Origin of the sequence: Streptomyces sp. NPDC048734 (genome assembly GCF_043198675.1) — a bacterium.
Taxonomy (GTDB): domain Bacteria; phylum Actinomycetota; class Actinomycetes; order Streptomycetales; family Streptomycetaceae; genus Streptomyces.
This window is the reverse complement of the sequence record NZ_JBICUZ010000013.1, coordinates 56,955-172,297: the sequence shown is the minus strand read 5'-3', so window position 1 is coordinate 172,297 and position 115,343 is coordinate 56,955. Positions and strand designations below refer to the sequence as shown.

At 72.5% G+C, this 115,343-nt stretch carries 60 protein-coding genes and 3 pseudogenes (1 of these 63 only partly in view); 21 read left to right on the top strand and 42 right to left on the bottom strand.

All coding sequences use genetic code 11. The features are described from left to right. The first annotated feature begins 609 nt into the window (after positions 1 to 609). Complete coding sequence (locus ACGFQC_RS28890; protein ID WP_363090091.1) at positions 610 to 1,254, top strand: FMN-binding negative transcriptional regulator; 645 nt, start codon at positions 610 to 612, stop codon at positions 1,252 to 1,254. 130 nt (positions 1,255 to 1,384) lie between these two features. Here the strand turns inward: ACGFQC_RS28890 and ACGFQC_RS28885 are convergent, their stop codons facing one another. Next, the gene (locus tag ACGFQC_RS28885; protein WP_363090092.1) at positions 1,385 to 2,071 is read right to left on the bottom strand and encodes an LmbU family transcriptional regulator; all 687 of its coding nucleotides are present in this window, start codon (positions 2,069 to 2,071) and stop codon (positions 1,385 to 1,387) included. A gap of 746 nt (positions 2,072 to 2,817) precedes the next feature. Between ACGFQC_RS28885 and ACGFQC_RS28880 the strand changes: the two genes are divergently transcribed. Continuing rightward, entirely contained in the window at positions 2,818 to 4,011 is a 1,194-nt protein-coding gene (locus ACGFQC_RS28880) for a transposase (RefSeq protein WP_363090093.1), read from the top strand. A gap of 71 nt (positions 4,012 to 4,082) precedes the next feature. Here the strand turns inward: ACGFQC_RS28880 and ACGFQC_RS28875 are convergent, their stop codons facing one another. Continuing rightward, positions 4,083 to 6,323: an MMPL family transporter gene (locus ACGFQC_RS28875; RefSeq protein WP_363090094.1), complete on the bottom strand. Its 2,241-nt coding sequence runs from the start codon at positions 6,321 to 6,323 to the stop codon at positions 4,083 to 4,085. A 1,560-nt stretch (positions 6,324 to 7,883) separates the two neighbouring features. On the opposite strand from ACGFQC_RS28875, the gene ACGFQC_RS28870 reads away from it, so the two are divergent. Next, on the top strand, positions 7,884 to 8,726 hold the full coding sequence (locus tag ACGFQC_RS28870) for a DUF4097 family beta strand repeat-containing protein (protein ID WP_363090095.1): 843 nt from the start codon (positions 7,884 to 7,886) through the stop codon (positions 8,724 to 8,726). 556 nt (positions 8,727 to 9,282) lie between these two features. Beyond that, complete coding sequence (locus ACGFQC_RS28865; protein ID WP_363090096.1) at positions 9,283 to 9,795, top strand: hypothetical protein; 513 nt, start codon at positions 9,283 to 9,285, stop codon at positions 9,793 to 9,795. A gap of 345 nt (positions 9,796 to 10,140) precedes the next feature. On the opposite strand, the gene ACGFQC_RS28860 is transcribed toward ACGFQC_RS28865, so the two are convergent. The 4 genes from ACGFQC_RS28860 to ACGFQC_RS28845 form a co-directional block, all read right to left on the bottom strand. Further along, entirely contained in the window at positions 10,141 to 10,980 is an 840-nt protein-coding gene (locus tag ACGFQC_RS28860) for a DUF4097 family beta strand repeat-containing protein (protein WP_363090097.1), read from the bottom strand. Positions 10,981 to 11,052: 72 nt separating this feature from the next. After that, positions 11,053 to 11,538 carry a hypothetical protein gene (locus tag ACGFQC_RS28855; RefSeq protein ID WP_363090098.1) on the bottom strand — a complete coding sequence of 162 codons (486 nt, stop codon included), beginning with the start codon at positions 11,536 to 11,538 and terminating at the stop codon, positions 11,053 to 11,055. 439 nt (positions 11,539 to 11,977) lie between these two features. Continuing rightward, on the bottom strand, positions 11,978 to 12,748 hold the full coding sequence (locus ACGFQC_RS28850) for an alpha/beta fold hydrolase (protein ID WP_363090099.1): 771 nt from the start codon (positions 12,746 to 12,748) through the stop codon (positions 11,978 to 11,980). 289 nt (positions 12,749 to 13,037) lie between these two features. Continuing rightward, on the bottom strand, positions 13,038 to 14,384 hold the full coding sequence (locus tag ACGFQC_RS28845) for a lysine N(6)-hydroxylase/L-ornithine N(5)-oxygenase family protein (protein WP_363090100.1): 1,347 nt from the start codon (positions 14,382 to 14,384) through the stop codon (positions 13,038 to 13,040). Between the two features lie 417 nt (positions 14,385 to 14,801). Here ACGFQC_RS28845 and ACGFQC_RS28840 point away from each other — a divergent pair, with 417 nt between their 5' ends. After that, a complete protein-coding gene (locus ACGFQC_RS28840) occupies positions 14,802 to 15,344 on the top strand; it encodes a DUF1707 domain-containing protein (protein ID WP_363090101.1) in 543 nt (180 codons plus the stop codon). Between the two features lie 297 nt (positions 15,345 to 15,641). Here ACGFQC_RS28840 and ACGFQC_RS28835 read toward each other — a convergent pair whose 3' ends face one another. The 8 genes from ACGFQC_RS28835 to ACGFQC_RS28800 all read right to left on the bottom strand — a co-directional run bounded on the left by ACGFQC_RS28835 (position 15,642) and on the right by ACGFQC_RS28800 (position 39,993). Next, complete coding sequence (locus ACGFQC_RS28835) at positions 15,642 to 18,872, bottom strand: AMP-binding protein (protein WP_363090102.1); 3,231 nt, start codon at positions 18,870 to 18,872, stop codon at positions 15,642 to 15,644. A gap of 190 nt (positions 18,873 to 19,062) precedes the next feature. Beyond that, a complete protein-coding gene (locus ACGFQC_RS28830; RefSeq protein ID WP_363090103.1) occupies positions 19,063 to 22,182 on the bottom strand; it encodes an acyltransferase domain-containing protein in 3,120 nt (1,039 codons plus the stop codon). A gap of 1 nt (position 22,183) precedes the next feature. After that, complete coding sequence (locus tag ACGFQC_RS28825) at positions 22,184 to 28,822, bottom strand: type I polyketide synthase (protein WP_363090104.1); 6,639 nt, start codon at positions 28,820 to 28,822, stop codon at positions 22,184 to 22,186. Between the two features lie 8 nt (positions 28,823 to 28,830). Further along, positions 28,831 to 34,470, bottom strand: a complete 5,640-nt coding sequence (locus ACGFQC_RS28820) for an SDR family NAD(P)-dependent oxidoreductase (protein WP_363090105.1) — start codon at positions 34,468 to 34,470, stop codon at positions 28,831 to 28,833. 40 nt (positions 34,471 to 34,510) lie between these two features. Further along, on the bottom strand, positions 34,511 to 37,648 hold the full coding sequence (locus ACGFQC_RS28815) for a type I polyketide synthase (RefSeq protein ID WP_363090106.1): 3,138 nt from the start codon (positions 37,646 to 37,648) through the stop codon (positions 34,511 to 34,513). 52 nt (positions 37,649 to 37,700) lie between these two features. After that, positions 37,701 to 38,438 carry an alpha/beta fold hydrolase gene (locus ACGFQC_RS28810; protein ID WP_363090107.1) on the bottom strand — a complete coding sequence of 246 codons (738 nt, stop codon included), beginning with the start codon at positions 38,436 to 38,438 and terminating at the stop codon, positions 37,701 to 37,703. Further along, on the bottom strand, positions 38,435 to 39,685 hold the full coding sequence (locus ACGFQC_RS28805) for a cytochrome P450 (protein ID WP_363090108.1): 1,251 nt from the start codon (positions 39,683 to 39,685) through the stop codon (positions 38,435 to 38,437). The genes ACGFQC_RS28810 and ACGFQC_RS28805 overlap by 4 nt, the downstream gene beginning before the upstream one ends. Further along, positions 39,682 to 39,993 (bottom strand): acyl carrier protein, encoded by a 312-nt coding sequence (locus ACGFQC_RS28800; protein ID WP_363090109.1) that lies wholly within the window; start codon positions 39,991 to 39,993, stop codon positions 39,682 to 39,684. Before ACGFQC_RS28800 ends, ACGFQC_RS28805 begins: the two co-directional genes overlap by 4 nt. A 779-nt stretch (positions 39,994 to 40,772) precedes the next feature. Here ACGFQC_RS28800 and ddaH point away from each other — a divergent pair. From ddaH to ACGFQC_RS28785, 3 genes are all read left to right on the top strand, one after another. Further along, positions 40,773 to 41,615 carry a dimethylargininase gene (ddaH, locus tag ACGFQC_RS28795; protein WP_363090110.1) on the top strand — a complete coding sequence of 281 codons (843 nt, stop codon included), beginning with the start codon at positions 40,773 to 40,775 and terminating at the stop codon, positions 41,613 to 41,615. A gap of 81 nt (positions 41,616 to 41,696) precedes the next feature. Further along, positions 41,697 to 42,524, top strand: a complete 828-nt coding sequence (locus tag ACGFQC_RS28790; RefSeq protein ID WP_363090111.1) for an alpha/beta fold hydrolase — start codon at positions 41,697 to 41,699, stop codon at positions 42,522 to 42,524. Between the two features lie 139 nt (positions 42,525 to 42,663). Continuing rightward, complete coding sequence (locus ACGFQC_RS28785) at positions 42,664 to 45,828, top strand: BTAD domain-containing putative transcriptional regulator (protein ID WP_363090112.1); 3,165 nt, start codon at positions 42,664 to 42,666, stop codon at positions 45,826 to 45,828. Here the strand turns inward: ACGFQC_RS28785 and ACGFQC_RS28780 are convergent. The 13 genes from ACGFQC_RS28780 to ACGFQC_RS28720 form a co-directional block, all read right to left on the bottom strand. Continuing rightward, a complete protein-coding gene (locus tag ACGFQC_RS28780) occupies positions 45,812 to 46,573 on the bottom strand; it encodes an ABC transporter permease (protein ID WP_363090113.1) in 762 nt (253 codons plus the stop codon). The genes ACGFQC_RS28785 and ACGFQC_RS28780 overlap by 17 nt on opposite strands. Beyond that, positions 46,570 to 47,508, bottom strand: a complete 939-nt coding sequence (locus ACGFQC_RS28775; RefSeq protein WP_363090114.1) for an ATP-binding cassette domain-containing protein — start codon at positions 47,506 to 47,508, stop codon at positions 46,570 to 46,572. Before ACGFQC_RS28775 ends, ACGFQC_RS28780 begins: the two co-directional genes overlap by 4 nt. Positions 47,509 to 47,774: 266 nt before the next feature. Then, positions 47,775 to 48,557 carry an alpha/beta fold hydrolase gene (locus tag ACGFQC_RS28770; protein ID WP_363090115.1) on the bottom strand — a complete coding sequence of 261 codons (783 nt, stop codon included), beginning with the start codon at positions 48,555 to 48,557 and terminating at the stop codon, positions 47,775 to 47,777. Positions 48,558 to 48,647: 90 nt separating this feature from the next. Further along, positions 48,648 to 49,658, bottom strand: coding sequence for a pyridoxal-phosphate dependent enzyme (locus tag ACGFQC_RS28765; protein WP_363090116.1), 1,011 nt, complete (start codon positions 49,656 to 49,658; stop codon positions 48,648 to 48,650). A gap of 347 nt (positions 49,659 to 50,005) precedes the next feature. Beyond that, positions 50,006 to 50,725 (bottom strand): alpha/beta fold hydrolase, encoded by a 720-nt coding sequence (locus ACGFQC_RS28760; RefSeq protein WP_363090117.1) that lies wholly within the window; start codon positions 50,723 to 50,725, stop codon positions 50,006 to 50,008. Between the two features lie 79 nt (positions 50,726 to 50,804). Further along, a complete protein-coding gene (locus tag ACGFQC_RS28755) occupies positions 50,805 to 54,608 on the bottom strand; it encodes an amino acid adenylation domain-containing protein (protein ID WP_363090118.1) in 3,804 nt (1,267 codons plus the stop codon). Between the two features lie 5 nt (positions 54,609 to 54,613). Continuing rightward, complete coding sequence (locus tag ACGFQC_RS28750) at positions 54,614 to 63,568, bottom strand: amino acid adenylation domain-containing protein (protein ID WP_363090119.1); 8,955 nt, start codon at positions 63,566 to 63,568, stop codon at positions 54,614 to 54,616. Continuing rightward, positions 63,565 to 71,346, bottom strand: coding sequence for an amino acid adenylation domain-containing protein (locus ACGFQC_RS28745; protein WP_363090120.1), 7,782 nt, complete (start codon positions 71,344 to 71,346; stop codon positions 63,565 to 63,567). The genes ACGFQC_RS28750 and ACGFQC_RS28745 overlap by 4 nt, the downstream gene beginning before the upstream one ends. Positions 71,347 to 71,386: 40 nt before the next feature. Beyond that, a complete protein-coding gene (locus tag ACGFQC_RS28740) occupies positions 71,387 to 72,574 on the bottom strand; it encodes an NAD(P)/FAD-dependent oxidoreductase (RefSeq protein WP_363090121.1) in 1,188 nt (395 codons plus the stop codon). A 137-nt stretch (positions 72,575 to 72,711) separates the two neighbouring features. Further along, positions 72,712 to 72,966 (bottom strand): phosphopantetheine-binding protein, encoded by a 255-nt coding sequence (locus ACGFQC_RS28735; protein WP_363090122.1) that lies wholly within the window; start codon positions 72,964 to 72,966, stop codon positions 72,712 to 72,714. A gap of 10 nt (positions 72,967 to 72,976) precedes the next feature. Beyond that, entirely contained in the window at positions 72,977 to 74,563 is a 1,587-nt protein-coding gene (locus tag ACGFQC_RS28730) for an amino acid adenylation domain-containing protein (RefSeq protein WP_363090123.1), read from the bottom strand. Positions 74,564 to 74,701: 138 nt separating this feature from the next. Beyond that, positions 74,702 to 75,298 carry an LmbU family transcriptional regulator gene (locus ACGFQC_RS28725; protein ID WP_363090124.1) on the bottom strand — a complete coding sequence of 199 codons (597 nt, stop codon included), beginning with the start codon at positions 75,296 to 75,298 and terminating at the stop codon, positions 74,702 to 74,704. A gap of 283 nt (positions 75,299 to 75,581) precedes the next feature. After that, a complete protein-coding gene (locus ACGFQC_RS28720; RefSeq protein WP_363090125.1) occupies positions 75,582 to 75,797 on the bottom strand; it encodes an MbtH family protein in 216 nt (71 codons plus the stop codon). A gap of 405 nt (positions 75,798 to 76,202) precedes the next feature. Here ACGFQC_RS28720 and ACGFQC_RS28715 point away from each other — a divergent pair, with 405 nt between their 5' ends. From ACGFQC_RS28715 to ACGFQC_RS28685, 7 genes are all read left to right on the top strand, one after another. Beyond that, a complete protein-coding gene (locus tag ACGFQC_RS28715; protein ID WP_363090126.1) occupies positions 76,203 to 76,382 on the top strand; it encodes a hypothetical protein in 180 nt (59 codons plus the stop codon). A 223-nt stretch (positions 76,383 to 76,605) separates the two neighbouring features. Beyond that, complete coding sequence (locus ACGFQC_RS28710; protein WP_363090127.1) at positions 76,606 to 77,517, top strand: thiamine pyrophosphate-dependent enzyme; 912 nt, start codon at positions 76,606 to 76,608, stop codon at positions 77,515 to 77,517. Then, on the top strand, positions 77,517 to 78,497 hold the full coding sequence (locus ACGFQC_RS28705; protein WP_363090128.1) for a transketolase C-terminal domain-containing protein: 981 nt from the start codon (positions 77,517 to 77,519) through the stop codon (positions 78,495 to 78,497). Before ACGFQC_RS28710 ends, ACGFQC_RS28705 begins: the two co-directional genes overlap by 1 nt. After that, on the top strand, positions 78,494 to 78,742 hold the full coding sequence (locus ACGFQC_RS28700; protein ID WP_363090129.1) for a lipoyl domain-containing protein: 249 nt from the start codon (positions 78,494 to 78,496) through the stop codon (positions 78,740 to 78,742). Before ACGFQC_RS28705 ends, ACGFQC_RS28700 begins: the two co-directional genes overlap by 4 nt. 49 nt (positions 78,743 to 78,791) lie before the next feature. Next, positions 78,792 to 79,040, top strand: coding sequence for a phosphopantetheine-binding protein (locus ACGFQC_RS28695; RefSeq protein WP_363090130.1), 249 nt, complete (start codon positions 78,792 to 78,794; stop codon positions 79,038 to 79,040). After that, the gene (locus ACGFQC_RS28690) at positions 79,037 to 79,975 is read left to right on the top strand and encodes a 3-oxoacyl-[acyl-carrier-protein] synthase III C-terminal domain-containing protein (protein ID WP_363090131.1); all 939 of its coding nucleotides are present in this window, start codon (positions 79,037 to 79,039) and stop codon (positions 79,973 to 79,975) included. Before ACGFQC_RS28695 ends, ACGFQC_RS28690 begins: the two co-directional genes overlap by 4 nt. Positions 79,976 to 80,066: 91 nt before the next feature. Beyond that, a complete protein-coding gene (locus ACGFQC_RS28685) occupies positions 80,067 to 81,200 on the top strand; it encodes a zinc-binding dehydrogenase (RefSeq protein ID WP_363090132.1) in 1,134 nt (377 codons plus the stop codon). A gap of 113 nt (positions 81,201 to 81,313) precedes the next feature. Here the strand turns inward: ACGFQC_RS28685 and ACGFQC_RS28680 are convergent, their stop codons facing one another. Together ACGFQC_RS28680 and ACGFQC_RS28675 are read right to left on the bottom strand one after the other, a co-directional pair. Continuing rightward, positions 81,314 to 82,498 (bottom strand): serine hydrolase domain-containing protein, encoded by a 1,185-nt coding sequence (locus ACGFQC_RS28680; protein WP_363090133.1) that lies wholly within the window; start codon positions 82,496 to 82,498, stop codon positions 81,314 to 81,316. A gap of 514 nt (positions 82,499 to 83,012) precedes the next feature. Further along, complete coding sequence (locus tag ACGFQC_RS28675) at positions 83,013 to 84,527, bottom strand: FAD-dependent monooxygenase (protein ID WP_363090134.1); 1,515 nt, start codon at positions 84,525 to 84,527, stop codon at positions 83,013 to 83,015. Between the two features lie 336 nt (positions 84,528 to 84,863). On the opposite strand from ACGFQC_RS28675, the pseudogene ACGFQC_RS28670 reads away from it, so the two are divergent. Together ACGFQC_RS28670 and ACGFQC_RS28665 are read left to right on the top strand one after the other, a co-directional pair. Then, a pseudogene (locus ACGFQC_RS28670) lies at positions 84,864 to 85,433 on the top strand (SDR family oxidoreductase); the annotation flags it as partial. Between the two features lie 56 nt (positions 85,434 to 85,489). After that, positions 85,490 to 85,642, top strand: coding sequence for a hypothetical protein (locus tag ACGFQC_RS28665; RefSeq protein WP_363090135.1), 153 nt, complete (start codon positions 85,490 to 85,492; stop codon positions 85,640 to 85,642). A 251-nt stretch (positions 85,643 to 85,893) separates the two neighbouring features. Here ACGFQC_RS28665 and ACGFQC_RS28660 read toward each other — a convergent pair whose 3' ends face one another. The 7 genes from ACGFQC_RS28660 to ACGFQC_RS28630 all read right to left on the bottom strand — a co-directional run bounded on the left by ACGFQC_RS28660 (position 85,894) and on the right by ACGFQC_RS28630 (position 95,025). Then, positions 85,894 to 87,276: an FAD-binding oxidoreductase gene (locus ACGFQC_RS28660; RefSeq protein WP_363090136.1), complete on the bottom strand. Its 1,383-nt coding sequence runs from the start codon at positions 87,274 to 87,276 to the stop codon at positions 85,894 to 85,896. Between the two features lie 66 nt (positions 87,277 to 87,342). Next, positions 87,343 to 88,725 carry a DoxX family protein gene (locus ACGFQC_RS28655; RefSeq protein WP_363090137.1) on the bottom strand — a complete coding sequence of 461 codons (1,383 nt, stop codon included), beginning with the start codon at positions 88,723 to 88,725 and terminating at the stop codon, positions 87,343 to 87,345. 40 nt (positions 88,726 to 88,765) lie between these two features. Then, the gene (locus ACGFQC_RS28650; RefSeq protein ID WP_363090138.1) at positions 88,766 to 89,479 is read right to left on the bottom strand and encodes a class I SAM-dependent methyltransferase; all 714 of its coding nucleotides are present in this window, start codon (positions 89,477 to 89,479) and stop codon (positions 88,766 to 88,768) included. 78 nt (positions 89,480 to 89,557) lie between these two features. Then, positions 89,558 to 90,376: an ABC transporter permease gene (locus tag ACGFQC_RS28645; protein WP_363090139.1), complete on the bottom strand. Its 819-nt coding sequence runs from the start codon at positions 90,374 to 90,376 to the stop codon at positions 89,558 to 89,560. Next, on the bottom strand, positions 90,373 to 91,356 hold the full coding sequence (locus tag ACGFQC_RS28640; protein WP_363090140.1) for an ATP-binding cassette domain-containing protein: 984 nt from the start codon (positions 91,354 to 91,356) through the stop codon (positions 90,373 to 90,375). Before ACGFQC_RS28640 ends, ACGFQC_RS28645 begins: the two co-directional genes overlap by 4 nt. Positions 91,357 to 91,421: 65 nt before the next feature. Further along, a complete protein-coding gene (locus tag ACGFQC_RS28635) occupies positions 91,422 to 92,360 on the bottom strand; it encodes an NAD(P)/FAD-dependent oxidoreductase (protein WP_363090141.1) in 939 nt (312 codons plus the stop codon). 286 nt (positions 92,361 to 92,646) lie between these two features. Continuing rightward, positions 92,647 to 95,025 carry an excinuclease ABC subunit UvrA gene (locus tag ACGFQC_RS28630; protein WP_363090142.1) on the bottom strand — a complete coding sequence of 793 codons (2,379 nt, stop codon included), beginning with the start codon at positions 95,023 to 95,025 and terminating at the stop codon, positions 92,647 to 92,649. 157 nt (positions 95,026 to 95,182) lie between these two features. Here ACGFQC_RS28630 and ACGFQC_RS28625 point away from each other — a divergent pair, with 157 nt between their 5' ends. The 3 genes from ACGFQC_RS28625 to ACGFQC_RS28615 all read left to right on the top strand — a co-directional run bounded on the left by ACGFQC_RS28625 (position 95,183) and on the right by ACGFQC_RS28615 (position 99,098). Then, positions 95,183 to 95,971 (top strand): TioE family transcriptional regulator, encoded by a 789-nt coding sequence (locus tag ACGFQC_RS28625; protein ID WP_363090143.1) that lies wholly within the window; start codon positions 95,183 to 95,185, stop codon positions 95,969 to 95,971. Between the two features lie 68 nt (positions 95,972 to 96,039). Then, positions 96,040 to 97,248: an erythromycin esterase family protein gene (locus ACGFQC_RS28620; protein ID WP_363090144.1), complete on the top strand. Its 1,209-nt coding sequence runs from the start codon at positions 96,040 to 96,042 to the stop codon at positions 97,246 to 97,248. 89 nt (positions 97,249 to 97,337) lie between these two features. Next, positions 97,338 to 99,098, top strand: a complete 1,761-nt coding sequence (locus ACGFQC_RS28615; protein ID WP_363090145.1) for a non-ribosomal peptide synthetase — start codon at positions 97,338 to 97,340, stop codon at positions 99,096 to 99,098. A gap of 6 nt (positions 99,099 to 99,104) precedes the next feature. On the opposite strand, the gene ACGFQC_RS28610 is transcribed toward ACGFQC_RS28615, so the two are convergent. Then, the gene (locus ACGFQC_RS28610) at positions 99,105 to 100,292 is read right to left on the bottom strand and encodes a cytochrome P450 (protein ID WP_363090146.1); all 1,188 of its coding nucleotides are present in this window, start codon (positions 100,290 to 100,292) and stop codon (positions 99,105 to 99,107) included. A gap of 188 nt (positions 100,293 to 100,480) precedes the next feature. Here ACGFQC_RS28610 and ACGFQC_RS28605 point away from each other — a divergent pair, with 188 nt between their 5' ends. After that, positions 100,481 to 101,176, top strand: coding sequence for a tryptophan 2,3-dioxygenase family protein (locus tag ACGFQC_RS28605; RefSeq protein ID WP_393288885.1), 696 nt, complete (start codon positions 100,481 to 100,483; stop codon positions 101,174 to 101,176). Between the two features lie 139 nt (positions 101,177 to 101,315). On the opposite strand, the gene ACGFQC_RS28600 is transcribed toward ACGFQC_RS28605, so the two are convergent. The 5 genes and pseudogenes from ACGFQC_RS28600 to ACGFQC_RS28580 form a co-directional block, all read right to left on the bottom strand. After that, positions 101,316 to 101,723 (bottom strand): winged helix-turn-helix domain-containing protein, encoded by a 408-nt coding sequence (locus ACGFQC_RS28600; protein WP_363090147.1) that lies wholly within the window; start codon positions 101,721 to 101,723, stop codon positions 101,316 to 101,318. Between the two features lie 449 nt (positions 101,724 to 102,172). Next, the gene (locus ACGFQC_RS28595; RefSeq protein ID WP_363090148.1) at positions 102,173 to 102,385 is read right to left on the bottom strand and encodes an MbtH family protein; all 213 of its coding nucleotides are present in this window, start codon (positions 102,383 to 102,385) and stop codon (positions 102,173 to 102,175) included. A 47-nt stretch (positions 102,386 to 102,432) separates the two neighbouring features. Next, positions 102,433 to 111,846 (bottom strand): amino acid adenylation domain-containing protein, encoded by a 9,414-nt coding sequence (locus ACGFQC_RS28590; protein ID WP_363090149.1) that lies wholly within the window; start codon positions 111,844 to 111,846, stop codon positions 102,433 to 102,435. Positions 111,847 to 111,854: 8 nt separating this feature from the next. Beyond that, a pseudogene (locus ACGFQC_RS28585) lies at positions 111,855 to 112,091 on the bottom strand (phosphopantetheine-binding protein); the annotation flags it as partial. A gap of 126 nt (positions 112,092 to 112,217) precedes the next feature. Beyond that, positions 112,218 to 115,343, bottom strand: a pseudogene (locus tag ACGFQC_RS28580) (amino acid adenylation domain-containing protein); its annotated part runs 4,308 nt beyond the window's last position; the annotation flags it as partial.

The following is a 115,343-nucleotide window of genomic DNA, read 5'->3' as shown; positions in this document are numbered from 1 at the left end:
CCGCGGTCCGTCGCCGCCTTCCCCGGCGTCCGCCTCGGCTCGGCGGCCCCGGCCGCGCCGGACCTCCTCGGACGGGGAGCACCGCACCGGGGCCATCGGGGCCCCGCGCCCACGGGGCCGCCGTCGAACAGGTCCCGGTCGCCGGGCAGGTCGGGCCGCCCCCCGGGCCGGCCCGGGGGACGGACACCCGTCACGGAGCGGGAGAGGGACACGCATCGTCAAGGAGTGCCGTCTGCAGGCAGGCCGGCCGGCCGAGGGCGTCGGCGTGCGCGCCCGCGTCCGCGTCCGCGTCCGCGTCCGACGAGCCGACCGCCCGCTCGTTTTCCACGAATGCCTTCCGCGGGTCGAGCGGGGCATTTCCCGAGTACCCGCTGCCGCACGGGCACTCGTCACGGCTCCGAATCGACGCCTCCGGCATTCCTCTTTCCGTTCCCGGTCTTCCTTTCATTGCGCCGGAGGCGACGGACGGTCCACGATGGAGGCCCCCGTTGTCCTGCCAACAGGACAGTAGAGCGGTTTCGTCGACCATTCGCCGCATCATTGCCGCGCCTCACGGCCTCGACGCCGCAATGTCATTGTTCTCGTCGTACCACGAAAGGTGAGTGCCGCATGTTCGTCCCCAGCCACTACCGGGAACCGGACGTCTCGTGGATGGTCGATCTGATGGGCGCCAACCCGTTGGCGCTGATGGCCAGCAACGGTGCTCCCGCCGACGGACCGTTCGCCACCCACCTGCCGGTCATCACCGACCCCCGGTGGGAGGGACGAAACGCCGCGGACCTGGCCGGCATGCCCCTGCTGGGTCACATGAACCGCGCCAATCCGCACTGGGAGGCACTGGACACCGGGACGGTGATCCTGCTGACGTTCACCGGTCCGCACGCCTACGTCTCGCCCACCGTCTACGACGTCACACCGGCCGCCCCGACATGGAACTTCACCTCGGTGCACGTGCACGGAGTCGTGGAGAAGATCGAGTCGGCGGAGGAGACGCTGGACGTCGTACAGGCGACGGTGCGGGTCTTCGAGAAGGAATTCGGCTACAGCTGGGACATGGGCGAATCCGTCGGCTATTTCCGCAAGATACTGCCCGGCGTGGGCGCTTTCCGTGTCCGGGTGACCAAGGCCGAGGCAATGTTCAAACTCAGTCAGGAACAGCGGCCCGAGATTCGCGAGCGGGTGGTGCGGTCGTTCGCCTCGCGCGGATGTACCCGGCACGCGCAGACGGCGGATCTCATGAACCGCCTGCCCTGACGGTCTCCCCCGTGGTTCCGGGGTCCGCACCCCCTCCGCGCGTGCGGACCCCGGAACCTTCAACGGCGCGGACGGACACCCGCCCGCCTCCGACGCGACCGTCGCGCACCGGCCGGTGCCCGTGAGCCGGTCACGCGGGGGGCGGTTGCCGGTCGGCCTCCTTCAGTACCTGCTCGGCGGCGGCGTCGAGCGTGGCCATCACCCACTCGCCTAAGTCGGTGCCGGCCTGGGTCGCCGCCTTGTGCCACCACTGGAGCCGGTTGTCGGGCACGGCGAGCCGGCGCGTCGCCGCCGCGGCGTCCGTCTCCTGCGGGGTGCCCTCGCGCTGGGCCCGGATGGCGTTGCGCAGTTGCTTGGTGCTCCACTTCATCCGCTCGGCACGATCGAGCCAGGCCTCCTGCTCGTCGACGCACAGCGACGCCAGTTCGGCGTGGTGCTGGAAGCTGAGCCCGGACCGCCGCCGGTGCAGTTCGAACCGCCGGGAGACCCAGGCGTAGTTGCGCAGCGTCTGGTACTGGAGCCCGGCCGCGCGGATGCCGCGCTCGTAACGGTCGGCGTAGTGGTCCTTGCCGTAGACCAGCCAGTCCCCGAGCCACCAGGACGACGAGTTGAGCAGCCCGGAGAGCTGGCGCCCGGCGCGTTCCCACTCCTCGAAGGCCAGGCCCTTGGGTATCTGCAGCCCCACCTTCGTGGTGAGCACCTGCTCGCGCCGCGGCTCCCCCCCGCCTGCGGCTCTTCGGGTCCTCGGCACGGCCTCCGCGGCCCTGTCGAACAGGAGTGTTCTGGAATCCTTGCAGTCCTCGACATGATTAGTCATCACGCCTCCATGTCTACGCGCGTATCGACCGAGCGGGCCCGCGGCGACTCTCCATCGGATACGGAAAGCGTTCACCCCGTTTTTACACGGATGCCAAAAACAGCGACCACCGCCCGCAGACGAGTACTGCCGACCTGAATGAACCGGGCATTGCGCGGTCCCCCGTTGAGGTCGAGATGGCCAACTGCCGCGCTCCCGAGTAGATCCCGGCCATCGAGGCGAGTTCAAGGATCTTGGCGCCATGGAGAACTACTTTGCGGAGTTCGAACGACCTTGGGCCAGTGGTCGAGTCCACTGTTTGGCGTGATCTGGACCTGGATCCACCGCATGAATTCTGATATTTGGCTCATGGTGCGCTCGGGATGATCTTCCGGAGTGCCGGCAGCGCGGTGTGCCGGATGGCCGTCCGGTGCGGGGCGTCCGCGGTTCCTCCAGGTCGTGGGCGGTCGGGTCGAGTGCGTGGTCCGGGTGAGCACGCGCCGACCGGTGGCTGTCCACGGACCGGTGAAGTCATCGGCCCGGCGACGGTGTTCGGCCAGACGGAGGGTGGCTCGGCGGGCTCCGGTCGCGATCCGGGCCGGGACGTCGGTCAGGTGGCGGCGGACGGCGCCCGAACGCGTCTCGGCGTGGAAGGCGGAGACGAGGCACGGCAAGCGAGCCGGCCGGCCTCGGGCGGTGGCGCCGCACCGGAGCGCGCCCTACACTCTCCCCCGCAGCGCTCAGTAACCTCGGGGGAGTTATTGCGCATGAATGCGACTCAAGCGGACACCTCGTCGGCCTCGCGAGAGGCGACGTACTCCGTCGGTTCAGAATTACTTCTGGATCATTTCAGCAGAACGATTTTCAGGAGTCTGCGCCGGACCGACCAACGCAAGTGCGCACACGCTTATCTGAAAGGGCTGCTCGTCACGTCGGGCAAGAAGTCGCTGCGCCGGCTCGCCACCGCGATCTCCTGCGACCCGTCCGTCGTGCAGTCGCTGCGCCAGTTCGTCAGTCTCAGCCCGTGGGACTTCGACGAGGTCATGGAGGAGCTCACCCACTGGGTGGCGCACCGACGACCGGAGCCCGTGTGGTCCATCGGCCGGGCCGTGCTGCCCAAGCGCGGTGACCGGTCGGTGGGTGTCCACCGCTACTTCGACCTGTCCTCGGGCCGTACGCGCAACTGCCAACTGGGCCTGGGCTCCTTCCTGTGCGTGGGCACCGCTCAGATTCCCGTCGACTGGTGCCTGCACCTGCCGACGGTCTGGACGCAGGACTCCGAACGGCGCAGGGACACGCGCATACCGGACTTCGAGCGGTACCGGCCGCTGTGGGCGCACACGCTGCGACTCGTCGACCGGCTGTCGGCCCGCACGGACTCCACGTCCTCCGTCGTCCTCGTCGACATGAGCGACGAGTCCGACGTGGGGTTCCTGCTGCACGGACTCGCCAAGCGCCGCCGCGACTTCGTCGTCGCGGTGCCGCCGCACCTGGCGGTGCTGCCCGCCGGCGAGGGCTCCCCGGCATCCGTGAGCGCGAGAACCCTGGTCTTCATGCAGAGCCCGGAGACGGCCGTCGTCCCCCTGCCCGACGGGCGACAGCGCACCGCACGCTTCCGGACCTCGCTCGTCCGTCTGCCGGGCAGCCTCCACGGCCGCTCCCCCGGCCCTCCCTACCGGCTCCTCACCGAGATGGGGCCGGCCCGCACCCCGGGTCCGCTGTGGCTCACCAGCCTCACCCATCACACCCTGGCGGAGGTCGGCTCGATCGCCGCCCTGCACACCGGGACGAACGACGCGATCGATTCCATGGAGCGGAACTTCGGGCTGCTGGACTTCGAGGGGCGCTCGTTCCCCGGCTGGTACCACCACATGGCCCTCGTCTCGGCCGCGTACACCTACCGGCGCCTGCACGGGCTCACCGCCGTGCCGTCCCGCGACGCGGCACGGCGGGTGCCGTAGCGGCGCCGCGGGAAACCTCCCCCGGGCCGTGGGGACCGGTTCCGCGACCGGTCGGGCTCCCACGGCGCGCGTCAGCGGCTGTACTCGGGTGCGCGCGCCGTGCGCCGGTCCCCCGGCGACGCGAGCCGGCGCGACAGCTTCTCGCCCTCGACGTCCATGTCGGGCAGCACGCGGTCGAGCCACTTCGGCAGCCACCACGCGCGGTCGCCGAGGAGGGCGAAGAGCGCCGGTACGACGGCCATGCGGACGACGAAGGCGTCGAAGAGGACCGCCAGGGCCAGGCCGAGGCCGATCATCCGTACGAAGTCGTTGTCCTGCATGATGAATCCGGAGAACACGCTCGTCATGATGAGCGCGGCCGCGGCGACCACGCGGCCACCGTGCCGGAAGCCGGTGACGACCGCCTGGTGGGTCGACTCCCCGTGGACGTGGGCCTCACGCATCCGGGTCACCAGGAAGACCTCGTAGTCCATGGCGAGGCCGAAGACCACGCCGATCATGATGATCGGCATCGTGCTCATGATCGGGCCCGGTTGGTCGACCCCCATGGTGTCGGCGAGCCAGCCCCACTGGAAGATCGCCACAACGGCGCCGAGCGCCGCGGAGACCGACAGCAGGAAGCCGAGAGCGGCCTTCAGCGGCACGAGGAACGACCTGAAGACAAGGATCAGCAGCAGGAAGGCGAGACCGACCACGAGGGCGAGATAGGGCAGCAACGCGTCGTCGAGGGTCCGGGAGAAGTCGATGAACATGGCCGTCTGCCCGCTCACCAGGACCTCGGCGTGCCGGGCGCGCCCGAGGTCGGCGAGGTCGGCACGCAGCTTCTTGACCAGTTGTTCCGTCTCGTCGTCCGTCGGTCCCGTGTCCGGTACGACGCTGACGATCGCGGTGTCGCCCGCCTCGTTGGGGGCCGGCCGGCCCACATGGGCGACGCCCGGTTCGTCGGACAGCTCGGCGGCGACGTCCTCTCCCACGGACTTGGCGTCGTCGGCCTCGACAGTGACCAGCAGAGGGCCGTTGAAGCCGGGGCCGAAGGACTCCGACAGCATGTCGTACGCCTTGCGCTGGGTGGTGTCGGGGGCCATGGTGCCCTCGCCGGGCAGACCCAGCTCCATCCGGGTCGCGGGCACGGCGACCGCGCCGAGGCTGAGCACCCCGAACAGCAGCACGAGGACGGGTCGGCGCAGGGCGAAGCCCGCCCACCGGGCACCCAGGTTCGGCCGCTGCCGGGCAACCCGCTTCGCGGCCTTGCGGCGCTGGCGCCGGGACAGCGGCCTGCCCGTGATCCGCTTGCGGTCCCTGCGGCGCAGCACCTTGATCGGGGCGAAGCCGAGCAACGCCGGCACCAGGGTGACGGCGACCAGGACGGCGATCACGACGGTGCCCGCCGCGGCCAGGCCCATCTTCGTCAGCATCGGGACGTCGACGACGGCGAGACCGGCGAGGGCGACGACGACGGTGAGGCCGGCGAAGACCACGGCGGAGCCCGCGGTGCCGACCGCCCGGCCGGCGGCGTCGTCCCGTTCCCGGCCCTCGGCCATCTCGGCCCGGTAGCGGGAGACGATGAACAGGGCGTAGTCGATCCCCACGGCCAGACCGATCATCAGGGCCAGGGTGGTGGTGGTCGAGGACAGGCCGAGCGTGCTGCCGAGGGCGCCGATCGCCGAGATGCCGATGCCGACCCCGATGACGGCGGTGAGCAGCGGCATGCCCGCCGCCACCAGCGAACCGAAGGTCACCAGGAGGATCAGGGCGGAGACGCCGATGCCGATGGCCTCGGCAGTGCCGCCCATCGCCTGCTCCACGGGGACGGCGTCGCCGCCCATCTCGACCCCGAGCCCGTCCGCGCGGGCGTCGTCGGCTGCCTTGAGCAGGGCGTCATGCGCCTCGTCGGACACCTCCGCGGCGGCGACCTCGTACGTGACGACCGTGTAGGCCGTCGTGCCGTCAGCACTGACGGCGTCCGTGGTGAACGGATCGGAGGCCGCGACGACCTGCGGGGCCTTCGACAGGTGGGCGACGAGCGCGGCCGCGTCCTTCCTCGTCTCGGGATCCGAGATCTTCTCGTTGGCCGGTGCCCGGACCACGACCCGCGCCGAGGCGCCGTCGGCGCTCGCGGCCGGGAACTTCTCCTTCAGCAGGTCGAAGGCCTTCTGGGATTCCGTGCCCGGCATGGAGAAGGTGTCGGCGGGCGGGGGCGGCGCGGACGAGGCGGCGACGCCGGCCCCGCCGAGAACCAGGATCCACAGCAGGACGGTGAGACCTCGTCGCCGGAAGGCGAAGCGGCCGATTCGGTAGAGCAAGGTGGCCAAGGTGATCCAACTCCTGTCGGTACGTAGGGAGGGCGAGGCGTGCGGAAGGCCTCGGGGCGCGACGGACGGCGCCGGCTCGGCCGGGGCGAGCCGGGCCGGGCCGCGCAGAAGGGCCGCGGCGCGGCCGCGGGCGAGGGGCGGCACGTCCGCGGCGCCCGGGGAGCGCCGGTGCGGCGCACACCAGGACCGCCGGCAGCACGCCGGCCGGGGTGGCGGGCCCGGCCTCCGCGACGTGCGCGGGGTGCAGCAGCGCCGCGAGCGTGAGGGGGAGCGCCGCGCCACGGAGACCTGCTGTCGCGCGACTCCTCCCCGACCGCCATAGCGCCATGATGACATCATTTGGCGACACGTCCACCACCGAACTGTGCCACTTTGGCGCACGATACGCGGCGCTGAGCCACCGGCCGTTCGAATCCCTCTCGGAATCATGGCTATGACCTGCGAATACGCTCCCTCAGGGCGAACGCCACGGCGGGTCGAACCCGGCCATACGTTGGCCGGAAGGCATCGGCGTCTCCCCGCACCCGCGAAGGGCGGCCGAGCCGCAGGACCCTCGAGGACACCCTCGCAGGGCTGTGGCGTGCGGGGATGGCGCCACCGCAACCCGTCACGTCGTCCTCTCCGGTGGGGACCGACGGGAGCGACCCGGCGGCGGCGTCGGACCGGATGCGTACCGACGGATCCCGGCGGCCCCGCGTCCCGGGGCTCGGCGCCGGGCGTGGACGGCGGGCGTGGACGGCGGGCGTGGACGGCGGGCGTGGACGGCGGGCGTGGACGGCGGGCGTGGACGGCGGGGCGCCTCGGCACGACGGGCGCCCCGCCGGAACACGATCGGTGTCGTGAGCTCCCGGGAAGGGCCGGAACCGCGGCACCCGTCGTCAGCACCCGGGGACACCCGGGGGCACCGGGATGTCAGGCGACTTGATTTTGGCGCCAACTCATCGCCTCCGACGACCACCGGGCCGCCGGCACACGCCCGGACCGCCCCTCGTCGGCCCTCGTCGGCCCTCGTCGGGAACGACGCTGCCGGGCCGCCACGGCAGGGATGCGCGACCGGACCTCCGGCACCACGGGAGTGCGCGAACCGGCCTTCCCGGGGTGGCGGTTCCGTCTCGACCCCCAGGGCGGCGCCCGAGCGTACGTGACCGATTCCGCTCGCCGCCCAGGGAGTTCCCCGGCCTTCCCGGCACGGACATCCCGACATGGCGCTAACATGGCACCACATGGCGTCAGTGGAAAGTCGCGCCCCGAGCCGCGGGCGCCTCCACCGGTTCTCTTCCGCCAGTGCCGGAAGGAGCCCTCGATGAGCGCCAGGAGCCAGACAGACACAGGACGCGCGGTCCGACGCGACGCGCGCACGGCGAAGGGCTGAGAACGAGGTGTCCGACATGGTAGAGGCGGGCCAGAACCCGTTGCGTTCCCCGGCGGTGCGGGCCCGAGCACCGGTGGCTCGCGCCCCGGAACCGGAGACAAGCCCGCGCGACGAAGCGTGGACCTGCGTCGTTCGGGCTGCCGTCTACACCGGACCGGCGGCCGCAGACACCCCGAAGGCGGCCCGCCATGCCGACGTTCGACACACCCTCACCTGTCCGGGTGGTGCTCAGCCTGGTGTTCGGCCAGGTCCGGATCATCGCGAGTGACCTCGCCGAGACGGTGGTCGAGGCGTATCCGCGCGACATCGACAACGAGGACGACGTGCACGCAGCCGAGCAGCTGCACGTCGACTACGCCGACGGCCGGCTGCTCGTGAACGTCCCGGAGCCGGGCGCGAGCGACGGCGCGGTCATCGTGGTGATAGCCGTGCCGACCGGGTCGAGCCTGCAGGGCGGGGGTACGGCGGCGGACTTCCTCGGAGTGGGAGAGCTGGGCGAGTGCCGGCTCAGGACCGGACTGGGGCACATCAGGCTCCACCGCACCGGCAGCCTGCGACTGGCCGCCGCCCTCGGTGACATCACCGTCGACCGTGCGGTCGGCACCGTCGAGGTCACGGCGGACCGCGGCGACGTCCACCTGGGGCTGATCGAGGGCAGCACCACGATCAGCGTGAAGGGCGAGGGCGACGCCACCGTGGGAGAGGCGCACGGTGCCGCCCGCCTGCACGCCGAGAAGGGGGCCATCAGGATCGACCGGGCGCATGCCGACGTGGAGGCCTGGACGACCCACGGCGACATCGACGTCGGGGAGGTGGTGCAGGGATCCGTGGTCGCCACCACCACGTTCGGCAGCATCCGGGTCGGCGTGGCCGAGACCAGCGGAGCCCGCCTGTCCCTCGACTCCGCCGCGGGGACCGTCTACACGTCCCTCTCGCTCCTCGGGGCGTTCGAGCAGGCCGACGAGGTCGTGCGGGTCCGGGCCCAGACCGTGATCGGCGACGTCGTGGTGGAGCGTTCCGGCGCCGGGTGAGTCCGGTGGCCGCCGGGCACCGCGCTCGCGCCCGTTCAGCACCGCACCGGGCGGCGGCCGGCCGGGCCCGCTCTCCGGGGTTCCCGCCGGGACGGTACGGCGCCACACCTGCGGCACCGACACGCCGTCACGCCCGACACGGACGACGTCGGCATCCGGCACGGCGGCCGACGGCACCACCGGTCGCGCGCCGGCCACGAGCGCGGCCCTGTGCCACCCCCGTCGGTTCACCGGTGCCGCCCCGCGGGCCCGGAGCGGGCGTTCCCCCGCTCTCCGGGCCCGCGTCCGCGCATGCGCGGTGGTGTCCGCCGGCCGCGCTCCGCGCATGCGCACGATCTGGCACCTTCATGGCACCTTGTCGATCCTTCGTGGCGACGGACCACGCGGTTCACCCGCCTCCGGAGGCCTGGTGTCCCGCGGAAAGCTCCGGCCGACCGGTCGCGACCGCCACACGTTTCGCCTGTACACGGCACACGTTTGACCTGGGCAAAGGGGTCGCGTGCGGGCCGGGCCGAGCAGGCGCCGCGCGGCGCAATCGATGTGCCATGATGATTCCATGGAACTAAGGGAGTATGTCGAGGCGCTGCGTCACGAGCTGGTCACAGCCTCCGCGGCAGGAGACGCCGAGACTCGCGCGGTTGCCGAGCGGCTCGTCGCTCCGCTGGAGTCGGCCGTCCGGCTCACGCTGCTCAAGGTTCTGTCGGCCGCGGCCGACGAGATCACCCGGGACCTGGCGCCCGGCTCGGTGGACCTGCGCCTGAGGGGGATGGAGCCCAGTTTCGTGGTGACCCCGCCCTCGGGTGACGACGGCCCCACCGGGGAGACCGCCGACGAGGCCGGTGACGCGGCGAGCGACTGGTCGGCCGAAGCGCTCGGCAGCGCCACGAGCGGCGCCACGGCACGGATCAACTTCCGTCCCCCGCAGGCGATGAAGGAACAGATCGAGGAGGCGGCGTCCCGGCAGGGCATCTCGGTCAACGCGTGGATGATCCGAGCCTCCGCCGCGGCGCTGGCCACCAGCAAGCGAACCCCCCGTGGCAAGCAGCAGTTCAACGGCTGGGTGCGGTAGCCGTCACGACGACGCGGGCAGGCCGAGCGGTCCGGGCCCGGCACCGGCACCCGCCCGACCCCCGGGCACCCCGTGGAACCGGAACCGCCGCGGCGGGTCCGGCCCGTACGTACGGCGGGCGCATGCCGACGTCGGCCGCGGCCTGCGCCAGGACCGGGCCGAGGAGGTGCCGGCGGGGCGCGAACGCGGTCCGCACCCCGCCGACGGTCCGGGAACACCCGTCCGGCCGGACATCCGCCACGGCGCGGTCGGCCCGGTCGGCCGGCGGGAACACCCCGCCCCGCGGGGCCGCCCGGTCCTGAGCGTCACGTCGCGCCGGTCCTCCTCACCGGGGGCGGTCGCTCCTCAGGTGCGGTGGACCGAGATGTCCCCGTAGGAGGTCCGCGCCCGCACTTCGATCGACTCCTCGGACGACTCGGCGGCGTTCTCCAGCATGTTGTGCACCCGCCCGAATCCCGTGGTCAGGTCCAGCCTCGCCGGGCGGCCCGCACCGATGCCGATCTCCAGGTCACCGGACGCGGTCTTGAGCGCGACCGCGCCGCGGGTCACCTCCCCGACCCGGATGCTGCCGTTGGCGGTTTCGACGTCGGTCTTGAGGCCCCATGCGTGGTCGACGGAGATGTCGCCGTTGGCGCAGCGGACATCGATGTCGCCGGTGACCTTGCCGATCTCGACGGCGCCGTTGGAGCCCTTGACCACGGCCGCTCCGTCGATCTCCCCGATCCGGATCCGCCCGACGGTGGTGCGGACCTCGGCGTCGCCGTCGACCCGGCCCACGGTGACGTGGCCCACCGTGTTCAGGTTCAACGCACCGATGTGGTCGAGTTGGGCGTGCCCGGTGGACGTCTTGTACCTGCACTCCCCGAGACGGCCGGAGCAGCGCAGGTCCCCCACCGACGCCTCGCCGCGCACGTGCGAACCGACAGGGAGCACGACCGACACGTCCACCGAGCGGGTCTTCCGGGAGAAGTCCATCGCCCGGGGCTTCGGGCCCTTGATCACCAGTACACCGTCGGCGTATTCGACGCTCGTCTGCTCGGCGGCCTTCACGTCCGAGCCGTCGGTCTCGTCGGTCGGCCGCACCTCGACGACGGTGTCGGATCGGTCTTCGGCAGTGATCCGCACGTCACCGACGCTGATGTCGATCGTGACGGAGATCGGCTTGGGAGTGTCGAAAACAGGCATGACGGTCCCTTCTCATGATTTCTGAACGGGTGTCCCCACGCGCCGGGACGGGCGGGATGAAGGCCGGCTGGTTCAGCGCACCCAGGCGGTGTAGCGCTGCCGCCTTCGTTTGCCGTGCCGATCGGTGGTGCGGGGAGCGCGGTCCTGCTCCGCCACGGCGGAGGCCAGCTGCCCCAACCACGCGTCCACCGTACGCCCTTCGCGGCCGGCGGCCTGCTCGATGGCCGCCATCAGCTGTCTGGAAACGCGCACGTCGACATGCGCCGTGGCACCTTCCCCGACGTCCGGTGTGCCGCTGCCCGGCGCGGTCCCGGACGACGGCCCGGAAGACGATGGCGTCACGACGAAGTCCGGTTCGTCTCCATGGAACGGAAGTTCGACGGAGCCCGGAACGAGGTCGCGGCTGATTTCGTCCGCGGCGGCCACCAGCGCGTCGCGCAACGCGAGTCGGATCGCCGACTCCAGTTGCGCTGCCCGCACACCGGCATCCTCACTGTCGCTCCGCGCGAGCGCCGCGAACTCGCGCCCGAGCCTGTCCACGAACGGGCTGACATCCATGGCGCCATGATGGCGCATATGTTGCGCCATCGCAAGTTGCTGCGATCCGATTGGCGCCACGGAAGTCCTGCGGTGACCGAACGGTTCGCCGGGACCGGAATGCCACGCCACCGTCACCGAGCCGCTCGGGAGAAGGGGAGCCACCCGGACCGTGCCGGGTGATCGCCGGGTCCGCGCGTGTGAGGGTCCTGCGGGCCGAACCGGCGCTTCCCCGCCCGCAACCGGCTGCGGACCGAGCACACATGACGTGGTGAAGAGGGCCGCGTGGACGGCGCGGTCCCGGACGCGTCCGAGGGCGAAGGTCCGGAGGACGCGGAGAACGAGGGTCCGAAGGAGTCCGAGGACGAGGGTCCGGAGGACGCCGGGTCCCCTCGGGCGCCCGTGGTCCCGGGCCGTCCCGGAGCGGATCAGGAAGAGCGGACGTGGTCCGTCACGCGCGTCATGAGGCGGTCCCCGTACGGTGCTCGGCGCGGCTCAGTACGTCCCTCAGGTCCGCCAGCAGCACGGCTTCCTGGGCTCTGAGGTAGAAGTGCCCACCGGACAGCACCCGGAGCCGGAAGGCGTCGTGCGTCATGTCCGCCCAGCCGCGCATCTGCTCCGGGGTCACTTCGGGGTCGTCATCACCGGTGTAGCCGTACACCGGGCAGTCGAGCGGAGACCGGTGGCCACCGGGATAGCCGTCCACCAACCAGTAGTCCGCGCGGACCGCGGGGAGCAGGATCTCCCGCAGGTCAGGGTCGGCGAAGACCGGGGCACGGCTCTCGTCGAAGCGCACGACGTCCGCGATGATCTCCTCGTCCGTGCCGAAGTACTGCCGCTGGCCCTCCAGCGCGTGCGGCGGACGTCTGCCGGACACGCACAGGGCGGCCGGCGGACACCCCCGGTCCTGGAGGCGCAGCGCCACCTCGTGCGCCACCGAAGCCCCCATGCTGTGACCGAACAGCACCAGCCGATGCCGCGTCAGCTCGCCGAGCGCGTCGGCTATGTCGTCCGCGAGGGCTTCCAGCCCGGACGGGAACGGATCGCCGAGCCGGTCCTCGCGGCCCGGGTACCGGACAGCGAGCACGCCGACGTCCGACGGCAGTCCCAGATGCCAGGTGCGGTAGGCGCTCGCCCAGCCGCCGGCATGGGGGAAGCAGACGAGCTTCGTCCCGCACCCGTCGTCGTCACGGAAGCGGCGCACCCACCGCTCCCCCCTCGCACTGCTCATCCGAGAATTCCCTTCCGCACGCCGGACACAGGTAGTGATCAGCACGATGGGTGAAAAGACACACCGGGGCACACCGCGGCTCCGCCCCGGCACGGAACGACCCCGCGCCGCGCCCGACGACCTCCGAGGAGGGGTCCGGAGAGTGCAGGAGCACGAGGCGGCGGACCGGCGCCCGACGGCCGTCAACCGGTTCCGGTCCCCTCGGCGGCGTGGCCGGACGGCGAGCGGCCGCGGGCGGGATCGGGCGTCACGGACGCGGCGCCGGTCCCGCCTTCCGTTCCGCGGGCGTTCAGCGGATGTCGCCTCCGACGTTGGCGGGGACCGCGTGCGCGGCACTCCGCTCCGCACGCCGGGTGACGATCGATTCGGCGATCTCGCCGCTTCGTACGGCGATGTTCGACAGCAGCGAGGAGGTCAGGCCGTGGGTGTGCTCGGTGCCGCCCTGGAGGTAGATGCCGCACTGCAGGTGAGGGGCGGTGACGATGCGGTAGTCCCGCTCCACCCGGTACCGGCCCGCCTCGTCGCGCAGGCAGTGACGGTCGAGATCGCCGAGCAGGTCCGTGGGCTCCATCGTCTTGTAGCCGGTCGCGCAGACGAGTGCGTCGAAGTCGAGTTCGCGCACCTCGCCGTTGGGGCCCGCCTCCAGCGAGACGCGGGTCTCGGCGCCGGCGCGCTTCACGTCGGTGACCCTCGTCAGATTGAGGAACTGAAGGCGGCCGGCGCCCCGTACGTCCTCGTCGTACGCCCTGCGGTACAGGTCCCGGATCACGTCGTCGTCCACGACCGAGTAGTTCGTGTTGCGGTGGTAGCGCCAGAACGCCTCGCGCGTCTGCTCGGTACCGAAGTAGTAGTCGTCGACGGCCCCGGGATCGAAGATCTGATTGGCGAAGGGGGTGTCGTCGGCGACGGCGTAGCCGTAGGACGGGATGATCGCCCACACCTGGGCGTGCGGAAGCTCGTCGTGCAGGAACCTGGTGATCTCGGCGGCGCTCTGGCCCGCCCCGACCACCGCCACCCGACGCAGTTCCGCGGGGTTCATCCGGCGGAACTTCTCCAGGAACTCGGAGCTGTGCCACACCCGTTCGTCCCGCTCGACCCCCTCGGGCATGCTCGGGACCAGGCCGGTCGAGATCACCACGTTCCGCGCCTCGACCACGCGGCTGACCCGGCCGGCGGCGTCGGCCACCTCCAGGCGGAGCCGGTCGGACAGTTCCGGAACGGCGCCCTGCGGCAGCCGGATCGACGTCACCCGGGAGCCGTACGCGATGCGATCGGCCACCTGCGCCTGCGCCCACTCGAGGTACTGGTGGAACTCCTGGCGAGTGGGGAAGAAGTCCTTGTTGTTGACGAACTGCGCGAGCCGTCCGGACGCGTGCAGATACGCGATGAAGCTGAAATTCGACGTGGGATTGCGGAAGGTGACCAGGTCCTTGAGAAAGGATATCTGCATGGTCGCCGACGGCAGCAGCATGTTGCGGTGCCAGCCGAAGGAGGACTGACGCTCGAAGAAGAGGCTGCTGACCTCATTCTCCGGACCATTCGCCCGGTACTCCTCCAGGGCGATGGCGAGCGACAGGTTGGACGGACCGAAACCAATTCCGACCACGTCGTAGGTCTCGTGTTCACGATCACTCATAGAGAATTCTCCCGCTGGCATGGATGTGCGATGTGCTGTTCGCATCGTCGATCGGTAATCTTCCGCCCCAGAAGGACCCACGTCCGGGCGAGATTGCGTTTCCATCGGCCGTGCCGCCAACGTAGACCGGCACGATGAACCATTCAAGTACACCGGACTCAGCCGACGCTCACCGGTCTATCAGCACATCCGCGGGGGCCGTTCGTCGGTGTCCCGCCGGCGGGACACCGAGTTCGTTCTCCCTCGATATCACGAGCCGGAGAAAATGCGGGGCGGTCCGCCCGCCGCGCCGGAATCCCCTGGTCCTGCCGGTGGCCGACGGCCCGTTCCTCACGCACCTGTCCGTCATGCGGATCCCGGGACGACCGCGGAAGGGAATGACGGTCCCCGTCGTCGGTACGGAACTACAGTGGGCCGGTGACCTCTCTCCCGCAAGACCCGCTGTCGGTGATCAGCGAGGACGACCGCGACGCGGCCGTGCGGCGCGTGCAGGAGGCGTACGCCGAAGGGCACGTCTCACACGAGGAGATGGACGAGCGCCTGGACCGGGTGCTCACCGCCGGGACGCACGGCGAACTCGTGTCGGCCCTGGCCTCGCTCCCGGGGGAGAAGGCGGACACGGCGGGCACGATCGCCGCCGCCGGCGGACGGATCAAGCGGCACGGCACGTGGCGGGTGCCCCGGAGCCTCAGGGTCGAGTCCGCATACGGAAGGGTGCGCCTGGACCTGTCCCGGGCGGTCATCGAGCATCCGGTCGTCGACATCGAGCTGCGACTCGGCACCGGCGGGGCCAGGATCACGGTGCCCCGCGACGCGGTCGTCGACCTCGACGGCCTGCACACCGGGTGGAAGGACCTGCGCTACAAGGCCCGTCGGCGTTCCCGTCCCGGCGGGCCGCTGATCCGGATCTCCGGGACCATGGGGTTCGGACGGCTGAAGATCCGCCACGCGCGGCGCTGAGGCCCCGTCCCGGTAGCAGGATCACCTGTCCGGCGCTTCCCCGTCCCCGCTCGACCGCCGTGCGGGCGCGGTCTCGGCGGCCGGCGTTCGGCAGCCGGCGGCCGGCGTTCGTCGGCCGGAACTCCCGCCCGGTCGGCCTGCACCGTCCGGGCGACCACCGGCACACGGTTCCCGCCGGCCGAGGCCGGCAGCCCCGGCGGCCCGGAGCCGCGGGACCCGGGCCCGGTCGCCCGGGACCTCCCGAGTCCTGCGAACCCGCTCCGGCGAGCTGCTCCGCGGCCGTGCGGCGGGCACCGCTCAGAGGACTTCGCCCTCCTTCGTCCTCTTGCGCAGAGCGGGCCTGCTCGACCGGGTGAGGTCCTCCCAGATGTCCGACAGACCGGCGACGGTGCGCGTGGCGAACAGCCTGCGGATGGACACCTCGAGGTTCAGTTCCGCCCGGATCAGGCCGATCAGCCTGATGGCCCGCAGCGAGTTGCCACCGAGGTCGAAGAAGTCGTCGTCGATGCCCACCCTGTCCAGCTCGAGCACGTCGGCGAACGCCTCGGCCAGGATCCGCTCGGTGCGGTTGCGCGGTGCCCGGTACGACCCGTCGTCGAACTCGGGCTCCGGCAGCGACGCCCGGTCCACCCTGCCGCCCACCGTCACCGGAAGGCGTTCCAGCGGGACGAACACCGACGGCACCATGAACTCCGGCAGCCGCCCCGCGGCGAACCGGCGCAGTTCCTCACCCGAGAGGTCGCCCCGGCCGCCCGCCGGGACCACGTAGGCCACCAGCCGCCGCTGCCCGGATCCGTCCTCCCTGACGGCCACCACCGACTGCGCCAGCCCGGGATGCTCGGACAGCACCTCCTCGACCTCGGCCGGCTCGACCGGGACACCGCGTACCTCGGCCTGGACATCGGACCTGCCCACGTACTCGAGCCGGTCGTCGGTACCCCACCGCACCCGGTCCCCGGTCCGGTACATCAGGCCGCCGGCCGGACCGAACGGGCAGGGCACGAACCGCTCCGCGGTCTGCCCGGGCCGTCCGGGACGGCCCCGTGTCACGCCGGACCCGGCCACGTACAGTTCCCCGGTCACACCGGCGGGGACCGGCGTCAGCCCCGGCCCCAGCACGTAGAGGGCGGTGTTGTCCATCGGGCGGCCGACCGTGCCCGCGCGGTGCGCCGGTTCGCCGGCCGCCAGGCGGTCGGACGCGGCGAACACGGTCGTCTCCGCCGGACCGTGGCCCCTGACGACCGTCAGCTCGGGGCAGGCCTCACGGACCCGTCGCACCGCGGCCGCGGACACGTGGTCGCCACCGGTCCACACCTCGCGCAACCCCGCGACGCAGCCGGGGCGTTCCGCCGCGATCGCCGAGAACAGGCCCGCGGACAGCCACACCGTGGAGACCCGGTCCGCCGCACCCGACTCGGTCAGCGCGTCGATGGCCGGCACCCCCGCAGGAGCCACGACCACCCGGCCGCCGTTCAGCAGGGGCACCCACAGTTCGAGGGCGAGCACGTCGGAGGTGTGCGGCGAATGCCACAGCACGGCGCCGCGGCCGCCCTCCCGCCAGTGGCGGTCCAGGACGAACCGTTCCATGTTCCGGTGCGTCACGGCGACTCCCGCGGCCGCGTCGGCCGGTCCGGAGCCGTACATCACGGCCAGCAGGTTGTCCCGGCGCGGCGGGACCGGAACCTCCCGCACACCGTCGCCGTCGCCGTCGGCGGTCTCCGACCGGAGGTCGTCGAACACGATCACCGGCACGTCCGGACCGGCGGAGAGCACCTCGGCCGTCGCCGCGTCGGTGAGCAGTGCGCGCACCGGGAGGTCACCGGCCACCGACCTGATCCGCTCCGCGGGGAGTGCCGGATCGACCGGCAGGTAGGCACCGCCCGCCTTCACCACCCCCAGCAGGGCGACGGCCAGGTCCACCGACCGGGGCATCGCCACCGCCACGACCGTCTCGGGTCCGACGCGCCGCCGTCGCAGCGCCTCGGCCAGGCGGGTCGAGCGCTCGTCCAGCTCCCGGTACGAGACCGCCGAGTCCCCGGACACCACCGCGACGTCTTCGGGAGCCCGCTCCACCTGACGGGCGAACAGCTCCCCGACCGTCAGCCCCGGCACCGGCGCGTCCGTGGCGTTCGGTGCCGTCAGCACCCGGTCCCGCTCGGCACCGCCCACCACGTCCAGCGCGCCGACCGGCCGTTGCGGACCGGCGGCCGTCACGGCACGGATGCAGGCGATCAACTCCTCGCCGAAGAAGCGCAGTTCCGCGCCGGAGTACAGGCCCGCGGGTGCGTCGAGCCGGAGGTACAGGTCGCTGTCGGCGCTCCCGTCGGTGTAGACGCCGATCGACAGCTCGTCGAAGGACCCGGTCGTCCCGCAGAAGTAGCGCGCAGGGCTGCCGGCGAAGTGGACCTGCTCCACGAACTCGACGACGTTGATGACGGCACCGAAACTGCCGCGACCGCTCAGGACGGCCCCGCTCGCGCGCTGGATCTCCGAGTAGTGGCAGGCGGTCCGGCCGAAGATCTCGTACGTCTGGTCCACCACCGCGTCGGCGATCTCGGCGAAGGTCGCGCCGAGCGGGACCTCCATCCGCACCGGCACCACGTTCACCGCCAGGCCGGGTGTCCTGCCCGCCGCCCCGGACCGGTTGCCCACGGCCAGCGAGAGGAGGAACTCCGGACGGTCGCAGCGGTGCCGGAAGTACACCGCCGCGGCCGCGGTCAGCATCGACGACATCCACACGCCCAGGGACTTCGCGGTCTCGGTCCACGTGTCCGCCTCGGCTCGCGGAACGGTCAGCGTGCGGCTCACCATGCCGATGGAGTCGGCCAACTCCCCCCAGCGGTCGGCCTCGCCCGTCGGTTCGCGGAGCGCGGACCGCGTCGCGTCGGACAGGACGACGCGCGGAACCTGCGCGGGCGCGGGCGCGTCCGCCAGGTAGTCGCGCCAGAACTCCGTGTCGTCGGCGCGCTCCTGGGAGGCGTCGTAGTCCGCCGCCCCGGTGGCGAACGACTCGGCGTCCCAGCGGTGCGGCGGCTCCGGTACCCGCGCTCCCCGCACCAGCGCCGTGTACACCTCGGCGAGGCGCTGCGAGAGCAGGCCGCCCGCGCCGTAGCCGTCCGATATGAGGTGGTGGTAGGCGATCACCACGAGCGAGCGGGCCGGCGCGAGTCTGACCACGCCCAGCCGGAACAGCAGATCGCGCTCCAGGTCGAACGGCTGCTTCACCATGTCGGCCAGCGCTTCGCGCGCCGCCTGTTCGGGATCGGCCTCGGCGCCGAGGTCCAGGAAGAACGGCCGCCAGTCGCCCAGTTCGCGGGGCACCAGCCGCAACCCGCCGCCGTCGTCGGCGAAGTTGACGCGCAGTACTTCCGCCTCGCCCATCACGTGCAGGAACGCGGACTCCATGACCGCCGCGTCCAGCTCACCGTCCACATCCCACATGGTCAGCGCGTGGTTCAGCGTATCGGAAGACATTCTCTGCGCCAGCCACAGTCCTTTGTGCGCAGACGACGCACCGAACGAACGCATACGGATCAACCCCTCAGCAGGCAAACGCGGGAAGCGGGAGGAATTCGCGGGTCACCTCCGTCTTCACGGAAGTGGACCGACCGGTCGGGACAACGCCGGTGCCGGGACGGGGCAGGTCCGTGTCGAACCCGCCCTGTCCCGTCGGCGGGACGGCTCCACGGGGCGGGAAAGCGCCCGGAGGACAGTGAGACTACTGCGGATCGGGGCCTGCCAGCGAGGACATGATGTGCCCGGCGATCAGTCTCGGTGACGGGTACCGCAGCGCCACGTTCGCCCGCAGCTTGAGTCCGGTCGACGCGGCCAGGCGTTTGCTCAGCTCCACCGACAGCAACGAGTCGAACCCGGCGTCCTTGAACTCCTGGTCGGCGTCCACGGCCTCTCCGGAGGGGTGTCCGAGCACGACGGCGACCCGCTCCAGGACGTGGTCCAGCACGAGTGCCTCCGCGTCACCGCGGGGGAGGGCGGCGATCCTCTCCGACAGGGGGACGGCGTGGTCGTCGTCCGCGGGCCGCTCCGCCGGGGGCGCCTCCGCCACCGCCGCCGTGTGCGTGGAGTTCAGCCAGTACCGCTGCCGCTGGAACGCGTACGTCGGGAGATCCACGCGCGAACGCGCCCCGAACAGGGCGCTCCAGTCCACGGACCCGCCCCGGACGTGCAGTTGGGCCAGCGAGCCGACCACCGCCTCCACCTCCCCCCGGTCCCGGCGCGACGACGACAGGACCAGCGCGTCGTCCACCTCCTCGACCATCTCCTGCACCGGGACGGTCAGGACGGGGTGCGGACTCATCTCGATGAAGACCCGGAAACCGTCGGCGACCAACCGCCGGACGGAGGAAGCGAAGAGAACCTTCTCGCGCAGGTTCTTGTACCAGTACTCGCCGTTCAGCTCCGCGGTGTCGGTCGTCCTGCCGTACAGGGTCGAGTAGAAGGGCAGTGCCGACGTTGCCGGGCTCACGTCGGACAGCGATCCGATCACCTGTTCGCGGACCCGGGCCACCTGCGGGGAGTGGGAGGCGTAGTCCACCGATATCCTCCGGGCCTGGACGCCTTCGGCCTTCATCTTCTCGACGAACTCGTCGAGTGCGTCCGGTTCGCCGGACACCACCACCGAGCGGGGTCCGTTGACGACGGCGACGCTCACCCGGTCGTGCCACGGAGCCAGACGTTCCTCGACGAGCTCCGCGGACTCCACGACCGACGCCATCCCGCCGTGACCGATCAGAGTCACCAGGGTCTTGCTGCGGAGCGCCACGACCTTGGCGGCGTCGCGCAACGACAGCGCGCCGCACACGTGGGCGGCGGCTATCTCGCCCTGGCTGTGCCCCACCACCGCGGCCGGCTCCACGCCCCAGGACCGCCACAGGGCGGCCATGGACACCATCACCGAGAACAGGGCCGGCTGCACCACGTCCACCCGGTCCAGGGTCGGCGCCCCCGGCACGCCGCGCACCACGTCGAGCAGCGACCAGTCGACCCACTCGGCCAGCGCGGCCGCGCACCCGTCCATGCTCCGCGCGAAGACCGGGAAGGTGTCGTACAGCTGCCGGCCCATGCCGACCCACTGCGACCCCTGTCCCGGGAACATGAAGGCGACACCGCCGAGGTTCCCGGCGACGCCGCGCACCACCGCGGCGGACTCCGCGCCGTCGGACAACGACGCCAGACCGCTCAGCAGCTCGTCGCGGCCGCGGCCCAGCACCACCGCACGGTGGTCGAACCGCGACCGGCTCGACGCCAGCGACCAGCCGATGCCGGCGACGTCCGCACCCGGATCGGCGGCGACGAAGTCGCGCAGCCTGCCCGTCTGCCGCTCCAGGGCCGCCGCGTTCTTTCCCGACACCACCCAGGGCACCAGGCCGCCGGGCACCGCCGGGCCCGGGCCGGGTCCGTCCGCCGGCTCCCGCGGCCCCGCTTCCTCCAGGACCACGTGCGCGTTGGTGCCGCTGACGCCGAACGACGACACGCCGGCCCGCCGCGGACCGTCCGGCCGGGGCCACTCCCGCCCGTCCAGCAGCAGTTCGACCGCGCCGGGGGACCAGTCCACGTGCCGCGAGGGCGTGTCCACGTGCAAGGTCTTCGGCAGGAACCCGTGCCGCATGGCCATCACCATCTTGATGACCCCGGCGACCCCGGCCGCGGCCTGGGCGTGGCCCATGTTGGACTTCATGGACCCCAGCCAGAGCGGCCTGCCCTCGGCCCGGTCCCGCCCGTAGGTCGCCATCAGGGCGCCCGCCTCGATGGGGTCCCCCAGCACGGTACCGGTGCCGTGGGCCTCGACCGCGTCCACCTCGGAGGCCGCGACGCCCGCGTTCGCCAGTGCCTGCCGGATCACCTTCTCCTGGGCGCGGCCGTTGGGAGCGGTCAGCCCGTTGCTGGCCCCGTCCTGGTTCACCGCGCTGCCGCGGACGACGGCGAGCACCGGGTGGCCGTTGCGGCGGGCGTCGGACAGCCGCTCCAGCAGCAGCACCCCCGCCCCCTCGGCCCAGCCGGTCCCGTCCGCACCGTCCGCGAAGGACTTGCACCGGCCGTCGGCCGACAGGGCGCCCTGCCGGGAGAACTCCACGAAGATCGCGGGCGTCGACATCACCAGCGCCCCGCCCGCCAGGGCGAGCGAGCACTCCCCCGCACGCAGTGACTGCACCGCCAGGTGCAGGGCCACCAGCGAGGACGAGCACGCCGTGTCCACGGACAGCGTCGGCCCGGTCAGCCCCAGCTCGTACGCCACCCGGCCGGACGCGACGCTCAGCGCGCTCCCGTGCATCAGGTAGCCCTCGAGCTCGTTGTTGCTCCCCTCCAGGAAACGCCAGCCGTACTCGGTCGAGCTCACCCCGGTGAAGACTCCGACGTCGGTCCCGCGCACGTCGGCGGGAACGATGCCCGCCCGCTCGAACGCCTCCCACGACGTCTGCAGCAGGAGGCGCTGCTGCGGGTCGATCGCCAGCGCCTCACGCGGGCTGATGCCGAAGAAGTCCGCGTCGAACTCGGCCACGTCCGTCAGGAACCCCCCGTGGCGCACGTACGAGCTGCCGACCGTGTCGGGATCCGGGTCGTACACGTCCCGCCACCCGCGGTCCGCCGGAAACCCGGCCACGACGTCCACACCGTCGCGGACCATGTCCCACAGGTCCTCGGGCGACGCCACGCCTCCCGGGTAGCGGCACGCCATGGACACCACGGCGATCGGCTCGACGCGGCCGGCTTTCAGGGCGTCGTTCTCCTGCCGGAGGCGGTCGCGCTCCTCCAGCAGCGTGCGGAGCGCCCGCTGGACCCGGTCCGCGCCGTCCGCTGTGCGATCCGCGGAGTTGTTCATGTCACTCACCCTTCTCATCCAGAGCCAGGTCGACGAGTGCTTCCAGGTCCATGTCCGCCAGTTCCGCCGGTTCCGCCGGTTCCGCCGGTTCCGCCGGTTCGGCCGCACCGGTGTCCGCGTCCGCCGCCCGCCCGTCGGCGTCCGGCCGGGCCGGGCCGGCGCACGCCAGGACCAGCTCCAGGACGCCCGCGCCGCGCAGGCTGTCGATCGAGACGGTCCGCAGCACTTCCCGGATCTCCGCGTCCTCGTGCGGGCTCGTCCGCGGTTGCGGACGGAGCAGGCCGCGTATGTGGGCGCCCAGCTCGCGGGGGGTCGGGTAGCTGAAGACGAGGGTGGACGGCAGGCGCAGTCCGGTCGAGGACGCCAGGCGGTTGCACAGTTCGACCGACGTCAGCGAGTCGAATCCGAGGTGGGTGAACGCCTGGTCGGCCTCGACGGCCGCGCCGGACGGGTGTCCGAGCACGATGGCGGCCTGCTCGCGGACCCAGTCGAGGACGACGGCCTCCCCCTCGTCCTCCGCGAGGCCGGCCAGCCTGGCGGGCAGGCCGAGGGGACCGCCGTCCCCGGTCGTGCTCGTCCGCTTCCGGCGCGGACGGCCGCCGTCGACGAGGTCGCGCAGGAGGAGCGGCAGCTCGTCACCGCTCCTGTCGCGCAGCGCGGAGACGTCCAGCCGGGCCGGGATCAGCACGGGCTTGTCGATCGCGCACGCCGAGTCGAACAGGGCCAGTGCCTCGGGTGTCGGCATCGGGGCGACGCCGAGGCGCCGCACCCGCGAGAGGTCGACCTCGTCCAGGTCCCCGGTCATGCCGCTGCTCTGTCCCCACCAGCCCCAGCACAGCGACGTGCCGACCAGGCCGGACGCCCTGCGCTGTGCCGCCAGGCCGTCCAGGAACCCGTTGGCCGCGGCGTAGTTGGCCTGTCCCGCGGTGCCGAGCGTGCCCGCGAGGGCGGAGAACAGGACGAACGCCGAGAGGTGGTGTCCCCCGGTCAGCTCGTGCAGGTTGACCGCACCGCCGGCCTTGGCGCGCAGCACGTGGTCGAAGCTCTCCGCGGTCAGCGACTCGACGGTACCGTCCGCCAGGACGCCCGCCGCGTGCACGACCGCCGTCAGCGGGTGCGCGGGAGGCATGTCCGCGAGCACCTCCGCCACGGCGTCGCGGTCCGCGACGTCGCACTCCACGACCCGGACGAGCGCGCCCGCCTCCTCCAGGTCCGAGACCAGCTCGAGAGCCCCGTCGGCCGCCGTGCCCCGACGGCTCGCCAGTACCAGGCTCGGCACGCCGTGCTCGGCGACGAGGTGCCGCGCAACCAGCGCGCCCACTCCCCCGGTGCCGCCGGTGACCAGCACGGTCCCGCCGCCGAAGCCGCTGCCCAGGTCGAAGACGATCTTCCCGACGTGGCGGCCCCGGCTCATCTCGCGGAACGCCTTGCGCGCGTCGCGGATGTCGCGGACGGAGATCGGGCCCAGGTGCACCCGCCCGTCGGCGAACAGCTCCATGACGGCGCGGAACATCTCGTGGATCGCGTCCGGGCCCGCCTCGTAGAGGTCGAAGGCCCGGTAGTCGACCCCGGGGTGGTCGGCCGCCACCCGCCGGGGATCGCGGATGTCCGTCTTCCCCATCTCGACGAAGCCGCCGCCCCCGGGGAGCAGCCTCAGCGAGGAGTCGACGAACTCGTGGGCGAGGGAGTTCAGCACGACGTCCACACCGCGACCGCCCGTGGAGTCCAGGAACGTGTCCGCGAACTCCAGGTCCCGCGACGACGCCAGGTGCGCGTCGTCCAGTCCCAGGGCGCGCAGGGCGGGCCACTTGGCCGGGCTCGCGGTCGCGTAGATCTCGGCACCGGCGTGCCCGGCCAGCTGGACGGCGGCCGTCCCCACGCCGCCCGCCGCGGCGTGGATGAGGACGCGTTGGCCCCTGCGCAGGTTCCCCACGTGGAAGAGGCCGTGGTACGCGGTGAGGAAGGCGCCCGGCACGGACGCCGCCTCGGCGTAGCTCCACTCCTCGGGGATGGGCATGAGCATGCGGTGATCGGCCACGGCCACGCGGCCGAAAGCGCCGGAGAAGATGCCCATCACCCGGTCGCCCGGCGCGAGACCGGTGACGTCGTCCGCCACCTCCAGCACGATGCCGGCGCCCTCGCTGCCGAGCCCGGCGTCGATGGCCGTCCTCTCCACCAGTCCCAGGGCGATCGTGACGTCCCGGAAGTTGAGCCCCGCGGCGTGGACGGAGACGCGCACCTGACCGCTCGTGAGGGGTTCTTCCACCTCGGGGCAGGGAACCCAGATCAGGTTCTCCAGCGTCCCCTTGTCCGGGATGCCCAGCCGGTGGGCACCTGTCGCCGGCGGCTCGATCCGGTGGTGCGCCGGGGAGGCCGCCGTCAGGCGGGGGGTGAGGTACGCGCCGCCGCGCAGGGCCAGTTGGTCCTCGCCGAGGGCGAGCACGTCCGGGAAGCACGCCCAGGACGCCTCCTCGTCGTCGACGTCCACCAGCCGGAACCTGCCGGGGTGCTCCGTCTGGGCGGACCGGATCAGGCCCCACACGGACGCGCCGGGCAGGCTTTCGACGCTCTCCCCCGCGCCGGTGTCGAAGGCCAGCCGGGTGAGGACCACCAGGGTGGACCCGGCGAGCGGCTCCTCGGCGAGGAAGCGCTGCACCAGGCCCAGCACGTACGTGTCCGCGCCGGCGGCCGCGGCGAGCGGACCGGTGCCGGCGGCGACGAAGTCGTCCAGGCACAGGACGACGTGCCGGGGTGCCTCCGCGGGGAGGACGTCGTCCAGGGACGCGTGGAACACGGCCCTGTCGTCGGCCGCCTCGCAGAGCCGGGCGGCCAGGCCGTCCTTCGCGCCGAGAACACCCCACCGTCCGCGGTGGGTCTCCCGCTCGCCGCGCCGGACCGGTCGCCATTGCAGTTCGTACAGAGACCGCTCGTTCCCGCCGCGCGCCGAGCGCACCTGCTCGGCGCTCGCGGGCCGGAACGCCAGCGTCCCGATGTGAGCGATCCCGCGGCCGTGCTCGTCGGCGACCGCCACCGACACGGCGCTGTCGCCGGCCCGGGTGACCCGGATCCTCACGGTCCGGCCGCACTCCCCGGTCTGCTCCACCCCGGACCACGAGAAGGGCATCCACCCCTGGTCACCGCTGACCTCGACGACACCGCCGGCCACCACCGCGTGCAGTACGGCGTCCATCAGCGCCGGGTGCAGGGCGAACCCGCCACCGGCCGGACCGTCGGCGGTCGTCGGCAGCGTGGCCGTCGCGAAGAGGTCGTCACCGCGCTGCCACACCTCGCGCAGGCCGCGGAACGTCGGACCGTAGTCGAACCCCGCGTCCGCGAAGGAGTCGTACAGACCGTCGATGCCGAGCCGCTGCGCCCCGGCCGGTGGCCACACGGCGAGTGGTCGCGCGTCGTCGGTCCCCGCGGCCTCCGGCGCCGTGCCCGGTGCCAGGCTCCCCGTCGCGTGACGGGTCCAGCCGCCGGTCGCCCCGTCGTCCCCGCCGGGACGCGAGTACACGTCCAGGGAGCGGCGCCCCGTCCCGTCCGCCGCGCCGACGGCGATCCGCACCCGCACGTCGTCCGGGCCGGGCAGGATCAGGGGAACCTCCAGGGAGAGTTCCTCGATCGCCGCGCACCCGACGAAGCCGCCCACCCACAGCGCCAGGTCCAGGTAGGCCGTCGCCGGTACGACGACCGCGCCGAACACGGTGTGATCGGCCAGCCAGTCGTGGGTCCGCAGGGACCACAGGCCGGTGAACACCACCTCGTCGGTGCCGGGATGGTCCACCACGGCACCCAGCAGCGGGTGCTCCGGAGCCGAGAGACCGGCCGCGGCCACGTCCGCCGTGCCCGTCCCGGCCAGGAAGTCCAGCCAGTACCGCTGCCGCTGGAACACGTACGTCGGGAGGTCCACCCGCCGGCGCGACCCGAACAGGGCCTCCCAGTCCACGGACGCGCCCCGGACGTGCAGCTGGGCCAGCGCACCGACCAGCGCCTCCACCGCCCCGCGGTCCCGCCGCGACGCCGACAGGACCAGCACGTCGTCCACGCCCTCGCCGGCGAACGCCTCCTTGGTGATGCTCGCGAGGGTCGCTCCCGGCCCCACTTCGAGGAAGACGCCCGCCCCGGCCCCGCGGGCGCACTCCACCGCGTCGAAGAAGCGGACGGGCTCGCGGACGTGGTCCACCCAGTGCGCGACGGACGTCAGCTCCTCGAGCGTGGCGTTGCGCCCCAGCCTGGTCGAGACGACCGGGATCGCCATGCGGCCCGCGGGCAGTTCACCGATCGACGCGGCGAACTCGTCCAGGACCGGGTCCATGAGCGGGGAGTGGAACGCGTGGTCGACCTCGAGCGGCTTCGCCGACGTGCCGCCGGCGACGAGCCGGTCCCGGAGTTCGTGCACCTCGTCGTGGTCGCCCGAGACCACCACCGATTCCGGGCCGTTGACGGCGGCGATGCCGGTGCGGCCGTACGGGCCGAGCAGGGCGCTCACGACGTCCTCCGAGGCGCGCACCGCCAGCATCGCGCCACGCTCGGTGACCGTCTGCATGGCCCGCCCGCGGGCGGCCACGAGCCGGGTCGCGCCGTCCAGGTCGACGGCGCCGGACACGTGGGCGGCGGCGATCTCGCCGACCGAGTGGCCGATCAGGTGGTCCGGCTGCCCGCAGTGACGCGTCACGAGCCGGTACAGGGCGACCTGCAGGGCGAACAGCGCCGGCTGTGCGACGTCGGTCCGCCGGGCCCGGGCCTGCGCGGGCGCGTCGTCGAGGAGCAGGGGCTTCAGGGCGAAGGGCAGATGTGCGTCGAAGCGTGCGCAGACCTCGTCGAGGCTCCGCGCGAAGACGGGGAAGGCGTCGTACAGCTGTCGCGCCGCACCGACCCACCGCGATCCCTGCCCCGGGAACATGAAGACCGTTCCGCCGAGGTCCCCGGCGACACCGCGCACCACCCCGGCGGACTCCGCGCCCTCGCTCAACGACGCCAGCCCGCTGAGCAGTTCGTCGCGGTCACGCCCCACCACCACGGCACGGTGCTCGAACCGCGCCCGGCCGGACACCAACGACCACCCGGCGTCGGCGAGGTCCAGGTCCGCGTCGGCGGCGGCGAAGTCGCGCAGCTTCCCCGCCTGCGCCCGCAGCGCCCCCTCCGACCGCGCCGACACGACCCACGGCACCGGCCCGCCGGCGCCGCCCGGCGCCCGGCCGGCGGCGCCGGGCACCGGCTCCTCCCCGGGCGCCTCGGCCAGTTCCTCCTCGGGTGCCTCCTCCAGGATCAGGTGCGCGTTGGTGCCGCTGGCCCCGAAGGCGGACACGCCCGCCCGCCGCGGCCGCCCCGGGGTGCTCGGCCACTGCCTGGCCTCGGTCAGCAGCTCCACCGCCCCCGCCGACCAGTCCACGTGTGTGGAGGGGCGGTCCACGTGGAGCGTCCTGGGCATCACCCCGTGGCGCATCGCCATGATCATCTTGATGATGCCGCCGACGCCCGCGGCCGCCTGCGCGTGGCCGATGTTCGACTTCAACGACCCGAGCCACAGCGGCCGGCCGGCATCCCGGTCCTGCCCGTAGGTGGCCAGCACCGCCTGCGCCTCGATCGGATCGCCCAGCGTCGTACCGGTCCCGTGGGCCTCCATCACGTCCACGTCGCCCGCCCGCACCCGGGCGTCCGCCAACGCCGCCCGGATCACCCGCTGCTGCGCCGGCCCGTTCGGCGCGGTCAGCCCGTTGGACGCCCCGTCCTGGTTGACGGCCGAGCCCCGGATCACCGCCCAGACGCGGTGTCCGTTGCGCCGCGCGTCCGACAGCCGCTCGAGGACCAGGACCCCGACGCCCTCGGAGAATCCGGTGCCGTCCGCCGCGTCGGCGAACGCCTTGCACCGGCCGTCCTTCGCCAGGCCCCGGTTCCGCGACATCTCCCGGAACACCTGCGTCGTCCCCATGACGGTGACGCCCCCGGCCAGGGCCAGCGCGCACTCGCCCTGCCGCAGCGACCGCACCGCCTGGTGCACCGCCACCAGCGACGACGAGCACGCGGTGTCGGTCGACACCGCCGGGCCCTCCAGGCCCAGCGCGTACGCCACGCGCCCGGACGCCATGCTCAGCAGGGAACCGGTCTGCCCGTAGCCCGAGACCGCCTCGGGGGTGGCGAAGTGGTTCCCGTAGCCGAAGTACGCCAGACCGGCGAAGACACCGGTGTCGCTGCCGCGCAGGGTGTGCGGGTCGATGCCGGCCCGCTCCAGGGACTCCCACGAGGTCTCGAGGAGCAACCGGTGCTGCGGGTCGGCGGCCAGCGCCTCGCGCGGGTTGATCCCGAAGAACTCGGCGTCGAAGTCACCCGCGTCGTACAGGAAGCCACCGGCGCGCGCGTAACAGGTGTTCGGCCGGTCCGGATCCGGGTCGTACAGGGCCTCCAGGTCCCAGTTGCGGTCGTCCGGGAAGTCCGACACCGCGTCCCCGCCCGTCCGCACCAGCTCCCACAGCGCCTCCGGGGACGTCGCCCCGCCCGGGAAACGGCAGGCGACGCCCACGACCGCGACGGGCTCGGCGGCGGCCTCCGTCAGCTCCTGCAGGCGCTGACGTGTCTCGATCAGCTCGATCGATGTCCGCTTGAGGTAGTCGAGCACGTCGGCGTTGTTGTCGTTTGTCATCGCTCTCCCTAGCCGAGCTCTTTGTCCAGCAGCGAGAGAAGCTCTCCAGCTGATGCCGAACTGATCCGGTCGACGATGCCGACCGGTGCTGCGTCGCCCGCCATCGAACGGACTCGGCCCTGCAACTCGCCGAGCAGCGTGGAGATGGCGGCCCTGTCCTCGTCCGCGAGATCGAGGAACGCGTCCTCCAGCCGGGTGCCCAGTCCTTCTATCTCCCTGGTCAGGCGGTCGGCCGGGGACTCCTGGTCACCACCGGGGCCGGGGTCGATGCCCGCGGCCAGGAACCGCGCGAGGGTGCCCGGGTTCGGGTAGTCGAACGCGAGCGTGGCGGACAGCTTCAGGCCGGTCACGGCCGCCAGCTTGTTCCGCAGCTCCAGCGCCATGAGCGAATCGATCCCGAGGTCCTTGAACGCCGTACCGGGACCGACCCGCCCGGTGTCGGCGTGGCCGAGGACGATCGCGGTCTGCGCCCGGACGGCGTCGAGCAGCTCCGCCTCCGCGTCGGCCCGCGGCAGCGACCTGAGCCGCTGCGCGATCCCGGCGTCGGTGGCCTCCCGGCTCCCCGGGGTGCCGGGACCGGCGGACGCCCCGATCAGAGAGCGCAGGAGCGGCGAACCCGCCCGGCCGGCGGGCGACGCACCCAGTGCCGCAAGGTTCAGGCGCGCCGGCACCAGCACCGGCTCGTCCCGCGAGATCGCCGCGTCGAAGAGCGCGAGCCCCTCGTGCGACGCCATCGGCTGCACGCCCTGCCGTCGCAGGCGCACGAGGTCCGCCTCACCGAGGTCGGCGCCCAGCTCGCTGCGCTCCGCCCAGTACCCCCAGCACAACGAGCCGGCGGCCAGCCCCTCGGCGCGGCGGGCCTCCGCCAGCCCGTTGAGGAACGCGTTGGCCGCCGCGTAGTTGGCCTGCCCCGCCGTCCCGAGCACACTCGCGATCGAGGAGAACAGCACGAACGCGGACAGGTCCAGGTGCCTGGTCAGCTCGTGCAGGTGCCAGGCGCCGTGCGCCTTGGGCGCCAGCACCGCGTCCACGCGGTCCTCGGTCAGCGCCTCGACGACCCCGTCGTCCAGCGCGGCCGCACAGTGGATCACCGCCGTCAGCGGGTGCTCGTCCGGCACCGCGGCGATCAGTTCGGCGACGGACTCGCGGTGCGTGACATCGCACGCCACGACCTCGACCCGTGCCCCCGCCGCGGTCAGCTCCTCCCGCAGCCCCGCCGCCGCCGGAGCCGCCGGTCCCCGCCTGCTGGTCAGCACCAGCCGGCGCACCCCGTGCCGCTCCACGAGGTGCCGGGCCAGCATCGCCCCCAGGCCGCTGGTACCACCCGTGATCAGCACCGTCCCGGACCCGGGACCGCGGCCGTCCCGCGTGCCGCCGAGGGACCCGCGGCCGGCGGACGCGCCGGGGGCGGGGGCGGGGGCCAGTTGCGGGGTGGTCGCGATGCCGGCCCGGATCTTGAGCTGGGGTTCCCCGGTCGCGGTCGCCGCCGGGAGGAGCGCCCGCGAAGCGGGCCGGTCGTCCGTGTCCACGAGCGTGAACCGGCCCGGGTTCTCGGTCTGCGCGGTGCGCACGAACCCCCAGACCGCCGCCGCCGCGGGGTCGGTGCGGGGGCCCTGGTCGTCGTGGACCGCCCCCCGCGTCACGATGACCAGGCGTGAGCCGGAGAACCGGTCGTCGGAGAGCCAGTCCCGCGTCCACCGCAGCACGCGGTGGAGGTTCCGCCCGACGGCGGCGGGGGTGTCGCCCGCGTCCGCCCGGTCGACCTCGGCGATGACGACGGGGGGTACCGCCTGACCGGAGGCGGCGAGTTCGCCGAGGTCGGCGAAGACCGCCGCGCCCGGTCCCGGGGCCGCGGTGACCGCGTCGGACTCACCCGGGGAGATGCCCCCGCCCAGCACCGCGTACCGGCCCGCGTCCTCCCCGTACGGCACCGGGAGGGGGGCCCAGTCCACCCGGAACAGCGAGTCCCGGTGGTCGAAGCCCAGCTCGGCCAGCCGCCCGGCGTCCACGGGCCGCAGGGTCAGCGACTCGACGCCGCCGAGGGGTGCTCCGTCCTGGTCCGCCACGGCCACGGACAGCGCGTCCTCCCCCGCGGGCGCGAGACGGACGCGCAGCGCGGTCGGCCCGGCGCAGTCCAGACGGAGCCCCGTCCAGCGGTACGGCAGCAGGCCTTCGGACCGGGGGCCGCCGGCGGTCCCTCCCAAGGCGGCCGGGAACAACGCGGCGTGCAGCAGCGCCGGGTGGACCCGGAACCGGCCCGGATCCGCACCGTCGTGCCCGGGCAGCGCGACCTCCGCGAACAGGGTGTCGTCGCGGCGCCACAGCTCCTTCAGACCGCGGAGCAGGGGTCCGTGGCCGAACCCGAGGGCGGACAGCCTGGCGTACTCGTCCTCGAAGGGCACGCCGACCGCGCCGGCGGGAGGCCACGCGGCGAGGTCGTCCTCCCGGCGGACCGCTCCGGTGCCGGACCCGACGACCCCGACGGCGTTGCGCGTCCAGTCGGATTCGCCCGCACCCCGTGAGTGCACGCTGACCACCCGCTTGCCGTCGACCACGACGCGGATCTCACGATCGGCCGTGCGCGACAGCACCAGCGGGGTCTCCAGGGTGAGTTCGTCGACGGTGTCGCACCCCGCCTTGTGCGCCGCCCACACCGCCAGCTCCGCCAGCACGCTTCCCGGCACGAGGACGGCGCCGTGGACGACGTGGTCGGCGAGCCACGGGTGGCGCTCCAGCGACAGGCGCCCGCCGCCCACCACCGCGCCGTGCTCCGCGTCGTCGGGCAGATCGATCACGGCGTCGAGCAGCGGGTGGTCCGACGTGCTCCCGGCGGTGGTCTCGCCGGGCGTGTTCAGCCAGTAGCGCTGCCGCTGGAAGGCGTACGTGGGCAACTCGACCCACCGGCCGTCCCGGTCCGGGAACGCCGCCTCCCACGACACCGCGACGCCCGCCACGAAGGCCTCGGCCACCGACCGGTACAACCGGGCGAGGCCACCGTCGCCGCGGCGCAGCGAACCCACCACCACCCCGTCGGCACCGGGGGTGGCCTCGAGCATCTCCTGGATGTTGATCGTGAGCAGGGGGTGCGGGCTGACCTCGATGAACGCGCTGTGCTCCGGTCCGAGGAGGTGCCTCACGGCGGCTTCGAACCGGACCGGTTCCCGCAGGTTGCGGAACCAGTAGGCCGCGTCCAGCTCCGCGGTGTCGAGCAGATCGCCGGTCACCGTCGAGTAGAACTCCACCGGCGAGGCCACGGGGGCGACCTCGCCCAGCTCGTCCCGGAACCGGTCCTCGAACCGGTCCATCAGCGGCGAGTGCCCGGGAACGCTCGCCGGGATCCACCGCGCGCGAACGCCTTCGGATTCGCAGGTCGCGATCAGTTCCCTGACCGCCGCGGCCTCGCCCGAGACCGTCGTCGAGTAGGGGCCGTTGACCGCGGCGATCACGGCCCGGGACCCCGTACGCTCCAGCAGTTCCCGCACCCGGTGTTCGGGCGCCACGATCCCGGCCATGCCGCCGTCCCGGGTGGACGTGGCCAGCAGCCGGGAGCGCAGGGCCACGATCCTGGCCGCGTCCGGCAGGGTCAGCGCCCCCGCGGCGCAGGCCGCGGCGATCTCACCCTGGGAGTGGCCGATCACCGCGTCCGGTGTCACCCCCAGCGAACGCCACACCCGCGCCAGCGACACCATCATCGCGAACAGCACCGGCTGGACGACATCGATGCGGTCCAGGTCGGCCGCCTTCGGCCCCCCGCACACGGTGTCGATCAGCGACCAGTCCACCCATGGCTCCAGCGCCTGCGCGCACGCGCGCATCTGCTGGGCGAAGACCGGGCTCGACTCCCACAGCTCCCGCCCCATCCCCGCCCACTGCCATCCCTGGCCCGGGAACACGAGCACCGTCCTGGCCACCGGCTTCGCGACGCCGCGGACCACGCCGGCGGGACTCCTGGCCCCCTCGGCCGCGGCGGTCAGGGCGGCGAGCAGCCCGTCCCGGTCCGCGCCGATCACCACCTGGCGGTGTTCGAAGAGCGATCGCGTCGCCACCAGCGCGTGCGCCACTCCCGCGACCGGCAGGTCCGGGTCCGCGGCCACGCCGTCCCGCAGCCGCAGCGCCTGCTCCCGCAGCGCCTCCGCCGACCGCGCCGACAGCACCCACGGCACCGCCGCGGGGACGCCGGCGGGCGCCTGCCCGGTGGCGGGGTCCCCGGCCGGACGAACCGGGGCGTCCTCCTCCGCGGGTGCCTGCCCGAGCCCTTCGGGTGCCTCCTCGAGGACGAGGTGCGCGTTCGTGCCGCTGACCCCGAAGGACGACACGCCCGCGCGCCGGGGCCGTCCCGGGGTGCTCGGCCACTGCCTGGCCTCGGTCAGCAGCTCCACCGCCCCAGCCGACCAGTCCACGTGCGGGGTCGGGCGGTCCACGTGCAGCGTCCTGGGCAGCACCCCGTGGCGCATCGCCATGATCATCTTGATCATCCCGCCGACGCCCGCGGCGGCCTGCGTGTGTCCGATGTTCGACTTCAGCGAGCCCAGCCACAGCGGGTCGCCGGGGTCCCGGTCCTGCCCGTAGGTGGCCAGCAGCGCCTCCGCCTCGATGGGGTCGCCCAGCTTCGTGCCGGTCCCGTGCGCCTCCACCGCGTCCACCTCGCCGAGCGACAGCCCGGCATCGGCCACGGCTGCCCGGATGACCCGCTGCTGCGCCAGGCCGCTCGGCGCGGTCAACCCGTTGGACGCCCCGTCCTGGTTGATCGCCGAGCCCCGGATCACCGCCCAGATCCGGCGCCCGTGGCGCAGCGCGTCCGACAACCGCTCCAGCACCAGCACGCCCGCGCCCTCGCCCCAGCCGGTTCCGTCGGCCGCCTCTGCGAACGACTTGCACCGGCCGTCGGCCGACAGGCCCCGCTGCCGGGCGACCTCCACGAACATCCCCGGAGTCGGCATCGCGGCCACACCACCGGCCAACGCCAGGGTGCACTCCCCGGAGCGCAGGGACCGCACGGCCTGGTGGACGGCGACCAGCGACGACGAGCACGCGGTGTCGGTCGACACCGCCGGGCCCTCCAGACCCAGCACGTACGCCACCCGGCCCGAGGCCACGCTGGTGTACGTCCCCGCGATCGCGAAGCCCTCCACCTCGCCGGCCGCCCCGCCGCCCATCCGCGGGCCGTAGTCGACCCCGTAGATCCCGGTGAACACCCCGGTCGCCGAGCCCCGCAGCACGGCCGGGTCGATACCCGCCCGCTCCAGCGCCTCCCACGACGTCTCCAGCATCAGCCGCTGCTGCGGATCCATCGCCAGCGCCTCTCGCGGGCTGATCCCGAAGAACGCCGGGTCGAACTCCGCGAGACCGGTCAGGAATCCTCCCGAGCGCGTGTACGTCTTCCCGTGCGCCCCGGGATCCGGGTCGTACAGCGCGTCCACGTCCCACCCGCGGTCCGACGGGAAGTCGCCCATCGCGTCCACGCCTTCGGACACGACCTCCCACAGCCCTTCGGGGGACGTCACCCCACCCGGGAAGCGACACCCCACGCCCACGACCGCGACGGGCTCGCGAGCGGACTCCTCCAGCTCGCGCACCCGCTCGCGCAGGGCCTGCGCGTCGCCGACAGCGCGTCGCAGGTAGGACCGGAGCTTGTCGACGTCCTCCACCAGGACCTCCCCCAACAGTTGCTTAGAAGAACGGGTGCGGCTAGATGTATCCGCGGTCGATCAATTCGTACAGATCGTCATCACTGCGACTTTCCAGGCTCGTCTCCTGCGCCGTCTCCTGCGCCGTCTCCTTCGCCGTCTCCTGCGCCGTCTCCGGGGCGTCGGGCGCCTTCGGCCCGAGGAGGGAGAAGAGGTGGCGGCCGAGCGCCTGCGGAGTGGGGTGGGTGAACGCGACGGTGGCCGGGAGCCGCACACCGGCCGCCGCGGTGAGCCGGTTGCGGAGCCGCACGGCCATCGACGAGTCGAAACCCAGGTCCTTGAAGGTCTCGGCCGACCTCGCCGCGAGATCGGCGCCCGTCAGATCCGTGCCCTTCGCGCTCAGTACCGCCGCCGTCTGGGCGCACACCAGAGCGCGGACCGACCGTTCCGAACCCAGGTCCGCCGCCCTGGTGTCCGCGCCCCGTCCGCTCGCGTGCGCGAAGGGGCCCGTGTCCGTGGTGCCGGTGTCCTCGGGCGCGGTCAGCCAGTACCGCCGCCGTTGGAACGCGTAGGTCGGCAGGCCGATCCGGCGCGGCCGGCCCGCGGCGAACGCCGCTCCCCAGTCCACCGGCACACCACGCACGTACAACTCGGCCAGCGACGTGAGGACCTTGCCCGCGCTCCCGTCGTCCTTGTGCAGGGTGCCCACCACCACCGGCGGGACCGCCAGCGCGTCGGCGGTCTCCTCCATCGCCACCGCGAGCACCGGGTGCGGACTGACCTCCACGAACACACCGCCGCGCTCACGCATCAGGTTCTCGACGACCTCGCCGAAACGCACCGTCGAACGCAGGTTGTCGTACCAGTACGAGCCACCGAGCCGACGCGTGTCGAGCAACCCCCCGGTGACCGTGGAGTGGAACTCCACCGCCGATCGCCTCGGCGAGACGCCCGAGGTGGCCTCGAGCACCCGGTCCCGGATGCGTTCGACCTGGTGGGAGTGCGACGCGTAGTCGATCCTGACCCGGCGCACCCGGACACCGTCACCGGCGGCCATCGTGGCGAACTCCTCCAGCGCCCCGAGGTCCCCGGAGATCACCACGGAAGCCGGCCCGTTGACCGCCCCCACGGAGAGCTGCCCGGCCCACCGGCCCAACCGGTCCTCGACCCATGCGAGGGGCGCGGCCACCGCGCTCAGGCCGCCCTGGGCGGCCAGCTCCGTCAACGCCCGGCTGCGCAGGGCGACGATCCGCGCCGCGTCCTCGAGGGAGATCGCGCCTGCCGCGCACGCCGCGGCGATCTCTCCCTGCGAGTGGCCCACCACCGCGTCGGGGACCACTCCCAGCGACCGCCACACCCGCGCCAGGGACACCATCATCGCGAACAGCGCCGGCTGGACCACGGAGTCCCCGCGCTCCAGCGACGGCGCCGACTCCGCGCCGGTCACCAGGTCCACCAGTGACCAGTCCAGCCACGGCGCCAGAGCACGCGCGCACTCGTCGATCGCGCGCGCGAAGACCTCCGACTCCGCGTACAGCCGCTTCCCCATGCCCGGCCACTGCGACCCCTGGCCGGGGAACACGAAGACGACCGGACCCACCGGCCCCGTGGCCACCCCGCGGACCGTCCGCGCCGCGTCACCGCCCGCCGCCACCAGGTCGAGACCGGCCAGCGCCTCCTCACGGCCCCCGCCGAGCACCACCGCCCGGTGCTCGAACGACGACCGCGCCGACACCAGCGCGCGCCCCACGTCGGCCGTCGACAGCGACGCGTCCGCGACCACCAGGTCCCACAACCGCGTCGCCTGCTCCCGCAGGGCCGGCTCCGTGCGCGCCGACAGCACCCACGGCACCACCCCGAAGACGCCCGCGGAGGCCGGTCCCCCGCCTGCGGCACGGGGTTGCGCCCGCTCCTCGGGTGCCTGTTCGAGGATCACGTGCGCGTTGGTGCCCCCCATCCCGACCGACGTCACCCCTGCCCGCCGCGGCCGGCCCGGCACGCCCGGCCAGGGCCGCGCGGCCCTCAGCACCTCGAAGTCCTCGTGGAAGTCCGGGACGGCGGGGTTCGGAGACCGGAAGTTCGGGTTCGGGACCAGCTGGGCGCGGTCCAGGCAGAGCGCCGCCTTCACGAAGCCGACGATTCCCGCGGCCGGCTCCAGGTGCCCGACGTTCGCCTTCACCGAGCCGATCGCCAGGGGGCGGCTCCGGCCGGTCTCCCGGAACACCTCGCGCAGACCGGACAACTCCGCCGGGTCGCCGAGTCGTGTGCCGGTGCCGTGGGCCTCGACGTAGTCGACGCCGTCGAACGGAACGGCCGCGCGCCGGAGGGCGGACAGTACGGCCGCCGCCTGCCCGCCGGGGCTGGGATCCGGCATCCGGGAGGACGCGCCACCGTTGCCGACGCCCCAGCCCCGGACCACCGCGTAGACGTGATCGCCGTCGGCGAGGGCGAGGTCGAGCCGCTTGAGCAGGACGAACGCTCCGCCCTCTCCCCGGACGAAGCCGTTGGCCCGTTCGTCGAAGGGGAAGCAGCGGCCGTCGGGAGAGAGGGCTCCCAGATTCGCCAGGCCCAGTCCCGCTTCCGGATCGACGATCAGGTGGACGCCGCCCGCGATCGCCATGTCGACCGCGCCGCCGCGTATCCGTTCGCACACCAGCGCCAGCGACACGAGGGAGGAGGACTGGCCCGAGTCCGCGCAGAAACTCATTCCGCGGACGTCGAGCAGGTTCGAGATCCGGTTCGCGATCAACGCACCGCTCGAGCCGAGCGCGGCGTAGTGGTCGTCCCGGTCGCTGCCGGACAGCTTGCGCAGCAGCTCGTACCCCGAGGGCGCGGCGCCGACCACGACGTCGATCTCGCGGCCCGCGAGCGCGGCCGCCGGAACGCAGGCGTCCTCGACGGCCTCCCAGGCGAGCTCCAGCCCCAGCCGCTGCACGGGGTCCATGGCGGCCGCCTCCGCCGCGGACGTTCCGAAGAACTCCGCGTCGAACCCGTCGACGGAGTCGAGGAACGAACCCGCGTTCACGGTGGCGGCGTCCGGGTGGGGCGTGCGGTCGGAGTCGACGGCCCGGTGCTCGGGGAACGTTCCGACGGTCGACCTCCCGTCGAGCAGCAGGCGCCAGAACTCACCCAGGTCGTGCACACCGGGGAAGCGGCACGACATCCCGATGACGGCGATGCCGGTGGCTGCGTCACTCATACGAATTCCTTCCGGTTCCCTCGGTGTACGGCTGTCGCGGGCGGCGCCGCCCTCACCGCCGGCGGGCCAGCAGCCTTTGCAGCTCGTCCGGCGCGTCCATGAAGTCGTAGTGGCCGCCGTCGACGACCCGGAAGTCGACGGAATCCGAGTACCGGCGCCACCCCTGGAGCTCGTCGAGGCTCACGTCGGGGTCGTCCCGCCAGTGCAGCACGACGATGGGGCATCGCACGGCGACCGGCTCCTGCCGCCGGTAGGCGCCCGCGGCGGCGTGATCGCGGAGCAGCACCATGAGGCCGAGGTCGACCATGTCCGGCCGCGGCTCGATGCCCCGGCCGCGGAGGAACGACTCCACCTCGGCGCGCAGTTCGGACTCGGTCATGGTGAGCATCCGGTCGCGTGAGGCGTCGTGCGGTGCCGGCTGGCCCGACACGAAGAGGCGGTCCGGCCCGGGCAGGCCGAGTTCGGCGAGCCGGACAACGGTCTCGTACGCGGGCAGCGCGCCCGCGCAGTGCCCGAAGAACGCGAACGGCCGGTCGAGCAGCGGCACCAGGGGGTCGACCAGGCCGGCGGCGAGGTCCTCGTAGGTGCCGTAGTGGGGTTCGGCCAACCGGTTCTCACGGCCGGGGAACTGCACCGGGCAGACCTCGACGCCGTCGATCGCGGCCGGCCAGGCGCTGAAGGCCGAGGCCCCGGACCCGGAGAAGGGGAAGCAGAAGATCCGGGCGGGGTGGACGGTGGACGGCGGCCGGACGAACCACGGCGACGCGGCGGTGGTGGAGCCGGATGTCATGGCGTCCTTCGTTTCTGGGCGACGACGGGGAGGTGGGTCATGCCGGCGATGAAGTACGACCGCAGGTGCTGCGGTTCGCCGTCGAGCTCGATCGATCCGAACCGCTGGAGCAGTTCCTCGAAGAAGACCCGCAGGGTCAGCCGGGCCAGCGGCGCCCCGACGCAGAAGTGCGGCCCGAACCCGAACGCGATCTGGCGCTTGGCGCCCTCGCGGGTGATGTCGAACTCGTGCGGGTCGGTGAACAGGGACTCGTCCCGGTTGGCCGACCCGATCCACGCGACGACCGCCCCGCGGGCCGGGATCGTGCCCCCGCCGATCCGGACGTCGTCCACCGCGTACCGCATGAAGTTGCACGCGGCCGACGTCCAGCGCAGCCCCTCCTCGACGAGGTTCGGGACCAGCGACGGGTCGGCCTGCGCCTTGGCGAACTGCTCGGGCCGCTCGATGAGGGCGTGCACCGTGCCCGAGACGGTGTGCGGCGTCGTCACGTTGGCGCCCAGGAGAATGCTGTAGCCGTCGAGGGCGATCTCCTCGTCGGTCAGCGGCGCGTCTCCCGCGCGGGCGGTCATGAGGTGGTCAAGCAGGCTCCCGTCCTCGCCTCCGGCCGACCGCCGTCGCTTCACCCAGTCGGTGACGTAGGTGACGAGTTCGTGGTGGGCGATGGCCAGCGTCGCGGCTTCGCTGCCGTGCTGGAAGTGCGGGTCCGAGGGGGCCGTCACCATCGCGGTCAGCTGCACGAGTTCGTCCCAGTCCCGCTCCGGGATGCCCAGCAGGGGGCCCGTGACGATCGCCGGCAGGAGCAGCGCGCCCTCGGCCAGGTCGAAGGTGCCGCCGTCGAGCGCCGGTTCGAGGAAGCGCACGATCGCCTGCCGGATCCGGTCCTCCCAGGGCGCCACCGCCCGCGCGGTGAGCTTGGCGCCGATCGCCCTGCGGACCTGGGTGTGCCGCGGCGGGTCGGTGGACGTCAGCAGTCTGCCCGCCGCGACGTCGTCCACCCCGAGGTGGGTGACCACCGTGCCGCGCTCCGAGGTGAACTCCCGGTGGTCGCCGAGCACACGGCAGACGTCGTCGTAGCGGGTCACCGACCAGAACTCCCGGCCGTCCGGCAGGACCTGGTGGTGCAGGGGCGCCTTCGCCCGCATCACGTCCCAGATCGGGTGCGGATCGCCCGAGGTGTAGAGGTCCAGGTCGAACAGGTCGACGCGGTCGAGGTCGACGTCGCGCGCGGCACCCGGCGTCAACCTCACGTCCGTGCCCTCCCCTGCTCGATCAGGTCGGCGACCCGGGCCGGGGTCTGCGCCAGGTAGAAGGCGCGCACGGACAGTTCGACGCCGTAGTCCCGGGACACCCGATCAATGATCTTGATCCCGGTCAGCGAATTGCCGCCGAGTGCGAAGAAGTCGTCGTCCGGCCCGACCTCCTGGCCGTCGAGGTGTTCCCCCCACAGCGCCGATATCTCCTTCACGAGTGACGCCGGCGCACCCGAGGGCTCGGCCTGCCGTTCCGACGCCTCGTCCTGTCCGCCTCGCTGGGGGACCCGCGGCCACGATTCCATTTCCAGCCTTTCCTTTCTCGGCCGAACGGGAATGTCCGCTCACGCCATTGTCGGCCCCGTCCCCGGACCGTCACGGCCGCTGGGGCCCTTTCCGCTGTCCCGCCGGCGGGACGAATTCCTTGAACGGCCGGACGGGCATCTCGCGTTTCTCTTCGGCTCACGCCGTGCTGGTGACGTCCGGCGCTCGCCGGCCGGACGGGGTGGAGAGCGGACCGGCGAGTCCGCGTGCCGACGCCGCCCGCGGGCGTTCCGCGCCTGTCGTCCGGCGGCCGGCTCGTGCCGCGTTGCCTTCGGTCCCGGGGCGGGAGGCCGACCCGTCCCGGCCGGAACCGGGGCGGAAGGCCGACCTGGTGGGCCACCGCTTCGGGCAGTGCGCCCGGGAACCTCGCGACGCCAAGCTAAGTGGCCGGGGAAAGGCAGTGCAAGAGATGACGGCGCGGACGCCCCGCCGGGCATCGGCTGTCCCGTCGACAGGACAGTAATGTGGGTGCCCGTGCCCTCCGATGTGGGTGCCCGTGCCCTCCGACCGCTTCCCGCTGCCTCTTTCACCGGGGATGCGATTTCAGGGTGTATGTTCCTGGCCGATAACGTCCTCGGACAACTGAACCGGGGACCGATTCCCGCTGGAAATCGCAGCGCACGGGCAGGGTGATCCTCCTTCCCCCGAAATGCCGGGCCGGCCGCCAGAAGCGCCGGTCCGGCACTCCGCTCCCCCTCCCGGAGCCGCGCCGGAATCAATTCGGGAATTCTCGGCGTTCCACCGACAGAAGGGACTCCAGGTGCCTCACGCACAGCCGGAACGGACGGCGCAGGAACAGCGAAAGACATCGCCTCGGCGTTATCTGATGTGCCGTCCCACGCACTTCGACGTCACCTACTCGATCAATCCGTGGATGGACCCGGACCGCCCCACCTCGGCGGAGACGGGACTGGCCCAGTGGAAGGAGCTGTTCGAGACGTTCGTCGGTCTGGGCCACGACGTGCGGCTGATCGAGCCCGTGCCGGGCCTTCCCGACATGGTCTTCGCCGCGAACGGCGCCGTCGTCGTGGACGGCAAGGTGCTCGTCGCGCGCTTCAGGCACCCCCAGCGCAGGGACGAGTCCGCGGCCTACCTGGAGTGGTTCGGCCGCGGCGGCTGGTCCACGGTCCGGCAGGCGGAGTACGTCAACGAGGGCGAGGGCGACTTCCTGTGCACGGGCGGGGAGATCCTGGCCGGCACCGGCTTCCGCTCCGACCCGCGGGCCCACGACGAGGTGCGCGAGTTCTTCGGACGCCCCGTGATCAGCCTGTCCCTCGTCGATCCGCGGTTCTACCACCTCGACACGGCTCTGGCGGTGCTCGGGGACGACGAGGTCATGTACTACCCGGGGGCGTTCTCCCCGCAGAGCCGGGCCGTGCTGGCCGAGCGGTTCCCGGACGCGATCCTGGCCGAGGAGGCCGACGCCGCCGTGTTCGGCCTCAACGCGCTGTCGGACGGCCGCAACGTCGTCCTGCCCCGGGCGGCCACCGGCCTCGCGGCGCAGTTGCGTGAGCGCGGCTACCACCCCGTCGGCGCCGATCTGACCGAGCTGCTGAAGGCCGGGGGCAGCGTCAAGTGCTGCACGCTCGAACTGCGGGAATGAACCGCGAAGCCGCGTGAGGGCGGCGCGGTCCGCGGGCTGCCCCGCCGGCGGGACGCCGGCACCGGAACGCGAGGGGGAACGATGACAGTCACACGCCGTCACGACACCGTGCACAGCGCGTGGATCCGGCAGTTCCACGATCCCGGAGCCGACGGCCCGGTCCTGGTCTGCTTCCCCCACGCCGGGGGCTCGGCGTCGGCCCACCTTCCCCTCTCCGAGGAGCTGTCCGCCGCGGCCGAGGTGCTGATCGTGCAGTACCCGGGCAGGCAGGACCGGCTGGCCGAGCCCGCCCTGGAGGATCTCCGGCAGATGGCGGACCGGGCCGCGCACGCCCTGTCGCCCTGGCGGAACCGGCCGTTGGCCCTCTTCGGGCACAGCATGGGATCCCTCCTGGCGTACGAGGTGGCGCTGCGGCTCGAACGGCGCCGGGGCCACGCCCTCATGGGGCTGGTCGTCTCGGGCCGGGCCGCCCCGTCCGTCCCGTCCGACCGGGGAGTCCACACCATGGACGACGAGCGCCTGACCGGACATCTGGCCGAACTCGCGGGCACACCGCCCGCGTTGCTGGCCGACAAGGACCTCCTGGCCGCCGTCCTGCCCTCGGTGCGCGCCGACTTCAGGGCCGTCGAGACCTACCGGGACCACGCGGGTCACAAGGTCGGCTGTCCCATCAGCAGTTACTGCGGGACGAAGGACGCGGGTGTGCCGCGTGACGGCCTCGGGAAGTGGGCCGAGTACACGACCGGGCGGTGGACGACCAGGCTCTTCGACGGCGGCCACTTCTACCTGCAGTCCCGAAAGCGCGAGGTGGCCCGGGCCGTCCTCCAGGACCTGGCGGCCTTCACCGCGGCGGAAACGGCGGGGCACGACCGGCGGCCGACCGCCACCGCCCGGGACTTCGCGGGATGACACCGTCGGCCGGTCCGTGCCCGCACCGCCGCCGCGGCCCCCGCACCACCGCCCCGCCCGCGCCTGCCCCCCTGAAGGGGACGTACCGCAACGCGTCAGAGGGGGAATACCAGCCGAACACCCGTGGCAAAATCAGCGGGTGCAGATCAAGGTGCTGGGTCCATTCGAGTTGCGCACGGACGACGGCGGCTTGGTCGACGTGCCGGGCGCGCGGCTGCGCGGACTGCTGACCGCCCTCGCGCTCAAGCCGGGTCAGGTGGTTCCCAAGGCGTCGCTCGTCGACTGGATCTGGGGAGAACGCCCGCCCGCCGACGCGGCGAACGCCCTGCAGCGCCTGGTCTCCCGGCTGCGGAAGGCACTGCCGGACGGGGTGGTCGAAGGGCAGACGGACGGCTACCGGCTGACGGTGGAACCCGACGCCGTCGACGCCGTGCGGTTCGAACGCCTCTTCACCGCCGGCCAGGCCCGCGCCGAGGACGCCTCCCGGCGCGTGCGGCTGCTGCGCGAAGCCCTCGAACTGTGGCGCGGTGCGGCCATGCAGGACGTCGGCGTGCAGGACAGCGCCGCGTTCGACGCCGCGGTCGTCCGGCTGGAGGGGCTGCGCCTGACCGCCACGGAGGAGCGCTTCGACGCGGAGGTCGCCCTCGGGCGCGGCACGGAGGTGGTCACGGAGCTGACCGACCTGGTGGCCGCGCACCCGATGCGGGAACGGCTCGTCGCCGCGCTGATGCGCGCCCTCGTCGCGGCCGGCCGCAACAGCGAGGCGCTGCTGGTGTACCAGCGCGCGAGGGAGGCCCTGGCCGACGCGCTGGGCGTCGACCCCTCGCCGGAGCTGGCCGCGTTGCACGTCGGGCTGCTGCGGGGCGAGCTGGGGCAGGGCCTGCGGCAGCGGGAAGCGGGCCGCAGGACCAACCTGCGCGCCGAGCTGACCACCTTCGTCGGCAAGGACGCCGACGTCGCCGCGGTCCGCGGGCTCGTCGCCGAGCACCGGCTCACCACCGTGATCGGGCCGGCCGGCTCGGGGAAGTCCAGGCTGGCCACGGAGACCGCGCGCACGCTGCTCGACGACCTGCCGGACGGGGTCTGGCTGGTGGAGCTCGCCGGCATCCGCGCCAACGGTGAGGTGGCCGACGTGGCGCAGTCGACGCTCACCGGACTCGGCCTGCGGGACGCCCTGCTCGGCGGGGCCCCGAACGCGGAGCCGACGGACCGGCTCGTCGCCGCGGTCCGCGAGCGGGAGGCACTGCTGATCCTGGACAACTGCGAACACGTGATCGAGGCCGCGGCGGTGTTCGCCCACCGGGTGCTCGGGGAGTGCCGGCGGCTGCGGATCCTGGCGACGAGCCGGGAACCGCTCGGCATCACCGGGGAGGCGCTGTGGCCGGTCGAGCCGCTGGCCCTCCCGGAGGCGGACGCGGGCCCCGGCGAGATCGCGGCCTCACCCGCCGTCCGGCTGCTGCGGGACCGGACCGGGGCGGTGCGCCAGGACCTCTGGGGCGACGCCCGCACGCTGGCGACGATGGCGCGCGTCTGCCGGACGCTGGACGGGATGCCGCTGGCGATCGAACTGGCCGCGGCCCGGTTGCGCACCATGTCCATCGACCAGCTCGCCGACCGGCTCGACGACCGGTTCCGCCTGCTGACCAGCGGCAGCCGGATCGCGATGCCGCGGCACAGGACGCTGCGCGCGGCCGTCGACTGGAGCTGGGAGCTGCTCACCCACGCCGAGCGGGTGGTCCTGCGCCGGCTCGCGGTGTTCTCCGGCGGGGCGAGCCTGGAGGCGGCCGAACGGGTCTGCGCGGGCGACGCGGTCGAGCAGGAGCAGGTGCTGGAGCTGCTCACCGCGCTGACCGAGAAGTCGCTGCTGCTCGCCGAGGGCGTCGGCGCCCCGCGCTACCGCATGATCGGCACGATCAGGGAGTACGCCCGGCACCGGCTCGCGGAGGCGGGGGAGTCGGACCGGGTGCGCCGCGCCCACCTGGCGTACTTCACCGAGCTCGCCGAGACCGCGGAGCCGCATCTGCGCCGCGCCGAGCAACTGGACTGGCTGGCCATGCTGGAGGCCGAGCACGACAACATAGGTACGGCGATGGGCGGCGCGCTCGCGGCGGGCGAGGCGCAGGCGGCGATGCGGCTCGCGGCGGGCGCGGGCTGGTACTGGTGGCTCGGCGGGCACAGGACCGAGGGCTTCGAGCTGATCACCACGGCCACCAGGACGCCCGGCGAGGTGACCGACGAGGTCCGCGCCATGGTGTACGCGCTGGTCGTCCTGTTCGTGAGCTCCGGGCGGGGCGACGAGCGCCAGGCCGCGCGGTGGATCCACGAGGCGCACCGGTTCAGCCGGCGCAGCCGGCACCGCTCCCCGCTGCTGGGGCTCGTCACCGCGCTGGAACGCATGCTGCAGGCGCCCGACGCGTTCCTGCCCGCGTTCGAACCGCTGCTCGACAACGAGGACCCCTGGGTGCGTGCCCTGGCCCGGCTGCACCTGGGCAAGATGCGGATCATGCTCGGCCGGGACGGGCGGGACGCGGACGCGTACCTGGAGAGGGCGCTCACCGAGTTCCGGGCGCTCGGGGAGCGGTTCGGGATCTCGTTCGCCCTGACCGAGCTGGCGGACCGGATCGCCGTGCGCGGCGAGTTCGCCGGTGCGTGCGAGCACTACGAGCAGGCGATCGCGGTCGTCACCGAGGTCGGTACCACCGAGGACGTCATCCGGATGCGGTCGCGGCAGGCGCAGCTGTACTGGCTGCTGGGCGACGAGGACGCCAGCGCCGCCGCCATCGCCGAGGCGCAGCGGCGCGCGGAGCGGGTCACCTGGCCGGACGCGCTGGCCGAACTGGCCCTCGCCAAGGCGGAGCTCGCCCGGTGGGGCGGCGACGCCGGGGAGGCGCACCGGCAACTCGGTGTCGTGACGGCCGTCCTGGGCGACGGAGCGGAGCGGGCGGACGTCCGCGCGGTGACGCACGACCTGCTCGGCTATCTCGCCGACGACCTCGGCGAGGCCCGGGCGCACCGCGCGGCGGCCTGCGAGGCGGCGTCCGAGGCGGGGTACGCGCCGCTGACCGCGCAGGTGCTCGTCGGGGTCGCGGACCTGGCGCTGCGCCGCGGTGAGCCCGAGCAGGCCGCGCGGCTGCTGGCGGCGAGCACGGGCGTACGCGGGCTGCAGGACCGCTCCCACCCGGACGCGGCGCGGATCGAGCAGAGCGCGCGGAGCCGCCTCGGCGACGCGCGGTTCGCCGAGGCGGCTCGGGAGGGGACACGGACCGGCTGGTCTCAGCTGGTCGGGGTCACGCTCGCTTCTTGAACGTGGAGACCGCCCACACGTACCCGAGGACGGTGAGCCCGACGCACCAGGCGACGGCCGCGATCGCGTCGTCGCCCGACGGTTCGCCCGCCAGCAGCCCGCGCAGCGTCTCGATGATCGGGGTGAAGGGCTGGTACTCCGCGAACTGCCGCGCGCCGGCCCCCATGGTCTCCGCGGGCACGAACGCGCTGCTCAGGAACGGCAGCATGACCAGCGGCACGGTGGCCAGGCCCGCCGACTCCGCGGTCTTCGCGGCCAGCCCCAGGGCGATGGTGAGCCAGCTGGTCGCGAAGGTGAGCAGTACGACGAGACCGAGCACGCCGAGCCAGTCGAGGGCGCTCGCCTCCGGGTCGAACCCCATCGCGAAGGCCACCCCGACGATGGCCGCGCAGGCCACCAGGCAGCGCACCGTGGTGACGACGACCTGTCCGGTCAGCACGGCACCGCGGGAGACGTCCATGGCCTTGAACCGGTTGATGATGCCCTTCCTCATGTCGTCGTTCACGGCCGCCGCGGTGGACCCCAGCCCGTAGCTGACGGCCATCACGAGCAGACCCGGCGTCACGTAGTCGATGTACTCCTCACCGACGCTGAAGGCACCGCCGAGCACCTTGACGAACATGAGCATGATGACAATCGGGAACAGGACCGCGTTGAACAGCACGAGCGGGTTCCGCAGGGTGTGCTTCAGGTTGCGGCGCAACATGATCATCGTGTCGGCCAACGCCGTCGGGACACTGCTCACTGTGCGACCGCCTCCGCGCTCGGGCGCCCGGTCAGGGCGAGGAAGACGTCGTCGAGGTCCGGTGTGTGCACGGAGAACTCCTGGGCGTTGACGTGGTGCTCGTCGAGCCGGTCGAGCAGGGCCCGCAGCGACCTCGACTGGCCGTCGCTGGGCACCCGCAGGATCAGCTCCTGGTCGTCCCGCGTGGCCCCGGTCAGGACCCGCGCCGCCGCGTCGAGTTCGTCGAGGTCGGCGAACCGGAGCCGGACGTGGGTGCCGGGGACCTGGCGCTTGAGCTCCTCGGGGGTGCCCTGGGCGACCAGCCGGCCCTGGTCGAGCACGACGACCTGGTCGGCGAGCTGGTCGGCTTCCTCGAGGTACTGGGTGGTGAGGAAGATGGTGGTGCCGTCGGCCACCAGCTCGCGGACGATCCCCCACATGGTGCGCCTGCTGCGCGGGTCGAGGCCCGTCGTCGGCTCGTCCAGGAAGATGATCTGCGGGTTGCCGACCAGCGTCATCGCCAGGTCCAGCTTCCGGCGCATCCCCCCGGAGTAGGTCGACGACATCTTGTCCGCCGCCTCCAGCAGGTCGAACCGCTCCAGCAGCCGCGTGACCACCTGGCCACCGGAGCGCACGCGCCTCAGGTCCGCCATCAGCTGGAGGTTCTCCCGGCCCGACAGCAACTCGTCCACCGCGGCGAACTGACCGGTCACCCCGATGGCCGCGCGCACCTGCCTGGTCGCGGTGGCCACGTCGTGCCCGGCGACGCGCACCGTCCCGGCGTCGGCCTTCAGCAACGTCGCCAGGACGTTGACCGTGGTCGTCTTGCCCGCCCCGTTGGGGCCGAGCATGGAGAAGACCGATCCCGCGGCGACGTCGAAGTCGATGCCGTCGAGCACGACCTTGTCGCCGAATGCCTTGCGCAGCCCCGTCACTGCGATTGCCGTACTTGTCATGCCCCCACTGTCCTCACCGGGTCTGGCACGGACCGGTCACGTCCCTGACACGGGCGCTGACACGGGCGCCGGCAAGGGCACCGGCACGGCGTCCCACCCCGTCGCCCTCGGCCGAAAAAGTGCTCGTCGCGCGGGCCGGGGGCGGGGCAGGTCCCGTTCGCCCGGGCAGGTCCCGCCGGAAACCGCCGCGTCGGCATGCGGACGCGGGCCGGCGGGCGAACGGCCCGGCGCGTGGCCCTTCTTCGGGCCGGGACCGGAGCCCGGCTTCAGGGACGGCGCGCGTCCGGGGTCAGCCCGCCCCGGACGGTACCGGAGATGATGTCGGTGACCTCCCGGCCGTACTGGTCGAGGTAGAAGTGGCCGCCCCGGAAGACGTGCAGGGAGAATTCGCCGGTGGTGTGCTCCTGCCAGGCCTCGGCCTCGGCGATCGTGGTGTGCGGGTCGTCGTCGCCGATCAGCATGGTGATGGGGCAGTCGAGCCGGACGTCGGTGACCCGGGGATGGGTCTCGATGGCCGTGTAGTCGCCCCGGACGGCGTAGAGGACGGAGGCCCTCAGGTGTTTGTTCTCCAGCCAGACGGGGTCGGTGCCGTTGACGGAGCGCAGTTCGTCGATGATGCCGGCGTCGTCACGGCGGTGCACCGTTCCGCCGCGCAGCCGGGAGGGCGCGGGGTAGCCGGAGGTGAACAGCCAGGCGGGCGGTACGCCGGTGTCGTCCTGGTAGCGGCGGGCCACCTCGAAGGCGAGGATCGAGCCCATGCTGTGGCCGAAGAAGACGGTGGGCCGGCCGTCCTCGGAGCGGCGCAGTGCCGCGTAGGCGAGGTCGGCGAGTTCGGCCAGGCTGTGGACGCAGCCCTCGGCACGGCGGTCCTGCCGTCCCGGGTACTGGACGGCGAGCGTGTCCAGTTCCGGTGAGAGGGCTTCCGACAGCGCGTGGTAGTAGCTCGCCGAACCCCCGGCGTGCGGGAAGCAGACGATGCGGAACTCACTGTCGTCGGTGGGGTGGAAGCGGTGTATCCACTCCCCCTCGAATTTCGTCGCCCCTGTCATGTCCAGCCCTTCCGCGTTCGGGGAGAATGGTGTTCTTCCGGTTCGGTCACGGGTTTCCGCGGTCGCCGGTGCCGCCCGTCGACGGCGGATTCAGCAGGTGTGGCGATCCAGGAGGGACGCCACGAGGCTCGTCTCGACGTTGCCGCCCGAGAGCAGCACTCCGATGTCCCGGGCACGGCCGTCGGCGGCCAGGCGCAGGGCGCCGGCCAGAGCGGTGGCGGCGGCGGGCTCGACCAGCAGCCGGGCGTGGACGAGAACCAGGCACAGCGCCTCGGCGATGGCGCTCTCGTCGATGGTGAAGACCTCGGCGACCGTGTCGTGGACGAGGTCGTAGGGCAGTCGGCCGATGCGGTCGGGGCGCAGCCCGTCGGCGATCGTGGGCTTCACGTCCACCGTGACGGGTCCCCCGGCGCGCAGTGCCGCGGTCAGGGCCGGCACGGCGCTGGGCTCGGCGCCGTAGACGTCGATGCCCCGGCCCGCGGTGGCCAGACAGGCGCCGGCCACCGCGCTGCCGCCCCCGACGGGCAGCACCACCGCGTCCAGGCGGCCGCCGGCCGCGTCCACCTGGTGCAGCAGGTCCGCGGTGGCGGTTCCCTGGCCGGCCACCACGTCCGGGTTCTGGTAGGGGTCGATCTCGTCGTAGCCGCGGGCGTTCCTGAGCTCCTCGACCACCGCGATCCGCTCGGCCAGCGTGGTTCCGGCCTGGAGCACCTCGGCGCCGGTCCCACGGATGCGCCGCACCTTGGTCGAGGTGGCGTCGGTGGGCAGCACCAGCACGGCCGGAAGCCCGTACTGGGCGGCGGCCAGGGCCACGGCTATGGCGTGGTTGCCGGTGGACTGCGCTACCACACCGATGCTGCCGGCCCCCGTCAGCCGCTCCACGGCGAGGAGCGCGCCGCGCATCTTGAAAGAGCCTCCACGCTGGAGGTTCTCCGCCTTCAGCCACAGCCGGGCGCCGGCCACACGCTCCAGTTCCTCGCTGCGCACGACGGGCGTGCGCACCAGGCGGCCGGCGATACGGTGCCGGGCGCCGTGCACCCCTTCGTAGCTCAGGAGCGGTGGCTGGCCGGCGACGGCCACGGCGTTCACGCCGGTCGACATGATGCGTCTCCGTTTCTCTGCGGGTCTCTGCGGGTTCGAGGTGCCTTCGCGGTGGGGGCTCCGCGGGTGCGGAGACCGGGCGTGCGGAGATCGTGCGTGCGTTCGCGTCCCGTCGAGGGGGCGCGAACGCCCGGCCCTCACGGACACCCCGGTGCGTCGGTGCGCGTCGGCCGACGCCGGCCGGCCTGTGGGAACGGCTCGCCACGTCGGGCCGGGTCGGCGGCGCGTGGCGCCGGCCGACGGTACGGCCGGCGGTCCGGCCGGGCGAGGGGTCCCGGCCGGGCCGGCCGGGACCACCGCTCTCCCCGGGGCCCCGCCCCGCGGGCGACCGCCCTCAGCGACCGCCCTCAGCGGCCGCGCGCGGATTCCGCCTCGATCACGTCCAGCACCTGCCGGGCCTGATCGACCAGGTACATGTGATCGCCCGCGAACTCCGCGGAGCTGAACTCGCTCGTGGTCGCCTTCTGCCACTCCTGGGCCTGTTCGGCGCTGACCAGGCCGTCGGCGCTGCCCCGCAGCGAGCAGATCGGCACCGACACCGGTTCGTCGGTGCTCGGGACGTAGTTCTCGTGCATCTCGCAGTCGGCCCGCAGCACGGGGAGGATCAGTTCACGCATCTCCGGGTGGTCGAGAGCCTCGTGCCTGAACCCCGCGAACTCCTCGACCCGCGCGAAGAACTCCTCGTCCGGGAGGCCCGTCGCCCTGCGCTCCCGCTGTGTCCACGGCCCCGGCGAGCCGCTGACGACCAGCCGCTCGACGTGCACGCCGCGCGCGCTCAGCAGGTGCACCAGCTCGTACGCGAGCACCGCGCCCAGGCTGTGCCCGAACAGCACGGTCCGCGTCCCCTCGCCGAGGGCCGCGGCGATGCCGTCGGCCTCGTTCCCGGCCGCCTCGACCACGTTGCGGTACGGCTCCTCCAGGATCCGCCGCTCCCTGCCGGGCAGTTCGACCGGAACCACGCGCCACCGTTCGGCGGCCAGCGCCCGCCACGGGTGGAAGAACGAAGCACCCGCTCCCGCGAACGGCACGCACAGCAGCGTGGCCCGGTCTCCGTGTTCCGTGGACATGCCGGTTTCATCCACCCCGACCAACCCCAATCGTCGATTCGCCGGTTCGTCGAACCGGTTCCGGGAACTCACTGTCGGGTCACTCCGCCAGCTTGCGGTTGATGACCTTCATGACCTCGGCCACGGGCTCGGGCATGTTCATCTCGTGGTGCGTGGCACGCACGTCGTGCACCTCGATGGAACCGAGGACGTACGGCCGCCACAGGTGCGCGTACGACTGGTCCTGGAGCGTCGCGCTGAAGAACAGCACGTCGCCGCGGTAGACCGGCGACTCGAAGTCCATCATGAGGGTCGTGTTGTTGGTCAGGACCCTCGACATGGCGTCCAGGAAGTGCTGCCGGTTGTCGGTGCCCACGTACTGGCCGAAGTACTCCTCGAGTTCCGCCCGGTAGTCCGACCGCGTCTTGCCGGCGTGTATCTCCGTGAACCCGTGCCCGCCCGGCTGGGAGTCCAGGACGGCCACGAGGGCCACCTGGTGCCCGCGCCGGTCGAGCGCCGCGGCGACGGCCGGCGCGAGCGTGCCGCCGTAGGACCAGCCGACGAGGTGGAAGGGCCCTTCCGGCTGGATCTTCAGCATCTCGTCGACGTAGTCCTCGACCATCTCCTCCACGGACCCCACCAGCGTGTCCACGCCGTCGGAGCCGCGGGACTGGAGGGCGTAGGCCGGCCGGTCCCGCACGTGCAGCACGAAGCTGAAGTACGCCCACCCGAGCCCGCCTCCCCCGTGGAAGAACCACAGGGGCGGCTTCCCGGTGCCGGGATCGGTGTTCAGCGGCAGCACGACGGCGAACGGGTCGGAGAGTTCCGAGGGGGCGCCGATGAGCAGCAGCGAGGCCAGCTCGGCCACCGTGGGGTACTTGATGATCGTCCTGAGGGGCATGTCGAGGCCGAACTCGGCGCGGATGCGGGCGCTGAGCCGGGTGGCCAGGAGCGAGTGCCCGCCGAGCGCGAAGAAGTCGTCGTCGACACCGACCCCCTCGACACCGAGCAACTCGCCGAAGAGGGCGCACAGTCTCTCCTCGCGGGAGTCCCGCGGCTCCCGGCCGGCCGCGGCGTTCGTGTCCTCGGACGGCAGTGCTCCCCGGTCGAGCTTCCCGTTCGGGGTCAGCGGGAGCTCCGGAAGCGGAACCACCGCGGAGGGCACCATGTAGTCCGGCAGGCGCCCCCGCAGGTACTCGGGCAGCTCGGCGAGCAGCGCCCGGACCCCGGCCTCGTCCCCGGCGACATCGGGCCCGGGCATCACATAGCCCACGATGCGCTTGTCGCCGTCCTGGTTCTCCCGCACCACGGCCGCCGCCTGCGCCACGCCGGGATGCCCGCTCAGCACGTGCTCGATCTCCCCCAGCTCGATCCGGAACCCGCGGATCTTCACCTGGAAGTCGGTGCGTTCGATGTACTCCAGCTGACCGTCACCGTTCCAGCGCACCAGGTCCCCGGTGCGGTACATCCGCGCACCGGCAGGGCCGAACGGGCACGCCACGAACCGCTCCGCGGTCAGCCCCGGCCGGCCCTGGTACCCGCGGGCCATCCCGGCGCCGGCGATGTACAGCTCACCCCGCACCCCGCGCGGGACCGGGCACAACCGCGAGTCGAGCACGTACACCCGGGTGTTGCCGACCGGCCTCCCGATCGGGGCGCCCCGCCCGGGCTCCACGCGCGCCTCGGTGCACCACGTCACCGTCTCGGTCGGGCCGTACATGTTGAACACCTCGGTGGCCTGCCGCGCCAGGGTCTCGGCCAGGCGCACCGGCACGGCTTCCGCGCCGATGATGATCCGCAGGCCCTTCGCGGCGTGCGGGTCGTGCATCAGCAGCATCTGCCAGAAGGCGGGGGTGGCCTGCACCGCGGTGACCTCGTGGCGGCGTATCAACGCCAGTACGGCCGACGGATCGGTGACGGTGTCCTTCCCCGCCACCACCATGGTCGAGCCGGCGACGAACGGGAGGTACAGCTCGGTGTTGGCCATGTCGAACGCCACGGTCGTGCTGAACAGCATCCGGTCCGCGCGGGACAGCGGGAACCGCCGCTGCGTCGTGGCGAGGTAGTTCGCCACCGCGCCCCGCGGGATCGTCACCCCCTTCGGCTTCCCCGTCGATCCCGACGTGTAGATCACGTACTGGGTGTTCTCGGGCCGGACGACCACCTCGGGTGCCGTGTCCGGACACCGCGACCAGTCCGCGCCGGCCAGCGTGTCGGCGTCGAGCACCAGCACCGGATCCGCGTGCTCGAGGATGTAGTCGATGCGGGAGCGCGGGTGGTCCGGATCGATCGGGACGTAGGCTCCGCCGGCCTTGAGCACCGCGAGCAGCGCCACCACCAGGTTCACCGTCCGGGGCAGGCACACGGCGACCCGCGACTCCGCCCGCACACCGCGGTCGACCAGCCAGTGCGCCAGCCTGTTCGACCGCGCTTCCAGCTCCTCGTAGGTGAGCGACTCCTCCTCGCCGATGACGGCGAGTGCCCGCGGTGCCGCCCGTACCTGCCCGCGCACCGCCTCCACCAGTTCCAGGGTCGGCTCGGCGGTGTCGTTCACCTCCACCACCAGCCGCTGCCGCTCACCCGCGCCCAGCACGTCGACGTCCCCGACGCACACGTCCGGATCGGCGACCACCTGCTCGAGAACACGCGCGAACCGGACGGCGACGGCCTCGACCGTCTCCCGGTCGAACAGCTGGGTCGCGTAGGAGATGTCGCCCCGCAGCGCGCCCGAGTCGTCCGCGACCACGTTGAAGAACAGGTCGACCTTGGCGGTCGACAGGGTGTTCTGCTCGACCTCCACCTCGAGCCCGGGGAGCGCGAAGTCCGGCCTCTCGTAGTTCTGCAGGCCGAGCATCACCTGGAACAGCGGCTGGTACGCCGCGGAGCGTTCGGGGTTGATCGCCTCGACCAGCGCGTCGAACTGCACGTCCTGGTGCTCGTAGGCCGCCAGCGCCTTGTTCCGCACCTGCGCGAGCAGATCGGTGAACGACGGGTCGCCGCAGAGGTCCACCCGCAGGACCTGGGTGTTGACGAAGAACCCGATCAGGTCGGCCAGCGCCTCGTCGGTCCGCCCGGCGATCGAGCTGCCGATCGTCACGTCGTCCCCGCCGCCGAGCTTGCGCAGCAGCACCGCCAGCGCGGCGTGCAGGACCATCGACATGGTCGACCCGTGCTCGTCGGCGAGCTTCTGCAGCCCGGTCACCACCTGCGGCTCCACGAAGAGGCCGACCGTGTCGCCCCGCGAGTCCGCCTCCGCCGGCCGCGGGCGGTCCAGCGGCAGGCTCAACGGCTGCGGCACCCCGGCCAGTTCCTCGCGCCAGTACTCGACCTGCGTCGCGGCGAGACTGCCCGGGTCCGCCGGGTCGCCGAGGACCTCGCGCTGCCACATCGTGTAGTCCTTGTACTGGACGGGCAGCGGCTCCCACTGCGGCGCCCGGCCGTCCCGGCGGGCGGTGTAGGCCGCGGTCAGGTCCCGTACCAGCGGCGCGCCCGAGCTGCCGTCCGTGGCGATGTGGTGGACGACCAGGACGAGGACGTGTTCCCGGGGTGAGCAGCGGAGCAGGCGGGCCCGCAACGGAATCTCGGCCGCAAGGTCGAACCGGTGCGCGATGGCCTCGTCGATCGCGCCGGACACGTCCTCGGGTGCCACCTCGACCACCGGTACCTCCGGCGCGGCCTGCGCCGTCGGGAGGATCCGCTGGTGGGGCTCCCCGTCGTCGTCCGTCACGTAGACGGTGCGCAGGATCTCGTGCCGGCCGACCACGTCGCGGATCGCCGCGGCGAGGGCGTCCCGGTCGAGGGATCCGGTGAGCCGGAAGGCCGCGGCCATGTTCCAGTTCTCCGACCCGCCCTCCAACTGGTGCAGGACCCACATCCGGCGTTGGGCGAATGACAGCGGAATCATGACTTTCACTCCTCTACGAACATCTTGCGCAAGCCGGGGCGGCGGGGAGCGGCGGACTCCTGCGCCCACTCGGCGAGCGCGGCCGGCGTCGGCAGGTCGAAGATCTTGCGGATGGGGATCTCTATCCCCATCTCGGCGCGGGCGCGGCTGATCAGCCGGGTGGCGAGCAGGGAGTGCCCGCCGAGCTCGAAGAAGCCGTCGTCGATGCCGACCCGGTCCACGCCGAGCACCTCGGCGAACAGCTCGGTCAGGGTCTTCTCGCGGGGGGTGCGGGGTGCCCGGTAGGCGGCGCCGGCGTACTCCGGCTCGGGCAGCGCGGCCCGGTCCAGCTTGCCGTTCGGGGCGAGCGGCAGCCGGTCGAGGACCACGAGGGCCGACGGCACCATGAAGTCCGGCAGCCGTTCCGAGACGAAGGCGCGCAGCTCCTTCGTCTCCGGTCCGCGGGGGCCGTCGGCCGTCGTGCCGTCGCCGGTGACGGCGGGCACGACGTAGGCGACCAGTTGCCTGCCGGTGCCGCCGCCGCGCCCGTCGCGGGCGACGACGACGGCCTGTGCGACGCCGGGGTGCGCGGTGAGCGCGGCCTCGACCTCGGCGGGCTCGATGCGGAAGCCTCGCACCTTGACCTGCGCGTCGCCGCGGCCCACGTACTCCAGCAGGTCCTCGGCGTTGACGCGGGCCAGGTCACCGGTGCGGTACATGCGGGTGCCGGACGGGCCGAACGGGTCGGCGACGAAGCGCTCGGCGGTCAGTGCGGCGCGGCCGTGGTAGCCGCGGCCCACGGTCCCGCCGACGTACAGTTCGCCGACCGCGCCCGGCGGCACCGGAGCCAGGCCGGGGCCGAGGACGTAGGTCCGCATGTTGCCGAGCGGGGTGCCCACGGGCGCGCTGCCCGTCCGGCCCCGCGTGTCGCCGTCGACGGTGAAGGCGGTGGCGTAGAACGACTCGCTCTGCCCGTAGGCGTTGACGATCCGCACGCCAGGGAAGGCGTCCCGTGTCCTGTCGACGAGCGCGGAGGGCAGGGCCTCGCCGGCGAAGACGACCGTCTCCACGCCGGTGCGGCCGGAGATCTCGTCGACGAGTTCGGCGAAGACGGACGGCACGGTGGAGATGACGCTGCCGCTCCAGCCCTTCCGGTCGCCCAGCGCCAGGACGTCCTGGACGACCTCGACGACGCCGCCGGTGGCGAGGGTCGTGAAGATCTCGAACGCCGAGACGTCGAAGTTGACCGACGTGCCCGCCAGGAGCCGCTTGCCCGGCTCCATGCCCACGCGGGAGGCGAGCCGCAGGACGCCGTTGACCACGCACCCGTGGGTGATGGCGACGCCCTTGGGCTTGCCCGTGGAGCCGGAGGTGTACATCACGTACGCCAACTGCTGGGCGTGGAGCGGGATGCCGGGGCCGGTGGCCTCCCCGGACAGGTCGAGCGCGTCGAGGAGGACGTCCGGGGCGTCGTGCTCCGGCAGCACCCCGACCGTCGCGGAGTCCGTCAGGACGAGGCACGGCCGCGCCTCCTCGAAGATGGCCGCGAGGCGGTGGCCGGGGTACCGGGGGTCGACCGGCAGATACGCGCCGCCCGCCTTCAGGACCGCGAGCAGGGCGACCACCAGGTCCGCCGACCGCGGCAGCGAGACCGCGACCACCGACTCCGGGTCCACGCCACGGCCGGTCAGTTCGCGCGCCAGGCGGTCCGCCCGGGAGGTCACCTCGCGGTACGTGAGCGACTCGCCCCCGGCGACCACGGCGGCCTCGTCCGGGGTCCGCGCCGCCTGTGCCTCGACGAGAGCGGTGATCGTGACGTCCGGGGTCGGGACGGCCGTGTCGTTGAACTCGACGAGGAGCCGGTCGCGTTCGGCCGGTTCCAGGACGTCGAGCTGCGCGACCCTGAGGTCGGGGGTGGCCGCCAGCTGTTCCAGGACGCGCACGAAGCGGGCCGCGTACGCCTCCACCGTGTCCCGGCCGAAGACACCGGGCGCGTACTGGAGGAGGAACTGCAGGTGCGGCTCGGCCGCCGCCATCAGGGCCAGCGGGTAGTGGGTGCCGTTGGACGGGCGCATGCCGGTGAAGGTGATCCCGTCCGCGGCCTCGGCGGCGGCGCCGATGCCCTCCTCGTCGACCGGGTACGACTCGAAGACGACGAGCGTGTCGAAGAGGGTCTGCAGACCTGTGGACCGCTGGATCTGCGTGAGGCTGTGGTGGTGGTGCTCCAGAAGGGCGGCCTGCCGCCGCTGAAGCCGGGTGACGACCTCGGCGAGAGTGTCGCCGGGCGCGTACTCCACGCGTACGGGCAGGGTGTTGATGAACATCCCGACCATCGACTCGACGCCCGTCACCGCGGGCGGGCGCCCGGACACGGTGGCGCCGAACACCAGGTCCTGACGGCCCGTGAGCTGACCGAGCAGCAGTGCCCAGGCGCTCTGGACCAGGGTGTTGACGGTGACGCCCCACTCGCAGGCGCGCCGGTCGAGTTCGTCGGACACCTCGGGCGGGAGGGCGACCTCGATCTGGTCGAGGCCGTCGCCGCCCGTGGCTCCCGGAGCGAGCAGGGTCGGCTCCTCGACCCCGTCGAGCTCGGCCGCCCACGCCCGTGCCGCCTCGTCCTGGTCCTGGCGTGCGCGCCAGGCCAGGAACTCGCCGTAGCTCCGCGTGCCGGGCAGGCCGGCGCCGTCGCCGTGGGACGCGTAGAGCAGGAGCAGGTCCCGCATCAGCACGGGCGTGGACCAGCCGTCGGCCAGCACGTGGTGGACGGTCATCACGAGTTCGGCCCGGCCGGGCTCCAGGACGACGAGCGCCAGCCGCATCAGCGGCGGGGTGTCCGCGTCGAAGCGGGTGGCCCGGTCCTCGGCGAGGAACCGCTCGAGCGCCTCGGTCCGCTCCGCCTCGCCGCACCCGCTCAGGTCGAGGTACCGCCACGGCAGGGTCACCCCCCGCGCCGGCACCACCTGCACGACATCGCCGTCGGCCAGGTCGACGAACGCCGCGCGGAGGCCGGCGTGGCGCTCCAGCAGCGCCTGCCCGGCCCGGCGCATCCGCTCCGGGTCGGCCTCACCGGACAGGTGGAACGCCAGCTGCACGAGGTAGGGGTCGAACGGGGAATCGGCCAGCATCGAGTGGAAGAGGATCCCGGACTGCGTCGGGGTCACCGGCCACACCTCGGCCAGGTGGCCGAACCGGGCCTCCCAGGTGTCGATCTCCTCCTGGCCCACGTCGACCAGGGGCGCGTCCGAGGGGGTCATGCCGCCGGCCTCGGGTGTCTCGGCGAACCGGGCCAGGGCGGTCAGCGCCCGCACCCACAGGCCGGCCAGCTCGGTCACCTCCTCGGAGGAGAGCACACCGGTCGGGAAGCCGAAGTAGGCGGTCAGCAGTTCGTCGCCGTCGGGGGTCCGGTTGGCCACCGCGTTGATCTCCAGCGCCGACAGCACCGGCATGTCCGCGTCGGGTGCGGCGATCAGGTCCCGGTGTGCGGTGTCGGGTGCCCAGCCCAGGCCGCGCAGCTCCTCGGGGATGTCCGCGGTGGAGGTCCGGCCGAGGTAGTTGAACCCGATCTGCGGTTCCCGGTCCGCGGCCAGCACGGCGGCGGTCTCCGGGTTGAGGTGGCGCAGCAGGCCGAAGCCGACACCGCTGCCCGGAACCTCCCGCAGCTGCTCCTTGACCGCCTTGACCGCCCGGCCCGCGGCCGGACCGCCGGCGAACGCGTCCGCCACGTCGACGCCGGCCAGGTCCAGCCGCACCGGGTACATCGCGGTGAACCACCCGAGCGTGCGCGACAGGTCCGCGCCGGGCACCACCTGCTCCTCCCGGCCGTGCCCCTCCATCCGGACCAGCGCCGAGGAGGCGGGCACGCCCCGCGTCCGGCGCCAGTGGGCCAGCGCCAGCGCCAGAGCGGCCAGCAGCCCGTCGTCGACGCCGCCCCGGAAGACCGCGGGCAGCGTGTTCAGCACGGCCTCGGTGACGTCCGCCGGCACCTGGACGCGCACCGTGTCCACGGTGGCGGCGACGTCCCGCGCCGGGTCCAGCTCCCGTGCTCCGAGTACCGGCTCGTCCCCGCGCAGGATCCGCCGCCACACGGGCAGTTCGGCCACCCGCTCCGGCTCGGCCGCCTCGTCGACCAGGGCGTGCGCCCACCGGCGCAACGAGGTGCCCTGCCCCGCCGGTTCCGGGGTGCGGCCGTCCCGGACCCGCTGCCAGGCCGAGACCAGGTCCGGTACGAGGATCCGCCACGACACCCCGTCGACGACCAGGTGGTGCAGCACGATCAGCAACCGGCCCGCGTCCGTGCCGGAGGAGGTGAACCACACGAACTGCGCCATGACGCCCGCGTCCGGGTCCAGCCGGCCCACGGCCGCGTCCAGCTCGGCTCTCACATCGGCGCCGTCGTGGGGGACCTCCCGCAGCAGCGCGCCGGCGTCGACGGCGCCGGGCGGCTCCGTCCACAGGCCCGGCCGCGCCCGGTCGAGCCGGGAACGCAGCACGTCGTGCCGGTCCAGCACGGCCTGCACCGTCCCCACCAGCCCCGCACGGTCGATGTCCCCGGGCAGGGTCAGCATTCCGGACATGCACAGCCGGCCGATGCCACCGCCGAGCGCGAGCACGTGCTTCGCCGTCGGCAGCAGCGGAGCCCATCCCACGCCGCCACCCGGCAGTTCCGCCAGGGTGGGGCGTTCCTCCTCGCGGCCTTCGACCAGTTCCGCGAGCCGGGCGACCGTGCGGTGCTCGAAGATCTCCCGCGTGCTGACCTCTATGCCGCGTGCCCTGGCCCGTGCGACGACCTGGATGGAGCGGATGCTGTCCCCGCCGCTGGTGAAGAAGTCGTTGTCGACGCCGACCCTCTCCACACCGAGTACTTCGGCGAACAGCGCGCTGAGGGTCTCCTCGTGCCGGCCGCGCGGTGCCCGGCCGGTCGACACCTGCGCGTAGTCCGGCGAGGGCAGCGCCCGGTGGTTCAGTTTCCCGTTCGACGTCAGCGGCAGCTCCGAGAGCGGCACGAGCGCGGGAGGGACCATGTAGTCGGGCAGCCGCCCGCGCAGGTACTCGGGCAGCTCGCCGAGCAGCGCACCGACCGACCTGCCCAGCGCGGGGGTGTTCGTCAGGACCTGCCCGCCCGCACCACTGGGGAGGAACGCGCCCGAGACCTTCCGCTGTCCGCTCTGCCGGCCGGGCAGCAGCACCGCGTCGAAGCAGCGCGCGTCCTCGCCCGACCAGGTGAGGACCGCGTCCAGGCCGTGCTCGTGTGCCCACCGGAGCAGTTCCTGCGGGTCGACCGGTTCACCGGGCGGGGACGCCGGGTCCAGGAGACCCGCCGCCACGGTCATGGCGACCTCCTCGGCCAGACGCGCGTTGGGTATCCCCGTCACCCGCACCGGGCCGCCCGCCCGGTCCGCGTGGCGGCCCAGGCCTGCCAGGCCGGCCGGCTGTCCGCCCCACGGCACCGACGGCACGCCGGCCAGGTCGAGTGCGCCGGCCGGCTGCTTGTGCAGGACGGCCTCGTAGCGGTGCCGGGTCAGCTCGTTGTGCGCCTGCCCGGGCTTCAGCCGGATGTCGACCGCGACGGAGGCCTCCTGCGCCCACCGGGTGAACCACTCCGGGGCGACGACCAGTTCCCGCTCGGCCAGCAGCTCCCTCTTCACCAGCGTCCGCGTCTCCTCGGGCGAGGCGTGGGGGTGTGCCGCACGCTGCACCGCGGTCTGCATGAGGCGGCGCGTCGTGGCGTTGCGGACGTCACCGACGATGACGCGGCCGTCCGGCACGAGGAGTTCCATCACCTGGCGCAGCACCTGGTCCAGGTACTCGGCGTTCGGGAAGTACTGCGCCACCGAGTTGAGCACCACGGTGTCGAACCGGCCGCGGGGCAGTCCGGACACGTCGTCGGCCGGCTGGGCGCTCAGCCGGACCCGGTCGCCGTGTCCGGCCTGTTCGACCTGCGCCCGGACCCGCTCCACCACCGTGGCCGAGATGTCGGTGCCCCAGTACTCCTCGACCTCGCCGACGATCTTCCCCAGCAGCAGACCGGAACCCACACCGATCTCCAGCACCCGCCGCGGCGCGAACCGCAGCACCTGTGCCACCGCCGCGTCCTGCCACTCCAGCATCTGCTCACGCGGGATCGGCTCGCCGGTGTAACTGGAGTTCCAGCCCCGGAAGTCCTCGCCCAGCGCCTCGTCGCCGGAAACGGCGTAACTGTCGTCGTAGAGGTGGCGCCAGTCGTCCACCTGGGCGTCGGCATCGGTCACCGCGGCATCCGGCTCGGGCACCACGTACCCCACGAGGTGCTTGTCGCCCTGCTGGTTCTCACGCACCACGACCGCCGCCTGCGCCACACCGGGATGCCCCGCCAGCGCGTGCTCGATCTCACCCAGCTCGATCCGGAAACCCCGGACCTTGATCTGGAAGTCGGTGCGGCCGAGGTAGTCGAGCTGTCCGTCCCGGTTCCACCGCGCCAGGTCCCCGGTGCGGTACATCCGGGTTCCCGGCGCACCGTGGGGGCAGGCGACGAACCGGTTCGCGGTCAGGTCCGGCCGCCCGAGGTAACCCCGCGCCAGCCCGGCACCGGCCAGGTACAGCTCGCCGGCGACGCCGGGCGCGACCGGACGCAGCGCCGCGTCCAGCACGTACACCTGGGCGTTGGCGATCGGCCGCCCGATCGGCGGGGTGCGGCCGTCGCCCGCCAGCGCCGTGCTCATGGTGGCGCACACCGTGGTCTCCGTCGGGCCGTAGGCGTTGATCATCCGACGCCCGGCCGACCACTGGGCCACCAGCTCCGGCGAGGTCGCCTCACCCGCGACCACCAACGACTCCACGCTCGGCAACGACCCCGCCGGCACCGCCGCCAGCACCGCCGGCGGCAACGTCGCGTGCGTCACCCCGTGCGCGGCGATCGTCTCGGCCAGCGGTTCGCCCGCGGCCAGCTCGTCCGTGCCGGCCAGCACCAGCCTCGCCCCGGTCAGCAGCGCCATGAACGACTCCCACACCGAGGCGTCGAAGCTCGGCGAGGCGAACTGCAGCACCCGGCTGGCCGGCGTCACCTCCAGCCGCTCCACCTGCGAGGCGACCATGCCGGCCACCCCCGCGTGCGTGACCGCCACCCCCTTCGGGGTCCCGGTGGAACCCGAGGTGTAGATCACGTACGCCGTGTTCGCCACCGCCACCGGGCCGCGCCGGTCCGCGTCGGTCACGGGGCCGGGGCCGGCACCGGCCAGCGCCGCGGCCACCTCCGGATCGTCCAGGCGCATCACGGGCGCGGACAGCTCCGGCAGCTGCCCGGCCGAGACCGTGTCCCCGATCACCAGCAGCGCCCCGGAGTCCGCCACCATGAACGCCACGCGCTCCGCCGGATAGGCGGGGTCCACCGGCAGGTAGGCGCCGCCCGCCTTCAGCACCGCGAGGATCGCCGTCACCCACTCCGCCGAGCGGGACACCGCCACCGCGACCAGCGACTCCGGCTCCACGCCCCGCTCGACCAGCACCCGCGCCAGCCGGTTCGCGCGCTCCTCCACCTCCCGGTACGTCAACGCCGTGTCCCCGCAGACCACCGCCACCGCGTCCGGCGTCGCGGCGGCCCGCTCGGCGAAGAGCACGTCGACGGTGCGGTCCGGCACCGCCACCGCCGTGTCGTTGACCTCCCGCAGCAACCGGTCCCGCTCCTGCGCCGACAGCACCTCGACGGCACCGATCGGCAGCGTCTGGTCCTCGAGCACCTGCTCCAGGATGCGCACGAACCGGTCGACGATGTGGACGGCCGTGCTGTGGTCGAACAGGTCCGTCGCGTACTCCAGCAGCCCGTGCGCGCCCCCGGACGCGTTCGGGACGATGTTGAAGAACAGGTCGAACTTCGCGGTGCCGGTGCTCGCCGGGACGAGGGCGGCCCGCAGGCCCGGCATCTCGATCTCCGGCCACACGAACTGCCAGCCCAGCGCGGTCTGGAACAGCGGCTGGTACGCGGTGGAGCGGTCGGGGTTGAGCAGCTCCACCAGCCGCTCGAACGGCACGTCCTGGTTGTCGTACGCGGCGAGGGCCCGGTCCCGCACCCGCTCCAGCAGATCGCCGAACGACGGGTTCCCCGACAGGTCGGCGCGCAGCACCCAGGTGTTGACGAAGAACCCGATCAGGTCGTCGAGCTGCTCGTCGGCGCGCCCCTCCATCGGGCAGCCGATCGTCACGTCCTCCCCGGCGCCCAGCTTGTGCAGCAGCACCGCCAGCGCGGCCTGGGCCACCATCGGTGCCGTGGCACCGCGGTCCGCGGCCAGCTTCTGCAACCCGGACAGCAGCTCGGGTGCCAGCTCGAAGGAGACGTCGCCGCCGCGGTAGCCGGCCACCGTCGGCCGGGGCCTGTCCAGCGGCAGTTGCAGCGGCTGCGGTACCGCGGCCAGCTCCTCCTGCCAGTAGGCGATCTGCGCCGCGGCGACGCTCTCCGGGTCGGCCTCGTCCCCCAGCAGCTGCCGCTGCCACAGCGTGTAGTCCTTGTACTGCACCGCGAGCGGCGTCCACTGCGGCGCTCTCCCCTGATGGCGAGCCGTGTACGCCGTCATCAGGTCCCGCAGGAACGGCGCCATCGACGCCCCGTCCGCGGCTATGTGGTGGAACACGAACACCAGGACGTGCTCCTGCGGAGCGATCCGGAGCACGGTCGTCCGCAGGGGAAGCTCCGTGTCCAGGAGGAACACCTCGCACGCGGCCTCGTGCACCGCGGCGTCCACCGCGTCCGCGGCCACGTCGACCACCCGGAAGGGGTGGACCGCCTCCTCCGGAGGCAGGATCCGCTGCTCCGGCGTGCCGTCCGCGTCCTCGGCGACCAGGGTGCGCAGGCTCTCGTGCCGGGTCGTGACGTCCGTCACCGCCGCGGCCAGGACAGCCGTGTCCAGCTCCCCCTCCAGGCGCAGCACGAACGGGACGTTGTAGGTCGCGGACGGACCTTCCAGCCGGTGGAGGAACCACATCCGGAGCTGGGCAAAGGACAACGGGATCATCGACGCTTCTCCTGTACGGTCATCTGTCGCAGCTGGGGACGTTTCGACGTGGCCAGCTTCCCGATCTGCTCCGCGAGCTGGGCGACGGTCGGATTGCGGAACACCGACGTGACCTTCACGTCCACGTTGAGCTCGCCGCGTATGCGGCCGATCAGCCGGGTGGCCAGCAGCGAGTGCCCGCCGTGTTCGAAGAAGTCGACGTCGATGCCGACCTCCTCCACGCCGAGCAGCTCGGCGAACATCCGGCAGAGCACTTCCTCGTTGTGGTCGCGCGGCCCCCGCCCGACCGCGGCCTCGGTGCGGTCGGGCGCGGGGAGCGCCTTGCGGTCGAGCTTCCCGCTCGTGTTCAGGGGGAACTCGGCGAGCGGCACGATCGCCGACGGGACCATGTACTCCGGCAGCGTCTCCCGGGCCAGCTCCGTCAGGGCCCTGACGTCCAGGTCGGACGGGTCCGCCTTGCCGCTGCCCGGCACCACGTACGCGACCAGTCGCTGGTCACCGGCGCCCTCCTCGCGCACCACGACCACCGCGCCCTCGACGTCCGGGTGCGCGGTCAGCGCCGACTCCACCTCGCTCAGCTCGATGCGGAAGCCGCGGATCTTGACCTGGAAGTCGGTGCGGCCGATGTACTCGACCTGGCCGTCCTCGTTCCACCGCACCAGGTCCCCGGTGCGGTACATCCGGGTTCCCGGCGCACCGTAGGGGCAGGCGACGAACCGGTTCGCGGTCAGGTCCGGCCGCCCGAGGTAGCCCCTGGCGAGCCCGGTGCCGGCCAGGTACAGCTCGCCGGCGACGCCGGGCGCGACCGGACGCAGGGCCGCGTCCAGCACGTACACCTGGGTGTTCCACACCGGCGTGCCGATCGGCACCCGGTCCGCGCCCGGCACGTGCTGCCACGCCGTGACCTCCACCGACGCCTCGGTGGGCCCGTAGAGGTTGTGCACACCGCAGCCCGGCAGCAGATCGACGACCCGGTTCGCCAGCGCGGCCGGGAACGCCTCACCCGCGACCTCGATCCAGCGCAGGCCGGTGCACTCCTTCGCCGAGGGCTCGGCGACGAACGCCTCCAGCAGGGAGGGGACGAAGTCCGCGCCGGTCACCCCCTCCCGCCGGATCAGCTCCGCCAGGTAGGCGGGATCCCGGCGCCCGTCCGGACGCGCGATCACCACGGCCGCACCGACCTGCAGGGGGGCGAACAGCTCCGGCACCGACACGTCGAAACTCGCCGACGTGCTGAGCAGCACCCGGTCCTCGGCGGTGACGCCGAAGTGCGCCAGGCCCCACGCCAACCGGTTCATGATCGACCGGTGCGACACCTGGACGCCCTTGGGACCACCGGTGGAACCGGAGGTGTAGATGACGTACGCGGCGTTGTCCGGGGACAGCGTTCGCTCCGGGTTCTCCGCCGGGTACCCGGACACGTCCGGAAGCACCTCGTCGAGCACCAGCAGCGGCTCGGCGCCGTCCAGCACCTGCCGCACCCGGTCCTCGGGCAGGTCGGGGTCGACCGGCAGGTACGCCGCACCCGCCTTGACCACCGCGTAGACCGCCACCAGCAGATCCACGGAACGCGGAACACGCACCGCGACCAGCCGCTCGGGGCCCGCGCCCCGCTCGATCAGCCAGTGCGCCAGCCGGTTGGCACGCCGGTTGAACTCCCGGTAGGTCAGCGTCTCCTGCTCACCGATCAGCGCGACGCGCTCGGGGTGGCGCTCCGCCTGAGCCTCGAACACGCCCGGCAGGGTGTCCGCGACCACCTGGTGGGCGGTGTCGTTGACCCCGCGCACCAGCCGGTCCCGCTCCTGCGCGCCCAGCACCTCGACGGCGCCGACCGGCACCGTCGGGTCCTCGATCAGCTGCTCCAGCACCCGGACGAGCCGGGCGGCGATCCCCTCGGCCGCGTCGCGTCCGTAGAGGTTCTTGCGGTAGTCGAGGGAGAGCCGCAGGTAGGGGTCGGAGGCGTTGAGCGTGAGGGCGTAGTGCGAGCCCGCGAACGGCCGGATGGCGTCGATCGCGAGCCCCGCCGCGAGGTTCGCGTCGACGATGCCCTCGCGGTCGACCGGGTAGTTCTCGAACACGACGATCGTGTCGAACAGGGCGGGCAGCCCGACGCCGCGCTGGATGTCGGCGAGCCCGTAGTAGTGGTGGTCGATCAGCTCGGTCTGCCGGTCCTGCAGCTCGGTGACGACGTCGCCCACGCTGTGGTCGGGTCGGCAGAAGACCCTGGTCGGCAAGGTGTTGATGAACAGGCCGACCATCTCGTCCGAGCCGGGCAGGTCCGCCGGCCGGCCGTTGACGGCGGCGCCGAGCACCACGTCCTGCTGCCCGGTCAGCTTCGAGAGCAGGATCGCCCACGCACCCTGCAGGAGCGTGTTCTGCGTGACGCCGAGTTCCGCGGCGCGCCGGGCGAGTTCACGCCCCTTGTCGATGGACAGCGGTACCTCGACCCGCCCGAGGGCGGCCGACTCCTCCTGCAGGGGTGCGTTCGGGACCACGAGGGTCGGCTGGTCGAACCCGGCGAGTTCGGCGGCCCACCGGGCGGCCGACTCCTCCCGGTCCCGCGTGGACAGCCAGGTCAGGTAGTCGCCGTAGTTCCGGACCGGGGCGAGCTCGTGGGTCCCGGCGTACAGCCGGATCAGATCCGTGATCACCATCGTGGACGACCAGCCGTCGAACAGGGTGTGGTGCGCCGTGATGACGAGCTTCGCCCGCTGCGGCCCGCAGGTGATCAGGGCCAGGCGGAGCAACGGCGGCCGGGTGGGGTCGAGCCGGTCGGCCCGGTCCTCGGCGAGGACCCTGTCGAGCGCCGCGTCCTGCTCGGCCTCGCCCCGACCGGGCAGCTCGACGTGCCGCCACGGCAGGGTGACGTGTTCCGGCACGACCTGCACCGGATCGCCGCCGGCTCCGGTGAGGAACGCGGAGCGCAGGTTCGGATACCGGTCGAGCAGCGCCTGCCCTGCCGACCGCATGCGCGCCGGGTCCACGTGCCCGGACAGGTGCAGCACGAACTGCATGTGGTAGACGTCGAAGGCGCCGTCGGCCATCGCGGCCTGGAACTGGATCCCGGACTGCCCGGGAGCCTGCGGCCACACCTCGGCCAGCCGGCCGTAGCGCGACTCCCAGGCCTCGATCTCGTCCTGCCGCACCGGGACCAGCGAAGCGTCCGAGGGCGTGAGCCCGCCGATCCCGGGGCGGGCGGCGTACGCGGCCATGCCGTGCAGCACCTCGACCCACAGCTCGGCCAGTTCGGCGGTGCGCTCCCGGGACAGCACCCCGGTGGGGAACATGAAGGCGGTCTGCAGCCGGGGGCCGTCGGCGGTGTCCGTGGCGACCGAGTTGACCTCCAGCGCGGACAGCGCGGGCAGGTCGGGGTCGGGCGCCGGGATCAGCCCGGCGGACCAGGACGCCGGTCCCCAGCCGTCCGCGCGCAGGTGCTCGGGCACGTCGGCGCCGGAGATCCGGCCGAGGTAGTTGAACCCGATCTGCGGCACCGGGTACTCGGCGAGCTGCGGGGCGGTCTCCGGGTTCAGGTAGCGCAGCAGTCCGTAGCCGACGCCCTTGTCCGGGACCCCGCGCAGCTGCTCCTTGACCAGCTTGATCGCCTCGCCGGCCGCGGGGCCGCCCGCCAGCACGTCGGCCAGGTCCACCGCGCCCACGTCGACCCGGGCCGGGTACATGCTGGTGAACCACCCGACGGTCCGGGAGAGGTCGGCCCCGGGAACCACGTCCTCCTCACGGCCGTGCCCCTCCAGCCGGACCAGGGTCGGGCGGTCCGCACCGCGCCACCGGTTCACCGCCAGGGCGAGGGCGGCGAGCAGCACGTCGTTCCCGGTGCCCCTGAACGCCGCGGGAAGCCTGGTCAGCACCGCCTCGGTGACCTCCGCGGGCAGCTCCACCCGCACGGTGTCGACCGTGGACCACACGTCCACCGCCGGGTCGAACGCCCGCGTGCCCAGCGGGGGGTCCGGCGCCTCGAGCAGGTCCCGCCAGTACGCCAGTTCCGCTTCCCGCTCCGGGGAGAGCGCCTCGTCCTCCAGCGCCGACGCCCAGCGGCGGGCCGACGTTCCGACCGCGGGCAGCTCGGGCGCCCGGCCGGAGCGGACCTGCTGCCACGCCTCGGCGAAGTCCGACATGAGGATCCGCCAGGAGACGCCGTCCACCACCAGGTGGTGCAGCACCACCAGCAGCCGGCCCGCGCCCGTCTCCGCGGCGAACCAGACGAAGTCCGCCATGGTCCCGGCCTCCGGGTCGAGTCGCCCGACCGCGTCGTCCAGCTCCGCCTTCGCCGCCTCCAGCGAGGACGGCTCGTCCCACCGGCCGTCGCAGGGGACACGGCGGATCAGGTCCGCCGCGCGCACGGTGCCGGCCGCGGGCACGACGAGACGGAGGTCGTCGCCGCGCACCAGCCGCGCGCGCAGCAGGTCGTGCCGGTCGAGCACGGCGTCCAGCGTGGCGGCGAGGCCGCTCGTGTCGATGCCCGGGGGCAGCTCCAGCACCATCGACATGGCGAACCGGTCCGTCCCGCCGCCGTGCTCGAACACCTGCCGCGCCACCGGCTGCAGCGGCATCGGGCCGACGCCGCCGCCCTCGTCCTCCGCGAGCGCGGGCCCCCGGTCCCGGCGGGTGGCGGCCGCCTCGGCCAGCCGGGCCGCCGTGCGGCACTCGAAGATCTCCCGCGTGGTGAGGTCCAGGCCCCGGGCCCGGGCCCGGGCGACCACCTGGATCGACCGCAGGCTGTCCCCGCCCACCGCGAAGAAGTCGTCGTCGACACCGACCCGGTCCACCCCGAGCACGTCCGCGTACGCCGCGGTGATGATCGTCTCGGCCTCGGTGCGCGGCTCCCGGTAGACCTCGCCCAGGAACTCCGGTTCGGGCAGCGCCGCGCGGTCCAGCTTGCCGGTCGGCCCGAGCGGCAGCCGGCCGAGGGCCACGAAGGCCGACGGCACCATGTAGTCGGGCAGCCGTGCGGCGACGAACTTGCGCAGCTCGGCGGCCGAGGCGCCGGCCAGCACGTCCACGTCGCCGATGCCGCCGGCGCCGTCGTCACCGGCGGCCCCGTCACCGGTGTGCACCACGTACGCGACGAGCCGCCGCCCGCCCGCGGGCGTCTCCCGGCTGATCACCACCGCCTGGCTGATTCCGGGGTGCTGCAGGCACGCCGCTTCGACCTCGGCGGTCTCGATGCGGAAGCCGCGCACCTTCACCTGGCCGTCGGCCCTGCCGAGGCACTCCAGCTGACCGCGCGCGTTCCAGCGGGCCAGGTCGCCCGTGCGGTACATCCGCTCGCCCGCGGGGCCGAACGGGTTCGCCACATAGCGCTCGGCGGTCAGGGCCGGACGGTCGTGGTAGCCGCGGCCGAGGCAGGTCCCGACCACGTACAGCTCGCCGACCACGCCCTGCGGCACCGGGGCGAGGCCCGGGCCGAGGACGTAGGCGCGCATGTTCCCCAGCGGGGTGCCGATGGGCGCGACGTCGTTCTCCGGCCATTCCTCGGACGCCGCGAGGGAGAACGTGGTGGCGTAGAAGCTCTCGCTCTGCCCGTAGGAGTTGACGACCTGCACGCCGGGCAGGGCCTCGCGCACCTGCCGCACCAGTGCGGCCGGGAGCACGTCGCCCGCGAACACGACCGTGCGCACGTCGGTCGTCTTCTCCAGGTGGCCCACCAGTTCCCCGAGCACCGAGGGAACCACGCTGATCACGTGACCGTCCCAGCCGTCCCGCTCGCCGAGCGCCAGCGCGTTCGGCACCACCTCGGCCGTGCCGCCGGTGGACAGGGTGGACAGCAGCTCGAAGACGGAGACGTCGAAGTTCACCGAAGTGCCGGCCAGCATCCGCCACCCGGGCGGCGCGTCCAGCACGCGCACCAGCTCCCGCACCCCGTTGACGACGTTGCGGTGGGTGATCGCCGCACCCTTCGGCTTGCCCGTGGAGCCGGAGGTGTACATGACGTACGCGAGGTTGTCCGGACCCAACGGCGAGATCCGGCCCGCGTCGTCCGGCGCCCCCTCGGGCGACTCCCACTCCCCGCGGTGGTCGAGGTTGACGGCCGAGATGCCGTCCTGCGGCAGGTCCTGCCACGTTTCGGTGTCGGTGACCGCGAACCGCGGAGCCGCCTCGGACAGCACGCTCTGCGCCCGCCCGCCGAGGTACTGCGGGTCCATCGGCAGGTAGCCGGCACCGGACTTGAGGATGCCGAGCAGGCCGGCCACCAGGTCCTCGGTGCGCGGCAGCGCCAGCACCACCAGGTCCTCCGGCCCGGCACCGCGCCGGATCAGCTCCCACGCGACGCCGTTCGCCCGGTCGTCGAGCTCGCGGTAGGTCAGCGTCCGGTCGTCGCACACGATCGCCGGGGCGTCCGGCGTCCTGGCCACCTGCTCTTCGAACAGCTGCGGGACCGTCAGCTCGGACGCCGTCGTGGCGGTGTCGTTGAACCGGGTCAGCAACCGGTCCCGCTCGGCCGCGTCGAGCACGTCGACGCCGCCGACCCTGCGCTCCGGGTCGGCCGCGAGCCGGCCCAGTACGCGGACGAACCGGTTCGCGATGGCCTCGGCGGTGTCCCTGTCGAACAGGTCGGCGACGTACTCCAGGCGGCACTGCGCGCCGCCCGAGGCGTTCGGGAGCATGTCGAAGAACAGGTCGAACTTGGCCGTTCCCGTCTCGAGCCGCTCGGCCCGGACGTCGAGGCCGGGGAGTTCCAGGTCCGGCACGGGCGGCTGCCAGGAGAGCATCACCTGGAAGAACGGGTGGTAGGCGGTGGACCGGTCCGGGTTGAGCAGCTCCACCAACCGCTCGAACGGCATGTCCTGGTTGTCGTACGCGGCGAGGGACCGCTCCCGCACCCGCTGGAGCAGCCCGCTGAAGGTCGGGTTCCCGGAGAGGTCGACGCGCAGCACCCAGGTGTTGACGAAGAACCCGACGAGGTCCCGCAGTTCCTCGTCGGTGCGCCCCGCGATCGGTGCGCCGATGGGCACGTCGTCACCGCAGCCGAGCTGGTGCAGGAGGACCGCCAGCGCGGAGTGCATGACCATCGAGACCGTGGTGTCCGCCTGCGCGGCCAGCTTCTCCACGGACCGGAGCAGGTCGGGGTCGATCGAGAACCGGACCGCGTCACCGTGCTGGCTCACCGTCTTGGGGCGCGGGCGGTCGGTGGGCACGGCCAGCGGCTGTGCCAGATCGGCCAGGGCCTGCCGCCAGTACTCCAGTTGCCCGGCCGCCAGGCTGTGCGGATCGGACTCGTCACCGAGCAGGTCCCGCTGCCACAGCGTGTAGTCCGCGTACTGCACCGGGAGCGGCTCCCACGCCGGGGCCCGGCCCTCTCCGCGGGCCGCGTAGGCGGTGGTGAGATCGCGGAACAGCGGTCCGAAGGACTCCCCGTCCACGGCGGTGTGGTGGGCCACCAGCACCAGGGTGTGCTCGCGCGGTCCGCACCGCACCAGCCTGGCGCGGATCGGCACGTCGGCGGCCAGGTCGAAGGTCTCGGTGGCCACCTGCTCGACCGCCGCCGCCCGCTCCTCCTCCGTGACCTCGACGACCGGCAGGTCGAACGGCTTCAGGCCGGACGGCAGCACCTGCTGGTACGGAACGCCGTCGTCGCCCTCGACGATCACCGTGCGGAGGACCTCGTGCCTGTCGATGACATCGCGGAGCGCCGACTGCATCGCGCCCACGTCCAGTTCACCGGTCAGCCGCAGGGCGAAGGCGCCGTTGTAGGTCGCCGAAGGGCCCTCGAACCTGTCCACGAACCACAGTCGACGCTGCGCGAACGACAACGGGATCATTGTTTCTCCAAATCGGCGGAACCAGGGAGCAAGTCGTCGCTCAGCTCTGGTCGAGCAGGGTCAAGAGTTCGTCGTTGTAGAAGTCGTCGATGGAGCAGGCTCCCGACAGCGTCGAGAAGTACCGGTCGATCAGCTGTTGGTGGCCGACCAGTTTCCGCAGCATCTCGACCCGCCCCTCGGGCTTGAGTTCGGCCACGTTGAGCGCGCCCTGGTAGTGATTGAGGGCCTCGTCGCCCAGCTCGTCCTCGTAGCGCGTCAGCGCCGCCTCGAGCGCGGCGTCGTCGTGCAGCCGCTCCCCGATGTTCTCGGTGAGCGTCTGGGCCTGGACGAAGGCTTCGGTGATGCCGCGGGCGGTGATGGAGTCCTTGTGGTTCACCGCGTCACCGACCAGCACCCATCCGGGCCCGAAGGCCTTGCGGAAGTAGTTCTCCTGGTGCCCCGTGCCGTACAGCTGCTCCACGCGCCGGCCCGCGGACATCCGCTCGTACACCTCGGGTGCCGTCGCGCGGAAGGCGTCGAGATAGGCGGGTTCCACCGCCTTGCGGACGCCGGAGAAGTCCTCCTGCGGGAAGTAGGCCATGAGCAGCGTGAGGTCGTCGTTGGTGGGGATGACGCCGATCCAGCGCCCCGGCCGTTCGTACAGCTCGAAGTGCGCGGGGACACCGGCCCAGTAGCTGTAGTAGGTGCAGGTCATCCTCGGGTGCTCGATGACGTTCCGCGCGCCGGCCTTGCGGGCCACCAGCGATCGCATGCCGTCCGCGCCGACGACGAGGCGCGCCCGGTCCGTCGCCTCGGCGCCGCCGGGCGTCGTGTACCGCACCCCGACGACCCGGTCGCCCTCGAACAGCAGATCGCTGACCGCGCAGGACTGCCGGAACTCCACACCGGCCGCCACGGCACCGTCCGCGAGGATCGGGTCGAGCACGTACCGCCTCGGCGCGTACGTGGTCCGCAGGCCGTCGATCGGCAGGGAGAAGCCGTCGATGCGGACACCGGGCGCCTCGTAGCTCTGGCGGGTGATCGGTCGGCAGCCCGCGTCGCGGAGCCCGTCGAGCAGCCCCCATCGCTGGAGCAGTGCCACGCCCTGCTGGTGGATGTAATGGGAGGACAGCGTGTCCTGCGGGAACCGCGCTTTCTCCAGGAGCAGGACGCGATAACCCTGCCGCGCGAACAGCATGGCCGTCGGCGAACCCGCACAACGGGCACCTATGACAATCACGTCGTACATGGCGCCTCTCTTACCAGGTAGTTTTCGGATCCCGACGCGGCCGCGGCCGAGAATGCCGTCGCGGGTGAGTACGCTGCCGACACAGCGGACAAAAAAACCGCTGCCGGGCACGGAGGTGATGCGTGACGTCGGTTTCGCTACGGGGTTGTCGCACCCAGGGATTCGATGTATTCGGAAATCGACGCCACGGTCGGGTTGAGGAACATCTGGTCCACCGGGACTTCGACGTCGAGTTCCTCGATAAAGGCCCACTGGATTCTGGCCATGATCACGGACTGGCCACCCAGGGCGAAGAAATTGTCGTCGACCGATATGTCGTCGCGCTGGAGTTCACGACACCAGATGGCGTGCACCTTATCGGTAATCATCACAGTCCTCTCGTCGGCCTTCATGGTCCGCCGGTCATGCCGTGGTGCCACTGCCGGCGTACTGCTTCCGGAAATCGTCGGCCAGCGCCGCGCGGTCGACTTTTCCGTGCGGACTCAGCGGAATCCGCGGGACGTTGAGGAACCGGGCCGGAACCATGTTCCGCGGCAGCGTCTCGAGGAGGCGGGTGCGCACGTCGTTCTCGGCGAGGTCGTCGCCCGCGGGGACGACGAACGCGATCAGCTCGGCCTCGCCGGAGCCGGTGCGGGCGACCACGACGGCGGCCTGCCGGACCCCGGCCAGTCTGCCGAGCGCGCGTTCGATGTCGGTGGGGTCGATGCGCATGCCCCGCACCTTCACCTGCGCGTCCATCCTGCCGGCGACGACCAGGTCCCCGGCCCCGTTCACGTGGCCGCGGTCCCCGGTGCGGTACAGCCGGCGCGGTACGCCGTCGACCTCGACCGTCGTGAACCGTCCGGACTCGGGCCCGGCGCCGCCGAGGTAGCCCGCGCCGACGCCGGTCCCGGAGATGCAGATCTCCCCGGACTCCCCCACCCCGACGCCGCGCATCCGCTCGTCGAGGATGTGGATGTCGGTGTTGTGGGCCGGCCTGCCGACGGGCGCGATGTCGTCTTCGCCCGGCCGGTGGCCGGCGAGGTCGAACGACGTCGCGACGTCCGTGCACTCGGCGACGCCGTACTGGTGCAGGAGGGTGCAGTTGTTTCCCTCGCGCCGCGCCCACTGCGCGATCCGTTCGACGTGCAGCGGCTCGCCGCCGAACAGCACGTAGTCGAGGTGGGTGAGCGCCTCGCCGCCACGCGCGGTCTCCCAGTCCACCAGCAGGTACAGCGTGCTGGAGGCGCAGTTCACGACGCGTATCCCGTGCTGGGTCAGCATCCGGTAGGCCATCGCGGCGTCGAAGTTCCGGCTCGCCATCAGGTGCTGGGTGGCACCGCAGAACAACGGCATCATCAGGCTGCGCTGGGAGAGGTCGAACCCGAACGCGCTGACGACCAGGTTGTGGGACCCGGGATGCAGGCCGTACTCGAGCGTCAGCCAGTTCAGCAGGTTGAACCAGCCCTCGTGCCGCACCGCGGTCACCTTCGGCGTACCGGTCGACCCGGACGTGAAGACCGCGTAGCACACGTCGTCCCCGGTGACCGGGGCGTCGGGACAGGTCGCCGGGAGACCCTCGAGGCGGTCGGACAGTTCCTCGAGGTCGACGGTGTCGACGGCCGCGGACTCGACCAGTTGGGCCGTCGCCGGGGAGACCACGATCAGGGTGAGGCCGGGTACCTGCCCCAGCAGCAGCCCCAGCCGCGCCGCCGGGTAGGACGGGTCGAACGGTACGTAGGCCGCGCCGGCCTTCAGGGTGCCGAGGACGGCGACGACCATGTCGATCGAGTAGTCGAGGCAGATGCCGACCTTCGCGCCCCGGCCGTGTCCGTGCGCGAGGAGGAAGTGCGCGAACCGGTTGGCCCTCGCGTTCAGTTCCGCGTACGTCACCCGCTGTCCGGCGCAGAAGACGGCGACGGCGTCGGGGGTGGCTTCCGCGTGCGCCTCGAACCGCTGGTGGACGACGGGCGCCGAGGGCAGGGCGACCCGCTTTCCCTGAAGGATCATCAATTGACTCCGATGTGACGGGTGTCCGGTCGGTCGAGCCGTCGGCACACCACGGGGAAGGGGGTCGGTCCGGCGCCTCCGGTCCGGTGCCTCCGGGCGGACGCCTCCGGGCGGTACGCCCCTGTGCACTGCTCGCTGCTAGGCGCTGCGCCGTTCGGCTGCTTCGAGCACCTGGGCCACCCACTTGTCGACGGGCAGCCCGTGCGCGGCGGCCACCTCCGCGTAGTGGTCCAGCTGGCCGACGGACAGTTCGATGGTGAGCGTGGTGACCTTCCGCGGGTGCTTGTCGGCTCCCGCCGACTCGGCCGGCCGGGGTACTTCCTGCTTCTCGTCGCCGCCGCCCGGGGGGACGTCGGTCCGGTGGTGCTGCTCGGCCAGGCCGGCGCGAACCGCCCTGCGGAGTTCGTTGCGCGACCACTTCTGCTGTTCGGCTCTGCGCAGCCAGTAGTCCTGCTCCGGCGGCGACAAGCGGGTCACCTCGGCGTGGTGGGCGAAGCTGAGGCTGTCCCGCCTGCGGTGGTGCTCGAACCGCCGGGCCACCCAGGCGTAGTTGCGCAGGGTCTGGTAGTCGAGCCCGGTCCGCTCGATCGCCTCCCGGTAGCGCCGCAGCCCGTAGGCGGCCTCCCCGAAGATCAGCCAGTCGGCGAGCCACCACGCCGAGGAGTTCGTGAGCTCGCGCAGGCTGGCCCCGATCCGCTCCCAGGACCGCTCCGACAGGTTCCGCGGGAAGATCATCCCCGACTTCTGCATCCTTGCCTGGTTCCCGACGAAGGGCAGAACCGCATCGCGCTGCGCGGGCTCACCACCGGTGGCCACCGGCCGCGCCTCGTGACTGCTCGCAGTTCTCACAGGACGCTCCCCGAGTTCATCCAGGCGCCGAAGTGTTCGTCCGGACGTACGCCGGGCGTTCGACCGAGCGGCGTCGTCCCGGCCGGGTCCGTGGGCCCGTCGGCGGGCTCCCGGCACATGCGAGGTACGGACATCGTGTTCCACTCCCCCCGGTGGATCCGACCGGCGTTCAGTCCGCCGCCATGGCCTCCCGCAGGCTCCTCGGACGCATGTCGGTCCAGTTGCGCTCGACGTACTCCAGGCACTCGGCCCTGGCCGCCTCGCCGAAGACCACCCGCCAGCCCGCGGGCACCTCGGCGAACACCGGCCACAGGGAGTGCTGCTCCTCGTCGTTGATCACGACGAGGAAACGGCCGTCCTGGTCATCGAAGGGGTTCGTGCTCACGGGCACCGTCCTTAATCGTCACGACGTAAATCGGAAGGGGAAAACACCAGGACCGAACGGCCCCTGTTCGTCACGGGGCGATTCAGGATGGCAATTCGCCGAGGTCTGGGCGACCCCTGACCGTCACGGGGCCATTCGGAATTGCACATCGCCGGGCCGGGCACGGGTTCGCCGTTCGGCGCCGTCCTGTCGACAGGACACCCGTCGTCCGCAGCCACCCCGGAATGCTGACGCCACGCTAGGACCCGACCACCGGCGCCACAAGGGCGGCAGGTCCGCCGCCCGTTCCGCCGGCCGTTCGTCCGGCCGCACCTGTACCCCACTGGGGTCCTGTGCCACGATGACCGCACCGTGGCCCGTGGACGGGCCTGCTCGAATTCGGGATCGGCCCATCTCCTCCCGCCGATGGCGATCGAGAGCGCGCAGTCGATCACGGACCTGCGCGACCGCGCCGACGCCACAACGAGGGCAAAGGAATTCCTGATGGACGCATGGGACGAAGCCGTGCTCGCGGGTGCTTCGCCCGGCGAACCGGTCCGGGCGGACGTGCCGGACGGGTGCGCGGCGGCACCGCCCGCCGGCTAGGGCGTGTTTCGAAAGTGGCGTCGTCCGCCCGAAGGGCAGACGGGACTTTCGAAACACGCCCTAGCGGTCCGCGACCGTCCGCGCGTGAACACCGGCGCCCTCTCCCGCCCGTGTTCCCACGTGCGGCCGCCGGCGTACGGCTCCCCTTCGGCAGAAGGGTCCTCGGGGGTTCCGTGCGGCACGACGACAGAAAGCTCATCGACGAACCCACGACTGGTGATCAATGGACTCGAAGTCAGAACCTGAGTACGCGACGGATCCGGACGACGACACACGACGGTCGCTGTTGCGCCACATGCTGGTGGCGAGAGGCGTCGACGAGGAGGCCCGTCAGCTCCAGAAGCAGGGTGCGCTCGACCTCTGGCTGTCCTGCCAGGGGCAGGAGGCCGCGCAGGTGGGCTCCGCGCTCGCCGTGGGTCCGGCCCCGACCGTCTTTCCCAGTTACCGTGAGCACGCGGTCGCCCTCCTGCGCGGCGTGACACCGCAGGAGCTGGTCGCGCAGTGGGCCGGCCGCACGTTCTGCGGATGGGACCCGCGCCGGCTGCGGTTCTTCCCCTACACCCTGGTCCTGGCCGCACAGACACTGCACGGCGTCGGCTACTCGATCGGGCAGCGGCTGCAGGGGCTGGAGGACTTCGTCGTCGTGTACATAGGCGACGGCGCCACCAGCGAGGGCGACATGTCGGAGGCGATGAACCTCGCCGCCGTCGAGTCCGCGTCCGTGCTGTTCGTCTGCCAGAACAACGGCTGGGCCATCTCGAAACCGGCCGGGGAGCAGATGCGCACCTCGCTGGCCGAGCGCGCCCGGGGTTTCGGGATCGAGTCCGTCCGGATCCCGGGGCAGGACCCGGAGGCCGTCTTCTCGGCCTGTTCCCGGGCCGCCGCCCACGTCCGCGGGAAGCGGGCGCCCCATCTCGTCGAGATCCAGGTGAGTCGCATCCACGGTCACTCGACCTCCGACGCCCAGGAGGTGTACCGCGACCACGACGACATCGCACGGGCCAGGGCCGCGGACCCGGTGACCGCCTACGCGGCCCGGCTGAGCGGCCTGGGCCTGGTGGACACCGCGTGGTTCGACGCCGTCGACACGGAAGTGCGGGAGCTGCGCGAGCGGTTGATGAAGGAGTACGCGTGATGAGCACCGTGCGGTCCGCCGGCCTGGCGGAGTCGATCAACGCGACCCTCGCCGAGCTGCTCGAACAGAACGAGAAGCTGCTGCTGCTCGGCGAGGACATCGGACGCCTGGGAGGCGTGTTCCGGGTGACCCGGGGTCTGCGGGAACGCTTCGGCGAAGACCGGGTGCGCGACTCGCTGCTGGCCGAGTCCACCATCGTCGGCCAGGCCGTCGGCATGACGATGAGCGGGCTGGTGCCGGTCTGCGAGATCCAGTTCGACGGGTTCACCTATCCCGCGGTGAACCAGCTGGTGACCCAGGCGGCCCGGATCGGCGACCGGTGGAACGGGCAGGTGAGTCCGAGCCTGGTGGTGCGGATCCCCACCGGCGGCGGGGTCCGGGGCGTCGAGCACCACAGCGAGTCCAACGAGGCGCTCTTCGCCCGGGTCCCGGGGATCTCGGTGGCGTGTCCCTCCACGGGCGAGGACGCCGACCAGATCCTGCGGTACGCGGTGACGCTCGGTTCGCCCGTGGTGGTGTACGAGCCGATCCGCCTGTACTGGCGGCGCAGCACGCCCGTCCGGGACCCTGAGCCGGCGAGGTCGCCGACCGCGGCCCGGGTCGTGCGGCGTGGCACGGACCTGACGATCGCCACGTTCGGCGCGGTGACCCACGAGGTGCTGGAAGCGGCGCACGCGCTCGCCCCCGAGGTCGACGCCGAGGTGGTGGACCTGCGCTGGGTGGCCCCCCTCGACATGGACACGGTCCTGGAGTCCGTCGCCCGCACCGGGCGGCTGCTGATCGTGCACGAGGGGTCGAAGGACGTCGGCATCGGTGCCGAGATCGCCGCGTCGGTGGCCGAGCACGGCTTCGACGCGCTGCGGGCCCCGGTACGTCGGCTGGCGCCCGACCGCCGCGCCTATCCCCCGGCGGACTCCGAGAAGGACTACCTGATCGGTGTGCAGGAGATCAAGGACGAGGTGCTGGTGATGACGAAGTGAGCGAATCCTCCGTGGACATGCGCGTTCCCGGCTTCGGGCACGGCCTCGGTGAGGCCCTGCTGGTCGAGTGGGTCGCCGGTGTAGGCGACCGGGTCGAGCGGGGAGACGTCATCGCGGTCGTGGAGACCGACAAGGCCAGCACGGAGATCGTGGCGGAGCGCGGCGGACGGGTCACGGCCCACTCCGCGACGGCCGGCACGATCCTCAGGTCCGGTGAGGTGCTGTACCGGTTGACGGCCGACTGAAGGACTGTCCCGAGCCCCAGAGATCCAGTCACTTGGACGGAGAAGGAACATGAGCGACATCGAAAGCCGTATCGCGGACGTCATGCTGGCCAAACTGCGCGAGCGCGAACCGTCGTTGGGTCCCGACGACCTCACCCGGCCGGTCGCCGACCTCGACCTCGACTCCCTCGACCTGGTCGAGCTGCACCAGCAGCTGGAGGCCGAGCTCCAGGTCAAGGGCGACCTGAGGGAGACCGCGGGCTTCGCCTTCCTGGACGACTTCAGCACCTATTTCGTGAAGCTGGCGAGCCGGGGATGAGCGCGGGCATCGTCGACGTCTCCACCGCGAAGCCGGGCCGGACGATAGGCAACGACCACTTCGCGTCGATCGGTCTCACGGACGAGTGGATCCGGCGCCGCAGCGGCATCGCGGCCCGCTCCTGGCTGCCGGAGGAGACCCCGCTGGCGGAGGTGGCGGCGGAGGCCTGCGCGCCGATCGTGACCAGGCTGGACGACACCTCCTCGATCGGTGCCCTGGTCGTCGTCAGCACCTCGGTGCGGCAGCGCGTCCCGGGTGTCGCGCAGAAGGTGGCACAACTCCTCGGGCTGGGGCCCTCGGTGCTGGCCTTCGACATGAACGCGGCCTGCTGCGGCTTCGTGTACGGGCTGGTCACCGGGCTCTCGCTCTGCGACGCGGGACAGGCGCGGTCGGTCCTGGTGTGCTCGGTGGAGGCCATGTCCCGGCTGGTCGACCACGGGGACCGGCAGACGGCGTGCATCTTCGCCGACGGCTCCGCGGCCGTCCTGCTGGAGGACCGCGCGGAGTTCGCGGGCTTCCGCCAGGTCGCCGGCTGCGACGGCGCCCAGGAGGCGCTCATGCGGGAGACCGGCGCGGGCGGCATCCACCTCGACGGGATGCAGGTGTACGACCGCGCCGTGCGCCGGATGTCGGAGTCGGCGCAGTACCTCTTCGACCACGGCCCCGCGCCGACCGTCCTGGTCGGCCACCAGGCGAACGGCCGCATCCTGGAACAGGTCCGCGGCTTCACCGCCCATCTCGGCGTGCCCTTCGTGAACCGGATCGAGAACTCCGGGAACACGTCGTCCGCCTCGATCCCGCTGGCGTTCGCCGAGGAGCTGGACGCCGGCTCCCTGCCCGCCGCGGGCCGGCTCGGGGCCGTGGCCTACGGCGCCGGTGAGGCGTGGGGCGGTGTCTCGGTGGACTACCGGCTGCCGGCCGTCACGGCCCCCTGACCGCGCCGGGACCCCGGGAACCCGGGAACGTACTCGATCACAGGAGGTTGTCATCTACTCACCACAAGCCTGGGTCCTGCACTCCGGTGCGGTGGCCGGCCCACAGGACGGCGGACCCGGCGGCGCGCTGCGACGCGGCCGGTTCGCCTTCGGCCCGCTGGACGAGGGGGAGGCGCTGGTGGAGCCGATCCTCGGCTCCTGGGAGGCCAACGTCGACCACGCGCTGGCCCGTTCACCGATCGACGTGTGCAGCAGCCGCGGCGAGGACGCGGTGGTCCTCGGCAACCTGGGCGTGGTGCGCGTGCTCAAGGTGAACGCGGGGGGCCGGGACGTCCGGGCCCGGGAGGGGGACCTGTGCCTGCTCCTGCCGTTCGGCAGGCTCGACCGCTTCGGCTACGCCGAACTCGCCTACGCCTACGACGCCCCCCACACCATCGGCCTGCTGACCGAGCGGTCGAAGATGGACGCACGGCTGCTGCTGCCGATCCCGGACGGCACGGCGTACTCGCTGCCCCAGTGGGCCACGTACGGGCGGTACTTCACCGCCTGGGACAACTGGCGCAAGGCGTACGGGTGCTGGCGGACACAGGTCGCCGACGACGATCCGGCGAACCACCTGGTGTTCGGGTGGGGAGGCGGTGTGGCCTTCGCCGAGCTGATGCTCGCCAAGCGGGCCGGCTTCCGGGTGGCGATGACGGCGGGCTCGGACGAGCGTGTCGCCTTCCTGCGGGAGAACGGCATCACCGCGGTGGACCGCCGCCGGTTCCCCGCCCTCTCGCTGCCCACCCGGGAGGAACGGACGGACCGGGACCGGCACCAGCGGCGCCGGACGTCGGTCGGGGAGTTCCTGGACGTCGTCAGTGAACTCAGCGACGGCCACGGGGTCGCGGTCTTCGTGGACAACATCGGCGAGCCCCTGTACGACGTCACCCTGAGGGCCCTGGCCCGCGAGGGGGTCGTCACCACGTGCGGCTGGAAGGCGGGGATGCGCCTGTCGCACCTGCGGGGGGCCGAGTGCATCAGCCGGCACATCCACGTGAACACGCACGTGTGGCGGCTGCAGGACTCACCGGGCATCCGGGACTTCCAGGAGGCCGAGGGCTGGATGGCGCCGAAGGGGTCGGACGTGATCTACGACTTCGACCGGGTGCCCGAGCTGGCCGACGACTACGCGAACGGCAGGATCGGGTCGTACTTCCCGATGTACCGCGTGAACCCGCTCTGACCGGCCCGTACGGGTGACAGGAACCGGCCCCGGTGTCCGCGTGGACACCGGGGCCGAGCGGTTGGGGAGCCGGAGGGGCGAGCCGGTCCGGGAGCGGGCGGCCCGCCCCGGCGTCAGCGGGAAGGCGTGTCGCAGTACTCGGCGTTCAGGACGGTGAGGATGGTCTCCGCCCCCCAGTTGCTGTTGTAGTTGAAGGTGAGCTGGTGGCGGCCGTCCTCGGTGGTGGCGGCGAGGGAGATCCAGCCCACCGTGCCCCCGTCGTGGTACCACAGGGTGGTGCCGCAGCTCAGCCGGTACCTCTCGATGCCGAGCCCGTAGGACGAGCCCGGGAAGTCGGGGTTGTCGACGGTCGTCTTCATCTCCTTCAGCTGCTGCGGCGGCAGCAGTCTCCCGCGCATCAGGGCCCCGTAGAACCGGTTCAGGTCGTCCGCGCTGGAGATGATGTCGCCGTTGCCCCAGCCCTGTGATCCGTTCACCTCGGTGACGTCGTCGATCCGCTCCGGTGCCGACCGGAACAGCCTGGAGTAGCCGCGGCTGCTCGGCCGGGGCAGGTGGACGCCGGTGCCGGGGTGGGACGTCGCCTTGAGCCGCAGGGGTTCGATGATGCGGTCGCGCACCTCGTCCTCGTACGACCTGCCGCCGGCCCTCTCGACGATCAGCGCGGCCAGGAGGTCGTTGGTGCTGGAGAACGCGTGCCTGGCACCGGGCTCGAACAGCGGCGCGTGGGACAGGGCCGCCCGCACGCGCTTCCCGGGCGTCAGGGTGTCGTACCGGTGCCGGAGGTAGCCGTCGCCCATCAGGTACGTCTCGGCGTACTCCTGGTCGGCGAGGTAGTCGAACAGGCCGCTGGTGTGGTTGAGGAGCTGCCGGACGGTGATCTCGCGGCCGTCGTTGCCGTTGCCCTTCACCAGGCCGGGCAGGTGGTGCTCCACGGTGTCGTCGAGGTCGAGACTCTTCTCCGCCTCCATCTGGAGGAGGACGACCGCCACGAACGTGTCGGTGATGCCGCCGACGCGGAACCGGTCGTTCTTGCCGCGCGGCGCACCCGTCTCCAGGTCGCCCACGCCCGACGCCGCCTTCCAGACCCCGTCGGCGTCCCGTGCCTGGGCGGTGATGCCGGGGACACCGGCCTTCACGGCCGCGTCCATCGCGTGCTGCGTCGCCCGGTGGCCGGCCGCCGCGGGAGCGGTGTCCCGCGGCGCCTGGGCGGGAGCCGTGAAGGCGGTGGCCGCCATCGCGACCGCCGCCAGACCGACCGCGCCGGTTTTCGAGCTCTTCCGTATCGTCCGTATCGTCATTCCGTACTCCTGGGGGTCGTGTCCGGTCGGATGCGTGCCGTACTCGTGCGTCGTGCGGTCCGTCGGCGGCAGCGTGGGTCCCCGGGTCCGGGTGCGGGGCGCTCGTGCGGCAGGGCCGCGGACGACGACGGAGTGGTCGAGCGGTACGCCCGGGTGCGCGCGGGACCCGGGCACCGGGCACCGACGCCACGGGGCGCGCGGGCCGAGGGAGCCTGCCAGGGGCGCGCCGAGGATCGCGCCCGGGGGCGGTCCCCGCCGGGGCGGGGACCGGACCGGGGCGTCGCACCCCGGACCGCGGCCCTGAGGTGTGGCGGCGGCGTTCGGGACGGGCTTCCCGGCCTCAGCCCGACCCACCGGCCCCGGCCCCGGCCCCGGCAGAGAGAGCGTCACTCACCGCTTCGCGGGAGGGGCGTCCGGAGACAGGATCTGAGGGATGACGGGCCGGGCCGGGAGGGGACGGGGCGGGAGGGGGCCGATTCGCCGGCGCCGGCCGCGCGTCGTTCCGGGCGGTGTGTCACCCCTGCGGGGCCGGGCCGAACCAGGTGGCGAGGGCGGCCCGGAGCGCGGAGGTGTCGGGTGCGCCGGCGGCGGCCACCCAGGCGACGTGGCCGTCGGGGCGGATGAGGAGCGCGGCGGGAGCGGGGATCTCGCCGACGGCCGGGACGGACCAGTGGTCGTCCTCGCTCCGCGCCTCGACGAGGTCGACGCGGTCGGCCCAGCCCTCGGCGGCCGCCGCCACCTCGGCGCTGCCGCACAGGTCGAGCAGCACGGGGCGGGCGGCGTGCAGCAGTTCGTAGACGCGGGTGGCGCCCCCGGGCGTCTTGAGGTCGGCGTCGGGGACGCGGCGGCCCGCCAGCGGATGGCGGCCGTCGACCGGGTACCGGATGTCCAGCGCGGTGAGCATGCCGCGCAGGTACCGGTTGACGTCGTCGAACACGATGAGCGAGCCGAACACGTCGCGCAGCGCGTCCGTCTGGGCGCCGGGGCGGGCCAGGGCCGCCTGCGCCCGGGTGTTGTGAAGGACGCGCTCCGCGACGGGGTGGCGCTCGGCGTGGTAGCTGTCCAGCAGGCTCTCCGGTGCCCGGCCGCGCACCACCGAGGCGAGCTTCCAGCCGAGGTTGACCGCGTCCTGCACCCCCATGTTCAGCCCTTGCCCGCCGGCCGGGAAGTGGATGTGCGCCGCGTCGCCCGCGAGCAGCACCCGGCCCTCCCGGTACCGGGCGGCCTGCCGTGCGGCGTCGCCGAACCGGGAGACCCACCGCGGGCTGCGCATGCCGTAGTCCGTGCCCGCGAGTCTGATCAGCGACTCCCGGAGCTGCTCGAACGTGGGGGGTTCGTCGCGGTCCGCGACGCGGTCGTACTCGGATGTGATCACCCGGTACCAGCCCGGCTCGAAGGCGATCGCCGAGAAGTCGCCGCCCGGGAAGCGCCGTACCCAGACGTAGTCCTCGGGCAGACCGGGGAGTTCGACGTCGCCGATCAGCGCGGTCATCGTCGCCGGGGTGCCGGGGAAGTCGATGCCCGCCAGCTTGCGCACCGTGCTGCGCCCGCCGTCGCAGCCCACGAGGTAGCGGGCGCGCAGCGTCGCGGGTGCCGCCCCCGTCGTACCCAGCTCCACCGTCACGCCGGCCTCGTCCTGGCGGATCCCGCTGACCTCGGACGACCTGCGCACCCGCACGCCGAGCTCGGCGGCCCACTCCTCCAGCAGCCGCTCGATGGCGGACTGCAGGATCATCAGCGGGTAGGGATGCCTGGACTCGGACTCGTCGAAGTCCAGATAGAGGCCGGAGAAGTGGCCCACCGGCTGCAGTTCGCCGGCCGCGAGGAAGCGGTCCAGGACTCCGCGCTGGTCCAGCACCTCCAGGGTGCGGGAGTGCATCCCGCCGGCCCGCGACTCGCCCGTCCGCTCCGCGAGCCGCTCGACCACCGCCACGTCGACGCCCGCCAACCGCAGCTCGCAGGCGAGCATCAAACCCGTCGGCCCGGCGCCAGCGATGACCACGTCCGTGTCCGTGCCGGTGTGTCCCACGCCGTTTCCCCCTCGTTCCCCTGCGCCTCTGGCATCGCTGAACCGCTGAATCGCTGAATCGCCTCCACATTCACGGACGGCGGATCAGCCGGTCAAGACAACTCCGGTGCGGGGACGCGGCGAGCCGCTGCCGGACTCCCCCTGTCCCGCCGGCGGGACAGTCCCGGGGGGAGAGACGGTCCCGGGGGGAGAGACGGTCCCGGGGGACAGGTCCCTGACACCGTTGGAGAACCCGCCGGGTGCCCCGGCCGAGACCGGACGCCCGCGTCCCGCCTCCGCCCCCGCCTCCGCCTCCGCCTCCGCCCGGCCGCGGATACCTCGTCGCCCACGAGCGCGGTCGACGTGCCGGGCGTCGTCCCGCTGCGGCTGGACGTCACGGACGAGGCGTCGATCCGGGAGGCCGCGCGCGTGGCGTCCGACGCGACACTGCTGGTCAACAACGCGGGCATCTCCACCGGCGCGACGCTGATGGGAGGCGACGTGGCCGAGGTGCGCCGGGAGATGGAGACCAACTTCTTCGGCCCGCTCGCCGCGACCCGCGCCTTCGCCCCCGTGATCGAGGGCAACGGCGGCGGCGCCGTGCTCAACGTCCTGTCCGCCCTGTCCTGGTTCCACCCGGCGGGACTCGGCTCCTACGCCGCGTCCAAGGCCGCCGCCTGGGCGCTGAGCGACGCCACCCGTGAGGAGCTGGCACCGCGCGGGATCACCGTCTCGGCGCTGCACGTCGGCTACATGGACACCGACATGGCCGCCGGCGTGCCCGCCGACCAGAAGGTCGCCGCCGCCGACGTCGCGGCCCGGGCCCTGGACGGCATCGAGACCGGCCTGCCCGAGATCCTCGCCGACGAGACCAGCCGGTACGTCAAGCAGAGCCTTTCCGCGGCACCCCGGCCGAACGCGGGCTGACACTCACCCCTCCACCCCGGCGCGACCGCCTTCCACCCCTCGTGCGAGGACGTCTCATGCGCTACACGACCTTCGGCCACCGGACCGGACTGCGCGTCTCCGCGTACGCGCCCGGCACCGCGAACTTCGGCACCGGCTGGGGCGCAGGCGCCGGGCCCGACGCGGCCCGGCGGATCCTCGACCGGTTCGCCGAGGCCACCGCGGCCTGACCCCTTTGCCCCGTAACGTGTTCCCGCGTTCGGTTGCCGGGCGCGCCTGCGACGAAGGAAGCGGGCAACGCTCCATGAGCCCCTCGGGGCCGACAGTGCACAACGCCTGTCCAGCCCTTCGCCGGGCAACACATGGGTGACGAACGTGAACCCGAGGACCACGCCGACAACGATCATCACGGCAAAGCTGTTCAGCGGGAGCACGGCCCCGACGGGCGGCACGGTGCCCGCATGCAAGCGAGAAAGCTCAGTCAATCGCTTTCTTCCGGCCGGATGTTATGGGTGCACCGGAACAGGTTGTGCGGGTCGTGCAGCGTCTTCACGCGTCGCAGCCGCTCGAAGTCCTCGGCCGCGAAGAGTTCCCGCACCTGCTCCTGGGAGACCGGGGCGCCGTCGTTGTAGACGGAGTTGAGGCTGCGGCCGACGGTCCAGGGTTTCAGGGCGTCGTAGACGCGCTGATGGACCGGCCGGGCCGCGGTGGACGGCGCGGCGGCACCGCTGGTCATCACGCGCAGCATGTACGCGGCGTCCCGGCCGCCGACCGCGCCCGGGTCGGGGGGCCGACGGGCGAAGGCCCCGCCGAGGTGACGGATCTCGACGATGCAGGGCACGGTCGCATCGGGCCCGGCCACTTCTACGACGGTCCGCAGGGCCGTGGGATCGAGTTCGCGCAGCTGGACGTTCCCGCCGAAGTAGGAGTGCGGGACGTGCGGGTCCTGGTAGATCGTGCCGACCTGCGTGTACGGCATCTCCCGGACGGTGTCGACCAGCCGCGGGCCGAGCTCCCGCAGGGGCGCCACGAGCCGTTCGCCCTCCTCGGCGGAGCCCGTGAAGGCGATCCGCACGTGTGCGGCATAGCGTCCGCGCAGGGGCTCGGGGACGGACGGCCACGGCGGGCAGGTCATGAGGCAGATCGAGGAGGTGAGTTCCTCGGGCAGTGTCAGGGTCCATGCCCGGTAGGCGTGCAGCAGGTCGACGGGGCGGTCCGCGGTGAAGTGGAGGCTGCCGCCGTAGAGCCGCGTCACCGGCACGAGGGCGGTTTCGACGGCGGTGACGGCGCCGAAGTTGCCGCCGCCACCGCGCAGCGCCCAGAACAGGTCGGGGTCGGAGCCGGCCGTGACGTGGCGCAGCGCGCCGTCCGCGGTGACGATGTCGAAGGCGCGGACGTAGTCGCTGGCGTAACCGGTCCGGCGGCCGAGCAGGCCGACACCGCCGCCGAGGAGGTAGCCGACGACGCCGATGTGCGGAGCCGAGCCGTTGACGGGGGCCAGACCGTGCGGGGCGGCCTGCTCGATGACCTCTCTCCACAGCACGCCGGCCTGGACTGTGACGGTTTTGGCCTCCGCGTCCAGCACGACGGCCTTCATCCGGCGGGTGGTGATGAGAACGCCCTCGCCGTCCAGGGCGGTGACGATGCCGTGTCCGGTGGACTGCACGGCGACGGGCAGCCTCCGCTCGGCGGCGAAGCGGACCGCGGCGCGCACGTCCTCGGGGCGGGTGGCGCCGACGACGACGGCGGGGCGGTGCCGAAAGCCGGCCTGGAAACCGGTCCGTTCCTCGTCGTACTCCCGGCTGCCGGGCAGGAGGACGGGGCCTCGTACCTCGGCGGCCAGCGTCTCCACGTCCACGCTCATCCGTTGTTCTCCTTCCGTGGACGGCGTGGCCACCGCCCCGCGAGTGCCGCTCGGCCGACAGGTCCGCTACCGCAGGGACGAGTTCTCCTGCACCCAGTGGAAGCCACGGCTGACCAGCGGGAAGGTGCCGAGGTCGCGGCGGAGCAGGTGCAGTCGGAGGTAGCAGCCGTCGGCCTCGCCCTCCAGGATCAGGTGATCGTCGGCCGGGCGCTCGAAGGCGAACGTCACCTGCCACTTCGGGTCGGCCATCTTGGTCAGGGCGACCGAACGGGCGTTCATGTCGATCGCCGCCATGCAGGGGTCGAGCGAGTCGTCCATGTGCTGGATGGCCACGGCCTCGGCGGAGTCCACGACGACTCGGCGCCAGCGCCGGCCGTCGGTCGTCACAGGCGGGTGCTGCTCGCCGTCGACGGAGAAGTCGGTGACGTCCCAGACGCCGTACAACTCGGGCTTCTCCCGTCCGCCCCCGTGGTTCTTCCAGAACGTCCAGTCGTTGCGCAGTTGCGCGCCGAGCAGCCAGAGCCCGGCCCCGGCCTGGAGGGCGGTGGCGATCCGGTTCGCCCGGCGGGAACGGAAGAGGTCCGCGGGGGCGGCCGCGGGGAGCGGGCGCTCCGTGAGCACGGCCCCGGCCAGGCGAGGCGTGTGCGGGGCCAGCAGAAGCAGGCTGAGCAGGAGCAGTTGGAAGGAGTGGACCTTGACGGGAACGTCGAAGGTCATGTTGAGCAGGAGCACCTGGGCCATCTCCGCCGCCGACAGCAGCGCGCCCAGCGACGCCGTGCGCGGCACGATGAGCAGCAGCCCGCCCGCGATCTCGGCACAGCCGAGCAGCATCTGGTACGGCGTCGAGGATCCCGTCTGCGCCCACAGCAGGCTCATCGGGCTGAGGTCGCCGAGCGGCTCGACGAGCTTGGACGGCGGCAGCTGGAACTGGAGCGGGACAGCCTTGGCCGCGCCGTAGGAGAACATCTGTCCCGCGAGGCAGAAGCGGGCGGCCAGGCGGAACCACTTGTCCGGCGCCGCGTGGTCCGTCCGGTGCCGGTCCAGCACGGACCAGACCGGGGTGGCCGCGGCGGCGCCCGCGAGCCAGCAGAGCTGCCCCGCCCAGGTGTGCGCGTCGTCGCCGCCGTCGAAGCGGTCACCCAGCTCCCTGCCGAGGAACCGGACGGACATCCAGTTCCGCACCGGCCGTATCGCCCAGAGCTTCGCCCAGGCGTCGGCCTCTTCCTGCAGACGCCCCATTCCGCCCCCGCGCAGGGCCAGATAGACCTGTGGGGTGGTCAGGCAGTACAGGCCGGCGTAGACGCAGCCGAACCGGTAGGCGGTGCGGGCGGCCCCGGCCCAGTTCGGAGGTGCCGGGGAGGTGCCGGCCGGCGGGAACGCGCGTCTGGCCGCACGCCCGGCCGGTGAAGACGCGACGGTCCGCAGCCACTTGCCTACTCGCACCTTCATCGTTGATCACCTTCTCAGGGGCCGTCTTCGGTGGTCGCGGTCAGTTGCGGCGGAAACGTCCGAGCCAGGCGTGCACGTCGAGGAGTTCCGACGTGGTGGGGATGACGCCGCGCATGAGGGCCTCGTCAACCGACTCGACCGTCCAGCCGCCGGCGAAGCCGTCGCGCAAGTGGTCGGCGGAACGCTTGAGGGCGGGCGGCTCGTCGTCGTCCGGGGGCGGCGCCGGTATCTCCTCGATGGCCTCGGCGAGCCGCGCCTGCATCTCCGCGGATCCCCGGTCGCTGATCGAGAGGATGTGCGCCACCGCCCCCGGGCGGCAGGCCCGGTGCAGGGCCGCCGCGTAGGCGCGCAGCCTGTCGCCCTCGAAGGTGTGGGCGAGGCCGGAGTCGATCACGGTGTCGAAACGCCCTTCGTAGCCGGTGAGGTCGAGGGCGTCGGCGACTTCGAAGACGGCGCCGAGTCCGCGTGCGGCGGCCTTGTCACGGGCGAGGGAGATCGCCGTCGGGGACAGGTCCAGCCCCGTCACCGCGTAGCCCTTGCCCGCCAGGTGGAGGGCGTCCTCACCGGTGCCGCAGCCCGCGTCGAGCACCGTGCCGCGGATGAGCCCCGCTTCCTCCAGGGCGACGTAGGCGGGTTGGGGCGCCCCGATGTCCCATGGCGGGCGCTTGCCGAACGGGCTCTCCCCGCGGTAGACGGCGTCGAATACCTCGGTCATCACCGCGGGTCCGTCGGGTGCGCCGGCAGGTTCAGTCATGGCTGCCATGATTGCGTCGCCCCCCGGCGCCTCCTCGGTCTCTTGCGGACTTCTGTCACGGAGGTGTTCGTCCGCCGGTCAGCGGGAGCCGTACCTGCGGACCGCGAGCGGGGCGAACACCGCGATCAGGCCGACCGACCAGGCCACGGTCTGCAGGACGTAGCTGGTCGCCGGGCCCCCGGTGAACAGTGCGCGCAGCGCGTTCACGGCGGCCGTCATGGGGCTGTGGGCGGCGTACGCCTCCAGCCAGCCCGGCATCGTGCCGGTCGGCACGAACGCCGAGGAGATCAGGGTGAACGGGAAGATCCACACACCGCCGACCGCCTGGGCGGCTTCCGCGTTGCGCACCAACAGTCCGAGGTAGGCGGCGAACCACGACACCGCGTAGCCGAAGAGCAGCAACAGCAGCAGGCCGGCCAGCGCGGGCACGAGGCCGTTGTGGAACCGGAAGCCGACCAGCAGGCCCACTCCCACGGTCACGCCGGCCACGCCGACGTTGCGGAAGATCTCCGACAGCGTGCGTCCGATCAGCACGGCGGTACGGCTCATCGGCATCGACCGGAAGCGGTCCATGAGGCCCTCGCGCATCTCGGCGGCGACCCCGATGGTGGTACCGGCGGCGGAGCCGTAGAGCGCCATCTGGACGAGGATGCCGGGCAGCAGGAACTGGACGTAGCGTTCGCCGCCGACGTCGATGGCGCCGCCGAAGACGTAGGTGAACAGCAGGATGAACATCACCGGCTGGACCAGCGAGAACATCACCAGTTCGGGACTGCGCAGTACGTGCCGTACGTTGCGCAGGGTCATCTGCCACACGTCGGAGAACCACCAGGCGAGAGCGTTGCCCGACGGCGTGCACGACGTGCTGCTCTCCCGGGTCAGAGTGGTGGAGGTCATGGCCGCTCGGTTTCCTTCCCGCTGTTGCGCCGGTCGGTACCGTGATCGGCGGATCGGCCCGTCACGGCGAGGAAGACGTCGTCGAGGGTGGGCCGGCGGATCGCCACGTCACCGATCGCGATCCCCGACTCCCTGAGCAGGTGAAGCAGGTCGGGCAGGGTGCCGCCGTCCGGCAGCGGCGCGTGGACCTGCATCTTCTCGGAGTCGGCGACCGGGTCGGTGCCCAGCCGCTCCCGCAGGATCCGGACCGTCCGCTCCATGGCTCCCGTGTCGAGCAGCGTGATGCCGACCCGGTCCGGGCCCACCTGGGCCTTCAGCTCGTCCGGGGTACCGCTGGCGATGACCGTGCCCCGGTCGATCACGGACAGGGAGTCGGCGAGCTGGTCCGCCTCCTCCAGGTACTGCGTGGTGAGCAGTACGGTCGTTCCGTCCGCGACCAGTTCGCGCACGAGCCGCCACACCTCCATACGGCTGCGCGGATCGAGGCCGGTGGTCGGCTCGTCGAGGAAGACGAGCCCGGGCCGCGCCATGAGGCTGGCCGCGACGTCGAGCCGGCGCCGCATCCCGCCCGAGTACGTCTTGGGCTGCCGGTCGGCCGCGTCCTCCAGGCCGAAGCGTTCCAGCAGTTCGCTCGCGCGTGCCCGGCAGTCGGACTTCGACAGCCGGAACAGCCTGCCGATCATGTGCAGGTTCTCGCGCCCGGTGAGCAGTTCGTCGACAGCGGCGTACTGGCCGGTGAGCCCGATCATCGACCGGATCCGCCGGGGGTCGCGGCGCACGTCCACGCCGAACACCTCGGCCGCTCCCTCGTCCGGGGCGATGAGGGTGCCCAGGATCCGCACGGTGGTGGTCTTGCCGGAGCCGTTGGGGCCGAGAAGGCCGTGCACCGTGCCCTCGGGCACCGTGAGTTCGAGGTGGTCGAGTGCGGTGAGCGAGCCGAAACGCTTGCACAGTCCGGCCGTTCTGATCGCTGCTGGCATCTGCCGTGATTCCTTTCCTGGTCCGACGCGCCCCGGGGTGCGGGGTGGCGGGGTGGCGACCCGGTTCAGTGGCGCACGGCACCGAGCAGGGCCGACATGTGGATGGCGTCGGCCGCCGCCGCGCCCGCCGCTGTCGACGCGGTGACCGACTGCTTCCAGCGACTGGTCAGGTCCCCGGCCGCGTACAGGCCCGGCACGCTGGTGCACTGGGAGGCGTCGACGCCGACGAAGCCGGCGTCGTCGACCGTCAGCTTCAGTTCGTCGGCCGCCCGCTGCACGACGGGTTGCTGCCGCTGTCGCGGAGTCCACACCAGGGTCTGCCGCTCCAGGATCCTGCCGTCGGCCAACTCGATGCCGTACAGGGCCCCTTCCTGGTGGCGCAGGCGGCGGACCGTTCCCGTGACGACGTCCCCTCCCCTGCTTCGCGCGGTCGCGCGAGCGGTCTCCAGGCCGGGCATCGACTCCTGGCAGATCGCGATCGTGTCCTCGCTCCAGGCGCGGAAGGCCACGGCCGACAGTGCCGCGAGTTCCGCGTTGTCGGCGACCGTCGCCCAGCGCCGGCCGGCGTTCTCCTCACCGAGGCAGAACGGGCAGTGGATCACGCTGCGGCCCCAGCACTCCGCGAAGCCGTCCACGTCGGCCGGGTGGACGTCGACGACACCGGTCGCGAGCAGGACGGTTCGGGCCTCGACGGTCCCACCGCCGCCGAGGGCGACCCGGAAGCCCCCGCCGGGAGCGGGGGACACGCTGTCGGCGTCGTCCTCCAGCCGCTCCACGGTCGTGTACCGGGAGAGTTCCCGCCAGGCGCGCTCCCGGAACTCGGCGGGAGTGGCGCCGTCCATTCCGATGTGGCCGTGAACGCCCGACGACGCGCTGTTGCGCGGTGCCCGGGGGCTGTCCACGACGGTCACCGGGTGCCGGTATCTGGCCAGGCCGAGCGCCGCGGTGAGCCCGGCGGGGCCGGCTCCCACGATCACGGTGGTGTGGTCGGCGTGCGAGGACATCAGTCTGATCCCTTCCGTCGGGCGGCATGAGCGGGGTCCGTCCACCGCGGGAGCGGTCCGGCAGGTGCGCGGTGTGGGAACGCCGGAACGGGCTGCCGGCGGGCGGAAGCCGTCGGCCCGCATTGTGGTCGCCGCCGCGGTGGTGGAAAGGTGCGGGCGAAAGAGGTGGGCCAGACAGTCGTGCGCCTGCGCGGCCCGGGCGATGCCGGCGTTTCCGCCCGGGCACGAGCCGGCCGACGCCCCCGCCCGAGTCACCGGGCGGGGGCAGGCCCATGGCCGCGTCGCGTCAGGCGCCGACGTACTGGGCGAGGTGCTCGCCCGTGAGGGTGGAGCGGGCGGCGACGAGATCGGCGGGCGTGCCCTCGAAGACGATCCGGCCGCCGTCGTGACCGGCGCCGGGGCCGAGGTCGATGATCCAGTCGGCGTGCGCCATGACCGCCTGGTGGTGCTCCACGACGATGACCGTCTTGCCGGCGTCCACCAAGCGGTCGAGCAGGGCGAGCAGTTGCTCGACGTCGGCCAGGTGCAGGCCGCTGGTCGGCTCGTCGAGGATGTAGACGCTGCCTGCTCCGCCCATGTGGCCGGCGAGCTTCAGCCGTTGCCGCTCGCCGCCGGAGAGGGTGGTGAGCGGCTGGCCGAGGCTGAGGTAGCCCAGGCCGACCTCGGCGAGCCGGTCGAGGACGGTGTACGCGGCCGGCGTCCGTGCCTCACCGTTGCGGAAGAACTCGGCGGCCTCGGCCACCGGCATCGCGAACACCTCGCTGATGTCCCGGCCGCAGAGCCGGTACTGGAGCACCGACGCGTGGAACCGCTTGCCCTCGCAGTCCTCGCAGGTGGTGGCGACGCCGGCCATGATCGCCAGGTCGGTGTAGATGACACCGGCGCCCTTGCAGGTGGGGCAGGCACCCTCGGAGTTGGGGCTGAACAGGGCCGGCTTGACCCCGTTGACCTTGGCGAACGTCTTGCGGATCGGTTCGAGCATGCCCGTGTGGGTGGCCGGGTTGCTGCGCCGGGAGCCCTTGATGGGCGACTGGTCCACCGTGACGACGCCGTCGCGGCCCGCCACCGCGCCGTGGATCAGGGAGCTCTTGCCGGAGCCCGCGACGCCGGTGACCACGGTGAGCACGCCGAGCGGGATGTCCACGTCGACGTCGCGCAGGTTGTGGGTGTTGGCGCCGCGCACCTCCAGCACACCGGACCGCTCGCGCACGGACGGCTTCAGCGAGGCCCGGTCGTCCAGGTGCCGTCCGGTGACGGTGCCGCTGGCCCGCAGAGCCTCGACAGTGCCCTCGAAGACCACCTCGCCGCCCTTGGTGCCGGCGAGCGGTCCCAGGTCGACGACGTGGTCGGCGATCACGATCGTCTCCGGCTTGTGCTCCACGACCAGCACGGTGTTGCCCTTGTCGCGCAGTCGCAGCAGCAGGTCGTTCATCCGCTGGATGTCGTGCGGGTGCAGGCCGACGGTGGGCTCGTCGAAGACGTAGGTGACGTCGGTGAGCGCGGAGCCCAGGTGGCGGACCATCTTGACGCGCTGGGCCTCACCGCCCGAGAGCGTGCTCGAGGACCGGTCGAGCGAGAGGTAGCCGAGGCCGATCTGGACGAACGAGTCGAGGGTCTGGCCGAGCACCGTCAGCAGTGTCCTGACCGACGGGTCGGTCAGACGGCGGGTCCAGGCCGCGAGGTCGCTGATCTGCATGGCGCAGGCGTCGGCGATGCTGAGGCCGTCGATCTTCGCGGACCGGGCGGTCTCGCTGAGCCGGGTGCCGTGGCACTCGGGGCAGGCGGAGAACGCCACCGCCCGTTCCACGAAGGCACGGATGTGCGGCTGGAGCGTCTCCTTGTCCTTGGACAGGAACGACTTGCGCACCCGCGCGAGGAGGCCCTCGTAGGTGGTGTTGACGCCCTTCACCTTGACCTTGACCGGGTCCCGGTGCAGGAAGTCGTGCCGTTCCTGCTCGGTGTAGTCGCGGATCGGCTTGTGCGGGTCGAGGAAGCCCGACTCGGTGAACGACTGCACCACCCAGCCGTCGGGCTTCCAGCCGGGGACGGTGATCGCGCCGCCCGCGAGCGACTTGGAGTCGTCGAACAGCTGGGCGGGATCGATGTCCGAGACGGTGCCCATGCCCTCGCACCGCAGGCACATGCCGCCGACGACGCTGAAGCCCTTCTCGATCTTCTTGCCGTTCACCACGAGGACGCCCGACGCGTCGGCCGAGGCGACGTTGAAGGCGAACGCCTTCTGCGACCCGATGTACGGCTTGGCGAGCCGGCTGAAGAGGATGCGCAGCAGGGTGCCCGCGTCGGTGGCGGTGCCGACCGTGGAGCGGAGGCTGGTGCCCATCGGCTGCTGGTCGACCAGGATCGCGGTGGTCAGCCCGTCGAGCACGTCGACCTCGGGCCGCGCCAGGGTGGGCATGAAGCCCTGGATGAAGGCGCTGTACGTCTCGTTGATCAGCCGTTGCGACTCCGCGGCGATCGTGTCGAACACCAGGGAGCTCTTGCCCGAGCCGGAGACCCCGGTGAACACGGTCAGCCGCCGTTTGGGGATCTCCACGTGCACGTTCTTGAGGTTGTTCTCACGTGCTCCGTGCACACGGATCATGTCATGGCTGTCGGCGGAACACAGCGCAGCGGGCTGGGTGTCCGTCTCCGTGCCGACCGTCATGGTGTCCCTCCCGTTTGTCGGACGCGGCACGCCTTCGTCATGCGACGTGGTGACGAGTTCCTGAACGTCCCGGTTCATGGGTTCAAGCGTATACCTGCAAAGTCGGTTGAGGCTTTTGGAGAAACCACGCGGAGATCTTCGGATAAAGTCTCAAACCGTGAAGTACCTGCGTCCATACGACCTGGCCCGTGAGCACGGCATTTCCACCCAGGCGGTCCGCAACTACGAGCGGGACGGGTTCATCCCGCCCGCCCGGCGCACCCCGTCCGGCTACCGCACCTACACCGAGATCCACGCGGCGGCCCTGCGCGCCTATCTGGCGCTCGTCCGGGCGTACGGCTACGCCACGGGCGGCGAGATCATGCGGTCGCTCAACGCCGGCGACCTCGAGGCCGCGCTGACGGCCGTCGACCGCGGCCACGCGCAGCTGCTGCGCGACCGAAGCACGCTGGACGCGGTGGGGCGGGCGGTGGAGCACCTCACCCGCGGCCCCGGCCCCGGCCCCGGCCCCGCCGAGCACACCTCCGCCGGCAGCGAGCCGCTCGGCATCGGCGGACTCGCGCGCCGTCTGGGGGTGACGGCGGCGACCCTGCGCAACTGGGAGGCGGTGGGCATCCTCACCCCCGCCCGGGAGCCGGTCACCGGCCACCGTTCGTTCGGCGCCACGGACGTGCGCGACGCCGAGCTGACCCATCTCCTGCGGCGCGGCGGCTACCCACTGGAGCACATCCGCACGGTGGTCCGGCAGATCCGCACGGCCGGCGGCACCGAGGCGCTGTCCGCCGCCCTCGAGGACTGGCGGCGACGGCTCACGGCCCGCGGTGTGTCCATGCTCGACGCGGCGGCCCGCCTCGGCGGGTACGTGGCCCTCCTCGGCGTCGCCCCGACCGGACCGCCGGCCGCCGCGGAACCCGCTCCCGCACCGGAGTACCCACCGACGGTTTGAGACCTCACGGCCCGGCGGGTCCGCCCGCGGCGCCGACGGAACCGCCGTAAGTCTCAACGGGTCTTTCAATGATTCGATTGACAGACATGAGAAAGGACTTCCACGACCTGCCCGTGGCCTCGTGCTCCGTGCTGGCGCTCGGCGAACCCACCCACCAGGAACCCGCCTTCGGGTGGGTGCGCAACGAGCTGTTCGCCCGGCTGACCCGCCTCGGCTTCCGCTCGATCGCCCTGGAGACCGACCGCGTGGCCGCGCTGCGCGTCGACGACTTCGTCAAGGGCGGCGACGGGGATCTCGACGAGGTGGCGCGGGAGGGCTTCTCCCACGGCTTCGGCAACCTGGAGACCAACCGGCGCCTCGTCGCCTGGATGCGCGACCACAACGCGAGCCTGCCGCCGGAGGAGCAGCTGACCTTCCACGGCTTCGACGTCCCGACGGAGACGACCAGCGCCCCCAGCCCGCGGCGCTGTCTCGAGCACGCCCGGGACTATCTGGGGCTCGACCTCGACCTGACCGGGCTGTTCGGCGCGGACGAGCAGTGGAGCCGTACGGAGGCGGTGATGGACCCGGCCATGTCGGTCGGCGCCACGCCCGAGGCCGAGCGGCTGCGGTCCCTCGCCGACGACATGCTCGTCCTGCTCCACTCCAACGCCGCCGAGCGGATCGCGCAGACCTCGCGCGCGGAGTGGCTCCGGGCCAGGACACACCTCACCGCCGGCCTCGGTCTGCTGCGCTACCACCGGCAGGCGGCCCAGCGCCTGGACAACAACACCCGGCTGTCCCGGCTGTTCGCCACCCGGGACGCCCTCATGGCGCAGAACCTCCTCGACATCCGCAGCATCGAGGGCCGCCGGGGCGCGACGCTGGTCTTCGCCCACAACGTGCACCTCCAGCGGACCCCGAGCACCTGGAGCCTGGGAGACCTGCACGTCGGCTGGCCCGGGGCCGGCACCGTCGTGGCACCGCTGCTGGGCGAGCAGTACGTCTTCGTCGCCGGCAGCCTGGGCCGCAGTGAGGCCATCGGGCTGGACGACCCCGAACCGGACACCTACGAGAGCGTTCTGCAGGACCGCGTCACCGATTGGGCCCTGGTCCCCACCGGCACGGTCACCGCCGCCCGGACCCGGACGGACACCACCCCGCAGCAGGGCTACTTTCCGCTCGACCAGGCCCTCCTGGACAACGCCGACGCGGTCCTGCACGTCCGCGACGGCGGCGCCGTCACCCGGTCGGGGGACCTCCTGCTCGCCTCCGCCGGTGCCGGGAGCGAGCACTGACAGAGAGGGGAAGGATTTGCCGGGCTCCCCGGACGCCGGAGATTAGATTCGCCGTCGATCAGGGAGCCTCCCGAAGGAGCTGACCGCGCTTGAACACGGTTCCTGCACTGTTCGAGTCAATCGTCGCCCGACGGGGCGGAGAGCCCGCGCTCATCGACGGGGAGGGCACCCTCGGGTACGCGGAGCTGAACACACGGATCAACCGGCTCGCCCGCGGGCTCATCGCGCACGGTGTCGGTCCCGACTCACTCGTCGCGGTCGCGATGCCGAAGTCGCGAGAACTGATCGTGGCGATCATGGCGGTGCTCAAGGCCGGCGGCGCCTACCTCCCGCTCGACCCGGACTATCCGGCGGAACGCCTGTCGTTCATGCTGTCCGACGCGCGGCCGGTGCTGCTGCTGCGGTCCTCCTCGGTGGCGCCCCTCGGCGCGGGTCCGGAGGAACTCGTCCTCGACGACCCGGCGTTCCGTGCCGCGTGCGCGGTTCTGCCGGGACACGACGTCGCCCAGCACGAGCGCCGCGCCGCACTGCGCCCCGAGCACCTGATGTACGTCATCTACACCTCGGGGTCGACCGGAACGCCCAAGGGTGTCGCCGTGCCGCACAGCGGTGTGCGCGACATGGCCGCCACCCAGGCGGCCGTCCTGCGGCCGGGCCCGGGCGACCGCGTGCTCCAGTGGGCGTCCATCAGTTTCGACGCCGCCTTCTGGGACGTGTCCCTGGCACTGCTGTCCGGGGCGGCCCTCGTGATGGTGCCCGCCGACGACCTGCTGCCGGGCCATCCGCTGGGGAACACCCTGCTCAAGTACGGCATCACCCACGCGGTACTGCCCCCGGTGGCGCTCAGCGAGACCGACGCCGAGGACGTCCTGGCCGGCGGGACCGTCATGTCCACGGGGGACAGCTGCACGCCGACACTGGTGCGCAAGTGGTCGCGGGCACGGCGGATGTTCAACGGTTACGGTCCGACCGAGGTGACCGTCGGGGCGACGATCGCCGGGCCGGTGCGCGACGCCGGTGGCATCGGGATCGGCACGCCGTGGTTCGGCAAGGAGGTGCACGTGCTCGACGAGCGCCTGCGTCCGGTGCCGCCCGGCACGGAGGGCGAGTTGTACATCGCGGGCAGCGGGCTGGCGCGCGGCTACCTCAACCGGTTCCCGGCGACCGCGGCGAAGTTCGTGGCCGACCCGTTCGGGCCGCCGGGAACCCGGATGTACCGCACGGGCGACCGGGGCCGCAGGGGACCGGACGGCGAGCTGTTCTTCGCGGGCCGCGCCGACGGCCAGGTGAAGCTGCGCGGTTTCCGCGTCGAACTCGGTGAGATCGAAGCCCGGCTCGCCGCCCATCCGGCGGTGGACGTCGCCGTCGCCGTGGTGCGGGGCGAGCTGGCCGACGCGCATGTCGTCGGCTACGTCACCACCACGGCGCCGGTCGAGCCGGGTGATCTGCGCGCCCATGTCGCCGAGTCGCTGCCCGCGCACATGGTGCCCGCACGGGTCACGGTGCTGGAGCGGTTCCCGACGCTGGCCAACGGCAAGATCGACCGGGGGGCCCTGCCGCAGCCGGACGCGGGCACCGCGGCACTCCCGGACGGCGGACGGGCGCCGGACGCCGTCGAGGCGGACGACTGCGCGGCCGTGGTCTGCGCGATCGTGCGGGACGTCCTCGGGATCCCGGAGGCGACGGCCGCCGACAACTTCTTCCAGCTCGGCGGGCACTCCGTGCAGGCGACCAGGCTGGTCGCCCGGATCCGGGAGCGGTTCGAGGTCGCGCTGTCGATCCGGACCGTGCTGGAGGCCGCGACGATCGGAGAACTGGCCGCGGCCGTCGAGAGCCGGCTGCCCGGCTGACGGCCGTCAGCGGAAGGCGACCGGCAGACTGGCGTAGCCGTTCAGGAAGTTGGAGTAGATCGGGGCGGGCTCGCCGCACACCTCGATCCCGGCGACCGACTCGGTGAGCGCGCTCAGCAGTGCGCGCAGCTCCGTCCGGCCGAGGAACGCGCCGACGCAGAAGTGCGGGCCGTGGCCGAAGGAGAGGTGCTTGTTGGGCGAGCGGGCCGGGTCGAACCGGCGCGGCTGGTCGAACACCTCCTCGTCGTTGTTGGCGGAGGTGTTCCACAGCGTCACGATGTCGCCCGCGCGCACCTGCCGGCCGCCTATCCGCATGTCCCGGGTCGCGGTGCGGGCGAAGTGCATGGCCGGTGTGGCCCAGCGCAGCACCTCCTCGACCGCCGTGTCGATCGCGGCCGACCCTTCGCGCAACGCCCGCCACTGGGCGGGGTGCTCGGCGAACGTCTTGACCGCGCAGATCGCGGACACGCGGGAGGACTCGTCGCCGCCGAGCACGAGGCTGTAGCAGTTGAGCGCGACCTCCTCCAGTGTCAGCGGGCGGCCTCCCGCCTCCGCCGTCGCGATCATGCTGATCACGTCGTCGCCGGGGTCGCCGCGGCGGTGCCGGGCGAGGTCCATGAAGTAGCCGATGATCTCGTTCCGGGCCTCCAGGGAGTCCAGCCGGTCGGAGTCGGCGTCGTCCGAGGAGAGGGCGAGCTTGTTCCAGCGCAGCAGCTTCTCGCGGTCCGCCTCCGGAACGGAGAGCAGATCGCAGATCGTGTTCATCGGGATGTGCTCGGCGACCTCCGCCGCGAAGTCGAACTCCCCTCGCCGGACGACGGTCTTGATGAGCCGTGACGTCCGTTCCCATACCTTCTCCTCCACCGCGCCGAGGACGCGCGGGGAGAAGGCGCGCAGCATCAGGTTGCGCAGCTCGCGGTGGCGGGGCCGGTCGGTGACCGCGAGCATCTTGCCGCCCGCCGAGTCACCGCCGCTCAGAAGGACGTCCAGAACGGTCCCGCGAGCGGAACTCAGGGAGCGTACGTCGGCGTAGCAGGACAGCACGTCGGCGTGACGGGCGACGACCCAGAAACCGGGGTTTCCCTCGTGCCAGTACACGGGCCGGTGCTTGCGCACGTCGCGCCAGAACTCGTACGCGTCGTGCCGTACGAAGACGGTCGCGTCGGTCAGGTCCAGCTCGGTCGGGGTGGTCATGCCGAAATCGTCACATCGGCGGCACCGACGGCGGGAAGCTCTTGCGCAGGTCTTTCTTCGTGAATGAGAGACGAAAGATTGCTGATCAGCTGGTTCCTTCCCGTGTCACGCTCAGGAATATGGGTCGTTGGACGAGCCGGATCGTCCGGTTGCGGTCGGCAGACCACCTATGACGAGGAGGCGGCGTCCTGAGTACTCTGACGTATGGGGACTATCTCCACATGGAGACCCTGCTTTCGCTCCAAGAGCCGCAGGCCCCCCACACAGCCGGCCGCGCGGTCGTCCTGGCCGAACAGTTCTTCATCATCACCCACCAGTCCTGCGAGCTGTGGCTCAAGCAGCTCGGGGCTGATCTGGACGCCGCCACCGAGGCGCTCCTGCCGCCCTGTGACCCGCACGACCTGGAGCTGGGGCTGGAATTCCTGCTGCGGTCCGGCGAATTGATACGGGTGCTCCAGCAGCAGTTGCTGGTGCTGGAGAAACTGCCACTGCGTTACTTCGCCGAGTTCCGGACCTATCTGGACACGGCGAGCGGCGCGCAGTCCGCGCAGTTCCGGCGGCTGACGGCACTCCTCGGCAACAGCCACCACCAGGGCAGTCTCTACGAGGCGTTCGCGGCGGCGACCGACTACCACGGGCAGTCCGTGCACGACGTCTGCCGACGTGGCGTGGAGTCCGGCGTGCTGCACCGTCTCGCGGAAGCGCTGGTGGACCTGGGAAACGGGTACTGGCACTGGAAGGTGGCACACCTGGCGCTGGTGTCGAAGATGATCGGGGAGCAGGGCGGAACCGGCGGCTCGAGCGGTGTCGACTTCCTTGCCCGCCGAGTCACCCGGCCCTTCCCCGAACTTCGCCGGCTGCGCGGGAAGGTGCACCACTCGTAGCCTTCCGGCCGCCGATGGGCACCCATGCGTGAGGGCCTCCTGTGATCGGGCGTGGATACCGCGGTCCACACCGAACACAGAAGGCCCTCACTTGATCAAGCACCCCGCACACGTGTCACCGACATGCCGGGACAGCCGCCTAGCGGACTTCGGTCTCCAGGGCGTAGCCGCGGCCCCAGGCCGTGCGGATCACCAGGTCGGTCGGTGACAGACGGCGGCGGAGCCGCATGATGTGGAGGTCGAGCGAATTCCTCGTCGGCCTCTGCACGCGTTCCGCGAGCCGTTGTGAGAGTTCATGCCGGTACACCACCTCCCCGAAGTGCTCGATGAGCAGCTCCATCAATTCGGTCTGGACGTTGGAGATGGTGATCGAGTGCGAACCGAAGGTGAGTGTTCCCGCGGAGTCGAGGGTCGGTATCTGCCGGCTGTCGAGCCGGTTCTGGAGAGCCCTGACCCGGGCGTCGAGATCGTCCCGGGAGATGGGCGCCCGGACCCAGTCCTCGAAGGGGTCGTTGCAGACCGGCGGACGGGCACCTGCCTCCACCACGAGGAGACGAGGTACGCCGTCCCTCCTACATCGGTTCCGAAGGTCTGTTTGTGCCGGCCATCGGACGAACATGACATCGCTGGTCGTGCATCGCACAGCGTGCGCCTCCCCGTCGACGCAAATGGATGGTCACTGTCATCGCCGGCCGACGGCGTTCGCACGTCGGCCGAGCAGGCATAACAGGCCGTAGGCCGTGGTGGTGTGGTTCGGTCGCCACGGCCTCGCCCCGCAGCGGCGCCGCGTTTCCCCGGGCCGGCGCCCGGAGCCGCGCCTCACGGCACAGCGCTGGTGCCGTGGCAGGCGACGTCCGCCCGTCAAGGAGCGGCGTCCGGTGCGTGCTCTCGGCGTGCCGGCCGGAAGTCCTCGTACTGGACGTACTCGGGCTTTCGGCCGGTGCGGCGAGAGGGCGTGCCGGGCGTCGCGACGGGGCGAACGTCGCCGCCGCGGCACTAGCCGTTCATCGCCTCCCGGAGACTGCGCGGCCGCATGTCGGTCCAGTGCTCCTCCACGTAGGCGACGCTCTCCGTCCTTCCGGCGGGGCCGAAGACGCTGCGCCATCCGGCGGGCACCTCGGCGAAGGCCGGCCACAGGGAGTGCTGGCCCTCGTCGTTGACCAGCACGTGGAACCGGCCGTTCTCGTCGTCGAACGGGTTGGTGCTCACCTTTTGTCCTCCAGATCTCGTTTCAGCACGTGCGGGTTCGAACAGGGTCACTGCGCTGCCCGCAGAATCCGGTTGATGGTGCGGCTGATCTCAGCCGCGTTCCGCGGCCAGTACATCTCGTTGTGAGCACAGGCGATGTCGACGCGCTGCACACGACCGTCGACGTGTTCCTGCCAGAGCACGTCCAGGTCCTCGTCCAGTTCCCGCTTGTCGTGGGTCTCCGGGTCGAGGAGTGCGTTGAAGAAGACGACGTCACCGCGGTACCGCGGTGAGGTGAACCGCCGCATCTGATCCATCTGTCCGATGAAGATCGAGGAGGCGGTGGTGACGAGCGACGGGTATTCCTCCATCCCTGCCAGGTGTCCCATGTAGTTGGCGAGGTAGCGGCGGACCATGGACTCGTCCAGCGCTTCCAGGTCGGCGAAGTGGCTGGAGGGCGCGGCGTCCAGCAGCGCCAGGAGTGCCACCTCGTGTCCGCGGCGCTGGAGTTCGGCCGCCATGGCGTGCGCGAGGGTGCCGCCGAAGGACCAGCCCAGCAGGTGGTAGGGGCCGCTCGGCTGGACCTGGAGCACCTGCCCGAGGTAGTCCTCGACCATCTCCTCGATGGAGCCGGCCGGCGCGGTGGTCCCGTCGAAGCCGCGTGCCTGGATGCCGTACAGCGGCCAGGCCGGGTCCAGGTGGCGGGCGAAGCCCAGGTAGGGCCAGCTCAGCCCGCCGCCCGGGTGCAGCCACCACAGAGGCGGCTGGTGCCCCTCGGTGCGGATCGGCAGCAGGACGGCGAACGGGTCCTCGAAGTCGGCGTCGGCGTCGGTGTCGGTGGTCAGCTGTGCCGCCAGTTCGGCGACGGTCGGATACTGGAACACCGTGCGGATCGGGACGTCCACGCCCAGCTTCTCGTGGATCCGCCAGACCAGACGCGTCAGCCGCAGGGAGTGGCCACCGCAGGCGAAGAAGTCGTCGTCGATGCCGATCCGGTCCAGGCCCAGCACCTCGGCGAAGAGCGCGGCGAGTTCCTCCTCGCGCGGGGTGCGCGGGACCCGGTGTTCCCCGCCGACCGGGTCCGGCTCGGGGAGCGCGGCCCGGTCCACCTTGCCGTTCTCGGTGAGTGGCAGCCGGTCGAGGACGACGATCTCGGCGGGCATCATGAACTCCGGGAGCCTGCCGGCGAGCCGCTCGCGCAGCAGGGAGGGCAGCCGGGAGGCGCGGCGGGAGACCGCGGGGACGTTCGCCAGCCGGGCCGAGGGGGCGCCGGCGGGCCGGTACAGGCCGTCGCAGCAGACGGCGTCGACGTCCGGCAGGATGGCCGCCTCGAAGCAGTCACCCGCCTGGGCCGACCATGTGCAGTACACCGCGAGCCCGCGCCGGGCGCCCCAGGCCTCCAGTTCGGCGGGGTCGAGGGTGCCGCCCAGCTCGGCGGGAGCGCCCCATTCTGCGGCCTCGCCGGCCAGGCGGGCGTTGGGGACGCGGGTCAGGCGGAGCCGGCCGCCGTGCCGGGCCAGCGCGGTCTCCAGGTCGGCCAGTTCGCGGACCTCCGACGCCCAGACCGCCTCGGGCAGGTCGCCGAGGTCCAGTGGCTTCGCCGGCGCCTTGTGCAGCACGACCTCGTAGCGGTGGCGGGTCAGCTCGTTGTGGTGGGTGCCCTGCTTGAGGCGGATGTCGGCGGCCACTGCGTCCGGGCGGGCCTCGGCCCAGCGGGTGAAGAAGCCCGGGTCGACGACGAGTTCCTTCTCGGCGAGCACCGCGCGTTCGACGGCGGTCTGCACGGCGGCCGGACCGTCGGCGGGCTGCCGGCAGCGGTGCACCGCCGCCGCGAAGGTGCGCAGGGTGCGGTGGTTGCGGACGTCGCCGAGCACGACGCGTCCGCCGGGTGCGAGCCGGTCCATCGCGAGATCGAGCACCCGGGTGAGGTAGTCGGCGTCCGGGAAGTACTGCACGACCGAGTTGAGGATCACCGTGTCGAAGTGCCCGGCGGGCAGGCCGTCGGCGTCGTCGGCGGGCTGGCAGCGCAGGGTCACCTTGCCCGACAGCCGCCGGTCGGCGCTGGTCTGGGCGCGCAGTCGTTCGATGACGGGCGCCGAGAAGTCTGTGCCCCAGTACTCCTCGGCCTCCGGTGCGAGCGGGCCGAGCAGCAGGCCGGAGCCGACACCGATCTCCAGCACCCGGCGCGGGCGCAGGGACCGCACCCGGCGCAGCACCGCCTCGCGCCAGGACCGCATCTCCGCCAGCGGGACGGGGCGGCCGGTGTAGGAGCTGTTCCAGCCCGTGAAGTCCTCGCCGACGGTGTCGGTGGCGACCTCTGTCCCGCCGTACATGGTGTCGTAGATCTCGCGCCACTCGCCGACCTGTTCGACGGCGTCACGGCCGGTGGACGCGGTGCTGTCGGGCACCACGTAGGCGACCATGCGGCGTTCACCGAGCCGGTCCCGGCGCACGGCGACCACCGCGTTCGCCACGCCGTCCTGTTCGCGCAGCACCGCCTCCAGCTCGCCCGGCTCGACGCGGAAGCCGCGCAGCTTGAGCTGGTCGTCGCTGCGGCTGACGTAGTGAAGGCGACCGGCGGTGTCCCAGCGCACCAGGTCGCCGGTGCGGTACACGCGCGCTCCGGGCCGTGCGGACGGGTCGGGCACGAACCGGGTGGCGGTCAGGCCCGGGCGGCCCGCGTAACCGCGCGCCACGCCGTCGCCGCCGATGTACAGCTCGCCCACCACGCCGGGCGGCACCGGCCGCAGCCGGTCGTCCAGGACGAGGAGCCGGCTGCCGTCCATCGGGGTGCCGATGGGCAGCGGGTCGGTGCACTGCGCCGCGGAGGCCATCCGGTGCCGGGTGGCGAACGTGGTGGTCTCGGTCGGGCCGTAGCCGTTGACCACGGTGACGCCGGGGCAGGCGTCGAGGACCGTGCGGACGGCGGTCGGCGACAGGACGTCCCCGCCGGCCCACACCTCCTGGACGGCGGCGAAGCACTCGGCGTGCTGTTCGGCCATCACGGCGAACAGTCCGGCGGTCAGCCACAGCGCCGTCACCTCCCGCTCGGTGATCACCCGGGCGAGTTCCGCGGTGTCCGGCCGGCCGGCGCGGGCCACAACGGCCGTGCCTCCGCCGAGCAGCGGCACCCACATCTCGTACGTCGACGCGTCGAAGGTGTGCGGCGAGTGGACGAGGACGCGGCGATGGGCGCCGGTGCGGAAGCAGCCGTCGAGCGCGAGGTCGACGACGTTGCGGTGGGTCACCTCCACGCCCTTGGGGCGGCCGGTGGAACCCGAGGTGTACATCACGTAGGCGATGGCGTGCTCGCCGACGCCCTCCACGTCGGGCGGCGAGTCGGGCAGCCCGTCGAGATCCTCCTCGGCGAGTCCCCCGTCCACGATGACCGCCGGACCAAGGTCCGCGAGCAGGAGGTCGATGCGCTCGGGCGGGTAGGTCGGGTCGACCGGAGCGTAGGCGGCACCGGCCTTGAGGACACCGAGGATGGCGGCGACCAGCAGCGGCGAGCGTTCCATCACGAGCGCGACGCGCTCGGCCGGGCGGGCGCCGCGGGCCCGGAAGTGGTGCGCGAGGCGGTTGGCCCAGCGGTCCAGTTCGGCGTAGGTCCAGGTGAGCGTGGCGTCCGCGGAGACCAGCGCGGTCGCGTCCGGCGTCGCGGCGACCGCGGCGGCGAACCGCTCGGGAAGGGTGCCGGCCTCGAACCCGGCGCCTCGGGCCGGGCCGCCCCAGGCGCTCAGCGCCGCGCGCTCGTGCTCGGTCAGGACACCGACGGATCCGATGGGGGTGTCCGGCGCCGCCACCGCTTGGCGCAGGAAGTGCATCCAGCGGTCGAGCAGCGTCCTGACCGTCCCCGCGTCGAAGAGTTCGGTGGCGTACTCCGCGAAGCCCTCGATGCGGGCCGGTGCGCCTTCCTCGTCCCGTTCGGTGACGCTGATGAACAGGTCGAAGCGCGCGGTGCCCAGGGAGAACGGCTCCTCGGTCACGGTCAGGCCGGCCAGGTGGAACTCCGGCCGCGTGTTGTTCTGGAGCGCCAGGCACACCTGGAAGAGCGGGTGGTGGGCGGGCGAGCGGACCGGGTTGAGCACCTCGACCAGGTGCTCGAACGGGATGTCCTGGTGGTCGTAGGCGGCGAGGCTGCTCTCGCGGACCCGGCCGACGAGTTCGGCGAAGGAGGGGTCGCCGGAGGTGTCCGCGCGCAGCACCCACGTGTTGACGAAGAAGCCGACCAGTCGGTTGAGCGCCTCGTCGGTGCGTCCGGCGATGGGCGATCCGATCGGCACGTCCGTGCCCGCGCCGAGCCTGGTGAGCAGCGCGGCGAGGGCCGCCTGGAGCACCATCGAGACCGTGGCGCCGGACTCCCGGGCCATCCGGCGCACGCCGTCGGTCAGCTGGGGGTCGAGTGCGAGCGGCACCAGATCGCCGGCGTACGACGCGACGGCGGGCCGGGGCCGGTCGGTGGGGGGCGTGACGGTCTCGGGCAGGCCGGCCAGCTGGGTCGTCCAGTAGTCCAGCTGCCGCCGGTAGAGGCTGCCCGGGTTCTCGCTGTCGCCCAGCAGTTCCCGCTGCCAGAGCGTGTAGTCGGCGTACTGCACGGGAAGCGGTTCCCACTCGGGCGCCCGGCCCGCGCTCCGGGCCTCGTAGGCGGTGGTGAGGTCCTCGGCGAGCGGGAGGGCGGACCAGCCGTCGGCGGCGATGTGGTGCGCGCCGATGAGGAACACCGCCTCGCGTTCACCGGTCCGCAGCAGCCAGGAGCGGAACGGGATCTCGGCCGTCAGGTCGAACGGGCGGCGCGCCGCCGCGCACAGGACGCCGGGCAGTTCGGCCTCGGTGACCTCGCGTTCCTCCCAGGGGACCTCGACCGCGGCCGGTGGCAGGATCCGCTGGTACGGCTGCCCGTCCGCCTCGCCGAAGACGGTGCGCAGCGATTCGTGCCGCACGACGACGTCGTGCACGGCGCGGCGCAGGGCGGCCGCGTCGAGCGCGCCGCGCATCCGCAGGGCCAGCGCGATGTTGTAGGTCGCCGAGGGTCCCTCGAAGCGGTGGATGAACCACAGCCGCTGCTGGGCGTGGGACAGCGGCAGCCGTTCGGGCCGGACCTGGGGCCGCAGCGGCGCGCGGAGGTGGTTCAGGGTGGTCAGGTGGGCCGCGAGCTCGGCGACGGTGGGCGACTGGAAGACGGCCCGGATGGGGATCTCCACGCCGTGCTCGGCCCGGATGCGGCTGACCAGCCGGGTGGCCAGGAGCGAGTGGCCGCCGACGGTGAAGAAGTTGTCGTCCACGCCGACCCGGTCGAGACCGAGGACCGCGGCGAACAGCGCGCACAGCGATTCCTCCTCCGGTGTGGCGGGGGCCCGGCCGCCACCGGCGGTGTAGTCGGGCGCGGGCAGGGCGCGCCGGTCGGGCTTGCCGTTGTCCGTCAGCGGCACGGCGGCGATGGGCACGATGGCGGCCGGGATCATGTACTCGGGCAGCGTCTCCCGCAGGTGGGAGCGCAGGGCGGGCAGCAGTGCCGTGACGGCGGCGGCGGCCGCGGGGTCGTTCGCCGGGGTGCGTCCGTCGGTGGCCGGCAGGTACGTGCCGGTGAGGGGGGTGCCGGCCGCTGGGCCGTCGCGCAGCACGACGACGTCGAGCAGGTCGACCGCGTCGGCCGACCAGGTCGGCACCGCGTCCCAGCCGTGCCGGGCGGCCCAGGCGCGGATCTCGGCGGGGTCGAGCGGCGGCAGCTCGGGCGCGGCGGAGCCGTCGAGGCCGAGGGCGCGGGCCGCTGCGGCCTCCTCGGTGAGGCGGGCGTTCGGGATCCCGGTGATCCGCACCGCCGGCTCGGGCCGGTCGCGTATTCGGTCGGCGAGCCGGTCCAGGTCGCCTTCCCAGGCCAAGGTGGGGACGTCGTCGAGCCGTCGCGGGGCGTCCGCCGGTTCCGTACCCGGCTTGTGCAGCACGACCTCGTAGCGGTGCCGGGTCAGCTCGTTGTGGTGGATGCCGTCCTTGGCGCGGATGTCGGCTCCTGCCGCCCCGGCCCGGTGTGCCCAGCGCAGGAACCACTCGGGGTCGACCACCAGTTCCTTCTCCAGCAGGACGGCCTGGTCGACCGTGGTGCGCAGGACGGCCGGTGCCGCATCGGGGTGCTTCGCCCGCTGGACGCCCGTCTGGAGCGTGCTCAGGGAGGCCGCCCGCCGGATGTCGCCGAGGACGATACGGCCGCCCGGCGCGAGCAGTTCCCAGGCGCCGTCCAGCACCCGGGCGAGGTAGCGCTCGTCGGGGAAGTACTGCACGACCGAGTTGAGCACCACGGTGTCGAATCCGCCGCGGGGCAGTCCGGTGAGGTCGTCGGCGGCCTGGTGGCGCAACCGGACCCGGTCGGCCAGGCCGGCCCGGGTCACCTGGTCGCCGAGCCGGTCGATCACCGCCCGGGAGAAGTCGGTGGCCCAGTACTCCTCCACCCGGCCGGCGACGTGCGCGAGCACGAGTCCGGTGCCGACGCCGAGTTCGAGGACGCGCTCGGGTGACCAACGCAGGACGCCTTCCACGACGGCGTCGCGCCAGGCCCGCATCTCGTCGAGCGGGATCGGCTCACCGGTGGAGGAGTTGTTCCAGCCGGTGAAGTCCTCACCGAACCCGTGTCCGCCGTCGTCGGAGTAGGTCTGGTCGTAGACCTCCTGCCACTCCCCCACCTGGTCGTCGGTACCGCCGGCGGGCGGCAGGGTGGCGGTGTCGGGGACGACGTAGGCGACCAGGCGCAGGTCGCCGGGCTGGTCCTCGCGGGCGGTGACGATGGCCTGGCGGACGGCCGGGTGCCGGACCAGGGCGTGCTCGATCTCGCCGGGCTCGACGCGGAACCCGCGCAGCTTGACCTGGTTGTCGGCGCGGCCGAGGAAGCAGATGTTGCCGTCCGGGAAGAAGCTGGCGCGGTCGCCGGTGCGGTACAGCCTGTCGCCCTCACGCGCGCTGAACGGGTCACGGACGAAACGTTCCGCGGTCAGCTCGGGCCGGTTGACGTAGCCGACGCAGAGGCAGTCCCCGCCGATGTACAGGTCGCCCTCGACGCCGACGGGGCACGGCTCCATGTTCTCGTCGAGCACGTAGTAGCGGGCGTTGTCGATGGGACGGCCGTAGGGGATGCTGCGCCAGGACGGGTCGACCTCCCGGACCCGGAAGTAGTTGGACCACACCGTCGCCTCGGTGGCGCCGCCGAGGCTGACGATCTCCGCGCCGGTGAACACCCGGCGGACCTCGTCGGGCAGCGACAGCGGGGTGTAGTCACCGGAGAGGAACACCAGGCGCAGGTCGTCGGTGCCCTCGTACCCGCCGTCCTCCGTGAGCAGGGATGCGACCTGGTTGAGGGTGGTGGGCACCGAGTCCCAGAAGGTGATCGGCTCCGTGAGCAGGACGTCCAGGAGCAGCTGTGGATCGCGCTGCTGGACGGCGTCCGCGATGTAGACGCCGCCGCCGCAGCCGAGCAGGCCGAAGATGTCGAAGACGGAGAGGTCGAAGCCGAGCGAGGTGACGCACAGGACGACGTCGTCGGGGCCGAACGCGAACGTGCGGTAACACCAGTCGAGCAGGTTGTGCACCGGGCGGTGGGTGACCGCGACGCCCTTCGGCTTCCCGGTGCTGCCGGAGGTGAAGATGACGTACGCCGTGTTGTCCGGTCCCGCGGCCGGTTCCGGATCGTGGTCGGCGCCGGGCGACCGGGCGTCGGCGAGTTCGGCGAGCCGGACGCCGTCCGGCAGGGTCCAGCGTTCGGTGTCCGGCGTGGACAGCACGAGGGAGCACCCGGCGTCGGCGAGCATGCCGGCCACGCGGTCGGCGGGCAGCGCCGGTTCGAGCGGCAGATAGGCGCCGCCCGCCTTGAGCACGCCCAGGACGGCGGCGATCATGGCCGGCCCGCGGGGGACGCCGACGCCGACGACGGTCTCCGGGCCGACGCCGCGTTCCTTGAGGTCCCAGGCGACGCGGTTCGCCCACCGGTTCAGCTCGCCGTAGGTCATGGTGCCGCCGGCCCAGCGCAGGGCGGTGGCGTCCGGGCGCCGTGCGGCCTGCTCCTCGAAGAGCAGGTGAACGGGTCCCGGGCAGTGGACGGGGCGGGCGGTGTCGTTCCACTCGACGAGGATCTTGTGGCGCTCGGCGGCGTCGAGGGTGTCGCCGGACCGGCCGGGCCCGGCCTCGGCCGCTGCGCCGACGGTGGTCCTCGGGTCGGCCACGACCTCCTCGACCACGGCCACGAACCGTGCCGCGACGTCCTCCACGGTGGAGCGGTCGAAGAGGTCGGTGGCGTACTCGATCTCACCGACGACAGAGCCGGTGGAGTCGTCCGGCGCCAGGTTGAAGAACAGGTCGAACTTGGCGCTGCCGGTGGGAAGCGGTTCCATCGTCACGGTGAGACCCGGCAGGTCCAGGTGCGGCGGGATGTTGTTCTGCCATGCCAGCACCACCTGGAACAGGGGGTGGTGCGCGGTCGAACGCTCCGGCCGCAACAGCTCCACGAGCCGCTCGAACGGCACATCCTGGTGATCGTAGGCGGCGATCGCCTTCTTCCGTACCTGTTCGAGCACCCACTCGAAAGTCCGGTCCGCGGTCACCTGCACGCGCAGCGTCCAGGTATTGACAAAGAAGCCCACCAGTTCACTCAGTGCCTCCTCCGTACGGCCCGCGATCGGCGAGCCGACGGTCACATCCTTGCCGCCTCCCAGCCGATGCAGCAACACCACCAAGGCCGCCTGGAGCACTATCGCCGTCGTGACACCATTGGTTTGCGCCAACTTCTCCGCAGCGGAGCGCAGTTCGGCGGACAACCCGACCGGGACCGATCCGCCCCGGAAACTCGCCACCTCGGGACGGGGCCGGTCCAGGGGCAGCGGAAGAGGCTTGGACACACCGGCCAGTTCCTCGCGCCAATAGGCGCTCTGCACCGAGACGACGCTGTCCGGATCCTTTTCGTCACCCAGCATTTCCTGCTGCCACAGCGCGTAGTCCGAGTACTGCACGGGCAGTTCGGACCAGTCCGGTGCCGTGCCGGCCACCCGGGCCCGGTAGGCCGTCGACACGTCACGTGCCAGCGGGGCCAGCGAGCCGCCGTCGCCGGCGATGTGGTGGATCACCAGGACGACCAGGAACTCCTCGTCGCCGCTCTGGAGGACGCAGCCGCGCAGCGGCACGTCCGTCGACAGGTCGAACCAGCTGCCGCTCACCGACTCCACCACACCGGGCACCCGCCCGGGGGCCACCCGGCCCCAGTCCTGCCAGGGCAGGTCGATCTCGGCAGGGTCGAGGACACGCTGGTACGGCTGGCCGTCGGTCTCCGCGAAGACCGTGCGCAGGACTTCGTGGCGCACCATCACGTCGCGGAACGCCGCCCGCAGCGCGACGGTGTCGAGCGGGCCGTGGCAGCGCAGGAGCAGCGGGATGTTGTAGGTGGAGGAAGGGCCTTCGAAGCGGTTGATGAACCACATTCGCCGCTGCGCGTAAGACAGGGGGGTCATGGTTTTTCCTACCTTTCGGTCATTCTCCGCAGCGGCTTTCGAGTGGAGGCCGACATCTCGTTCCAGCGGGCGGTCAGTTCGGCGACGGTCGGGGCGGTGAAGAGGATGCGCATCGGGATCTCCACGCCCATTTCCGCGCGCACCCGGGCCACCAGCCGGGTGGCCATCAGTGAATGGCCGCCCAGGAGGAAGAAATCGTCGTCGAGACCGATCCGCTCGGCGCCCAGAACCTCGGCGAACAGCGCGCACAGCCTCTCTTCCCGGGGTGTGCGCGGAGCCCGGTACTCGTCCCCGGTGAACTCCGGGCGGGGTAGGGCGGAACGGTCGAGCTTGCCGTTGGGCGTCAGTGGCAGTTCCGTGAGTGTCACGAACGCGGCCGGGATCATGTAGGCCGGCAGTCGCTCTCCGACCGCCTCCCGCAGGAGCTCCGTGGTGGGCGGCTCGGCGTCGGTCTCCGGGACCACGTAAGCCACCAGCCGGCGGTCCTCCGGCCGGTCCTCGCGGGCGATGACGACAGCCCGGCGGACCGCGGGGTGGCGGGTCAGGGTGTGCTCGATCTCGGCGGGCTCGATCCGGTAGCCGCGCAGTTTGATCTGGTGGTCGGAGCGACCGAGGTACTCCACCTCACCCGTGGCCGTCCAGCGGGCGAGGTCCCCGCTGCGGTACATCCGGGCGCCCGGTGGCCCGAACGGGCAGGCCACGAACCGCTCCGCGGTCATGCCCGGCCTGTCGTGGTAGCCGCGGGCCAGGCCCTCGCCGGCGATCCAGAGGTCACCGGTGGCGCCGGGCGGCACCGGGCGCAGCGCCCGGTCCAGCACGAGGATCCGGGTGCCGGCGACCGGGCCTCCGACGGAGGGAGGCATGCCGGAGCGGCCGGGGAGCAGACGGGCGGCGGTGGCGTAGACGGTGGTCTCGGTCGGGCCGTAGAGGTTGGTGACCTCGGCGGCGTGCCGGCACAGGGTTTCGGCGAGCGCCAGGGGCAGGGCCTCACCGGTGGAGATCACCCGCAGCCCGGTCAGACAGGCCGGCGCGTGGGTGACCAGGCTCTGCCAGAGCGCGGGGGTGGCCTGCATGACGGTGACGCCGGACCGTTCGACGAGGTCCAGCAGTACCGGCGGCTGGGTGATGTCGTCCTTGCCGGCCAGTACCACCCGGCCGCCGGCGAGCAGGGGCAGGAAGAGTTCCAGCGCGGCGATGTCGAACGCGACGGTGGCGCAGGCCAGCAACCGGTCTTCCGGCGTCAGGGCGAATCGATCCTGCATGCCGGTCAGCAGGATCGCCAGCGCACCGTGCCGGACCACCACGCCCTTGGGCGTCCCCGTGGAGCCGGAGGTGTAGATGACGTAGGCGGCGTGGTCGGCGCCGGCCGGAACGCGCGGGCCGTGGGCGGGGTGGGGGGACCGGTCGGACAGGTCCACCCCGGCCAGCCGCTTCTCGTCGAGGACCAGCACCGGTGCGCTGTCCTCGACCACGGCCCGCACCCGGGCGGCCGGATACTCCGGGTCCACCGGCACATACGTGCCGCCGGCCTTCCACACGGCCAGCAGGGCCACCACCAGGTCAGCCGAGCGGGGCAGCAGCACCACGACCCGGGACTCCGGGCCCACGCCCTGCCCGGCCAGCCAGTGCGCCAGCCGGCCGGCCCGCTCGTCCAGCTCCCGGTAGGTCAGCCGGTGCCCGCGGAACTCGACGCAGACCGCGTCCGGCGTCCGGGCCGCCCGCGCCGCGAGCAGGTCGGGGACGGTCCGCTCGGGGGACGGGACCGCGGTGTCGTTCCAGCCGTGCAGCACCTGTTCGCGCTCGGCGTCGGACAGCACGTCGAGCGCGCCGACGGTGACCCGCGAACCGGCGGCGAACTGCCGCAGCACCCGCACCAGCCGGTCGGCGAGCGCCTCCACGGCGGTCCGCTCGAAGACGTTGCGGCGGTACTGGAAGGAGATCCGCAGCAGCGGGTCGGCCGCCGCGATCACGGTCAGCGGATAGTGCGGCGGGGCGTACGGGCGGATACCGGTCACCACCGGTCGCGCCGACGCGCCTGCCGCCGCGTGGCCGGACCGGTCGACGGGGAACGACTCGAACACCACCAGTGTGTCGAACAGTTCGTTCAGCCCGGTCGCCCGCTGGATGTCGGCGAGCCCCACATGGTGATGGTCCAGCAGTCTCGCCTGGGCGTCCTGGAGCCGGCCGAGCACCTCCGGGACCGGGTCGGCCGGCGTGCATCGCACCCGCACCGGCACCGTGTTGATGAACAGGCCGATCGTGTTGTCCGCGCCCGGCAGGCCGGAGGGCCGGCCCGCGACCGTGGCGCCGAACAGCACGTCCTCGCCGCCGGTGAGCTGCGCCAGCACCATGGCCCACGCGCCCTGCACCAGGGTGTTGGTGGTGACGCCCCACTCCGCGGCCCGGCGCGCCAACATGGTGGTGTCCTCGCCGGTGAGCGGCACGTCGATCTGCCCGCTGCCGCTGCCGGCCGGCCGGGCCCCGGGCGTCGTGGGCGCCAGCAGGGTCGGCTCCGCCACACCGGCGAGTTCCTCGGCCCACGCGCGGGCGGAGCGTGCCGTGTCCTGCCGTGACAACCAGCTCAGGAAGTCCCGGTAGCCGTGCGGGCGCGCCGGTGCGGTGCCGGCGCCGGCGGCCGTGTACAGGTCCATCAGCTCGCGCTCGATGAGCGGCACCGACCAGCCGTCGAGCAGCACGTGGTGGGCGGTGAGGGCCAGTTCGGCGTGCCGGGGGCCGAGGGTGACGAGGGTCAGGCGCAGCAGCGGTGGGCTGTCCGGGCGGAAGCGGGCGTCCCGCTCCTCGGCGAGGATCTCCTCCAACCGCGTGGCGGCGTCGGCCTCGCCGGTGAGGTCGAGGTGCCGCCAGGGCAGCGGGACGTCGTCCACGACGACCTGCACGGGCTCACCGGTGGCGCTCGGTTGGAACGCGACCCGCAGGTTCGGGTGCCGGTCGAGCAGGGCCTGGCCGGCGGCCCGCAGGCGCGCCGGGTCCACCGGGCCTTCGAGCCGGAACACGAACTGCGTCTGGTATGCCTCGGACGCGCTCTGCGCGAGCATCGTGTGGTACAGCAGTCCGTCCTGCAACGGCGTGAGCGGCCATACGTCGCCGACGCGTCCGAAGCGCCTCTGCCAGTCGTCCACTTCTTCCTGGCCGACGGTGACCAGCGGGACGTCGGAGGGGGTCAGTCCCCGCCCGCCGGACTCGACCAGGCTCCGCAGGCCGCGCAGGGCGGCGCACCAGGTGCGGGACAGGGCGCGGACCTCGTCGGCGGCCAGGACTCCGGTGGCGAAGGTGAACAGGGCGGTGAGGCGCGCGTCGTCGCCGGTGCCGGTCACCAGGGCGTTCAGTTCGAGCGCGCTCGGCGTCGGCATGTCCGCGGCGGGCGCGGCGACCAACTCGGCGCATTCGGGCGCCGGGGTCCATCCGGCGACGCGGCTGGGGTCCTGGCCGGGCGCCGGCTCCGGGCGTTCGAAGGAGAAACGGCCCAGGAAGTTGAA

Coding starts and splice junctions, on each gene's coding strand:
- ACGFQC_RS28890 (WP_363090091.1), top strand. CDS start 610: ATGTTCGTCCCCAGCCACTACCGGGAACCGGACGTCTCGTGGATGGTC.
- ACGFQC_RS28885 (WP_363090092.1), bottom strand. CDS start 2,071: ATGACTAATCATGTCGAGGACTGCAAGGATTCCAGAACACTCCTGTTC.
- ACGFQC_RS28880 (WP_363090093.1), top strand. CDS start 2,818: ATGAATGCGACTCAAGCGGACACCTCGTCGGCCTCGCGAGAGGCGACG.
- ACGFQC_RS28870 (WP_363090095.1), top strand. CDS start 7,884: ATGCCGACGTTCGACACACCCTCACCTGTCCGGGTGGTGCTCAGCCTG.
- ACGFQC_RS28865 (WP_363090096.1), top strand. CDS start 9,283: ATGGAACTAAGGGAGTATGTCGAGGCGCTGCGTCACGAGCTGGTCACA.
- ACGFQC_RS28860 (WP_363090097.1), bottom strand. CDS start 10,980: ATGCCTGTTTTCGACACTCCCAAGCCGATCTCCGTCACGATCGACATC.
- ACGFQC_RS28855 (WP_363090098.1), bottom strand. CDS start 11,538: ATGGATGTCAGCCCGTTCGTGGACAGGCTCGGGCGCGAGTTCGCGGCG.
- ACGFQC_RS28850 (WP_363090099.1), bottom strand. CDS start 12,748: ATGAGCAGTGCGAGGGGGGAGCGGTGGGTGCGCCGCTTCCGTGACGAC.
- ACGFQC_RS28845 (WP_363090100.1), bottom strand. CDS start 14,384: ATGAGTGATCGTGAACACGAGACCTACGACGTGGTCGGAATTGGTTTC.
- ACGFQC_RS28835 (WP_363090102.1), bottom strand. CDS start 18,872: ATGCGTTCGTTCGGTGCGTCGTCTGCGCACAAAGGACTGTGGCTGGCG.
- ACGFQC_RS28830 (WP_363090103.1), bottom strand. CDS start 22,182: ATGAACAACTCCGCGGATCGCACAGCGGACGGCGCGGACCGGGTCCAG.
- ACGFQC_RS28825 (WP_363090104.1), bottom strand. CDS start 28,822: ATGACAAACGACAACAACGCCGACGTGCTCGACTACCTCAAGCGGACA.
- ACGFQC_RS28815 (WP_363090106.1), bottom strand. CDS start 37,648: ATGAGTGACGCAGCCACCGGCATCGCCGTCATCGGGATGTCGTGCCGC.
- ACGFQC_RS28810 (WP_363090107.1), bottom strand. CDS start 38,438: ATGACATCCGGCTCCACCACCGCCGCGTCGCCGTGGTTCGTCCGGCCG.
- ACGFQC_RS28800 (WP_363090109.1), bottom strand. CDS start 39,993: ATGGAATCGTGGCCGCGGGTCCCCCAGCGAGGCGGACAGGACGAGGCG.
- ACGFQC_RS28790 (WP_363090111.1), top strand. CDS start 41,697: ATGACAGTCACACGCCGTCACGACACCGTGCACAGCGCGTGGATCCGG.
- ACGFQC_RS28775 (WP_363090114.1), bottom strand. CDS start 47,508: ATGACAAGTACGGCAATCGCAGTGACGGGGCTGCGCAAGGCATTCGGC.
- ACGFQC_RS28770 (WP_363090115.1), bottom strand. CDS start 48,557: ATGACAGGGGCGACGAAATTCGAGGGGGAGTGGATACACCGCTTCCAC.
- ACGFQC_RS28765 (WP_363090116.1), bottom strand. CDS start 49,658: ATGTCGACCGGCGTGAACGCCGTGGCCGTCGCCGGCCAGCCACCGCTC.
- ACGFQC_RS28760 (WP_363090117.1), bottom strand. CDS start 50,725: ATGTCCACGGAACACGGAGACCGGGCCACGCTGCTGTGCGTGCCGTTC.
- ACGFQC_RS28755 (WP_363090118.1), bottom strand. CDS start 54,608: ATGATTCCGCTGTCATTCGCCCAACGCCGGATGTGGGTCCTGCACCAG.
- ACGFQC_RS28750 (WP_363090119.1), bottom strand. CDS start 63,568: ATGATCCCGTTGTCCTTTGCCCAGCTCCGGATGTGGTTCCTCCACCGG.
- ACGFQC_RS28745 (WP_363090120.1), bottom strand. CDS start 71,346: ATGATCCCGTTGTCGTTCGCGCAGCGTCGACTGTGGTTCGTGGACAGG.
- ACGFQC_RS28740 (WP_363090121.1), bottom strand. CDS start 72,574: ATGTACGACGTGATTGTCATAGGTGCCCGTTGTGCGGGTTCGCCGACG.
- ACGFQC_RS28735 (WP_363090122.1), bottom strand. CDS start 72,966: ATGAAGGCCGACGAGAGGACTGTGATGATTACCGATAAGGTGCACGCC.
- ACGFQC_RS28730 (WP_363090123.1), bottom strand. CDS start 74,563: ATGATCCTTCAGGGAAAGCGGGTCGCCCTGCCCTCGGCGCCCGTCGTC.
- ACGFQC_RS28725 (WP_363090124.1), bottom strand. CDS start 75,298: ATGATCTTCCCGCGGAACCTGTCGGAGCGGTCCTGGGAGCGGATCGGG.
- ACGFQC_RS28715 (WP_363090126.1), top strand. CDS start 76,203: ATGGCGATCGAGAGCGCGCAGTCGATCACGGACCTGCGCGACCGCGCC.
- ACGFQC_RS28710 (WP_363090127.1), top strand. CDS start 76,606: ATGGACTCGAAGTCAGAACCTGAGTACGCGACGGATCCGGACGACGAC.
- ACGFQC_RS28705 (WP_363090128.1), top strand. CDS start 77,517: ATGAGCACCGTGCGGTCCGCCGGCCTGGCGGAGTCGATCAACGCGACC.
- ACGFQC_RS28695 (WP_363090130.1), top strand. CDS start 78,792: ATGAGCGACATCGAAAGCCGTATCGCGGACGTCATGCTGGCCAAACTG.
- ACGFQC_RS28690 (WP_363090131.1), top strand. CDS start 79,037: ATGAGCGCGGGCATCGTCGACGTCTCCACCGCGAAGCCGGGCCGGACG.
- ACGFQC_RS28680 (WP_363090133.1), bottom strand. CDS start 82,498: ATGACGATACGGACGATACGGAAGAGCTCGAAAACCGGCGCGGTCGGT.
- ACGFQC_RS28665 (WP_363090135.1), top strand. CDS start 85,490: ATGCGCTACACGACCTTCGGCCACCGGACCGGACTGCGCGTCTCCGCG.
- ACGFQC_RS28660 (WP_363090136.1), bottom strand. CDS start 87,276: ATGAGCGTGGACGTGGAGACGCTGGCCGCCGAGGTACGAGGCCCCGTC.
- ACGFQC_RS28655 (WP_363090137.1), bottom strand. CDS start 88,725: ATGAAGGTGCGAGTAGGCAAGTGGCTGCGGACCGTCGCGTCTTCACCG.
- ACGFQC_RS28650 (WP_363090138.1), bottom strand. CDS start 89,479: ATGACTGAACCTGCCGGCGCACCCGACGGACCCGCGGTGATGACCGAG.
- ACGFQC_RS28645 (WP_363090139.1), bottom strand. CDS start 90,376: ATGACCTCCACCACTCTGACCCGGGAGAGCAGCACGTCGTGCACGCCG.
- ACGFQC_RS28640 (WP_363090140.1), bottom strand. CDS start 91,356: ATGCCAGCAGCGATCAGAACGGCCGGACTGTGCAAGCGTTTCGGCTCG.
- ACGFQC_RS28635 (WP_363090141.1), bottom strand. CDS start 92,360: ATGTCCTCGCACGCCGACCACACCACCGTGATCGTGGGAGCCGGCCCC.
- ACGFQC_RS28630 (WP_363090142.1), bottom strand. CDS start 95,025: ATGACGGTCGGCACGGAGACGGACACCCAGCCCGCTGCGCTGTGTTCC.
- ACGFQC_RS28620 (WP_363090144.1), top strand. CDS start 96,040: ATGATTCGATTGACAGACATGAGAAAGGACTTCCACGACCTGCCCGTG.
- ACGFQC_RS28610 (WP_363090146.1), bottom strand. CDS start 100,292: ATGACCACCCCGACCGAGCTGGACCTGACCGACGCGACCGTCTTCGTA.
- ACGFQC_RS28590 (WP_363090149.1), bottom strand. CDS start 111,846: ATGACCCCCCTGTCTTACGCGCAGCGGCGAATGTGGTTCATCAACCGC.